The sequence below is a fragment of the Micromonospora sp. CA-263727 genome (assembly GCF_050942455.1).
Lineage (GTDB): Bacteria > Actinomycetota > Actinomycetes > Mycobacteriales > Micromonosporaceae > Micromonospora.
The window spans coordinates 6,958,938-7,070,001 of record NZ_CP192031.1; the positions used below are offsets into that span (position 1 = coordinate 6,958,938).

Annotated in this window: 114 protein-coding genes, 3 tRNA genes and 4 pseudogenes (2 of these 121 only partly in view); 79 read left to right on the top strand and 42 right to left on the bottom strand. The window is 71.7% G+C overall.

The genetic code is table 11. The features are described from left to right. A tRNA-Ser gene (locus tag ACQPYA_RS30605) sits at positions 1-18 on the bottom strand; it reaches 73 nt to the left of the window's first position. Between the two features lie 144 nt (positions 19-162). On the opposite strand from ACQPYA_RS30605, the gene ACQPYA_RS30610 reads away from it, so the two are divergent. Next, positions 163-1,746, top strand: a complete 1,584-nt coding sequence (locus ACQPYA_RS30610) for a hypothetical protein (protein ID WP_433530450.1) — start codon at positions 163-165, stop codon at positions 1,744-1,746. On the opposite strand, the gene ACQPYA_RS30615 is transcribed toward ACQPYA_RS30610, so the two are convergent. Beyond that, on the bottom strand, positions 1,707-2,477 hold the full coding sequence (locus tag ACQPYA_RS30615; protein WP_433530451.1) for a CPBP family intramembrane glutamic endopeptidase: 771 nt from the start codon (positions 2,475-2,477) through the stop codon (positions 1,707-1,709). The genes ACQPYA_RS30610 and ACQPYA_RS30615 overlap by 40 nt on opposite strands. Positions 2,478-2,630: 153 nt before the next feature. On the opposite strand from ACQPYA_RS30615, the gene ACQPYA_RS30620 reads away from it, so the two are divergent. Continuing rightward, on the top strand, positions 2,631-3,749 hold the full coding sequence (locus ACQPYA_RS30620) for a globin domain-containing protein (RefSeq protein WP_433530452.1): 1,119 nt from the start codon (positions 2,631-2,633) through the stop codon (positions 3,747-3,749). A 242-nt stretch (positions 3,750-3,991) separates the two neighbouring features. Here ACQPYA_RS30620 and ACQPYA_RS30625 read toward each other — a convergent pair whose 3' ends face one another. Further along, complete coding sequence (locus tag ACQPYA_RS30625) at positions 3,992-5,506, bottom strand: peptide deformylase (RefSeq protein ID WP_433530453.1); 1,515 nt, start codon at positions 5,504-5,506, stop codon at positions 3,992-3,994. 272 nt (positions 5,507-5,778) lie between these two features. On the opposite strand from ACQPYA_RS30625, the gene ACQPYA_RS30630 reads away from it, so the two are divergent. Next, positions 5,779-6,561 carry a hypothetical protein gene (locus tag ACQPYA_RS30630; protein ID WP_433530454.1) on the top strand — a complete coding sequence of 261 codons (783 nt, stop codon included), beginning with the start codon at positions 5,779-5,781 and terminating at the stop codon, positions 6,559-6,561. Between the two features lie 4 nt (positions 6,562-6,565). Here the strand turns inward: ACQPYA_RS30630 and ACQPYA_RS30635 are convergent, their stop codons facing one another. Then, a complete protein-coding gene (locus tag ACQPYA_RS30635) occupies positions 6,566-8,389 on the bottom strand; it encodes a hypothetical protein (RefSeq protein WP_433530455.1) in 1,824 nt (607 codons plus the stop codon). Between the two features lie 212 nt (positions 8,390-8,601). Between ACQPYA_RS30635 and ACQPYA_RS30640 the strand changes: the two genes are divergently transcribed. Continuing rightward, a complete protein-coding gene (locus tag ACQPYA_RS30640; protein ID WP_433530456.1) occupies positions 8,602-9,312 on the top strand; it encodes a class I SAM-dependent methyltransferase in 711 nt (236 codons plus the stop codon). 126 nt (positions 9,313-9,438) lie between these two features. Here the strand turns inward: ACQPYA_RS30640 and ACQPYA_RS30645 are convergent, their stop codons facing one another. Further along, entirely contained in the window at positions 9,439-9,972 is a 534-nt protein-coding gene (locus ACQPYA_RS30645) for a YbhB/YbcL family Raf kinase inhibitor-like protein (RefSeq protein ID WP_433530457.1), read from the bottom strand. Positions 9,973-10,121: 149 nt separating this feature from the next. Here ACQPYA_RS30645 and ACQPYA_RS30650 point away from each other — a divergent pair, with 149 nt between their 5' ends. The 6 genes from ACQPYA_RS30650 (at position 10,122) to ACQPYA_RS30675 (ending at position 13,194) form a co-directional block, all read left to right on the top strand. Beyond that, the gene (locus ACQPYA_RS30650) at positions 10,122-10,277 is read left to right on the top strand and encodes a hypothetical protein (protein WP_433530458.1); all 156 of its coding nucleotides are present in this window, start codon (positions 10,122-10,124) and stop codon (positions 10,275-10,277) included. Positions 10,278-10,314: 37 nt separating this feature from the next. After that, positions 10,315-10,842 carry a hypothetical protein gene (locus tag ACQPYA_RS30655; protein WP_433530459.1) on the top strand — a complete coding sequence of 176 codons (528 nt, stop codon included), beginning with the start codon at positions 10,315-10,317 and terminating at the stop codon, positions 10,840-10,842. A gap of 288 nt (positions 10,843-11,130) precedes the next feature. Then, entirely contained in the window at positions 11,131-11,292 is a 162-nt protein-coding gene (locus tag ACQPYA_RS30660; RefSeq protein WP_433530460.1) for a hypothetical protein, read from the top strand. 175 nt (positions 11,293-11,467) lie between these two features. Next, positions 11,468-11,541 (top strand) — tRNA-Ala (locus ACQPYA_RS30665). 174 nt (positions 11,542-11,715) lie between these two features. Further along, on the top strand, positions 11,716-12,138 hold the full coding sequence (locus ACQPYA_RS30670; RefSeq protein WP_433530461.1) for a hypothetical protein: 423 nt from the start codon (positions 11,716-11,718) through the stop codon (positions 12,136-12,138). Between the two features lie 681 nt (positions 12,139-12,819). Next, the gene (locus tag ACQPYA_RS30675) at positions 12,820-13,194 is read left to right on the top strand and encodes a winged helix-turn-helix domain-containing protein (RefSeq protein WP_433530462.1); all 375 of its coding nucleotides are present in this window, start codon (positions 12,820-12,822) and stop codon (positions 13,192-13,194) included. Positions 13,195-13,207: 13 nt separating this feature from the next. Here the strand turns inward: ACQPYA_RS30675 and ACQPYA_RS30680 are convergent, their stop codons facing one another. Beyond that, positions 13,208-13,903 (bottom strand): HAD family hydrolase, encoded by a 696-nt coding sequence (locus ACQPYA_RS30680; protein ID WP_433530463.1) that lies wholly within the window; start codon positions 13,901-13,903, stop codon positions 13,208-13,210. Then, positions 13,900-14,769 carry a winged helix-turn-helix domain-containing protein gene (locus ACQPYA_RS30685; protein ID WP_433530464.1) on the bottom strand — a complete coding sequence of 290 codons (870 nt, stop codon included), beginning with the start codon at positions 14,767-14,769 and terminating at the stop codon, positions 13,900-13,902. The genes ACQPYA_RS30680 and ACQPYA_RS30685 overlap by 4 nt, the downstream gene beginning before the upstream one ends. 600 nt (positions 14,770-15,369) lie before the next feature. On the opposite strand from ACQPYA_RS30685, the gene ACQPYA_RS30690 reads away from it, so the two are divergent. The 14 genes from ACQPYA_RS30690 (at position 15,370) to ACQPYA_RS30755 (ending at position 24,867) form a co-directional block, all read left to right on the top strand. Then, on the top strand, positions 15,370-15,615 hold the full coding sequence (locus ACQPYA_RS30690) for a DUF6284 family protein (RefSeq protein ID WP_433530465.1): 246 nt from the start codon (positions 15,370-15,372) through the stop codon (positions 15,613-15,615). Positions 15,616-15,838: 223 nt separating this feature from the next. After that, a complete protein-coding gene (locus ACQPYA_RS30695) occupies positions 15,839-16,213 on the top strand; it encodes an RRQRL motif-containing zinc-binding protein (RefSeq protein ID WP_433530466.1) in 375 nt (124 codons plus the stop codon). Positions 16,214-16,239: 26 nt separating this feature from the next. Then, positions 16,240-16,548, top strand: a complete 309-nt coding sequence (locus ACQPYA_RS30700) for a hypothetical protein (RefSeq protein ID WP_433533694.1) — start codon at positions 16,240-16,242, stop codon at positions 16,546-16,548. After that, entirely contained in the window at positions 16,548-17,357 is an 810-nt protein-coding gene (locus ACQPYA_RS30705; protein WP_433530467.1) for an ABC transporter permease, read from the top strand. Before ACQPYA_RS30700 ends, ACQPYA_RS30705 begins: the two co-directional genes overlap by 1 nt. Next, positions 17,357-17,518 carry a hypothetical protein gene (locus tag ACQPYA_RS30710; RefSeq protein WP_433530468.1) on the top strand — a complete coding sequence of 54 codons (162 nt, stop codon included), beginning with the start codon at positions 17,357-17,359 and terminating at the stop codon, positions 17,516-17,518. The genes ACQPYA_RS30705 and ACQPYA_RS30710 overlap by 1 nt, the downstream gene beginning before the upstream one ends. Before the next feature lie 92 nt (positions 17,519-17,610). Continuing rightward, the gene (locus ACQPYA_RS30715; protein WP_433530469.1) at positions 17,611-18,042 is read left to right on the top strand and encodes a DUF3307 domain-containing protein; all 432 of its coding nucleotides are present in this window, start codon (positions 17,611-17,613) and stop codon (positions 18,040-18,042) included. Between the two features lie 89 nt (positions 18,043-18,131). Continuing rightward, entirely contained in the window at positions 18,132-18,347 is a 216-nt protein-coding gene (locus tag ACQPYA_RS30720) for a hypothetical protein (protein WP_433530470.1), read from the top strand. A 210-nt stretch (positions 18,348-18,557) separates the two neighbouring features. Continuing rightward, positions 18,558-18,725, top strand: a complete 168-nt coding sequence (locus tag ACQPYA_RS30725; RefSeq protein WP_433530364.1) for a hypothetical protein — start codon at positions 18,558-18,560, stop codon at positions 18,723-18,725. Positions 18,726-18,829: 104 nt separating this feature from the next. After that, complete coding sequence (locus ACQPYA_RS30730) at positions 18,830-19,000, top strand: hypothetical protein (protein ID WP_433530471.1); 171 nt, start codon at positions 18,830-18,832, stop codon at positions 18,998-19,000. A 217-nt stretch (positions 19,001-19,217) separates the two neighbouring features. Then, positions 19,218-21,221: an FtsK/SpoIIIE domain-containing protein gene (locus tag ACQPYA_RS30735; RefSeq protein ID WP_433530472.1), complete on the top strand. Its 2,004-nt coding sequence runs from the start codon at positions 19,218-19,220 to the stop codon at positions 21,219-21,221. Between the two features lie 189 nt (positions 21,222-21,410). After that, positions 21,411-21,683, top strand: a complete 273-nt coding sequence (locus ACQPYA_RS30740) for a hypothetical protein (RefSeq protein ID WP_433530473.1) — start codon at positions 21,411-21,413, stop codon at positions 21,681-21,683. Beyond that, complete coding sequence (locus ACQPYA_RS30745) at positions 21,683-21,967, top strand: hypothetical protein (protein ID WP_433533695.1); 285 nt, start codon at positions 21,683-21,685, stop codon at positions 21,965-21,967. The genes ACQPYA_RS30740 and ACQPYA_RS30745 overlap by 1 nt, the downstream gene beginning before the upstream one ends. Before the next feature lie 309 nt (positions 21,968-22,276). Further along, complete coding sequence (locus ACQPYA_RS30750; RefSeq protein WP_433530474.1) at positions 22,277-23,314, top strand: bifunctional DNA primase/polymerase; 1,038 nt, start codon at positions 22,277-22,279, stop codon at positions 23,312-23,314. After that, positions 23,311-24,867 carry a hypothetical protein gene (locus ACQPYA_RS30755; protein WP_433530475.1) on the top strand — a complete coding sequence of 519 codons (1,557 nt, stop codon included), beginning with the start codon at positions 23,311-23,313 and terminating at the stop codon, positions 24,865-24,867. Before ACQPYA_RS30750 ends, ACQPYA_RS30755 begins: the two co-directional genes overlap by 4 nt. Positions 24,868-25,149: 282 nt before the next feature. On the opposite strand, the gene ACQPYA_RS30760 is transcribed toward ACQPYA_RS30755, so the two are convergent. Continuing rightward, positions 25,150-25,626, bottom strand: a complete 477-nt coding sequence (locus ACQPYA_RS30760) for a hypothetical protein (protein ID WP_433530476.1) — start codon at positions 25,624-25,626, stop codon at positions 25,150-25,152. 237 nt (positions 25,627-25,863) lie between these two features. Between ACQPYA_RS30760 and ACQPYA_RS30765 the strand changes: the two genes are divergently transcribed. The 3 genes from ACQPYA_RS30765 to ACQPYA_RS30775 are packed head-to-tail and all read left to right on the top strand — an operon-like array spanning position 25,864 to position 27,625. Beyond that, the gene (locus ACQPYA_RS30765; protein ID WP_433530477.1) at positions 25,864-26,031 is read left to right on the top strand and encodes a hypothetical protein; all 168 of its coding nucleotides are present in this window, start codon (positions 25,864-25,866) and stop codon (positions 26,029-26,031) included. Next, positions 26,028-26,225 (top strand): helix-turn-helix transcriptional regulator, encoded by a 198-nt coding sequence (locus ACQPYA_RS30770; protein WP_433530478.1) that lies wholly within the window; start codon positions 26,028-26,030, stop codon positions 26,223-26,225. The genes ACQPYA_RS30765 and ACQPYA_RS30770 overlap by 4 nt, the downstream gene beginning before the upstream one ends. Continuing rightward, positions 26,222-27,625, top strand: coding sequence for a tyrosine-type recombinase/integrase (locus ACQPYA_RS30775; protein ID WP_433530479.1), 1,404 nt, complete (start codon positions 26,222-26,224; stop codon positions 27,623-27,625). Before ACQPYA_RS30770 ends, ACQPYA_RS30775 begins: the two co-directional genes overlap by 4 nt. A 124-nt stretch (positions 27,626-27,749) precedes the next feature. Here ACQPYA_RS30775 and ACQPYA_RS30780 read toward each other — a convergent pair. After that, positions 27,750-27,836 (bottom strand) — tRNA-Ser (locus ACQPYA_RS30780). Between the two features lie 342 nt (positions 27,837-28,178). Here ACQPYA_RS30780 and ACQPYA_RS30785 point away from each other — a divergent pair. After that, positions 28,179-29,156, top strand: coding sequence for an NAD(P)H-quinone oxidoreductase (locus tag ACQPYA_RS30785; protein ID WP_433530480.1), 978 nt, complete (start codon positions 28,179-28,181; stop codon positions 29,154-29,156). A 157-nt stretch (positions 29,157-29,313) separates the two neighbouring features. Here the strand turns inward: ACQPYA_RS30785 and soxR are convergent, their stop codons facing one another. Then, positions 29,314-29,751: a redox-sensitive transcriptional activator SoxR gene (gene soxR, locus ACQPYA_RS30790; RefSeq protein ID WP_433530481.1), complete on the bottom strand. Its 438-nt coding sequence runs from the start codon at positions 29,749-29,751 to the stop codon at positions 29,314-29,316. Between the two features lie 46 nt (positions 29,752-29,797). On the opposite strand from soxR, the gene ACQPYA_RS30795 reads away from it, so the two are divergent. Further along, positions 29,798-30,532 carry a transketolase gene (locus tag ACQPYA_RS30795; RefSeq protein WP_433530482.1) on the top strand — a complete coding sequence of 245 codons (735 nt, stop codon included), beginning with the start codon at positions 29,798-29,800 and terminating at the stop codon, positions 30,530-30,532. Then, positions 30,529-31,419, top strand: a complete 891-nt coding sequence (locus ACQPYA_RS30800) for a transketolase family protein (protein ID WP_433530483.1) — start codon at positions 30,529-30,531, stop codon at positions 31,417-31,419. Before ACQPYA_RS30795 ends, ACQPYA_RS30800 begins: the two co-directional genes overlap by 4 nt. A 58-nt stretch (positions 31,420-31,477) precedes the next feature. On the opposite strand, the gene ACQPYA_RS30805 is transcribed toward ACQPYA_RS30800, so the two are convergent. Then, positions 31,478-32,185 (bottom strand): glycosyltransferase family 2 protein, encoded by a 708-nt coding sequence (locus ACQPYA_RS30805; RefSeq protein WP_433530484.1) that lies wholly within the window; start codon positions 32,183-32,185, stop codon positions 31,478-31,480. Between the two features lie 124 nt (positions 32,186-32,309). Here ACQPYA_RS30805 and ACQPYA_RS30810 point away from each other — a divergent pair, with 124 nt between their 5' ends. After that, entirely contained in the window at positions 32,310-34,424 is a 2,115-nt protein-coding gene (locus ACQPYA_RS30810) for a hypothetical protein (protein ID WP_433530485.1), read from the top strand. Between the two features lie 48 nt (positions 34,425-34,472). Here the strand turns inward: ACQPYA_RS30810 and ACQPYA_RS30815 are convergent, their stop codons facing one another. The 5 genes from ACQPYA_RS30815 to ACQPYA_RS30835 all read right to left on the bottom strand — a co-directional run bounded on the left by ACQPYA_RS30815 (position 34,473) and on the right by ACQPYA_RS30835 (position 39,135). After that, positions 34,473-35,063 carry a hypothetical protein gene (locus ACQPYA_RS30815; protein ID WP_433530486.1) on the bottom strand — a complete coding sequence of 197 codons (591 nt, stop codon included), beginning with the start codon at positions 35,061-35,063 and terminating at the stop codon, positions 34,473-34,475. A gap of 73 nt (positions 35,064-35,136) precedes the next feature. Further along, positions 35,137-36,504: a sensor histidine kinase gene (locus ACQPYA_RS30820; RefSeq protein ID WP_433530487.1), complete on the bottom strand. Its 1,368-nt coding sequence runs from the start codon at positions 36,502-36,504 to the stop codon at positions 35,137-35,139. Beyond that, positions 36,497-37,189: a response regulator transcription factor gene (locus ACQPYA_RS30825; protein ID WP_433530488.1), complete on the bottom strand. Its 693-nt coding sequence runs from the start codon at positions 37,187-37,189 to the stop codon at positions 36,497-36,499. Before ACQPYA_RS30825 ends, ACQPYA_RS30820 begins: the two co-directional genes overlap by 8 nt. Before the next feature lie 70 nt (positions 37,190-37,259). Beyond that, a complete protein-coding gene (locus ACQPYA_RS30830) occupies positions 37,260-37,772 on the bottom strand; it encodes a hypothetical protein (protein ID WP_433533696.1) in 513 nt (170 codons plus the stop codon). A 190-nt stretch (positions 37,773-37,962) separates the two neighbouring features. Beyond that, a complete protein-coding gene (locus tag ACQPYA_RS30835; RefSeq protein ID WP_433530489.1) occupies positions 37,963-39,135 on the bottom strand; it encodes a thiolase family protein in 1,173 nt (390 codons plus the stop codon). A gap of 139 nt (positions 39,136-39,274) precedes the next feature. Between ACQPYA_RS30835 and ACQPYA_RS30840 the strand changes: the two genes are divergently transcribed. Further along, complete coding sequence (locus ACQPYA_RS30840) at positions 39,275-39,706, top strand: PH domain-containing protein (protein WP_433530490.1); 432 nt, start codon at positions 39,275-39,277, stop codon at positions 39,704-39,706. 30 nt (positions 39,707-39,736) lie between these two features. Here the strand turns inward: ACQPYA_RS30840 and ACQPYA_RS30845 are convergent, their stop codons facing one another. Then, entirely contained in the window at positions 39,737-40,645 is a 909-nt protein-coding gene (locus ACQPYA_RS30845) for a rhomboid family intramembrane serine protease (RefSeq protein ID WP_433530491.1), read from the bottom strand. 122 nt (positions 40,646-40,767) lie between these two features. Beyond that, entirely contained in the window at positions 40,768-41,298 is a 531-nt protein-coding gene (locus ACQPYA_RS30850) for a peptidylprolyl isomerase (protein WP_433530492.1), read from the bottom strand. 59 nt (positions 41,299-41,357) lie between these two features. On the opposite strand from ACQPYA_RS30850, the gene ACQPYA_RS30855 reads away from it, so the two are divergent. Next, the gene (locus ACQPYA_RS30855; RefSeq protein WP_433530493.1) at positions 41,358-42,131 is read left to right on the top strand and encodes a hypothetical protein; all 774 of its coding nucleotides are present in this window, start codon (positions 41,358-41,360) and stop codon (positions 42,129-42,131) included. Positions 42,132-42,141: 10 nt separating this feature from the next. On the opposite strand, the gene corA is transcribed toward ACQPYA_RS30855, so the two are convergent. The 3 genes from corA to ACQPYA_RS30870 all read right to left on the bottom strand — a co-directional run bounded on the left by corA (position 42,142) and on the right by ACQPYA_RS30870 (position 45,237). Next, positions 42,142-43,311: a magnesium/cobalt transporter CorA gene (gene corA / locus ACQPYA_RS30860; RefSeq protein ID WP_433530494.1), complete on the bottom strand. Its 1,170-nt coding sequence runs from the start codon at positions 43,309-43,311 to the stop codon at positions 42,142-42,144. Between the two features lie 340 nt (positions 43,312-43,651). Further along, a complete protein-coding gene (locus ACQPYA_RS30865; RefSeq protein WP_433530495.1) occupies positions 43,652-44,746 on the bottom strand; it encodes a PLP-dependent aminotransferase family protein in 1,095 nt (364 codons plus the stop codon). 98 nt (positions 44,747-44,844) lie between these two features. Further along, on the bottom strand, positions 44,845-45,237 hold the full coding sequence (locus ACQPYA_RS30870; protein ID WP_433530496.1) for a CBS domain-containing protein: 393 nt from the start codon (positions 45,235-45,237) through the stop codon (positions 44,845-44,847). 206 nt (positions 45,238-45,443) lie between these two features. On the opposite strand from ACQPYA_RS30870, the gene ACQPYA_RS30875 reads away from it, so the two are divergent. From ACQPYA_RS30875 to ACQPYA_RS30885, 3 genes are read left to right on the top strand one after another with little or no spacing between them, the layout of a single operon-like run. Beyond that, on the top strand, positions 45,444-46,175 hold the full coding sequence (locus tag ACQPYA_RS30875) for a sugar phosphate nucleotidyltransferase (protein WP_433530497.1): 732 nt from the start codon (positions 45,444-45,446) through the stop codon (positions 46,173-46,175). Continuing rightward, on the top strand, positions 46,163-47,230 hold the full coding sequence (locus ACQPYA_RS30880) for an iron-containing alcohol dehydrogenase family protein (RefSeq protein ID WP_433530498.1): 1,068 nt from the start codon (positions 46,163-46,165) through the stop codon (positions 47,228-47,230). The genes ACQPYA_RS30875 and ACQPYA_RS30880 overlap by 13 nt, the downstream gene beginning before the upstream one ends. Further along, on the top strand, positions 47,214-47,927 hold the full coding sequence (locus tag ACQPYA_RS30885) for a CDP-alcohol phosphatidyltransferase family protein (protein WP_433530499.1): 714 nt from the start codon (positions 47,214-47,216) through the stop codon (positions 47,925-47,927). The genes ACQPYA_RS30880 and ACQPYA_RS30885 overlap by 17 nt, the downstream gene beginning before the upstream one ends. Positions 47,928-48,047: 120 nt before the next feature. On the opposite strand, the gene ACQPYA_RS30890 is transcribed toward ACQPYA_RS30885, so the two are convergent. From ACQPYA_RS30890 to ACQPYA_RS30905, 4 genes and pseudogenes are all read right to left on the bottom strand, one after another. Next, entirely contained in the window at positions 48,048-49,322 is a 1,275-nt protein-coding gene (locus ACQPYA_RS30890; RefSeq protein WP_433530500.1) for a caspase, EACC1-associated type, read from the bottom strand. Further along, the gene (locus ACQPYA_RS30895; protein WP_433530501.1) at positions 49,319-49,693 is read right to left on the bottom strand and encodes an effector-associated constant component EACC1; all 375 of its coding nucleotides are present in this window, start codon (positions 49,691-49,693) and stop codon (positions 49,319-49,321) included. The genes ACQPYA_RS30890 and ACQPYA_RS30895 overlap by 4 nt, the downstream gene beginning before the upstream one ends. A gap of 97 nt (positions 49,694-49,790) precedes the next feature. Then, positions 49,791-49,958: pseudogene (locus ACQPYA_RS30900) on the bottom strand (glycosyl transferase family 1); the annotation flags it as partial. A 141-nt stretch (positions 49,959-50,099) separates the two neighbouring features. Continuing rightward, a pseudogene (locus ACQPYA_RS30905) lies at positions 50,100-51,097 on the bottom strand (glycosyltransferase family 4 protein); the annotation flags it as partial. Positions 51,098-51,178: 81 nt separating this feature from the next. Here ACQPYA_RS30905 and ACQPYA_RS30910 point away from each other — a divergent pair. From ACQPYA_RS30910 to ACQPYA_RS30945, 8 genes are all read left to right on the top strand, one after another. Then, positions 51,179-52,039 (top strand): Fpg/Nei family DNA glycosylase, encoded by an 861-nt coding sequence (locus ACQPYA_RS30910; protein ID WP_433530502.1) that lies wholly within the window; start codon positions 51,179-51,181, stop codon positions 52,037-52,039. A 267-nt stretch (positions 52,040-52,306) separates the two neighbouring features. After that, a complete protein-coding gene (locus tag ACQPYA_RS30915) occupies positions 52,307-53,878 on the top strand; it encodes a sugar transferase (protein WP_433533697.1) in 1,572 nt (523 codons plus the stop codon). Positions 53,879-53,918: 40 nt separating this feature from the next. Continuing rightward, complete coding sequence (locus ACQPYA_RS30920) at positions 53,919-55,145, top strand: sensor histidine kinase (RefSeq protein ID WP_433530503.1); 1,227 nt, start codon at positions 53,919-53,921, stop codon at positions 55,143-55,145. 14 nt (positions 55,146-55,159) lie between these two features. After that, the gene (locus ACQPYA_RS30925; protein WP_433533698.1) at positions 55,160-55,921 is read left to right on the top strand and encodes a LytR/AlgR family response regulator transcription factor; all 762 of its coding nucleotides are present in this window, start codon (positions 55,160-55,162) and stop codon (positions 55,919-55,921) included. A 205-nt stretch (positions 55,922-56,126) separates the two neighbouring features. Further along, positions 56,127-56,477 carry a hypothetical protein gene (locus tag ACQPYA_RS30930; protein WP_433533699.1) on the top strand — a complete coding sequence of 117 codons (351 nt, stop codon included), beginning with the start codon at positions 56,127-56,129 and terminating at the stop codon, positions 56,475-56,477. A 1-nt stretch (position 56,478) separates the two neighbouring features. Further along, a complete protein-coding gene (locus tag ACQPYA_RS30935) occupies positions 56,479-58,119 on the top strand; it encodes a cation acetate symporter (protein WP_433530504.1) in 1,641 nt (546 codons plus the stop codon). A 114-nt stretch (positions 58,120-58,233) separates the two neighbouring features. Next, the gene (locus ACQPYA_RS30940) at positions 58,234-58,998 is read left to right on the top strand and encodes an ABC transporter ATP-binding protein (RefSeq protein WP_433530505.1); all 765 of its coding nucleotides are present in this window, start codon (positions 58,234-58,236) and stop codon (positions 58,996-58,998) included. Next, the gene (locus ACQPYA_RS30945) at positions 58,983-60,674 is read left to right on the top strand and encodes an ABC transporter permease (protein WP_433530506.1); all 1,692 of its coding nucleotides are present in this window, start codon (positions 58,983-58,985) and stop codon (positions 60,672-60,674) included. The genes ACQPYA_RS30940 and ACQPYA_RS30945 overlap by 16 nt, the downstream gene beginning before the upstream one ends. Before the next feature lie 12 nt (positions 60,675-60,686). Here the strand turns inward: ACQPYA_RS30945 and ACQPYA_RS30950 are convergent, their stop codons facing one another. From ACQPYA_RS30950 to ACQPYA_RS30960, 3 genes are all read right to left on the bottom strand, one after another. Then, on the bottom strand, positions 60,687-61,598 hold the full coding sequence (locus tag ACQPYA_RS30950; RefSeq protein ID WP_433530507.1) for an endonuclease domain-containing protein: 912 nt from the start codon (positions 61,596-61,598) through the stop codon (positions 60,687-60,689). 730 nt (positions 61,599-62,328) lie between these two features. Continuing rightward, a complete protein-coding gene (locus ACQPYA_RS30955) occupies positions 62,329-62,535 on the bottom strand; it encodes a DUF397 domain-containing protein (protein ID WP_433530508.1) in 207 nt (68 codons plus the stop codon). After that, positions 62,532-63,332 (bottom strand): helix-turn-helix domain-containing protein, encoded by an 801-nt coding sequence (locus ACQPYA_RS30960; protein ID WP_433530509.1) that lies wholly within the window; start codon positions 63,330-63,332, stop codon positions 62,532-62,534. The genes ACQPYA_RS30955 and ACQPYA_RS30960 overlap by 4 nt, the downstream gene beginning before the upstream one ends. Positions 63,333-63,785: 453 nt before the next feature. Between ACQPYA_RS30960 and ACQPYA_RS30965 the strand changes: the two genes are divergently transcribed. The 13 genes and pseudogenes from ACQPYA_RS30965 (at position 63,786) to ACQPYA_RS31025 (ending at position 76,138) form a co-directional block, all read left to right on the top strand. Further along, positions 63,786-63,983 carry a hypothetical protein gene (locus ACQPYA_RS30965; protein WP_433530510.1) on the top strand — a complete coding sequence of 66 codons (198 nt, stop codon included), beginning with the start codon at positions 63,786-63,788 and terminating at the stop codon, positions 63,981-63,983. A gap of 73 nt (positions 63,984-64,056) precedes the next feature. After that, positions 64,057-64,824 carry a flavin reductase family protein gene (locus ACQPYA_RS30970; protein WP_433533700.1) on the top strand — a complete coding sequence of 256 codons (768 nt, stop codon included), beginning with the start codon at positions 64,057-64,059 and terminating at the stop codon, positions 64,822-64,824. A 190-nt stretch (positions 64,825-65,014) separates the two neighbouring features. Beyond that, positions 65,015-65,387 (top strand): annotated as a pseudogene (locus ACQPYA_RS30975) (DUF485 domain-containing protein); the annotation flags it as partial. Continuing rightward, positions 65,374-67,041, top strand: coding sequence for a solute symporter family protein (locus tag ACQPYA_RS30980; RefSeq protein ID WP_433533701.1), 1,668 nt, complete (start codon positions 65,374-65,376; stop codon positions 67,039-67,041). The pseudogene ACQPYA_RS30975 and the gene ACQPYA_RS30980, both read left to right, overlap by 14 nt. 116 nt (positions 67,042-67,157) lie before the next feature. Further along, on the top strand, positions 67,158-68,132 hold the full coding sequence (locus ACQPYA_RS30985) for an NAD-dependent epimerase/dehydratase family protein (protein WP_433530511.1): 975 nt from the start codon (positions 67,158-67,160) through the stop codon (positions 68,130-68,132). A gap of 68 nt (positions 68,133-68,200) precedes the next feature. Next, positions 68,201-69,427 carry an LCP family protein gene (locus ACQPYA_RS30990; RefSeq protein WP_433530512.1) on the top strand — a complete coding sequence of 409 codons (1,227 nt, stop codon included), beginning with the start codon at positions 68,201-68,203 and terminating at the stop codon, positions 69,425-69,427. Between the two features lie 280 nt (positions 69,428-69,707). Then, positions 69,708-70,835 (top strand): LCP family protein, encoded by a 1,128-nt coding sequence (locus tag ACQPYA_RS30995; RefSeq protein ID WP_433530513.1) that lies wholly within the window; start codon positions 69,708-69,710, stop codon positions 70,833-70,835. Between the two features lie 192 nt (positions 70,836-71,027). Next, positions 71,028-71,966 (top strand): LCP family protein, encoded by a 939-nt coding sequence (locus ACQPYA_RS31000; protein ID WP_433533702.1) that lies wholly within the window; start codon positions 71,028-71,030, stop codon positions 71,964-71,966. A 64-nt stretch (positions 71,967-72,030) separates the two neighbouring features. Continuing rightward, positions 72,031-72,366: a rhodanese-like domain-containing protein gene (locus tag ACQPYA_RS31005; protein WP_433530514.1), complete on the top strand. Its 336-nt coding sequence runs from the start codon at positions 72,031-72,033 to the stop codon at positions 72,364-72,366. Positions 72,367-72,377: 11 nt separating this feature from the next. Next, positions 72,378-73,169 carry a glycerophosphodiester phosphodiesterase gene (locus ACQPYA_RS31010; RefSeq protein ID WP_433530515.1) on the top strand — a complete coding sequence of 264 codons (792 nt, stop codon included), beginning with the start codon at positions 72,378-72,380 and terminating at the stop codon, positions 73,167-73,169. A 49-nt stretch (positions 73,170-73,218) separates the two neighbouring features. Then, on the top strand, positions 73,219-74,676 hold the full coding sequence (locus tag ACQPYA_RS31015; protein WP_433530516.1) for a PAS domain-containing sensor histidine kinase: 1,458 nt from the start codon (positions 73,219-73,221) through the stop codon (positions 74,674-74,676). A gap of 67 nt (positions 74,677-74,743) precedes the next feature. Next, positions 74,744-75,157 carry an ATP-binding protein gene (locus ACQPYA_RS31020; protein ID WP_433533703.1) on the top strand — a complete coding sequence of 138 codons (414 nt, stop codon included), beginning with the start codon at positions 74,744-74,746 and terminating at the stop codon, positions 75,155-75,157. A gap of 96 nt (positions 75,158-75,253) precedes the next feature. Continuing rightward, positions 75,254-76,138 (top strand): DUF5926 family protein, encoded by an 885-nt coding sequence (locus ACQPYA_RS31025; protein ID WP_433530517.1) that lies wholly within the window; start codon positions 75,254-75,256, stop codon positions 76,136-76,138. A 64-nt stretch (positions 76,139-76,202) separates the two neighbouring features. Here ACQPYA_RS31025 and ACQPYA_RS31030 read toward each other — a convergent pair whose 3' ends face one another. Further along, a complete protein-coding gene (locus tag ACQPYA_RS31030; protein ID WP_433530518.1) occupies positions 76,203-77,402 on the bottom strand; it encodes an arginine deiminase in 1,200 nt (399 codons plus the stop codon). 163 nt (positions 77,403-77,565) lie between these two features. Between ACQPYA_RS31030 and ACQPYA_RS31035 the strand changes: the two genes are divergently transcribed. From ACQPYA_RS31035 to pheA, 4 genes are all read left to right on the top strand, one after another. Further along, complete coding sequence (locus ACQPYA_RS31035) at positions 77,566-78,303, top strand: hypothetical protein (RefSeq protein ID WP_433530519.1); 738 nt, start codon at positions 77,566-77,568, stop codon at positions 78,301-78,303. A gap of 165 nt (positions 78,304-78,468) precedes the next feature. After that, positions 78,469-78,927, top strand: a complete 459-nt coding sequence (locus ACQPYA_RS31040) for a PAS domain-containing protein (protein WP_433530520.1) — start codon at positions 78,469-78,471, stop codon at positions 78,925-78,927. 163 nt (positions 78,928-79,090) lie between these two features. Beyond that, positions 79,091-79,648 carry a hypothetical protein gene (locus ACQPYA_RS31045; RefSeq protein WP_433533704.1) on the top strand — a complete coding sequence of 186 codons (558 nt, stop codon included), beginning with the start codon at positions 79,091-79,093 and terminating at the stop codon, positions 79,646-79,648. A gap of 9 nt (positions 79,649-79,657) precedes the next feature. Then, entirely contained in the window at positions 79,658-80,614 is a 957-nt protein-coding gene (gene pheA, locus ACQPYA_RS31050; protein WP_433530521.1) for a prephenate dehydratase, read from the top strand. Between the two features lie 58 nt (positions 80,615-80,672). Here pheA and ACQPYA_RS31055 read toward each other — a convergent pair whose 3' ends face one another. Continuing rightward, on the bottom strand, positions 80,673-81,011 hold the full coding sequence (locus ACQPYA_RS31055) for a metallopeptidase family protein (protein ID WP_433533705.1): 339 nt from the start codon (positions 81,009-81,011) through the stop codon (positions 80,673-80,675). A gap of 128 nt (positions 81,012-81,139) precedes the next feature. Further along, positions 81,140-81,571, bottom strand: coding sequence for an OsmC family protein (locus tag ACQPYA_RS31060; protein ID WP_433530522.1), 432 nt, complete (start codon positions 81,569-81,571; stop codon positions 81,140-81,142). A gap of 161 nt (positions 81,572-81,732) precedes the next feature. On the opposite strand from ACQPYA_RS31060, the gene ACQPYA_RS31065 reads away from it, so the two are divergent. From ACQPYA_RS31065 to ACQPYA_RS31075, 3 genes are all read left to right on the top strand, one after another. Next, complete coding sequence (locus tag ACQPYA_RS31065; RefSeq protein WP_433530523.1) at positions 81,733-82,476, top strand: hypothetical protein; 744 nt, start codon at positions 81,733-81,735, stop codon at positions 82,474-82,476. Positions 82,477-82,678: 202 nt separating this feature from the next. Continuing rightward, entirely contained in the window at positions 82,679-83,500 is an 822-nt protein-coding gene (locus ACQPYA_RS31070) for an HAD family hydrolase (protein WP_433530524.1), read from the top strand. Continuing rightward, positions 83,500-84,312 carry an HAD family hydrolase gene (locus ACQPYA_RS31075; protein WP_433530525.1) on the top strand — a complete coding sequence of 271 codons (813 nt, stop codon included), beginning with the start codon at positions 83,500-83,502 and terminating at the stop codon, positions 84,310-84,312. Before ACQPYA_RS31070 ends, ACQPYA_RS31075 begins: the two co-directional genes overlap by 1 nt. Before the next feature lie 157 nt (positions 84,313-84,469). Here the strand turns inward: ACQPYA_RS31075 and ACQPYA_RS31080 are convergent, their stop codons facing one another. Next, a complete protein-coding gene (locus ACQPYA_RS31080) occupies positions 84,470-85,078 on the bottom strand; it encodes a bacterial proteasome activator family protein (protein WP_433530526.1) in 609 nt (202 codons plus the stop codon). 138 nt (positions 85,079-85,216) lie between these two features. Between ACQPYA_RS31080 and ACQPYA_RS31085 the strand changes: the two genes are divergently transcribed. Next, on the top strand, positions 85,217-86,014 hold the full coding sequence (locus ACQPYA_RS31085) for an alpha/beta hydrolase family protein (protein ID WP_433530527.1): 798 nt from the start codon (positions 85,217-85,219) through the stop codon (positions 86,012-86,014). A 78-nt stretch (positions 86,015-86,092) separates the two neighbouring features. Continuing rightward, positions 86,093-87,292, top strand: a complete 1,200-nt coding sequence (locus ACQPYA_RS31090) for an ABC transporter substrate-binding protein (RefSeq protein ID WP_433530528.1) — start codon at positions 86,093-86,095, stop codon at positions 87,290-87,292. Positions 87,293-87,363: 71 nt separating this feature from the next. Here the strand turns inward: ACQPYA_RS31090 and ddaH are convergent, their stop codons facing one another. After that, the gene (gene ddaH, locus ACQPYA_RS31095) at positions 87,364-88,149 is read right to left on the bottom strand and encodes a dimethylargininase (RefSeq protein WP_433533706.1); all 786 of its coding nucleotides are present in this window, start codon (positions 88,147-88,149) and stop codon (positions 87,364-87,366) included. Positions 88,150-88,256: 107 nt separating this feature from the next. Here ddaH and ACQPYA_RS31100 point away from each other — a divergent pair, with 107 nt between their 5' ends. The 3 genes from ACQPYA_RS31100 (at position 88,257) to ACQPYA_RS31110 (ending at position 91,830) form a co-directional block, all read left to right on the top strand. Further along, on the top strand, positions 88,257-88,715 hold the full coding sequence (locus tag ACQPYA_RS31100; RefSeq protein ID WP_433530529.1) for an Lrp/AsnC family transcriptional regulator: 459 nt from the start codon (positions 88,257-88,259) through the stop codon (positions 88,713-88,715). A 70-nt stretch (positions 88,716-88,785) separates the two neighbouring features. Further along, positions 88,786-90,732, top strand: a complete 1,947-nt coding sequence (locus ACQPYA_RS31105; protein ID WP_433530530.1) for a beta-propeller domain-containing protein — start codon at positions 88,786-88,788, stop codon at positions 90,730-90,732. Between the two features lie 141 nt (positions 90,733-90,873). Next, positions 90,874-91,830 carry a zinc-binding dehydrogenase gene (locus tag ACQPYA_RS31110; RefSeq protein ID WP_433530531.1) on the top strand — a complete coding sequence of 319 codons (957 nt, stop codon included), beginning with the start codon at positions 90,874-90,876 and terminating at the stop codon, positions 91,828-91,830. 6 nt (positions 91,831-91,836) lie between these two features. On the opposite strand, the gene ACQPYA_RS31115 is transcribed toward ACQPYA_RS31110, so the two are convergent. The 3 genes from ACQPYA_RS31115 to mobA form a co-directional block, all read right to left on the bottom strand. Further along, positions 91,837-92,916 carry a T3SS (YopN, CesT) and YbjN peptide-binding chaperone 1 gene (locus tag ACQPYA_RS31115; protein WP_433530532.1) on the bottom strand — a complete coding sequence of 360 codons (1,080 nt, stop codon included), beginning with the start codon at positions 92,914-92,916 and terminating at the stop codon, positions 91,837-91,839. Positions 92,917-93,054: 138 nt separating this feature from the next. Further along, positions 93,055-93,312, bottom strand: a complete 258-nt coding sequence (locus tag ACQPYA_RS31120; protein ID WP_433530533.1) for a DUF6457 domain-containing protein — start codon at positions 93,310-93,312, stop codon at positions 93,055-93,057. Beyond that, complete coding sequence (mobA, locus tag ACQPYA_RS31125) at positions 93,309-94,013, bottom strand: molybdenum cofactor guanylyltransferase (RefSeq protein WP_433530534.1); 705 nt, start codon at positions 94,011-94,013, stop codon at positions 93,309-93,311. The genes ACQPYA_RS31120 and mobA overlap by 4 nt, the downstream gene beginning before the upstream one ends. A gap of 257 nt (positions 94,014-94,270) precedes the next feature. Between mobA and fdhD the strand changes: the two genes are divergently transcribed. Next, the gene (gene fdhD, locus ACQPYA_RS31130) at positions 94,271-95,125 is read left to right on the top strand and encodes a formate dehydrogenase accessory sulfurtransferase FdhD (RefSeq protein ID WP_433530535.1); all 855 of its coding nucleotides are present in this window, start codon (positions 94,271-94,273) and stop codon (positions 95,123-95,125) included. 8 nt (positions 95,126-95,133) lie between these two features. On the opposite strand, the gene ACQPYA_RS31135 is transcribed toward fdhD, so the two are convergent. Next, complete coding sequence (locus ACQPYA_RS31135; protein WP_433530536.1) at positions 95,134-96,168, bottom strand: DUF4192 domain-containing protein; 1,035 nt, start codon at positions 96,166-96,168, stop codon at positions 95,134-95,136. Between the two features lie 244 nt (positions 96,169-96,412). Between ACQPYA_RS31135 and ACQPYA_RS31140 the strand changes: the two genes are divergently transcribed. From ACQPYA_RS31140 to ACQPYA_RS31160, 5 genes are all read left to right on the top strand, one after another. After that, on the top strand, positions 96,413-97,327 hold the full coding sequence (locus tag ACQPYA_RS31140) for a fructosamine kinase family protein (RefSeq protein WP_433530537.1): 915 nt from the start codon (positions 96,413-96,415) through the stop codon (positions 97,325-97,327). After that, positions 97,324-98,337, top strand: a complete 1,014-nt coding sequence (moaA, locus tag ACQPYA_RS31145) for a GTP 3',8-cyclase MoaA (RefSeq protein WP_433530538.1) — start codon at positions 97,324-97,326, stop codon at positions 98,335-98,337. The genes ACQPYA_RS31140 and moaA overlap by 4 nt, the downstream gene beginning before the upstream one ends. Positions 98,338-98,339: 2 nt before the next feature. Next, the gene (locus tag ACQPYA_RS31150) at positions 98,340-98,588 is read left to right on the top strand and encodes a MoaD/ThiS family protein (RefSeq protein WP_433530539.1); all 249 of its coding nucleotides are present in this window, start codon (positions 98,340-98,342) and stop codon (positions 98,586-98,588) included. 16 nt (positions 98,589-98,604) lie between these two features. Then, positions 98,605-99,894: a metallophosphoesterase gene (locus ACQPYA_RS31155; protein WP_433530540.1), complete on the top strand. Its 1,290-nt coding sequence runs from the start codon at positions 98,605-98,607 to the stop codon at positions 99,892-99,894. A gap of 61 nt (positions 99,895-99,955) precedes the next feature. Then, the gene (locus ACQPYA_RS31160) at positions 99,956-103,153 is read left to right on the top strand and encodes a UvrD-helicase domain-containing protein (protein WP_433530541.1); all 3,198 of its coding nucleotides are present in this window, start codon (positions 99,956-99,958) and stop codon (positions 103,151-103,153) included. Positions 103,154-103,455: 302 nt separating this feature from the next. Here the strand turns inward: ACQPYA_RS31160 and ACQPYA_RS31165 are convergent, their stop codons facing one another. Continuing rightward, positions 103,456-104,052 (bottom strand): hypothetical protein, encoded by a 597-nt coding sequence (locus tag ACQPYA_RS31165; RefSeq protein ID WP_433530542.1) that lies wholly within the window; start codon positions 104,050-104,052, stop codon positions 103,456-103,458. A gap of 243 nt (positions 104,053-104,295) precedes the next feature. On the opposite strand from ACQPYA_RS31165, the gene ACQPYA_RS31170 reads away from it, so the two are divergent. Then, complete coding sequence (locus ACQPYA_RS31170; RefSeq protein WP_433530543.1) at positions 104,296-104,712, top strand: LppU/SCO3897 family protein; 417 nt, start codon at positions 104,296-104,298, stop codon at positions 104,710-104,712. 134 nt (positions 104,713-104,846) lie between these two features. Further along, entirely contained in the window at positions 104,847-106,088 is a 1,242-nt protein-coding gene (locus ACQPYA_RS31175; RefSeq protein WP_433530544.1) for an ATP-binding protein, read from the top strand. 75 nt (positions 106,089-106,163) lie between these two features. Here ACQPYA_RS31175 and ACQPYA_RS31180 read toward each other — a convergent pair. Continuing rightward, a pseudogene (locus ACQPYA_RS31180) lies at positions 106,164-106,247 on the bottom strand (DUF397 domain-containing protein); the annotation flags it as partial. A gap of 498 nt (positions 106,248-106,745) precedes the next feature. Beyond that, on the bottom strand, positions 106,746-107,447 hold the full coding sequence (locus ACQPYA_RS31185) for a GNAT family N-acetyltransferase (protein WP_433530545.1): 702 nt from the start codon (positions 107,445-107,447) through the stop codon (positions 106,746-106,748). Between the two features lie 133 nt (positions 107,448-107,580). Here ACQPYA_RS31185 and ACQPYA_RS31190 point away from each other — a divergent pair, with 133 nt between their 5' ends. Both ACQPYA_RS31190 and ACQPYA_RS31195 read left to right on the top strand, forming a co-directional pair. Further along, positions 107,581-108,126: a DoxX family protein gene (locus ACQPYA_RS31190; protein ID WP_433530546.1), complete on the top strand. Its 546-nt coding sequence runs from the start codon at positions 107,581-107,583 to the stop codon at positions 108,124-108,126. Between the two features lie 205 nt (positions 108,127-108,331). After that, positions 108,332-109,774 carry a glycosyltransferase 87 family protein gene (locus tag ACQPYA_RS31195; RefSeq protein WP_433530547.1) on the top strand — a complete coding sequence of 481 codons (1,443 nt, stop codon included), beginning with the start codon at positions 108,332-108,334 and terminating at the stop codon, positions 109,772-109,774. Between the two features lie 97 nt (positions 109,775-109,871). Here the strand turns inward: ACQPYA_RS31195 and ACQPYA_RS31200 are convergent, their stop codons facing one another. Then, complete coding sequence (locus ACQPYA_RS31200) at positions 109,872-110,291, bottom strand: molybdenum cofactor biosynthesis protein MoaE (RefSeq protein WP_433530548.1); 420 nt, start codon at positions 110,289-110,291, stop codon at positions 109,872-109,874. Then, positions 110,285-111,064 carry the 3' portion of a molybdopterin molybdotransferase MoeA gene (locus ACQPYA_RS31205; protein WP_433530549.1) on the bottom strand. 480 nt of this gene lie beyond the right edge of the window, so the window shows 780 of its 1,260 coding nt (coding positions 481-1,260); its start codon lies off the right edge, out of view — the gene reads right to left on this strand; its stop codon occupies positions 110,285-110,287. The genes ACQPYA_RS31200 and ACQPYA_RS31205 overlap by 7 nt, the downstream gene beginning before the upstream one ends.

Genomic DNA, 111,064 nt, shown 5'->3' on the forward strand with positions numbered 1-111,064 from the left:
AGACTAGGCGAAGTCTCCCCGGTGGCCCGCAGACCACCGGGCCCGAGGATACAGGCCCCGGCCTGCCCGGAGCAAAGCGACTACCGCAACAAGCCGTTCGCGGACCGATGCCAGTGGTTCCCCCGCTGTGCGCCGCCGTGATCGGGACTACGCTCCATCGGCATGCAGGAGCAGCCGCCCAGCGAGCAGACCCGCCGAGAACCTGCTGAGGGAGCGCGTCGACGTACCCCGAAGGCGACCTTCACGCCGCCTCCGGCACCGCCGCCGGTGCAGGATGACGAGCAGGGCGACCCCGACGGGCCGCGCCCTCGGCGGGCGAAGGCCGCGCCGAGCGTGCTTTTCCAGCCGCCGCCCGCCCCGGAGCAGCCGCTGCCCCGCCAACTCCGACCGGCGGCGTCCGGTTCGCCGGCCGCCCCCGCGCCGCCGTTCGCGGTCACGGCACCGGCCCCGGCCGGGACGTCGGACTCCGCGCCGACGCGGAGTGGCCAGAGCAGGGCCGCCCGGCCGGACTCGCCGGGATCAGGCACCAAGGGACCAGACACCAAGGGATCAGGCAACGTGGAAGCGCGCGCCGCAGGGCCGAACACCGCCGGACCGGCCGAGGTCGGGAAGGCACCGGCCCGGAAGGCGCCGGCGAAGAAGACGGCGGCGAGGGCGGTCACCCCGCCCGACACGACCGTCGAGCAGGCTCAGACTTCCGTGGCGGCTGCACCGGCCAAGGCGGTGCCGGCCCGGAAGGCGACCAGGAAAGCGGCGCCAGCCGGAGTTGCCGCCAACGGGGAAACCGGTGCAACGGATGCCGAACTCACCCCGTCCACGACGCCCCCGGCAAAGGCCGTGCCGGCCCGGAAGGCAGCACCACGCCGCAAGGCCGCGAAGAAGGCTGCCGCGCCTGCGGCCGTTCAGACCACCACCGGGACCGAGGCCACTTCCGTACCACCAGCCGAAGCCGCCATCGCGACCGAGGCGACCTCCGCGCCGCCGCCGGAGACGGTCGAAATCACGGCGGGATCCGTGCCGCCGGCCGGGCCCGCTGCCAGCGGCGCTGGGCAGGGCGCAGATTCGGAGCTGCGGGTGCTCGTGGCGCGGGTGCTCGACCACCCGGGTTTCGCGCCGGAGTTGCTGGCGCTGACGGCGGTCGAGGCGCTCGGCCCGCGCGCGGGCGAGTGGGCGCGGGGGTTGCGGGAGACGTACCCGGAGGCGGGTGGGGACGGCCTGGCCCTGCTGGCCAGCCGGCGGTTCCTTCGGCAGGCCGGGATCGGTGGGGCGACCGCGGCGCTGGCCGGCGCCTTCGCCCCGGTGGTCGAGCTTGCCGCGGTGCTCTGGTCGCAGTCGAACCTGGTGTTGCACCTGGCGGCGGCCTACCACCATGATCCGGTGCATCCGGACCGGGCGGCCGAGCTGCTCGTGCTGACCCAGGTGCACCCGGACGAGGCGAGCGCCCGTTCGGCGTTGGCGGCGGCCCGGGCGGCGGACGGGCCGGGCGAACAGCCGGGGGCGAGGGCGGCCGAGGCGGCCTGGCGGTTGGCCGCACCGTTGGCCGCGCAGGCTCGTGGCTGGCTGGCCCTGCGGCTGGCGTCCCGGCTGCTGCCCGGTGCCGCGCTGCTCACCGCCGCGGCCGGCAACTCGGCGGCGGCGCAACGCCTGGCCGCCCGCGCCACGGCCGCCTACCGACCGCCCCGCCGCCCCCGCACCGGGGAACGGGGTCAGAGCCAGTCGAACCAGTCCCGGGGAAGCAGGCTGTAGCCGACGAAGGCGACGATGTCGAGCAGGGCGTGCGCCACGATCAACGGCATCACCCGGCGGATACGCAGGTAGCAGAGGCTGAACAGCACGCCCATCACCGCGTTGCCGACGAACGCGCCGAAGCCCTGGTAGAGGTGGTAGGAGGCGCGTAGCAGCGCGCTGGTGGCGATGATCACGCCGACCCGCCAGTGGAGCTGGCGCAGTCGGGTCATCAGGTAGCCGACGACGATCACCTCCTCCAGGATGGAGTTCTGGAACGCGGCGAGGATCAGCACCGGCACCGTCCACCAGAGGTCGGGCAGCGCGGCCGGCACCAGGGTGGCGTTGAGGCCGAGCTGGGCGGCTGCCCAGAACAGCGCCAGGCCGGGCAGTCCGATCAGCGCGGCCAGCCCGACGCCCTGGGCGAGGTCGGCACCGGGCCGCCGGGCGTCCAGGCCGAGGGTCCGCACCGGGTCGCCGGGGTCCCGGGTCAGCAGGTGTACGGCGAGCAGCACCGGCAGCAGCGCGAAGACGATGCCGAGCAGCTGGTACGTGAGATCGAGGTATGGCCGGGCCGACGCGGAGGTGTTCAGCGCGGCGGTCTGCCGGGACAGTCCGCCCTCCGCGGTCAGCTTCGCGATGATCGACACCGTGGCGTAGACGGCGGACTGGCCGAGGGAGAGTCCGAGCACCAGCATCGTCTCGGTGCCGAGTGTCCGGCGGGACACCGGGCGGGTGAGCTCAACGGTCACCGGACCACTCTGCCTGACCGGAGGCGCTGGTGACACCCGCCCACCACTGAGCGGCCCTCACGATGCGGTCGCACATTCTGTGCGACCTTCATACACGCTCCGTGGACATTCTATGGGGGCCCGATCCGCCGTCAGAAGTAAGGAGCGCCCCCGGTGGACAACTTCGCGCGGCTGCTGAAGGAGAGCTGGACCCTGGTCGAGGAGGACCGGGTACGGCTGAGCGGTCACTTCTACGCCCGGCTCTTCCTCCTCGACCCCGAGCTGCGCAAGCTCTTCCCGGTGCAGATGACCGGGCAGGGCGACCGGCTGCTCGAAGCGATCATCACGGCGATCCACACGGTGGACGACCCGGAGGGCTTCGACGAGTTCCTCCGCGCGCTCGGCCGGGACCACCGCAAGTACCACGTCGAGGCCGCGCACTACGACACCATGGGCGTCGCGTTGCTCGACGCGCTGCGCAGCACCGCCGGGGACGGCTGGAACCTGGAGTACGACCAGGCGTGGCGGGACGCGTACGCGGCGATCGCGGAGAAGATGCTGGCCGGCGCGGCGGCGGACGCCAATCCGCCGTTCTGGCACGCCGAGGTACTGACCCACGAGCGGTACGGCCCGGACACCGCCGTCTTCACCTGCCGGGCGTTGCAGTACCCGCTCTCCTGGAAGGCGGGGCAGTACGTCAGCGTCGAGGCACCCCGCTACCACCCCCGGGTGTGGCGGACGTACTCGGTGGCCAACGCCCCGAACGACGACAACGTGCTGGAGTTCCACGTCCGTACGCCCGAGGGGGCCGGCTGGCTCTCCGGTGCCCTGGTCCGCCGGGTGAAGCCGGGCGACCTGCTGCGGGTGGCCGCCCCGATGGGCTCGATGACGCTGGACCGCTCGTCGGAGCGGGACATTCTCTGCGTCGCCGGGGGCGTCGGGCTGGCCCCGATCAAGGCCCTGGTGGAGGAGTTGGCCGGGTTCAACCGGGCCCGCTGGGTGCACGTCTTCTACGGCGCCCGGACCGAGGCGGACCTCTACGGGCTCGACGGGTTGCGGGAGCTGGTCGCCGCCCACCCGTGGCTCTCGGTGACCCCGGCGTGCAGCGACGACCCGGACTTCGACGGCGAGCAGGGTGACGTCTCCGACGTGGTGGCCCGATACGGCCCGTGGACGACGCACGACTGTTACGTCTCCGGTTCGGTGGCGATGGTCCGCTCGACGCTGCGGGTGCTCGCCGCCGATGACGTCCCGCCGCAGCACACCCGGTACGACACCTTCGGCAACCTGTAGCCGCAACCGTTCCGCAGCCTCTGGAGCTTTTCTCCCCCCGAACCGGGGCGCGTGCCCCTGCCCCCTGGGGCACGCGCCCCGGTCCCCCCGATCGGGCGGACCGGCACCGCCCCCACGACCACGCCGGCGCCGGCCGTAGTTCCCACCTGGCGCCGGCGTGGTCGTGCAGAAACAAACGCCACACCTGCGCCGGCCGCGGTTCCCACCCGGCGCGGGCGTGGTCGTGCAACAACTTGCCGAGGTCAGTACCGCCAGGGGTGGCCGGACTCCCGGTATTCCTCGATCGGCACCAGCGGCACCCCCGGGGCCATCCGGTCGACGTAGAGCCGGCCCTCCAGGTGGTCGATCTCGTGCGCCACCAGCCGGGCCATGCCGAACTCGAACGAGGTGATGACCCGACCGCCGTCGAACTGCGCGTGTTCCACGTCCAGCCGCAGCGGCCGTGGCACCAGCCCCCGATGGTCGAAGAAGGAGAGGCAGCCCTCGTACTGCTCGTCGGTGTCCGGGGCGGCGTCCACCACCCGGGGATTGAGCAGCACCACGGGCTCGGCTGCCCGGTCGGGCGGGCGGACCACGGCCGCGGCGCGACCGATGTCGAGCTGCGGGGCGGCGATCCCGACCCCCTTGGTGAACGGGTGCAGTTCGTCCAGCCGGGCCAGCGCGGTGACCAGCCGGTCGACGATCTCCCGGGCGGCCTGTTCCTCGCGCGGCAGGTCGAACGGGCGGGCCGGCTGCCGCAGCAGGTCGGCGCCGCGCTGGACGATGCCGAGCCCGCGCATCCGGTCGGACGGCCGGACCCGGCCGCCCTCCGGCTCGGGATCGGGCTGCGCGCGGAAGCGCCACTGCATCCGGTACCGGGCGTTCAGCGGTGGGTCGTCGGTCGCCCAGTCGAAGATCGCCCGGTCGCCCTCGTCGCGCCGGGTTACCGCGGTGCGCAGCGGGCCCTCCTCCGCCGAGAGCGAAGTCTCCGCACCCCAGACCTGAGGGTCCAGCGCCACCGGTAGGTCCAGGCTCACGGCGAGCTGCCGGGTCGGTACGCGTACCGCGCGCTGGAACCAGGGGCCCCACTTGTCCTGTCCGACGGTGTACGCGTACTCGATGGTGGCGCGGCGGCCCGGGTAGAGCGGGAACCTGCGGTCGGAGTTCTCGAAGAGCAGCCAGATCTCCTTGAACGCGTCCCGGTCGTGTTTGGCCCGCCAGTGCATGGCCTCGCGCTCGCCGGCTTCCTCCCGGTAGGCGCTCAGTTGCAGCTCGGCGAAGGTGAGCGGGTGTTCCCGGTGGTGCCGGTTGGAGCGGCCCGGATCGTTGGGGTAGCGGTCCACGGCGACCCGGACCAGGTAGCGGGTGACCGGGTCGGTGCCGGCGTTGTACAGCTCGCGGCGGATGACGCAGCGGTACGCGTTGTCGATGTGGGTGAGGTTGGCCGTCTCACGTTCGACGATCAGGCCGGTGCCGGGCGGCATCCACTGGCCGGGGAGGGTGGCTTCCCGATGGTTGCGTTCGGTGCGGGCGTGCCGCAGGTCGTCGTACTCCCGGAAGCGCTGCCAGATGGCGCCGCTGGCCTCCAGGACGGCCTCGGCGCGGCGCGCGAAGTCCTCGGTGGGTCGGTGTCGTCGCCCCTCGACGTGGCTGACGTACGACGGGTCGAAGCCCATCAGGTTGGCTAGCTGTTTCTTGGATAGCCCCCGCTCCGTCCGGTGCCGTGCGAGTTCGGCGGCGAAGGAGTCGGCAGCCCGATCGAGCGGTGAGGTCGTCATCAGCTTCCTCGTGGCCGGTTGCACCAAGTTTCACGTTCAGTCGCCGGACACGCACAGAACTGGCATCTTCTCGACAAGACGCTTGACCGATGGGCGATTTCTGGCGATACTGCCCCGAGTTTCCAGACGCTCACCCTGGGTAATCACCACCATCGGGTGACCTGGGCCTCCCGCCTTCCGCCCATCCACGGGTTTCCCGCCGCCGAACAGTGTGGTTAGGCTAGCCTTAGTTCGACCAGAGGGGTCTCGAACGGGGGTGGAGCGTGACAGCCATGCTGCCCGTCCACGCCCCCGCCGCGCCGCTGGCGCCGGTCACCGCGTCCCTGCGGGCCATGTTCGGCACCGACGACCTGCCGGGGCTCGCACCGGGACTGGTGGTCGCCGACGAGACCGGCTGGGCGCCGGCGACAACCCTGACCGAGGGCGACCGCCTGCCGGCACTGCTCGAATCGGCCGTCCGTCTCTGGGGTGGCACCCCGCACGCCTCCGCCGCGCTGGCGTGGAAGTTGTACAGCTACTGGGTGGGGCTGCCGGTGGCGCTCGGTTGGGCCGCGGCTCGGCGCGTACCGCTGCTCGATCCGGCGGAGACGCTCGTCCACTTCGCGGACCAGCGCGCCCTGGTGACCCTGGGCCTGCGCCGGTCGACCCCGGTCGCGGTGCTGCCCAACGACCCGCTGGCGCTCGCCGACCTGCCCGAGGTCTGGGTGGTGGCCGACGAGCGGGAGTTGCTCGCGGCGCTGCGCGCCACGCTGCTGGACGCGCACCTGTCTCCGATGATCGCCGCGATCCAGGGCGAGGTACGCATCGGCACCCGCACCCTGCTCGGTTCGGTGGCGTCCGGCATCGCGCAGGGGCTGTTGCAGGCCGCCGACGGGTTGCCCGGCTCGGCGGTCGAGGCGGTCGAGACGCTGCTCGCCGAACTCGACCTCGCCGACCTGGTGGAGCTGGTGCCGGGCCCGAACGGGGAGCCGACCGTGCAGCGGCACACCTGCTGCCTGGCCTTCACCCTGCCCAAGCCGAAGGTCTGCCAGGGTTGCTGCATCCGCAGCGCCTGACCGGTCAACCGGTCAGCGGCCGGACGTCCCACAGCCACACGCCACCGGTACGGATCGGCTCGATCCCGGTCAGCGCGGTCATTCCCTGCCGCAGCGCGTCGGCGTGCTCGTGCGGACCCAGGATCACCACGCCGGCGCGCCAGTAGCGCAGGTCCGCCACCGCCTCCTGCCGGGTCTGGGCGGTGATCGCCGGCACCTCGCCGGTACGGCGGATGGTGGCGAAGAAGCTGCTGGTCGGGCGCGGCGGCGCGGTGAACAGGGCGACCCTGTCCTCGCCGGGCCGGGTGTCCGGGCCGAGGAAGTATCCGCGGGCGATCCGCATCTCGGTCCGGGTCTGCGCGGCCCAGCGCAGCGGCTCGGCGTACTCGGTGTCGGGCAGCGGCAGGGTCACCACGCTGCGACCGCCGGCCAGGTAGGGACGCCAGGCCCCGGAGGTGACGAACTCGGGTGTCGGTTCGAGACGTTTGGTCGGCAGGGGCGTGGGCAGCACCGGGACGAGCGCCATCGCCAGCACGGTCACCGTGGCGAAGCGGATCTGCGGTCGCCGGTCCGGGTACCGGGCGGCGAGGTGCCGGACCCGTTCGGCACCGTACGCGAGCAGCAGCCCGATGATCGGGGTGATGGCCAGCGCCCAGCGGGTCGGCACCACCGAGTGCAGCACCGGGAGATCCTCCAGCGCGGCCCACGGCCCGGGGATGCCGGTGCCCCGGCGGTCGAAGCGGATCTCCCGGCCCAGGGAGAGCACCGCGAAGAGCAGCCCCAGCACGGCCAGCCCGATCACCACCACGTTGCGGCGCAGCCACCACACCAGCGCCACCACCAGGATCACCAGCGGCCAGCCGAAGAAGGCGTTCTCCTCGGTGGGGTTCTTGGCCAGACCGGCGGCGCTGCGCGCGTCGCCGGCCAGCGACTCGCGGGAGTACGCGAAGAACGAGGCGAGGTCGGTGGAGTAGCCCCGGATCAGCCAGGAGAGCCCGTTGTAGGCACCCGGGCCGAAGAACTGGACGTAGAGCGGGTAGGCCAGCAGGACGGCGGAGAGCACGCTCGCCACGCCGAGTCCGGCGAGGAACGATCGGGCCCGGCCCCGTAGCTCGGGCCGGCCGATCACCAGCGCCACGATCACCACGCCGAGACCGATCGCGGTCATCAGCAGGATCTCCAGGTTCAGGAACGCCTGCCAGACGATCACCAGCGCGAGCAGGACGCCGTTGCGCAGCCAGCGGCCGGGCTCGGCCAGCCGCAGGGTGCGCCAGATGATCAGGGGGACCACGAACTGCGACACGATGTTCGGGTGCGCGTTGGCGTGCGAAACCATCGCCGGCGCGTACGCGCAGAACGTCGCGCCCAGCCAGGCCGGCCCGCGGGCGCCGACGAGCACCCGGGACAGCACGAAGTACCAGGCGGTCGCCGTGGCGATCATCCCGAAGGTGAGGAAGACCAGAAACGCGGCGCGGGTGCCGAGAAGCACGGTGATCGGCGTCATCGGCAATGAAACGGATAAAACGGAGGTATTCGCCATGAGGTTGACGGATTCCGGCACGTTCATCCGGTCCGAGGAGAACGGGTAGGCGAACTCGGTGACGACCCGCGCGCCGTGCGCCATCATCCACTGGAATTGCGCCATATCGGTAGAATTATCCCGAATACCGTCGGCCGGGTTCAGCCACATCCGTGCGGTGACCCAGAATCCGAGGGCCGCGAAGCTCGCCACGGCCACGACATCCTTCCACCGCCCTGACCTGGGCCGATGCCCGCCGCGCGGCGCATCGCCCGCAGCCTCTCCCGCCCCGGACTCCTCGGCAGGGTGGCCCGATTCAGGAGTAGTCATAGCAATTCGGAGCGTAGCTGGCCTATCGGGCCACCGTGCACGCTTCGGGCTACTGGCGTAACATCTCCCAGGTTCGCTGACCACCACCGATCGTGCACTACCCCCCGACCGTAATTCGGCCACCGCGGGCCCCGATATTCCCGCTCTCCGGGCGAGTGATTCACTCAGTCGGTCCTGGCGCGAGGTCGAGTCGTATCGTGAGGAATCGACGCATGACAGAAATCACTGGGGATCAGCGCGTGCAGTCCGAGGTGCTGGAGGGCCTTGCCACAGCGGTCAACCACCGACGTTGGTTCGTCGAGCTGGCCGTGCCCTACCTCGGTGACAACCCGATCGAGATCGGCAGCGGCCTCGGCGACTACGCCCTGGAGTGGGCCGAGCACTTTCCCCGGTTCACCGCCACCGAGGCCGACCCGGACCGCCTGGTCGCGCTCAAGGAACGCCTCGCCGACCGGCCGGCCATCGAGGTACGCCAGATGCTGCTGCCCAACTCGGAGCGGGGCGACTACAGCGCCGCGGTGTCGTACAACGTGCTGGAGCACATCGAGGACCACGTCGAGGCGCTGCGCAGCATGGGCAGCCTGGTCCGACCCGGTGGAGCCGTGGTCATCATCGTGCCGGCGTTCCAGTTCGCGATGGGCCCGGCCGACATCGCCACCGGCCACGTGCGGCGCTACACGAAGAAGACCCTCTCTGCGGCGATGACCGAGGCGGGCCTGCGGGTGGAGAAGATCCACTACGCCAACGCGCTCGGCCTGATCGGCTACTTCATGGCCACCAAGGTCTTCCGCCTGATGCCGAAGGAGGGCCCGATGGTGAAGGTCTACGACACCCTGGTCCTTCCCGCCACCAAGGCCGCCGAGCAGCTCGCCCGCCCGCCCTTCGGCCAGTCCGTCTTCGCCGTGGCCCGCACCCCTGCCTAGCTTCCCCCTCCCCGCCCCCGCCCACACACCGCGCGCAGTGTTGATCAAGAGGCTTGCGTCAGTATCGGGGCTGACGCTGACGCAAACCTCTTGATCAACACTGCGCGCGGTGTGTGGGCGGTGGAGTTACGGGTGGGTCTGGTAGGTGGGGCGGATGGTGGCCCGCGCGAGGGTGTGGAAGGTCAGGTTGAAGCCGACGTAGGCGGGGGTCGCCTCGGGGGTCAGGCCGAGGCTCTCCACGTCGAGAGCGTGCACCGCGAAGACGTACCGGTGCGGACGGTCACCGGGCGGCGGCGCGGCACCGCCGAAACCCTGCTCCCCGTAGTCGTTGCGCACGCTGAACGCGCCGCGCAGGTCCTCGCCGGAGGCGCCGCGCGGCAACTCCGTCACGCCGGCCGGCAGGTCGACCAGCACCCAGTGCCAGAAGCCGCTGCCGGTCGGCGCGTCCGGGTCGAAGCAGGTCACCGCGAAGCCCTTGGTCTCCGCCGGAAAACCCGACCAGGCCAACTGCGGCGAGACGTTGCCGCCCCCGGTGCTGCCGTGCGCGTGGGCCGCATCCATCGGCTCGCCGTTCTGCACGTCGTCGCTGGTCAGAGTGAATGCCGCGACGGTCGGCAGCAGCTCGTACGGGTCCGGGGCGATCGGTCGTTCGAGGGTCATCGACACAGGTCCTTCCGGTGGAAGTGGTGTTCTGCGCACCTTTCATACCCTGTAGAGCGACGGCATTCGAGAAAACCGGTGCCGTGTCCGCCGTATCCGAGATCACCTCACCCGGGGTGTCGCCCCCCGACGTCCACCGAAGGAGTCTCTTGGCCGGGATCTGGCGCGACTTCCTCACCGCCCTGGTCGAGGCCGTCCGCCGCCGCGACACGCAGCCGTCCGCCGACGAACGTCGCCGGGCGGTGGAGAAGCTCGCCGACCAGAGAATCCGCGAGGACCAGCGGAAACGCCCCCCGGAGCACTGAAGATCCGCCACCTGTCGTCGCCGAGTAACCTCCCCCTGTGATCGCGATGTCGCCTACCCCACGGCCAGCGCGCGCCCGAGCCGCGACCGCCGTGGCAATCGCCGTCGGGATCGCCTGCGTCGGTGTGCCAGCCGGACAGGCGGTGGTGCGGACAATCGAGGCCGGCCGAGGCGAGCAGACTGCGGCGGCAGCGGCAAACGCCTACCTCGTCGCGGTCTTCGAGTCGGGTGACAGTCTCGACATCAACCGGTGCCTGTGCGCCGAAAACCGCGACAAGCTGTTTCGGGAAGCTCTGGACCTCCGCAAGCAGGTCGCGCCACATGCCCCGTTCGGCGTCACGGTCACGTCCTCCAACTGGCAGCCGAACGACACGGACGACACGGTCTCCGCGCTGGTGAACTTGCAGATCACGCAGATCGATTCGACGACGGGCGGGCTGACCTTCATCGAGGGCACCGCCCACGAGTGGCGTTTTCTGACCAGAAAAGAGCAGGGCATGAGCGGCGGGTGGAAGGTCTGCCGCATCGACGCCCCGCCACTGTGCGGCACACTCCTCCGCTGCTAGTGCCGGGCCGGTGCCCTGGTCAGCGAGTGCCCAGGTCGTGCGTCGGCGGAGGGTGTGGGATTCGAACCCACGAAGACATCGCTGCCTTACCGGTTTTCAAGACCACGAGATTCACGGCGTTGACCTGCTGCTACACGACCGACCGGCAAGCATGCGACACGAATACGACATAAGTGCGACTTGGGCCGCTTGTGTCGCTCTCGGGTTTCGTCGCACGAGTGTGCTAGAACCAGCAGATCCGGATGATCCATAGGAGGTGATCATCCCTGCATCAAAGTTGGAGGACGCATGAACCCGAAGGCGCTGATCATCAATCTCGCTGTCGGCACGGTGGTGACTTGGGCCACCAGCAAGATCGTGAAGGAGCTGAGGATTCCTGTATACGCGGCACCACTTGTGGGCACCGCCGTCACCGTGGCTGTCAACAGCGCCGCCAAGCGGCTGCGCTGACGACTGGCGGGCCGCTGTGCGGAGCTGGGCGGCCCGCTCGCCACTCCCATGATCTTGCTTCCGGGCCTGCTGGCTCGCCTGGCACCACGGTCGATTCCTGCCTCTCCACGCTTCTTGCCACTCCAGAGCTACCCGCCTATGATTCTCGTAGCCTTCGGGCAGCTGACCACTTCGTGGCCTGGTAGCTCAATGGATAGAGCGTCCCTTTCGCAAGGGGAGGGTTGCGGGTTCGAGTCCCGCTCAGGATTGGGAGGGTGGGGGCAGGCTTGGCCTCCACCACTTCCCTTCAGCTTGACCATCCCGGATCACCTGTGCGTGCCGCCGAAGGCGCGCTCGAACCTGGCGTTGACTGACCAGACCGGCCCACCCGCCAGGCTGCTGTTCATACCGGATCGAAGGCGGTCGCCGGATTGCATCCACTGAGTGGAGGAGCGGGTCGCAACTCGTGATTCGAGCGAGCCCGAGCGGTCTGCTGCGGCCTCTCGTTTTGCTCGGGATGTCCTGGTCAACGTGCTTGCAAACCTAATTGCGAGCGCCGTGATCTATCTGTTGGGTGCAGCCGGCGGCCTGTTACCTAAGTCTCCCTACCTGATCTGGACGTCCGTAGCGATCCTTCTCATGGCAGTTGGCGTGGGCCTCGCCGTGTTGAGCCAGTTTCTTCCGCGTGGTCCGAACCGGAGGATGGTTTTCGGTATTTCGCTCATTCCGTTTGGTGTCGCCGGAGTTCTGATTCCGTTTTTCTCCGAGAATCTTGACGCCAGCAACAGGGTGGTCATCCCGGCCAGCGGCGTTGCTGCGGTCGTGAACGGGGTGATCTTTATTCTCCTGGCCCGCCGGGATCGGTGAACAGGGCGTCGCTGAAGCCCGCCAACCCGGCATAACTCGCCGCGAAGCCCCGGATTCCCGTCGTTGCACGCGGTCCGGGGCTTCCTTAACGCATCCTCAGCGCTACGGCGCGAGCCTCTTCGTTACTCAGGGGCAACCACCAACAGAACCGGCGGACGATCTCTATGGGGTCCGGCCCGCCTGGGCGTCCCCTTAGGTCACGGATCGCCGCCGGAAGGACTTCGGACACCAGCGGCAGATAGGTGCACGCGTCCCTCAGTGGAATCGCCAGCAACTGAGGACAGGGCCATGGGTCCCGGCATCCCTGACACACCCAGTCGGGGCTACCGGCGACGTGCCCCCTGATGTCGGCCGAGATCACTAGCGCTTCCCGACCGTCCGGAACTCCGGCCCGGTGATGAGCAAGCCGGCATAGCCGGGGGTCTGGCGTTGCGATGAGGTTTTGGGCTGCCACTCGTCACAGAAACGGTGGCTCACGCTTCGTACGTCGGGAAACAGGATTTTCCTCCCTGCGATGGCCTGCCCCGACCGGTTCGGCAGGAACCGGTCGGGGCAGGGATACCGCCGCATTGGGGCGAGTTTGGGTCTCTACGTCCAATACAGCGGGCTAACGCTACCGTACCCTACGTAGATTGGTACGTACAGACATGCGTTCGTACGTGGTCACCTACGGTCAGGGTTGTGATCGCCTTCGACCCGGAGCGGGCAATCTGGCGTCAGATTGCCGACGACATTCGCCACAAGGTGGCGACGGGTGAGTACGCGGCAGGATCGAGACTTCCCAGCGAGACTGATCTATCGCAGGGCTACGGCGTCAGTCGGACAACCATTCGCACCGTGATCGCCGCTCTGAGGAGTGACGGCGTGGCGGTGGTCGAACAGCGACCGGGCCACCCGCGATCAACGTACATACGTGCGGAAAGCCCGATTCAAGACGTCACGATCGGCCCGAACGACTCCGTGACGTACAACGGCGTTGGCACGGTGATGATCACCAGAGCCGCTGGCGACGTGGAGACCTACGAAGCAGGTGACGTGCGGATCGTCGGGCAGTGACATCGGCTCGAACTCATCCACCGGACCGCTCCATAAGAACCCCGGCGATCACGGCCATGCTCGTGATCACCACGTCTGCCCCCGCGCCCCGGAACGCCTCAACCTTTGTCGGCCGATTCGCGTAGCCAATCACTCGCACCCCGGCGGCACGAGCCCCGTCGATGTCCGACAGGGAGTCGCCCACCAGCACGCACCGGACCGCCGGACCGCCGACAGCGCGCACGGCTTGCAGGATCGGTTCCGGGTTGGGCTTCATTCGGTCTGGTTCGGCGTACGCCCGGCCGACAATCGGTGAGACGTACGCGGCGAGCCTGTGTGCTGCCAGGTAGGCGCTCACCGCGCCGGCTGAGTTGTTGCTGACCACCGCCACCGGCATTCCGGCTTGCCGCGCCGCAACGATGACTTCCCGGCCGTACGGTGTGGGTTCGGCAGTCTCGACGGCTCGGCGTTCGGCCGCACACAGCGCGTCCTCTACCGCCCGCGTGACGCCCTGGTCGCCGGCCGCGCCGGTACGCCGCAGCACTTCAAGCGGATCTGGCTCGCTAGCGAGATCCGGCGGCACGTCGACCTCATGCCGCCGGAGTACGTCGACCAGCTCGGCGGCAACCTGCGGCGCTGGGTACCCCGCGAAGATTCCGCACACCGGGCCGTCGAAGTCGAGTAAGAGTGCGTCAACGTCGCCGAGCAGTCGGCTGAGGTCGGCGTTCATGCGTCGTACCGGTAGGCGATTGTCGACCACACCGAGTCGAACCATTGGCGGGAAGCCTCCACGAACTGCGTGCCGTGTGAGGTGTCGCTGTCGTCGGTCACGGCGTAGTGGAACAGCGGCACGTCCTTGCCCATCAGGTCATAGATAGCCATCGGTTCACCCTTGATCGACACGGTGCGCTCCACGACTGGATAGAAGCCGTAGAAGACCTCTTCGTTGTTGAGGATGTAGAGCTTGAACAGCGGGGACGCCCGATGTAGCCGCACTTCGACGGCCGTAGACCGGACTAGGCCGAGGTCGCCTAGCTCGGTTACCTGGTCGATGATGCCGTCTGCGGCGCGTCGGGTGATCCGTTCTGCGCGTTCGCGTACTGCCGGATCGTCGGATTGTGTCTCCGCGCGGGACGGCAACGCCATCGGGGCAGTCATGTCGGAGATCAGGATTCGTACGGTAATCGCCTCTGGCGCGAGCCTGCCCACCCGCACCTTGTCGAGGGTTTCGGCTAGCGCGTCGCGCAGCGTCTCGCCGGAGAAGCCGGCGAAGTCGATGGTGACGTGGGGCCGCTCGAAGGCGGCTTCGATGTGCGGGCGCAGCTCGACGGCCCGCTGTGTCTGTGCTCGGACGAACGCGCCGCTTCCCTGCCGAGACACGATCAGCCGCTCGGTCCGGAGCAGGTCTAGGGCTCGCTTGACTGTCTCGCGCGCCACGCCGTAGCGGGCGGCCAGCTCCGGTTGTGACGGCAGCTTGTCACCGGGGGCAAGCCGGCGCGTGAGGATGGCCGCCCGCAGCTTGTTCGCGATCTGCTGCGACGCCTGTTTCGGGTCATCGGGGTCAAGTTCACCAAGGAAATCCAGGTTCTCGGTCACAACATCACAGTAGCTCTGACTAGCCAAGTTAGGAAAGTTTGCCACCTTGCCTTGACCTGACTAGCCAAGACGGCTTACGTTCATCTCGTCGCACCTGGCTAGCCAGGAACGACAAGCCGGCTGGTTGCTGCGTCGGCGTTGCGGCTTTGGCTGCGGCGCTCGCGAACGGGCCGCCGTGTGGCTGTTCGTTGACATCTCCCATAGCAGAAGCACCGCGTTTGATCTGGTTTGCGGTATTCCCGCCTTGAGTCACACGGTGGCCGACCTCGGTAGATCCCGAGCGAGCGGGCCGAGCGGGCCGGATTTTGGCGCGCGGAACGTCTTCTGCCTTCTCTGCACCTGGCCCCGGGGTGGGGTGTCGCGCTGCTTCGGCGTGTGCCCTCACCCCGGGTTTCCCGTCTTCATTCCTGCCTTGTGGAGGTGAGCCGTCATGACCGTGAGCGTCTTCGCTGCCGTCCGTGTGACCACCAAGAACAGCGCCACCTGGAAGACCTGCGCCGGCTGCGGACAGCTCGCTCCGCTGGCTTCCGACGAGCGTCACTGCCGGTCCTGCCGGCCGGCGTCGCGCTCTCGCCGTTCTGGAAGGACCCGTCAGAAGTGATGACCGACCGCGACACCGCCACCGCCGAACCGACCCCGGCCGAGTTGGCCGCGATCGATGCGGAGTGGCCGTTGATCGCCGCTGAGTTGGACGTGTTGGACGCGGAGATCACGCTGCTCTACGCCGACGACCGTGGCGGCCCGACCGCTCTGGACTGGCGTAGGTTGCGGCGGGCCGAGTCCCGCGTGACCCGCGCCGCCGCCGAGGTGTCCGCGCCGCCCGTCGCTCGCAGGGCGGTGGTGTGATGCGTAAGCCGGCCGTTCGTTTCGATGCCCGTGACCCCGGTCGCTGTGCGACGTGTGGCGACCCGCTGGCGTGGGTCGGCAACCCCGGATCGGACCGTATCCACGCGTGGTCTGGCCGGCTTGGGCTCGGACCGGAGTACCCCTACGGCCACGACGCGCTGCCCATGGTTAGCGCCGCCGCCGAGGTGGCGACCCGTACCGCCGACCCGCACCGCGCGACCTGATGGCCCGCACCCGCGCCGTCTTCCACGACCCGGACGGCACCCGGTACGGAATCCCCACCTTCTGGTGGCAGGGTGCGCCGCCGGGCTACGCCACCCGCCGTCAACTGCGCGCCGCCGGGCTGCGGCCCGCCGGTCAGCCGGTGGCCGCGCAGGTCCTCTGGCGCGGTGTCGGCGGTACCCGGACGGCCTACCTGTACCGGCTGGACTTGGCCCGGCCGAAGCGGACCGCGACCCCGGCGCAGCTGCGCGCCATCGCGGCGGCGTTGACCGCCCGCCGCACCTGCCCTACCTGCGGTGTGGTGCGGCCCTACTGCATTTCGCGCTCGCTCGGTGAGTGCGTCCCCTGCGCCTACCCCGAAGGAGAGTCCCTGTGAACACCCGTAAGAGTCGCCGTGCCGTCATGGCCGAGTTGCTGCTGTTCGCCGACCCGACCGGCATTCGCGTCCACACCGATGGCGTGTCGCTGGCGGTCGACTTCGACAGCATCGCCGAGCTGCGCTCGTGGCTGCACCTGGCCGGGCTCAACGACCCGGACCTGCTCACCGCCGAGCGCGAGAGCACCGACGACGACGGTCGGCACCGCCGGACGATGAACGCCTACCCGACCTGGCATGGGTGGGAGATCTACGCCCACGCCGTCGATTACACCACCAGCCCCGACCTGGCCCCGGCCACGGTCGCCCGGCTTGCCGCGTTGGCGGTGGGCTGATGACTGCCCCCATGCTGTCGGCGTACCCGAAGCCGGTGGACGACCTACTACCCGCCGCGCGGGACCTGGCCGCCCAGCTCGGCGAGGTCCCGTCCCGCAACCGCATCAAGAAGGAGCTGCGGGTGGGCGGGCCGAAGGCCGACGCGATCCTGGCCGAGCTGACCCGAACCCCGGTGCCCGACCCGCCGGCCGACAGCGACCCCGCCCCGGAGCCCACCGCTTCGGTGGCGGACCCGACCGGGCCCACCCCGCCCGCCACGGCCGACCTCGCCCCGGTGGTGGACCCGACGCCGGCCGACGACGACGCCCCGACGCCGGTCATCGCGCAGCCCGCACCCGTCGCGGACCTGGGCACCAACATCACGTCCCGGCCGCCCCGGCGGCCGGTGGTGTGGCCGGTGGTACTCATGGCATTGGGCGCGTTCGTGGCCGTCTGGTCCGGATGGGTCGGACTCGGCAAGCTCACCGGGTTCGGGAAGGTGGACCTGCTGCCCGGAATCGTGGAACCGGGTTCATGGGCCACCATCGACAGCGCGATCACCCTACCGATCGGGGTAGAGGCGTACGCCGCGTACGCGCTGTACGTGTGGCTGTCCGGCAGGGTGCCGACCCGCGCGCGGACGTTCGCCAAGTGGTCCGCGCTGGCCTCCCTCGCGGTCGGCGCGCTCGGCCAGGTCGCCTACCACCTACTCACCGCCTACGGCGTCACCGCCGCCCCGTGGTGGATCACCACCCTCGTGTCCTGCCTGCCCGTCGCCGTGCTCGGCATGGGAGCCGCCCTGGCCCACCTCGTCAGGGAGGAGCACTGATGTCCGGCAAAAAGCCCACCGTCCCGAACACGATCAGCGACCGGCAGATGGCTGACCTGAGCCGACGCGCCCAGCAGGCCAACCCGTCCATGTTCACCGATGCCGCGATCAAGCGGCGGCTGGCCTCACAGGACCAGCAGCGCAAGGCCGACCAGTCCTGACCCCGCCCGGCGGCACAGCCCTACGGCCTGGAAACCAGTGCCGTGCCGCCGGCCCACCCCCTCAGCCGAATCGACCTCGGGAGTTGCCTCTCATGTTCGCAGACCCGACCGGCGGTGGCGCTACCGCGTTCGCCGCCGTGTTCGCCGCCCTCTACGCCGCGCACCAGGTCGCCGACCACTGGGTGCAAACCCAGCACCAGGCCGACTGCAAGAGCGAGCCCGGCTGGGCGGGCCGTATCGCCTGCGCCGCCCACGTCGTCACCTACACCGCCACCGCCGGTATCGCCCTGACCGTGCTGATCCTCGCCACCGGGCTGCGCCTCGATCCCTGGGGCGTCGCCGTCGGGCTGGCCGTCTCGGCGGTGTCGCACTACATCGCCGACCGGCGCACCCCGCTGCGTCGCCTCGCCGAACTGCTGGGCAAGGACCCGCACTGGCTCGCCCGCGGTGGCGGCATGTACGCCCTCGATCAGTCCTGGCACACCGGGTGGCTGTTCCTCGCCGCCCTGTTCTGCGCGGCCTGACCGCTTCCGCCACCACCGGCCCACCCGGGCCGGTGGTGTGCGGTGGCTGTCAGACCCGCTGACAGCCACCACCCGAGAGGAATCCGCCTGTGGCGATCTCGTCCTGCAACCAGTGCGGCAAGGGCTTCCGCAGCGTCTCCATCGACGACACCGGAACCCTCGCGATCTGCACCGCCGGGCACTACAACTTCGACCCCGCCACCGCCACCAGCGGCGGCACCGTCCACACCGGCAGCATCACCGTGACCGGCCAGTCCGCGATCGGCAACGGCGCGACCGCCATCGGCAGCCGCAAACGGCGCTGACCTGCCCGGCAGCACGGCCCTGCGGCCGTCTGACAGCCAAGGTCTTGTTCCGACCAGGGTCTAGTTCTGACTCGCTTCACCGCGCACCCACCCACACGACCGTGGGCGGGTGCGCGGGGTGTGGCCAGTCAGCCGACCGGCCAAAAGGGCGGCCCACCCACAGGTGCAACTGCGGGCGGGCCGATCGGACGACCCACAGGAGGTCACCCGATGTTCCACCGTAACCCGAAGCCCCCGCAGTGCACCTGCCACAACACCGGCCGCTGCGGCTACTGCCCCTCCATCGCGGTCACCGCCACCCGGGAAGCCCACCTCCCCACCGGCAGCCCCGGCCAGAAAGCCGCCGACCGAATCGACCGCAAGGCAAACCGCCGCTGACCCCATCCCACCGTGCACTTCTGTCCGCTTCTACCACCCCCGGACCGGCCGGTCCGGGGGTGGTGGTGGCTGCCAGAGCGTCTGGACGGCCAGGAGAGGAAGTCATGGCGAAGCCGAACACGCCGTATGGCATCGACCCGAACGAGTACGCCGCGGCGGTCGCGGAAGCGGTCCGCCGGGGTGGCGGTAGCCACGACGACGCCCGCACGGCGGGCCGGGCCGCCCGCAAGGACATCAAAGCCCACCCCGACAGCGGTGGGAGCAAGCGGAAGTGAACACCCGGCGGCACGGCCCCTGGCTCGCAACCTGTGCCGTGCCGCCGGCACCCCCGACCCGACCCCTTTTTCGACCGGTGGAGGAAGTCTCATCATGACCAGCGATCCCATCATCAGTCCTGCCGGGCCGCCGGATGAGAAGGCGGCGCGGATTGTGGATTTGGCGCAGCGGCGGGCGGACCGGGCCGCTGCTGCGCAGGGTTTGTCCGCTGCTGACGTGGCGGACATCGAAACCGTCGCCCCGGAACCGGCACGGGACGGCGGTCCGGTCGACCCGCCGGACCGTCGTCCGGACCTCGCCGAGCTGCTCGATCGGCGCGCCGGGCCGGTGTTGCCGTTGTGGTTGACCGACCCTGGTCAGCGGCGTGACATGCTGCGCCGTGCGGCCGGTGCGACCGGCTACCACGTGGGCACTCACCTCGCGCTCTCGCCGGTGTATGCGGGCAAGGTCGCCTGGTACGCGCCGAAGGGCGCGGCCCGCCTGGCCGGTCGCGTGTTGGGGTGGACCAGCGCGGAGACGGGGAACTGGCATCTGCGGCAGGATGCGGCGAACCGTAACGACCCGCGCACGTGGTTGGACCTGGATCGGCATCGGATGCGTCAGGCGTCGTGGCGGTGGTGGGTCACCGGCGCGGGCACCCTCGCGGCCGGCAGCGGCGGTCTGGTCCTCGCCTCCGACCTGACGCCGTGGTGGGTGAAGGTGCCCGTGGTAGCCGCCGGTCTGGTCGGGTTGGCCCGTTACGGGCGGCCCTTGGACAAGCCGATCCTGGCGCGCACGGTGGTCCGCCCGGTCTACCGCAAGCTGACCGCCGAACTGACCCGTAAGGGCATCATGGCCACCGGCCTGGTCAAGCGGCCGGAGGACATCGTGTTTCCCGCTGGGGTGGGGGAGATCCGCCGGGACGGCCCGGGTTACCTCGCGATTGTGGACCTGCCCGATGGGGTGATCGCGGTCGATGTGGTGGAGAAGCGGGAACTGTTGGCCGGTGGGCTGCGGCTGCCGGTCGACCAGGTGTGGCCGGAGGTCATGCCGCGTGAGCACCCGTCCCGGTTGGCGTTGTGGGTGGCCGACCGGCCGGTGTCGGCGATGAAGCAGCCCCCGTGGCCGTTGCTGCGGGGTGGGCAGACGGACTACTTCAAGCCGTTCGTGTACGGGTTCGACCCGCGTATGCGGCCGGTGGACTACCGGATGGATGAGCGCAACAGCCTGTTCGCCGGGTTCCCCGGGTCCGGTAAGTCGCTGTCGGCGCGGGTGGTGATGGCCGGGATGGCGCTGGATCCGCTGGTGCAGTTCGCGGTGTTCGACCTGGCCGGGCGTGGGGACTTCGACGCGTTCGAGCCCTTGTGCCCGCCGGAGTTGTTCGGGTCGGGGGCGGACGAGGGCACCAAGGCCAACGCGTACCGAATGCTGATGTGGCTGCTCAAGGAGTGCGACGTGCGCGGGCCGCGTATCAAGCACTACGCCACCCAGGGCTTGAACAGCGAGAACAAGCTGAACCGGGCCATCGCCGCCAAGGATGCCCGGTTGCGGCCGGTCGTGGCCGCGATCGATGAGGTGCAGGAACTCATCACCGACCCCGAGATCGGCAAGTCGAGCGCGGCAGCGATGACCAGCATCATCAAACGCGGCCGGGCACTCGGGATTCACCTGGTGTTGATGACGCAGCGCATCGACAAGGAGTCACTGCCCAAGGGCGTCACGTCCAACATCGCCAACCGCACCTGCCTGGCCGTGCCCTCCCATGTCGAAACGGACCTCGCGTTGGGCACCGGCGCGTACCGCCAGGGTGCCCAACCGACCCGCTTCGAGGTCGGTGTCGACTCCGGGTGGGGTGTGCGGGTCGGCTACGGGCCGATGGTCTCCGCACGTGCCGCCTACCTCGATCGGGCCGCCGTCGAGAAGATCTGCGCCCGCGGTGTGGCCCTGCGCGGCGGTACCACCGGCCCGGCCGACCTGCCGGCCGCCCGGGACATCCTGGATGACCTTCGGGCGGTGTGGGTGCCATCCGAGCGGGGACAGCACTGGGACACCCTGGCCGGACGGTTGGCCGACCGGTTCCCGCAGGCGTACTCCGCAGTGACCCCCGAAGCGTTGTCCGCGCTCGTGCGGGCGAAGGGTGTCGAGTCACGCAACGTGAAATCCGGTGGGGCGACCCGCAAGGGCGCGTACCTCGCCGACATCACCACCGCCGCACAACAACGCGACGGCGACGGCGGCTGACCGCCGGTAGCGCGGCGGGTAGCGGACCGAACAGGGGTAGCGGCAGCGCTACCCGGGCCGCTACCCGCCCCACCAGCACCGATCTTCACCGGTAGCGGTAGCGGCCCATGCCGCCTACCGCCGGTAACCCCCCGTTTGGAGCCTCCAGTGACCCTCATCGTGGCCGCTACCAGCACAAACATGCCCGGAATGTCCGTAGTCTGGTTCGCCGGAATTGCCCTACTCGTTGCTGTCGGTTACGCCGCCGCTTGCTACGTCCGGCCGTTCACTGCCTGTCACCGCTGCAAGGGCACCGGCACCGCCCCGCCCCGCCTGTGGGAGCGGCTGCGCCGCCGCATCACCCACCCCCGCGCCCTACGCGGACGGCCCGACTGCCGCCGCTGCACGGGCACCGGACTACGCCTGCGCCACGGCCGCCGCGCCGTCAACCACCTCCGCCGCATCCGCAGAGTCGGCCGGTGATCCGCCGGCCCGCCGGTCACACCGACTGGTGCGGCCGGGACCACCGCTGCAACCTCAACGAACACCGCTCCGACGAAATCGTCGTCAACATCCCCGGCCACGCCCGCGCCGTCCTGATCCGCGTGCGGACCGCCGCCGGCCGCGACCACGCCGAAATCCGCGTCCGCGTCGCACTCGCCCCCACCGAGCCGGCCGCCCGCCGCCAGCTAGTCGGGCTGCTCGGCGACCTGCGGCAGGCGGTCAGCCGTGCCGCGATCGCCGGGCAGCCCCGGGCGAGGTGGTGAGCCGGTGGCCGCCCAGTGGCTCGCCGCGAGCGTCGCGCTCGGCCGTCCGGTCACCGACGACGAGCCCTACCCCCACATCTGCCGACGACGGATCGACGGCACACACACCCACAGTGGACTGTGCCGCCTGCGCCCAGGAGTTTCGCCAGCGCCGCCCGGCCCGGCCCTCGCGCCCGGCGCGGCCGGTGGCCGACTGAACAGCGATATCGGCGCGCTTCGCGCACTCACTACCCGGTGGCCAGCGTCCGCGCGGCCCCGGCCACCGGGGCGCCGCCGCCGACAACCGTCCGAACGGAAGGAGACATCATCGTGCCGTCTGCCGATCTGCTGACCTGCGCGCTTGCCTACGCGGCGCGGGGCTGGCACGTCTTCCCGCTACGCCCCGACCGCCCCGACGCCACCGATCGGGATGAGGCGAAGCGGCCCGCGTTCCCGAACCGGTGCACCGCCGAACGCTGCGACCGCACCGACCCCCGCTGCCGGACGGCCGGGCGGCATGTCGGGTGGGAAGAACGCGCCACCACCGACCCCGACCGCATCCGCCGGGCCTGGTCGCACCACCCCTACGGGGTGGGCATCGCCTGCGGGCCGTCCGGGCTGGTGGTGGTCGACCTCGACGTGCCCAAACACCCCGACGACACCCCACCCGCCGAGTGGGCCGGCGTGTGCGACGGGCGCGACGTGTTCGCGGTCCTCGCCGGGCGGCACGGCACCCCCACCAGGTGGATCGCCGGGTTCGGCCCAGACGACACCAGCCCGCCCGGCGTCGACCACACCTACACGGTGCTCACGCCCAGCGGCGGCACCCACCTCTACTACCGGCACCCCGACACCGGCCCGCAACTGCGCAACACCACCAGCGACCGGGGACGCGGACTCGGCTGGAAGGTCGACACCCGCGCCCACGGCGGCTACGTCGTCGCCGCCGGATCCACCCTGGCCAGCCGCCCCTACCAGATCGCGCTCGACTGCGAACCCGCGCCGCTACCCGCATGGATCGCCGACCTGACCGCCCCGACCCTGCGGCCGACATACCGGCCCACCGCGGTCGCGCTACCGGCTGACCGGCACGGCCGGTACGTCGCCGCCGCGATCCGCCGCCAAGTCGAGCACCTCACCTCCGCTCCTGAAGGGGAGCGGAACAGCGTGCTGTTCATCAGCGCGGCGGTACTCGGTGAACTGGTCGCCGGCGGCGCGCTCACCGACGCCGACGTGTACGCAGTGCTGGAACCCGCCGCCCTGTCAACCGGGCTGTCAGCACGCGAGGTGGCACGCACCATCGCCTCCGGCCTACGAGCCGGCGCGCGGCGGCCCCGCTACCTGCGCGACATCCGGGAGGCGGCATGACCGAGCGGTTGCAGATCGGCACCGGACCCGAAAGCATCCGATCACTCAAGGCTGCCCTGGTGGCCGGGCTGCTGCCCGACACCTACGTCTCCGGCGGGTCGCTGGTGCACATGGAAGCCGTCTCCGGCGGGGTGGCCGCCGCCGCCGATGAGGACTCCCCGCTGCCCGTCAGCGCGAGCACGATCACGCCCGCCGGGCTGGCCGGGCTGCTCGCCGAGCACGCCTACGTCTACCGGATCAAGTCCCGCAAGGATGAACAGGGCAACCCGAGCACCTACGAGGAAGAGGCCACCCCGTCGCGGGAGGTGCTGGCGTCCGTGCTGGCCGGCAAGACGTGGCCGGGCGTGCCCGGCCTACGCGGGATCATCGGCGCTCCGGTGCTGCGCCGCGACGGCACCCTGCTACAACAGCCGGGCTACGACCCGGCGACCGGCTTCTACCTCGCCTCCAAGGTCGCGCTGCCGCCCGTCCCGGACGCGCCCACCGTCGAGCAGGTGACAGAGGCGCGGCGGTTCCTGCTCGGCCGGTTCCTGCGCGACTTCCCCTGGGCCAGCGCCGCCGATCGGGCGAACTACATCGCGTTGTTGGCCACGCCGATCCTGCGGCACTTCACCCGCTCCCTGACCCCGTTCGCGCTGATCGACGCCACCATGCCCTCATCCGGCAAGTCGATCCTCACCGCCGGCCCCGGCATGCTCTACGGCCAGCGCGTCATGCCCTGGCCCTACGCCGAAGAGGAACTCCGCAAGTCCATCACCGCCGTGTTCGCCGAACAGGTCGGCGTGGTCATCTGGGACAACCTCGCCGAGGGAACCGTCATCGACTCGCCCACGCTCGCGCTGCTCGTCACCGCCGGAGAGTGGTCCGACCGGCAGTTGGGGGCATCCCGCAACCTCGCCAGCGTCAACGACCGGCTGTGGATGGCCACCGGCAACAACTTGCAAGTCGGCGGAGACATGGCCTCCCGCACCGTGCGCGTGCACCTCGATCCCGACATGCCGCGCCCCGAGCTGCGCGACCAATCCGGGTTCGGCATCCCCCACCTTGACCAGTGGATCACCGTGCCGGCCAACCAACTCATCGTCCTGTGGCACCTGCTCGTGCTCGTGCTCGACTGGACCCGCCAAGGAGCCCCGCGCGTCACGGGGGTGTCGATGCGGCAGTTCACCCCGTGGGCGCAGTACCTCGGCGGGTTCCTCGCCCACCACGACATCGACGGATTCCTGACCAACGCCGCCGACGTCCGCGAGATCGACCAAGACGAACAACGCTGGGGCGCGTTCCTCACCACCTGGCACGAACGCCACGCAGACCGGCGCATGACCGCCGCCGAGCTACGCCGCGACGCCGAACCGACCCACTTCGGCAGCGACGTACACGACCCGTGGGACGGCCAGTTCATCACCACCGACTCCGGCCGCCTGCCCAACCCCCTGCAACTCGGCAAACTCCTCACCGGACAAGCCGGCCGATGGCGCGGCCAACACGTCATACGCACCGGCACCAACGAACGAGGCCGCGCCGTCTACTGGGCCGAACACCACGACGACTAAAACCCGCTGAACCATCTCGGCATCTCGGCATCTCGGCACAACCGACCCGCTAGCTGGGAAAACACCCTGCCGAGATCCGACCATCAACAACCTTCAATCTCGGCATCTCGGCATGATCATGCCGAGATGAACCCCGATTGCCGAGATGCCGAGAACCAACCCGACAGCATCTCGGCACACATAACCGCAGCTCAACAGCACGTTTGCCGAGATGCCGAGATGCCGAGATGGTTCAGCCCCGCTCACAAACGACAAGGGCCGAACCCGCGCCACGCAGCCCGACTACGACGGCCGCGCGGCTGCCTCCCGGGCCACCTTGCGCTGCGCCGCGACCTGCCGGCGATGCGCCGCCTGATGCTGCTCGTGCCGCTGGAGCGCTGGCAGAGCCTCCGCCGCGCCAAACGCGACCTTCGCCCCCACCAACTCGGCAAGGCCGTCCTTGTCAAGACCGTAGGAGCGAAGGTCATCCACCGCCGCCACCAGGGCAGCCGCTTGAACCGCCGGAGCCCACCGCGCCAACAAGTCCATCAGCTCACCGAAGTTGTCGACCTTGACATACGGAGATCCCTGCACCACGTCCCCCACATCGACGATGAACTCATCCCGCCCATCGACCGTCCGCCGGAACGACTGAACACGCAGGACCGAATCCTCATCACCGATCCCTAGGAACTCGGACCACCCCTGCCCCTCCAGCCATTCCGTCGCAACGACGGTGTCTGGCGCGCCCTCGAACGGATCGAAGATCTCATAGCTCATCGGCACATCCTGCCGCCCCGACCCCACCCGGCGCAGCACCCACGCACCGCGCCGCACGCCGATTCTCCGCAGAGTCGGCCCGCTGAGAGCCACAGAGACGAATCGATGCATGGCCTAACACCAACCGGGCCGAGATCTTGCCTCTACGGCGCTCTCAGCGGGCCGCCCTACGCCCTTCTGTGATGACACCTCCCTATTCCTCCACAAACGACCGCCAACGACCGAAAGGCCACCAGCGTGCGAATCAGGCTGCACGGCACACCCACCGAAACAGCCACAGCACTCGCCGCCATCACCCAAGTGCTGCACATCCGCCACGTCACCCGGCCCTACCCCGACCGCCGCGCCCCCACGCACCAGCGCATCCACCTCGACGCCACCCCGAGGGAGGACACCCGCCGATGACCACCCGCCGCACGCCCGGGAATCTGCTCACCCTCGCCGAAGTCCTGGACGAACTTCGCGTACCCCGGTCGACCTTCTTCCGCTGGAAGGCCACCGGCCGCGCACCCCGAACGATCAAGTACCCGAACGGCAGTCTTTACGTCCGCCGCCGCGACTTGGACAACTGGCTAAACGATCACGAGGTGGCCGCTTGAGTAACTATGACGTACGAATACACGCGATCCTGACCAACGAACTATCCGGCAAGAGAAAGTCGTACACGGTTCGATGGAAGGTTGCCGGCAAGCCGTTCCGGAACACGTACGTCACTCGGGCACTCGCCGAAAGCTTCCGATCGAAACTGGTTGTGGCACAGCGCGAGGGCACCGCTTTCGATGAGAAATCCGGGCTACCAGAACCGATGGCCCGGGAATTGAACAGCCGGAATTGGTACGACCTCGCCGTTGCGTTCGTGGACATGAAATGGCCGCGTGCCGCAGCAACGCAGCGCAAGAGCATCGCCGACGCGCTCACCACGGCCACGCCCGCCCTGCTCGCCACTTCACGCGGCGCACCGGACGATGCCGAGATTCGCCACGCCCTCTACACATGGACCTTCAACAAGTCGCAGCGTGATCGAGACGACGGCCAACCCCCGGAGAATCTTGCGCCAGCCGTCCGGTGGCTCACCGCGAACACGCTGACGCTCAAGGATGTGGCGAATTCCGCCACCATCCGGAAGGCGCTCGACGCGCTCACGGTTCGGATCGACGGCGGCCCGGCCGCAGCAAACACCGTCGCAAGGAAACGGGCCGTCTTCTACAGCGCCTTGAAGTACGCCGTTGAGCTTGGCCACCTCGACGCACATCCGATGGACTTCATTCAGTGGCGAGCGCCAAAGAATACCGATCAGGTGGATCGAAAAGTAGTCGTGAATCCTGAACAGGCTCGCACCTTGCTCTTAGCGGTAAGCAACCGTGATCCGCACTTGGAAGGCTTTTTCGCCTGTATGTACTTTGCTGCGCTCCGCCCGTCCGAGGTGATTCACCTACGCGCCGACGAATGCGAGTTGCCCGAGAGCGGTTGGGGATGGCTCCACCTCAGCGGATCTACACAGCAGGTCGGCGAGGATTGGAGCGATAGCGGCCAGTCGCTGGAAGACCGGGAGTTGAAGCACCGGGCCAAGAAAGCGACCCGCGACGTTCCCGCCTGTCCGGAGTTGGTCCGTATTCTGCGGCATCACGCACAGGAGCACTGCCGGGACACCAACGGCCGGATGTTCAACGCCGCTGGTGCGCGACCGGCTCCGGTGTCCAAGAGCACCTATCTTCGTGCCTGGCGACAGGCACGCGAGGCAGCTCTGACACCGGCTCAGCAGCGCTCACCACTGGCGCACCGGCCGTACGACCTGCGGCACGCCGCAGTGTCGCTCTGGCTCAACGCCGGAGTGCCCGCTACCCAGGTAGCCCAATGGGCCGGGCACAGCGTGCATGTGCTGTTGAAGGTCTACGCCTCGTGTATCGACGGCCAGGATGAGGCCGCCCGGAAGCGGATCGAGGGAGCGTTGGGCACCGACGACCAGGCCGAGAAAGCGCCGGGTGACGCCGACACGTAAACGACACAACCAGTGAGACACGGCAGCATCGGGCGAGACACAGTGGGACTGATTCACGATCTATAAACGCACCCCCTGACCGGCGTTCGCGCTGGTCAGGGGGTGTTTTTGCTGTCCAGAGATGCGGAGGGTGTGGGATTCGAACCCACGAAGACATCGCTGCCTTACCGGTTTTCAAGACCAGCGCCATCGGCCACTAGGCGAACCCTCCCGAGCCGCGCAACGCGCGACCGTGCTTAGTCTGCCACGCCGGGTAGATCGGGTAATGGGGGAGCTACCCGTTCGGTCATGATCACTCACCCTCCGTGGTGCACCTGTAGACGCCGGCCGCCGGCCGGCGGGGGTCCACAGTGGCAGGCTCGATCCGGGATCGAGTGCGATCAGGCGCCGCCTAAGGCCACTCGATCCCGGATCGAGCGTGATCTTGAGCAGGGCGCGGTGTTTGCCACGGGGCGCGGTGGTTGCCACGGGGTGCGCGGGCGTGATCTTGAGAAAGGTGCGGCGTTTTGCCGCCGGTGCGTCGGGCGGGAGGCGGATCGGGTAAGACTGGGCTATGCGCGCGATCACCATTCCGGAGCCCGGCGGACCCGACGTGCTTGCCTGGAGCGAGGTGCCCGACCCGGAGCCCGGCCCCGGCGAGGTGATCGTCGACGTGCGGGCCACCGCGGTCAACCGTGCCGACCTGCTGCAACGGCAGGGGCACTATCCGCCGCCGCCGGGCGCGCCCGCGTACCCGGGACTGGAGTGCTCGGGGGTGGTGAGCGCGATCGCTCCGGACGTCACCGGTGTCCGGGTGGGTGACGAGGTCTGTGCGCTGCTGGCCGGCGGCGGGTACGCCGAGCGGGTGGCCGTGCCGGCCGGGCAGTTGCTGCCGGTGCCGGCCGGGGTCGACCTGGTCGACGCCGCCGCGTTGCCCGAGGTGGCGTGCACGGTCTGGTCGAACGTGGTCCAGTTGGCCCGTCTGGCGGCGGGCGAGACGCTGCTGGTGCACGGTGGCGGCAGCGGGATCGGCACGTTCGCGGTCCAGTTGGGCACCGCGCTCGGCGCGACCGTGGTGGCGACCGCGCGGGCGGCGAAACACGACCGGCTGCGCGAGTTGGGCGCCCGGCACCTGGTCGACTACCGGGAGCAGGACTTCGTCGAGGAGGTCCGGAAGGTCACCGACGGTCGGGGCGCGGACGTCGTCCTCGACATCATGGGCGCGTCGTACCTGGGTTGTAACGTCGCCGCCCTGGCCGCCGACGGACGGCTGGTGGTGATCGGCATGCAGGGCGGGCGGAAGGGCGAGCTGGACCTCGGCGCGCTGCTGGCCAAGCGCGGCACGGTCGCGGCGACCGCGCTGCGGTCCCGACCGCTCGACCAGAAGGCCGCGATCGTCCGAGGGGTACGCGAGCAGGTCTGGCCGCTGGTCGAGGCGGGCCGGATCCGCCCGGTCGTCGACCGGCGACTGCCGATCACCGAGGCGGCCGACGCGCACCGGCTGGTCGAGTCGAACGAACACGTCGGCAAGGTGCTGCTCACCGTCGGATGAACCACCGGGCCAGGGGCAGCCGCACGGGAGGCAGCCGCACCGGCCAAGCGCCGCAGCCGTACGGGAGGCAGCCGCAGCGGCCAAGCGCCGCAGCCGCACGGATCGAGCACTCCGGCCGCGCTGGCCCGGCACCTCAGCAACACACGGGCCAACCGCCTCAGCGGGGCAGGGTGAGGCGGGCGCCGGGGCCCTCGCCGGCCAGTTCGTCGCCGGGGTTGTAGAGGGCGCAGCGCCGCAGTGACAGGCAGCCGCAGCCGATGCAGCCGTCGAGGTCGTCGCGGAGCCGGGTCATCAGCCTGATCTTCTCGTCCAGCCGCTCCCGCCAGGCGGTGGAGAGCTTGGCCCAGTCGTCGGCGGTGGGCGTACGCGAGGCGGGCAGCGCCTCCAGCGCGGCCCGGATCTCGTCCAGCGAGATGCCGACCTGCTGGGCGATCCGGATGAACGCCACTCGACGCAGCTCGCCGCGGTGGTACCGGCGCTGGTTGCCGCCGGTGCGGTCGGCCCGGATCAGCCCCAGCCGCTCGTAGTAGCGCAGCGCGGACTGCGCCACCCCGCTGCGGGCGGCGAGCTGACCGATGGTGAGTGCTTCGTGCATCACGTCGCCTTGAGTTGAACCTCGCTTTAACTTGCAGGCTATCCGCATGACCACACTCGCCACCACCACGACCCGGGTCACCGAGGCCGCCGCGCCGCTCGACGGCCGGCATCCGGTCGCCCCGCTGTTCGAGCGGATCCGCGCCGGCCGGCAGTTCGGCGCGAACGTCCACTCCACCGTCGACGTGCTCTGGGTGCTCTACGACCGGATTCTGCGGGTCACACCCGCGACCGCCGACGACCCCGACCGCGATCGTTTCCTGCTCTCCAAGGGGCACGCGGTCGCCGGCTACTACGCGGTGCTCGCCGCGAAGGGCTTCGTCCCGCCCGACTGGCTGGACGACCAGGGCGGGGCGGAGAGCCGGCTCGGCGACCACCCCGACCGGACCCTGGTCCCCGGGGTGGAGATCGGCTCCGGCTCGCTCGGGCACGGCCTCGGCCTGGCCGTCGGCAGCGCGCTCGGGCTACGCGCCCAGGGCCTGCTCGAACCCCGGGTGTACGTCCTGCTCGGCGACGCCGAGTTGGACGAGGGCTCCAACCATGAGGCGATCGCGTACGCGGCTGCGGCCGGCCTGGCGAACCTGACCGCGATCGTGGTCGACAACTCCTCCGCCACGCACGGCTGGCCGGGCGGGGTGGCCAGCCGGTTCACCGTCAACGGGTGGACCGCCGCCACCGTCGACGGGCGGGATCACGCTGCCCTCCACACCGCCCTCGCCGGGCACCACGGTCACCGGCCGCACGTCGTCGTCGCGGTGGTGCAGAGCGGGCGGCAGTCATGAGGGAGAGCTTCATCGACACCACCACGGCGCTGTTGGCCGAGGAGCCGCGTGCCGCGCTGGTGCTCGCCGACATCTCCGCCGCCGAGTTCGACCGCGCCGCGCAGCGGCACCCGGACCGGGTGGTCAACGTCGGCATCCGGGAACAGTTGATGGTCGGGGTGGCCGGTGGGCTGGCGCTGACCGGGTTGCGGCCGATCGTGCACAGTTACGCGCCGTTCCTGGTGGAGCGGGCGTACGAGCAGATCAAGCTCGACCTCGACCACCAGGCGGTGAGCGCGGTGCTGGTCAGCGTGGGCGCCTCGTACGACCGGGCGGCGGCCGGGCGGACCCATCTCAGCCCGGCCGACGTCGCGCTGCTCGACACCCTCTCCGGCTGGACGGTGCACGTGCCGGGGCACCCGGCCGAGGTGCCCGGCCTGCTGCGCGCCACGGTGGCCGCCGACCCCTCGGCGTACCTGCGGCTGTCGACGCTGAGCAACGCGCGTCCGCAGGCCGGCGACGGGGCGCTGGTGGTGGTGCGGGATGCCGGAGCGGGCGCGCCCCTGCTGGTCGCGGTCGGCCCGGTGCTGGACGCGGCACTGGCGGCGGTCGCGGATCTGCCGGTGACGGTGGCGTACACCCATCGACCGCGCCCGTTCGACACCGCCGGTTTGCGGGCGCTCGCCGGCCGCGAGGTGATCCTGGTCGAGCCGTACCTGGCGGGCACCTCGGCCCGGGTGGTCGCGGCGGCGTTGGCGGACCGGCCGCACCGGTTGCTCGCGCTCGGGGTCGGGCGGGAGGAGTTGCGCCGCTACGGCTGCGCCGAGGACCACACCCGCTGGCACGGGCTGGACGCGGCGGGACTCCACCGCTCAGTCACCGGCTTTCTCTCCCCGGCCCTGGTCTGACGTCCCGGGTCCGGCACGGACAGCCGGTTGGTCGCGCGGCGGGTCGCGGGGCGCGAGGTCAGGAGGCGGCGGGGTCGGTCGGGCGGCGGCGGGTGCGCTCGCGGCCGAGGATCCAGAGCGCCTCGACGCCGTCCCGCCAGGTGATCTTCTTGCCTTCCTCGCGGCCCCGAGCCCGGTAGCTGATCGGCACCTCGTACGGGCGGATCCGGCGGCGCAGCAGCTTGCCGGTCACCTCGGCCTCCATGCCGAAGCCGCGGGAGCGGACGTCGAGCGAGCGGTACAGGGCCACCGGCATCAGCTTGAAGCAGGTCTCCAGGTCGCCGATGTAGGAGTTGAACAGCACGTTCGCCGCCATAGTGACGCCCTTGTTGCCCATCACGTACCAGAAGCTGTAGGCACTGTGGCTGCCGAAGGTGCGATTGCCGTAGACGACCGTGGCCCGGCCGTCGAGCACCGGGGCGAGCAGCGTCGGGATGTCCTGCGGGTCGTACTCCAGGTCGGCGTCGAGGATGACCATGTACTCACCCTCGGCGCTGGCGACCGCCGTCCGGATGGCCGCGCCCTTGCCCGCGTTGCGCTGATGGGTGATCACCCGCAGTCGCGCGTCGTCGGCCCGGCCGAGGATCTCCCCGGTGCCGTCGCGGCTGCCGTCGTCGACCACCACGAGTTCGATCTCGCATGGATACTCCACGGCCAGCGCCTGCTTGAGGGCGTCCGCGATGCGTTCTTCCTCGTTGTAGACCGGCATGAGGATCGACAGCTTCACGGGAATCTCCACGAGGGCGGCAATATGTCGGGCATAGCCTAGCCTGGCAGGTCAGCGATGTGGTGGCGACCACCGATGGAAACCGGGGGTCGGACACTCAGGCCGATGGTGTTTACTTCCGGCCATGTCGGCCGCCGGCTTCCCGCTCGTCCTGGCCCCCATCGCCGCCGTCGCCCTGCTCAGCGTGGCGATGCGGCCACGAGCCGTGGGTGTCACGGCTCCCCGCCGGCTCGCGGTGATCCGAGCGGCGCTGGCCACCGGCGCCTTCGCGGTGCTGACCGTCGAGGTGCTGGGCGCGCTCGGGCTGCTGACGGTGCCCGCGTTCGCCGTGGCCTGGCTGCTCTTCCTGGCGGGGTCGGCGACGGCCGCCGGGTGGCGTCGCCGCCTCGACGCGGCGGGCCGGGACGCGGCAACGGCCGGCTGGCGCGCCGCCCTGACCGATTTCTGGCGTACGGCGACCCGGGGTTTCTGGCGTACGGCGACCCGGGGCGAGCGGTTGCTCGCCGGCACGGTCGGCGGGCTGCTCCTGGTCGAATTGCTGATCGCGCTGCTCGCCACACCGAACAACTTCGACTCGCAGACGTACCACCTGCCCAAGGTGGAGCGCTGGGTGGCCCAGGGCGACCTGTCCTTCTGGGCCACCGCGATCCACCGGCAGGTGACCATCCCGCCGGGTGCCGAGTACCTGCTGCTGCACCTGCGGCTGTTCACCGGCGGCGACGCGCTGTACAACCTGGTCCAGTGGGCGGCCGGGATAGGTTGCCTGCTGGCGGTCTCCCGGGTGACCGCGCAGCTCCACGGCGGCCGGCGGGCCCAGTTGCTCACCGTGTTCGTGCTGGCCACCACGCCGATGGTGACTCTCCAGGCGACCAGCACCCAGACCGACCTGGTCTGTGCCGCCTGGGTGGCCTGCGCGGCGACCCTCGCGCTGGACGGGCTGCGGCGGCGGGCCGCCGTGGCGGACCTGCTCGCCCTCGGGGCGGCCACCGGGCTGACCGCGCTGACCAAGACCAGCGGACTGCTCGCGGTGGGCCCGCTGCTGGTGCTCTGGGGGCTGGCCCAGCTCCGCCTGGCGTACGCGGACCGGCCGGCCGCCGGCCGCCGGATCCCGCTCGCCGGCCTCGCCCGGACGGTCGGCGCCTCGGCACTGATCCTGCTGGTGGCCGCCACGGTGGTCGGTCCGTTCCTGGCCCGGGTGAACGCCGAGTTCGGTCACCCGCTCGGCCCGCCGCGACTGCGCGAGTCGGTGCCGATGGAACGGCACGATCCGCCGTCGGTGCTGGTGAACGCGCTCCGCATCGGACACACCGCGCTGGACACCCCGCTGGCTCCGCTGCGCGAGGTGACCGCCGACGCGATCCTGGGGGTGGCGGGACTGCTCGGGGTCGATCCGCAGGACCGGGCGATCACCTTCGGACAGGAGACCTTCCCGGAGCCGTCCTGGTTCCCGGACGAGGATCGGGTGGCGTTTCCGCTGGCCGGGGCGCTGGTCCTGATCGCCGCGGTGGCGGCGGTACGCCGGCCGGGCCGGCTCAGTCCCGACGCGGCCGGGGCGCTGCGCGGGTACGCCCTGGCGGTCACGATCGCGGTGCTGCTGCACACCGTGATGATCAAGTGGCAGCCCTGGGGGAACCGGCTGGTGCTCTACGCCCTGGCGGTGTCGGTGCCGCTGGCCGGGCTCTGGCTGGACGCGCTGTTCCGCCGCGCGACGGATGGGGCCGCCCGCCCGGCGTCATCCGCAGGCCGGGGCACCGGCGGGGTGCCGGGCCGCGGACGACGGCCGGTGGCCGCGACGCTCGCGGCGGCGGTGCTGGCCGCCTGCGCGTTGGCCGGGGTGCTGGCGGTGTCGTACGGCTTCCCGCGCCGGCTGGTGGGCGAGGGCTCGGTCTTCACCGCCACCGAGTGGGAGTCCCGCTTCCTGCGACGTCCGCAGTGGGCGGAGGAGTACCACTGGGCCGCCGACGCGGTGCGGACCGCCGAGGCGCGGCGGATCGGCCTGTCGCAGCGCAACGACGACTGGGAGTATCCCTGGTGGCTGCTGCTGCGTGACGCCGACGGCCGGCCGCCCGAGTTGCTGGCGCTCCAGTCGGTCCTGGACGACCGGCCGGCGGCCGACCCCGCGTCGGTGGACGCGATCCTCTGCGTCGGCAGCCGCGCGCTCTGCGCGGACCTGTTGCCGGCCGGCTGGCAGCTGGAGTTCCGCAGCTACGTCGGGTACGCCCTGCCCGCCGTGCCCTGACCGGACTGCCGGTGGGGGGTGACCCGGCGGGCCACCCCCCACCGCAGCTCAGTTCTGCCGGGCCGGGACGACGACCAGGCGGGCCGTCGACGTGTCGCCGGTCTTGGCACCGGCGACGCCGAGGTTCGTGCCGACCTTGATGTCGGTCGACTGGATCGTCCGGCGGCGCTCGATGACACGCAGGTCGTCGCCGAAGCTCCAGGTCATGGTGAAGCCGTCGGCCGACTTGACGGTCATCGTGTCGCCGTCGATGGCGGTCACCTCGCCGCGCTGGACCGCGACGGTCTTCGTACCGCCGTCCCTGGTCTGCACCACGGCCTCGCCGTGCAGCGTGTTCTCCCGCAGCAGCACCCGGGCCGCATGGCGCTTGCGCCGCTCCTCGACCCGTTCCTCCCGCGTCTTCCGCTCGCCCGCCGACGACTCCGCCGGTGCCGGGGTCTCCGCCTCGGTGTCCAGATCGGCGGGGTCGAAGCCGAGCGCGGCGAGCGCCTGGCCCTCCGCGCCCATCGCCGCGACCACCTCGACGGCGGCCTGCGGCGCGGCGTCTTGAGCGGGCTGGGCCACCCCGCAGCCGGCGGCGCCCATCGCGACCGCCACCAGCAGTGCGGTGCCGGCGGTGACGAATCCCCTGCGTGCCATGTCTCGTCCTCTCGTCCGTGGTGCCACCAGCGTCGGCGAACCGGATGAGCGAATCGTCAGGTCGACGTTCGAGTCAGGTAAGAAGCGGCAGCCGGACGGTGAAGGCCGCCCCGCCCTCGGGCGCGTGCCCGGCGGCGATCTGACCGCCCAGCCGGCGGACCAGACCGGCGGCGATCGCCAGCCCGAGCCCGCTGCCCACCTTGCGCAGCCCCCGGTAGCGCTGGTGCAGGGCACCGCGCTCGAAGGCCACCGCGAGGTCGTCGTCGGTCAGCCCGGGCCCGCCGTCGCGGATCTCGACCACGGCACCCGCCGCCGGGTCCGCGCCGGCCGGCCGGACCGCGAGGACCACTGGCGCGCCCGGGGGCGCCACCCGCAACGCGTTCTCCAGCAGCCCGTCGATCACCTGCCGGATCCGCACCGGATCGGTGTACGCGGGCACCGGCTGCTCCGGCGTCTCGACCCGGAACGTCACCCCGACCGCGGCGCACCGGTCGGCCCAGGTCCGTCCGGCGTCGGCGGCCAGCCGGTCCAGGTCGACCCGCACCGGTTCGAGCGGGAAGTCGACCGCCTCCAGCCGGGCCAGCGCCAGCAGGTCGGCGACCAGCCGGTCCAGGTGCTCCGCCTCGGCCAGCATGGTCCGGCCGGTTTCGGCCGCCGCCTCCGGCCCGACCACGCCGTCGGCGAGTGCCTCGGCGTAGCCGCGGATCGCGGTCAACGGGGTACGCAGCTCGTGCGAGACGGAGAGCAGGAACTCCCGCTGCCGCCCCTCGCTGGTGGCCAACGCCGTGGCCAGACCGTTCAGCGCGTATGCCAGGTCGGCCACCTCGGCCGGCGGCTCGACCGGCACCCGGACGGACCGGTCGCCGGCGCCCAGCCGGGCGGCGGCGGTGGCGGCCCGCCGGATCGGCCGGGCCAACCGGCGGGCGAGCAGCCACCCGGCCACCGCCCCGGCGGCCAGGCCGGCCAGCAGCGGCAGCCAGAGACCGCGCAGCACCTGACGCCACACCCCGGCACCGGCCGGCCGGGTCAGCACCACGCCGTCACCGCCGGGCAGCGCCCGCCCCTCGACGAACGCGCGCTTGCCGGCCACCATCCGGCGACCGGAGACATCGCGCCCGCCGGACACCCGGTTCACCACCTGCGGCGGCAGGCCAGGACGGTCGACGGCACCGCCGGAGATCAGGTAGATGGTGACGCCCTGGGTGCCGAGCTGGCGGACCAGCCGCTCGCCGGCCAGTTCGCGGACCCGCCCGGGTCGGGCCCGCAGCAGCTCGGCGGCGACCTGGGCCTGGGTGGCCAGCGCCCGCTGGTCGCGTCGCTCGGCGCCGCGGACCGCGAGCGGCACCGCGACCAGCGCGGTGACCAGCACCGACACCAGGGCCACCGCGCAGGTCACCAGCACCGCGCGGGCGGTCAGCGTACGCCCGGGGTGATCAGGCATCGGCGGCGTACCCGACGCCTCGATAGGTACGGATCACGCTCGCCGCGCCCAGCTTCGCCCGGACCTGGGCCACATGCACGTCGACGGTACGGGTGCCGGCGTGCGCCGCGTACCCCCACACCCCGGCCAGCAGCTCGTCCCGGCTGAAGACCCGACCCGGTCGACCCATCAGGTACGCCAGCAGGTCGAACTCGGTGGAGGTCAGCTGCACCGGGGCACCGTCGGCGGTCACCGCCCGGCGGCCCGGGTCGAGAGTGACCCGGCCGAGCACGACGGGCTGCCCGGCCCCGTCCGGCGGCCCGGCGGTGCGCCGCAGCACGGCGCGCACCCGGACGACGAGTTCACGCGGGCTGAACGGCTTGGTCACGTAGTCGTCGGCGCCCAGTTCCAGGCCGACGATCCGGTCCACCTCGTCGTCGCGGGCGGTGAGGAAGATGACCGGGGTCCAGTCGCCGGCCTCGCGCAGGCGTCGGCAGATCTCGGTGCCGGCCAGGCCCGGCAGCGCGATGTCGAGCACGCAGGCCACCGGGCGCAGCCGGCGGGCAGCGGCGAGACCGGCCACACCGTCCCGCTCGACGTGTACGCCGAAGCCCTCCCGGGCCAGGTAGAGCCGGACCAGGTCGGCGATGCTCGGCTCGTCCTCCACCACGAGGACCAGACCGCGCCGGGGGTTGTCGACGGTCACCGGGCCATGATTGCCGATCGGTGCGGCATGCCGACGTCAGGCGATGTTCGGGTTCGGTAAGAACAGCCGCTCAGTGGGCCACCGCGGGCTGGAACGCGGCCGGCCGGGCGGCGGTGGGTGCCTCGGCGACGGTGGCCACCACCCGCGGTCGGGCGCTGCGTACCCGGGTCCGGAAGGCGTGGTTGAACAGCGCGTCGAGCTGCCACACCTGCTTCGGGTGCTGGGTACGGATCAGGAAACGCTCGCGGATGCCGTCGATGGCGGTGGCGGCCAGTTCGACCGAGTGCAGCCGGGGGTCGGGGCTCCAGGTGACGTTGCTCAGCTCGCGCAACTCGGTGTTGAGGTGCAGCCGCAGGCGATGCAGCACCCGGGTCTGCCGGGTGACCACGAGCCGCCGGTGGGTGAGCAGGAGCAGATACTCGCCGTACACCGGCCGGTCGGGACGGCTGCACCGGGTGACCAGGATGGTGGCGTCGCCGGAACCGACACAGCGACGGAACACCGGCATGTGCCGGCTGGCGGTCTGCGTCGCCAGACCGGCCTCGGAGGCGGCCGGGAGGAACGTTCGGGAGAAGACGTCCATGCTCTGCCCAACGATGATGCTCACCGGGTGACGCGGCTCACCACATGCTTTTTGCAATTTCCACGTCCGGCGTCACACCACCCGTCGCGGCCCGCATCCGGAGACCGCCGGAGACCGGGGCCGGGAACCAGGGCCGGGAACTGGGCCGACGGGCGACCCGCGACCGGCGCGACCGGCCGCTGCCGCGCGGTCAGAGCAGTTCGACGATGGTCGCGTTGGCCATCCCGCCGCCCTCGCACATGGTCTGTAGGCCGTACCGGATGCCGTTGTCCCGCATGTGGGCGAGCATGGTGGTCATGATCCGCGCGCCGGAGCCGCCGAGCGGGTGCCCGAGGGCGATCGCACCGCCGCGTGGGTTGAGCCGCTCCGGGTCCGCCTCGGTCTCCGCCAGCCAGGCCAGTGGCACGGGGGCGAACGCCTCGTTCACCTCGTACACCCCGATCTCCTCGATGCCCAGCCCCGCGCGGCGCAGCGCCTTCGCGGTGGCCGGGATCGGCGCGGTGAGCATGGTGACCGGATCGTCGGCGGCGACCACGGCGGTGTGCACCCGGGCCAGCGGGCGCAGCCCGTGCCGGCTGGCCCACTCGCTGGTGGTGACCGCGAGCGCCGCGGCTCCGTCGGAGATCTGCGAGGCCGAGCCGGCGGTGACCACGCCGTCCGGGCGGAACGGGGTGGGCAGCTCGCCGAGCTTCTCCAGCGACGTGTCCCGCCGGACGCCCTCGTCCGCGGCGAACTTTCCGCCGTCGGCCAGTGCCACCGGGGCCAGCTCGGCCTCGAACGCGCCGGCGTCCTGGGCGGCGGCGGCCTTCTCGTGGCTGGCCAGGGCGAACTCGTCGAGCTGGGCACGGGAGAGACGCCAGCGTTCGGCGATCAACTCCGCGCCGACACCCTGGTTGAACGGCAGCGGCGAATCCTCGGCGACACCCGCCACGCCCCGGTAGCGGGCCAGGATCTGCTCGCTGAACGGCAGTCCGCCGGACACACTGGCACCCATCGGCACCCGGGTCATCGACTCCACGCCGCCCGCGACGACCAGGTCCGCCTGACCGGCGAGCACGGTGGCGGCGGCGAAGTGCAGCGCCTGCTGGCTGGAGCCGCACTGCCGGTCCACCGTGGTGCCGGGCACCGACTCGGGCCAGCCGGCGGCCAGCACGGCGTTGCGGGCGACGTTCCACGACTGCTCGCCGACCTGGGAGACGCAGCCCCACACCACGTCGTCGACCTGGGCCGGATCGATCCCGGCACGCTCGGCGAGGGCGCGCAGCACGTGCGCCGACAGGTCCACCGGATGCACCGTGGCCAGGCTGCCCTTGCGCCGCCCGACCGGGGTACGGACCGCACCGACGATGACCGCGTCAACCATCTCTACTCCCCGGTAACCTGGGCTGCCCCCGATCGTACGCCGAGTTCGGGGCATCGTCCGCTCCCGCGCACCACCGTCGCTTGCCGATCTCCGCGCCCGCCGGCAGGGCGCTCCGGTGCTCCGCTGGCATGCTGGTGCCGTGGCTCACGAGACGATCGCGCGGCAGTGGCGGGTGTCCCCGGCTTTGCCGGTGCTCAAGCTGGTCGCGGCGGCCGTCCTGCTCGCGCTGGGGCTACTGCTCGCCGAGGGTGACCTGCTGCGGCCGGTGCTCGGCGTGGTGGCCGCGACCGGCCTCGTCGGTTGGGGGATGCGGGATCTGGTCGCGCCGGTACGGCTCGCGGTGGACGCGGGCGGGATCACGGTGCCGCAGGGGTGGACCGGGCGCCGGCATCTGCCCTGGTCGGCGGTCGAGACGGTCCGGGTGGAACGCCGCTCCGGTCGCGGGCTCGCCGGCCCGGCACTGGAGATCGACGCGGGCGACTCGCTGCACCTGTTCAGCCAGTTGGATCTCGGCACCGACCCCGCCGACGTGGCCGACGCGCTGCACGCCGCCCGGCCGCCGACTGAATGAGGCTCGCCCCGGGCGGGCGCGCCCAGTCGCTCAGCCGAGCAGCGCGGCGGTGCGGACCAGGACCAGCCCGAGCAGCGCGACCATGATGAGCGCGCCGCCGCCGGCCTGCACCAGCGTCCGGCGTGAGCGCGGGGCGTACGCCAGCACCAGGGCCATCAGCGCGCCGAAGACCAGGCCGCCCAGGTGACCGGCGACCGAGATGTTCGGCACGGTGAAGGTGAAGATCAGGTTGATCACCAGGATGGGCACGATGGCCGAGGTGTCCCGGCCCAGCCGCCGCATGATCACAAAAATCGCCGCGAAGAGCCCGAAGATCGCGGTGGAGGCACCGGCCGACATCCGGTTGGGGGCGGTGAAGAGGTACACGACCACGTTGCCGCCGAAGCCGGCGATGAAGTACAGCGCGGCGAAGCGCAGCGGGCCGAGCACCCCCTCCAGCGACCGCCCGAGCACCCAGAGCGCCCACATGTTGAGCAGCAGGTGCGGCAGGCCGTAGTGCAGGAACATCGCGGTGACCAGGCGGTACCACTCGCCCTCGGCGACACCGTGGATGGTGCCGTCGTCAAACATCGCCCGGCCCAGCACCGCACCCCACTCGGTCAGCGGTGTGGGGCCGCCCAGCAGCCCGCCGAGACCACCGCCGGCCACCGCGTCCCCGCCCCGGTCCGCGGCGATGGAGAGGAGCATGACCAGCAGGTTGATGCCGATCAGCACCTTGGTCACGTAGCCGTGCCGGCCGGCGTCGCCGCCACCGAAGGCGGTACGCGCCGGCCGCACGCTACGGCGTCCTTCCGCCACGCACTCCGGGCACTGGAACCCGACCGATGCCTCGCGCATGCAGTCCGGGCAGATCGACCGGTCGCATCGGGTGCATCGGACGTAGGTCTCCCGGCCGGGGTGGCGGTAGCAGACCGGGGTGGTCGGTGGGGATTCGCTCACCGCTGTCCCCAGGTGCCCGAGCGCTCAATCATGCGAGCAAAGGTACCTCGACACACCAATGCCCCGGCCGGTCCCGACCCGCCGGGCCCAGGCCCGGCCGGCGGGCGGGACCTCGACGCGCGTCAGGCCGAGGGACGCTCCACCTCGACGCGCTCGATGACGACGTCCTGGAGCGGCCGGTCGCTCGGGCCGGTCGGGGTGTTGGCGATCGCCTCGACGACCTTCACGGACTGCTCGTCGGCCACCTGGCCGAAGATGGTGTGCCGGTTGTTCAGGTGCGGCGTCGGCTCGACGGTGATGAAGAACTGCGAGCCGTTGGTGCCCGGCCCGGCGTTCGCCATGGCCAGCAGGTACGGCCGGTCGAAGCGCAGCTCGGGGTGGAACTCGTCGGCGAAGGTGTAGCCCGGTCCGCCCCGGCCGGTGCCGGTGGGGTCGCCCATCTGGATCATGAAGCCGCTGATCACGCGGTGCGAGATGGTGCCGTCGTAGTACGGACCGCTGCCCGGCTGCCCGGTCCGGGGGTCGGTGAACTCGCGCGTGCCCTCGGCCAACTCCACGAAGTTGCGGACGGTCTTCGGCGCGTGGTTGGGGAAGAGCTCCAGCCGGATCGGGCCGGCGTTGGTGTGCAGAGTGGCGTAGACAGCCTCGGCCACGGGTACTCCTTACTCGTTGGTCAGGTCCATGCGGATCCTCCCATGTGCCCGATCTGGACATGCGGAGGCATCCGAAGGTGGAGGATGAGAGGGAGCAACTCCCAGGAGGTGGGACCGTGTTTGGAATCGGGCGGCGCAAGACCCAGGGGCAACTGGCCAGGGCCGAACTGAACCGCGGCATCGGTCACCTGAGGCAGGCCGCGACGCACGCGGCGCGGGGTGCCGGGGCAACGGTCGGACCGCGGGTCCAGGCGGCCCGGGTCGCCGTCGCACCGACCGCCGTGCTGGTCCGGGACCGGGCGTCGAGCGGTCTCGCGACGACGGCGGCGGCGCTCGCACCCCTGGCCCTGGCCGTGCGGAACGCACAGGCCGAGGCGGCCGGGCGGGCCGTCGCGGGAAAGAGGGCCACCACCGCCAGGCAGGCCGCGGTCACCAGAAAGGTCAAGGCGAAGAACATGAAGGCGAAGAAGAAGTCCCGCCGCAGCGGAACCATGATGGCCGGCCTGCTCGCCGCCGGCGCGGTGGCCGGGCTGGCCGGCGCGATGGCCCTGCGGCGCTACCGGGAGCAGCAGGTGTGGGCGGAGTACGACGCGACCACGACGCTGGAGCCGATGCACGACGAGGTGGAGACCATCGAGGTGCGCACCGCAGCCCCGGCCGGCGCGAGCAAGGGCTCCACCGTGGCCGGCAAGGCCGCGACGAGCGGCAACGGCAGCGGCCCCAGGGCCGCCACACCGGCCAAGACCGCCCCGAGCGACCAGGTTCCGCCGGTCGCCGAGGCCGCCCGCCCCACCGACAACCTGACCAGGACCGCCAACAAGTCCCGCCCGTGACCGACGGGGGCTACAGCCAGTCGTTGCGGCGGAACCAGCGGTAGAGGGTCAGCGAGATGGCGAGCATCAGGGCGAGCACGACCGGATAGCCGTAGGTCATCTTCAGCTCGGGCATGAACTCGAAGTTCATGCCGTAGATGCCGGCGATGGCGGTCCACACCGCGGCGATGGCGGCCCAAGCGGCGATCTTGCGCATGTCGTTGTTCTGGTCGACCGTCACCTGGGCCAGCCGTGCCTGGAGGATCGAGTTCAGCAGATCGTCGTACGAGTTGACCTGCTCGACGGTGCGGCTGAGGTGGTCCTGCACGTCGCGGAAGTAGCGGCGTACCTCCTTGGGCACGTCCCGGTTCATCTGGGTGGTGAGGGCCAGCAGTGGACGCTGCAACGGCATCACCGCCCGCTTGAACTCCACCAGCTCCCGCTTCAGCTGGTAGATCCGCTGGATCCGCCCGCTGGCCTGGCGGTCGAAGACCTCCGTCTCCAGCACGTCCATGTCGTCCTCAAGCTGGTCGGCGACCTCCAGGTAGAGGTCGACCACCCGGTCGGTGATCGCGTACGCGACCGCCCAGGGGCCGTGCAGCAGCAGCTCCTGCCGGGCCTCCAGCTCCTCCCGTACCGGGGCGAGCCGGCAGGCGTCACCGTGCCGGACGCTGATCAGGAAGTGCGGGCCAATGAAGAGCATCACCTGCCCGGTCTCCACCACCTCGGAGTTCTCGGTCAGCTCGGTGTGCTCGCAGTACCGGGCGGTGCGCAGCACCAGGAAGCTGACCTCGCCGAAGCGCTCCAGCTTGGGGCGCTGCTCGGCCTTGACCGCGTCCTCCACGGCCAGTTCGTGCAGCCCGTAGGTGGCGGCGATCTCGGTCATCTCGGCCAGCTCCGGCTCGTGCAGCCCGAGCCAGACGAAGCCGGTCTCGGCGCGGCGGGCCGCCTCCAGCGCCCCGGCGTAGTCCCAGTCACCGGCCTGCCGCCGGCCGTCGAGGTAGAGCGCGCAGTCGACCACGGCGCTGCGCCGTGGGCCGGCGGGCGGCTCCGCGCCCTGCGGCCCGTCGGGGTTGAGCCGGCGGGTCATGGCCCGCACCGGCGACCAGCTCCGCTGCCGCAGCGCCCGACCGCCGTCCGGGGACGCCGCCCGGTCGCCGTTGCTAGAGGTGGTCCGTCCCCACTGCATCCGATCCGCCATCACGCCCCCTCCCGCGCGCGGTTGCGGGTTGCAGGGTACGCCGCCACGCCGATCATGGCGGCCGGCGAGAGGGGTGGCGCCGGACGGACCGGACCGCATCGGGGGGGTGAGGGGCGATCCGGTCCGCCCGGCGCCATGGGGGCGGGGGTTGTGCTGGTCGCGTCACACCGGCGTGCGGGCGGCTGCGCCGCGCCGGGGGTGAGGAGCGCAGCGGCCGGGGCCGGCGTTTCCTCCAGTACGCGCGGTGAGTAACGCTCGCAGCATTGTGAGCCGACAGCCGCCCCAGTGGGAGTCCTGGAGCGGCCACGATCGCTGTTTTGTCAGAAACCCGACAGAAAGTTCAGCCGCGGACAGCTTCCACCGCTTCGGCCAGCCGGCGGACACCCTCGTCGATCCGGTCCGCGGTCACCGCCGAGTAGGCCAGCCGGAGCGCGTGCCGCCCGCCGTCCACGACGAAGTCGCTGCCCTTGACCACCGCCACGCCGCGTTCGGCCGCCGCCGGGGCGAGCTTGTCGGCTTCGACGTCCTCGGGCAGCTCGATCCAGAGAAAGTAGCCGCCGTCCGGCTCCACGAACCGGGCCTCGGGAATGTGCCGGCGCAGCGAGTCGGCCAGCACCCGGGCCCGCTCGCCGAGGGCCGCCCGGACCGTGTCGATCGAACGCTCGATGTCCCCCGACACGCAGAACTGGTGCACGATCGCCTGCGCGACCATCCCCGGGGAGATGTAGAGGCTGGTCGCCTTCTTCGCGATGTCGCCGATCAGGTCGGCCGGGCCCACCAGGTAGCCCACCCGCACCCCGGGGCAGACCGTCTTGGTGAAGCTGGAGGCGTGCACCACGACGCCGCGGGTGTCCATCGACAGCATCGACGGCAGCGGCTCCCCACGGAACCGGATGTCGGCGTACGGGTCGTCCTCGAAGATCGTGAAGTCGTACTCGGCGGCGAGTTCCAGCAGCTCACGACGCTTGTTGAGGGAAAGCGTCACGCCGGCCGGGTTCTGGTAGTTGGGGATCACGTGCGCCAGTCGGGGACGGACCCCGGACTCCAACAGCTTGCGCAGCTCGGCGGTGTCCAGGCCGTCCGGCTGGACAGTGACACCGTGCAGTTCGCTGCCCATCCGCTGGAGGTTGAGCAGGGTGCGGTCGTAGGTGGGACGCTCCACCACCACTGCGTCGCCGGGCCGGACCAGGTGATCGAAGAGGAAGGCGTCGGCCTGCAACGAGCCGTTCGTGATCAGCACCTGGTCGGCTTCGACCCCGTGCTTGTCGGCGATCCACTTTCGGAGCGGCAGGTATCCGACGGAGGTGCCGTACGCGGTCACCCCGGCGGGGTCGGCGTCGAAGGCACGGACGGCGGCGGCCTTGAGCCCCTCGACATCGACGATGTCCAACGAGGGGGCGCCACGGGCGAAGGAGATCAGCTGCTCGGCGGTCATGGCTGTTCAGCGTACGGGCGGGGGCGGGGCAAACGCGGACGGCACGGCGATGTCCGCATCCTGAGCCACCGGGTCGGGTGAACCAGACCGTCCGACCGTCAGCCGGCGCCGACCATCCGGCTGGCCGCCCACACCCGCATGATGTCGCGCACGGAGATCACGCCGGCCACCTCGCGGCCGTCGAGAACCACCAGATGCCGGAAGCCACCCCGGGCCATCGCCGCAGCCGCCTCCTCGATCGTCCACCCCGGCCCGGCGTAGACCACGTCCCAGGTCAGGTGGGCACCGGTCCGCTCGACGTCGCAGTCCAGCCCGGCTCCGATCGCGTTGAGCACGTCGCGTTCGGTCATGATCCCGATTCCCCCGGCATCCGGATCGATCACCACGGCCGAGCCGATACCCCGCTCCGACATCATCCGCGCCGCCTGGCGCAGGGTGTGCTCCGGACCGACCACGAGCACTTCACTGGACATCGCTTCCCGAACCTGCATCACACATCACCCCTTTGGGACGGCGGCACCCGGTTACCGCAATGGTGAGCCCAGCAGGTTTCCGGGACAAGACCGACTGACGGCTGTCGGAAATCCCGGCACACCGCCCCCGCCGCCCCCGCTGCCCGGCTGACCCGCGACGGCGGCTGCACGGGCGGCGCTATCCTCCTTCGGTGAACGCCGCGAGAACAGGAACTGATGCCGGCATGGTCGGAATGGTGCTGGCAGCTGGAGCCGGCCGCCGGTTGCGCCCGTACACCGACACCCTGCCCAAGGCGCTCGTGCCGGTGGACGGCGAGGTCACCATCCTCGACATCGCGCTGCGCAACCTCGCCGAGATCGGGCTCACCGAGGTCGTGGTGGTGGTCGGCTACGCCGCCGAGGCGGTCCGCGAACGCCAGGCCGACCTGGAGCGCCGGCACGGCGTCACGCTGACCCTCGTCCAGAACGACCGGGCCGAGGAGTGGAACAACGCGTACTCCCTCTGGCTGGCCCGGGACTGGTTCGCCCGCGGGGTGCTGCTGGTCAACGGCGACACCGTGCACCCGGTGAGCGTGGAGAAGACCCTGCTCGCCGAGCGCGGGCCCGGCGTCCTGCTCGCGATCGACACCATCAAGCCGCTGGCCGAGGAGGAGATGAAGACCACCTTCGACGCCGCCGGCCAGCTCACCCGGATCACCAAGCTGATGGACCCGGGCGAGGCGTACGGCGAGTACATCGGCGCGACGCTGATCGAGCCGCAGGTGGCCGAGGCCCTCGCCGACGCGCTGGAGGCCACCTGGCGTCGTGATCCGAACCTGTACTACGAGGACGGGTACCAGGAGTTCGCCGACCGTGGCGGCGAGGTGCGGGCCGCCCCGATCGGGGACGTGTCCTGGGTGGAGGTCGACAACCACGAGGACCTGGCCAGGGCGCGGGAGATCGCGTGCCGCTACTAGCCCGTACCGTCACGACGCCGCTGTCGATCGAGGTCCGCCGGGGCGCGGTGGCCGACCTCGGCGCGCTGCTGGCCGACCGGCGGATCTCCGGTGGCGGCGACGTCGCGGTGGTGGTCGGCCCGGGTCAGGGCGAGAAGATCGTCGAGCTGTGTCGCCCCTCGCTCGGGTCGGCCGACATCTTCACCGTGGTCGGCGGCAGCGTCGACTCCGCCAACGAACTGGGCGACCAGCTACGTAACCGGCACTACGACGCGGTCGTCGGCATCGGTGGCGGCAGGACCATCGACACCGCCAAGTACGCCGCCACCCGGTACGCCATCCCGATGGTCACCGTGGCGACCAGCCTCGCCAACGACGGCATCGCCTCTCCGGTGGCGTCGCTGACCCACGAGGGCGGCAAGGGCTCCTACGGCGTGCACATCCCGATCGCCGTCCTGGTCGACCTCGACTTCGTGGAGAACGGGCCGGACCGGCAGACCCAGGCCGGCATCGGCGACGCGGTGAGCAACCTGAGCGCCATCGCCGACTGGGAGCTGGCCCACCAGGTACGCGACGAGCCGATCGACGGGCTCGCCGTGACGCTGGCCCGGACCGGGGCAGAGGCGCTGGTCAACCATCCCGGCAAGATCACCGACGACGCCTTCCTGACCACGCTGGCCGAGGCGCTGATCCTGGGCGGCATCTCGATGTCGATCTGTGGTTCCAGCCGGCCGGCGAGCGGCGGCGACCACGAGATCTCGCACGCCATCGACCACCTCTACCCGGGCACCGGCTCGCACGGCGAACAGGCCGGCCTGGGTGCGCTCTTCTGCACCTTCCTTCGCGGCGACCCGGAACGCTTCGGCCAGCTCGCCCGCTGCCTGCACCGGCACGGCCTGGCCACCCGGCCGGGGGATCTCGGGCTCACCGACGAGCAGTTCGTCGAGGCGGTGGCCTTCGCGCCGCGTACCCGACCGGACCGCTACACCATCCTCGAACACCTCGCGTTGTCCGCTGACGACCTTCGGACCCGGCTGGGAGACTACTGTGACGCCCTCCGTGAGCACCTTGGCTGAGCCGTCCCACCCCACGGTCGCCGACTTCCACCGGGTCAACCGGGGCGGTGGCCTGTTCAGCGAGTCGGTCAGCCAGTGGATCGGCGCAGTCTTCGCGCTGGTCGCCCAGCGACTCGGGCTCCGCCCCACCGCGCTGACCATCACCAACCTGCTGCTCGGGCTGGCCACCTCGGCCACCGTGGTCGCCCTCGCCGGCCCGGTCGCCGCCGGGGAGGTGCCGGCCTGGGTAGTCGGGTTGCTCGCCCTGGTCGGCTGGCAGCTCGCGTACGCCCTGGACTGCGCCGACGGTCAGCTGGCCCGGGTGACCGGGCAGGGCAGCGCGGCCGGCGCCCGGGTCGACGTCCTCTGCGACGTGGCCGCCCAGATCGCCCTGGTCGCCGCGCTCTCCGCCACCGCCGTGGCGCAGCACCCGACGATGCCGACCTGGCTGGTGGCCGCCTTCGCCGGCACCTGGATGGTCAACCTGGTCACCTCGGTCATGCAGTCCGGCCCGAACGCGGCCAGCATGGTCACCTCCACCAGCCTGCCGGTACGCCTGGTCAAGCTGGTCCGCGACTACGGCGCGGTGATCTTCGTGGCCGCCCTGGTCCTGGCGTTGGCCCCGGCCCTCACCTTCTGGGCGATCGTGGCCTTCACCGTGATCAACGGCGGCTTCCTGCTAGCCAGCATCACCTTCTCCGCCCGCGCCAGCTTGTAAGGAAGGGCACCTTATTAACGCCTCGTGCATAGGAAGGGCCCCCTATTAACGGCCACTGTGCGTGCCGAAACGGGTGCCTCCGCCCGGGTGCATCCTTCGAAGCCCCGCCGATCATGATCTTCAGCCGTGGCCGTGGTGGAGCACCGCCGCTCGGATCTCGGCGATCAGGTCCTCGGTGGCCCGCGGCCCGAGCGTCGAGTCCGGGACACGGTAAGGCCGGTCGTCGACCACCACGTCCAGCCCGTTCACCCGGTCGACGCGTTGCGCGCGCCGGGTTCCGGCGGTCTGTAGGTAGCTGAGAACCGCGTTGCCCACCGGGTTGCGCTGCCGAAGTCTCAGCTCGGCCCGGCGCAGGTCGGCGAGGCTCAGCACGGACGTCACCGCTCCGCTCAGCCCCCGCGACCGCAGGATCAGTGCCCGGGTGGTGAACGCCAGGAACGTCGCCCGGCTGGTCGGCCAGGAGTCGTCGATGAGGGCCATCAGCCGCTCGCCCGGGTGTGGCTGGTAGTCGGGGAGCAGCTTCCAGGAGAGGGCGTGGCCGAGTTGGATCCGCCGGCTGGGGGTGAGTTTCTCGGCGAGGACCCTCGACAGGGCCTCGTCGAGCGGGGTTTCTGCCGTCGGCGCGGCGGGCTGCGGCGGTACCGCCCGGTCGGCCGGAGCCCGGTTCCGGGCGATGCAGATGGCGCCGCCCACATCGACCCCGAGCATCCTCGGTCGGGGCATCCTGGCCGCGATCAGGCGCTCCTCCACGTGTTCGTGGATCGTCTGTAGGGTGAGCAGCTCGCCACCGCCTGCCACGCCCTGTTCCAGCGTCGCGATCAACTCCCCGGTGTAGGCGGTGTACTCCGCACCCTCCGGTGCCTTCGAGGTGCGGTCCGCGTCGGAGGAGACCAGCAGACAGGAGCCCCGGGTACGGAGCTTGTGGTCCACATCCTCGACGCCCATCTCGTCACCGAAGGCCGCAGCGGCGAAACAACAGTCCAGGATGATCACTTTGTGCCGTACCTCGACCGAGGGCTCCTGGAGTGCGGCCTGTAGATCTTTGAACCGGACGGCCTTGGTGCCGAAGCCACGGTCGCGCCGGGCTCCGGCCAACGCGAGGTAGAGATCCTCGGTACGGGGGTGGATGAAGCCGTGACCGGCGAAGTAGAACACCAACGTGTCTCGGGCGCTGGCCGCCGCATCGCTCACCAGTTCCAGCAACTCGTCCCGACGGGGCTGGAGGCGCTCGTGGCAACGCCCGGCGGGCAGACCCCAGACTTCCGGGTCCCGGAGGTGACGGCCGAGCTTGGCGACGTTGTTGCGCACGGCGGGCAGGTCCCGGAAGTCGCTCTCCGCGTCCTGCCGGTAGGTGCCGGCGATGATCGCGACGGAGAGCTGCGGATCGGCGATCACGGGCGGTCCGGCGCGTCGCCACCACCCAGCACGCCGACGGCCGCCGCAAGATCGTGAATGACGGCCTCGCCGTCCTCGACCACCTCGACCAGCGAGCCGTCCGGCAACCTGAACCGCACCCGGCCCGGTTTCGGTCGACTGTCCCGCCAGCTGGCGACGCTGACGACCAGGCTGCCCAACCCGATGGCGGACGAGACCACGAGGCTGATCACCTCGATCACGCCGCCCATGTCGTCCACACCGTCGGCCTGGTCGAGGGCGACGCCGGCTCGGGGTGTGATCGAGGAGTCCCGAGTCAACCAGCGTGCGAGCGAGCGGGTCTCCGCGCCGTCCTCGTCGTCTTCGATCTCCACCCGGATTCTCGCGGTCATGATCCTCCCGTCGGTCGCCGGGAACCATGGTCACCGATGCCACACCCGGTGCCAATCGGCGACTCGGCCACCACTCAGGGTGGAACGGGCCGGACGGTCAGCCGAGCGAGGCGTACACGTCGATCAGGCGCTTGGTGACCACGTCGGGGTGGAAGGTGCGGTCGTAGCGGGAGCGGGCGGGGCCCGACAGGGCGGCGGCGCTGGCCGCGGCCAGGGGGAGGGCGGCGGCCAGGGCGGCCGGATCGGGGGGTACGACCCAGCCGGCCTCGCCGGTCACGACACCTGCCGGCAGGGCCGAGGCGCCCGCGATGCCGGGGGCGGCCGGTCCCGGGGCGGAGGAGCCCGGCACGGAGCCGGAGACGGCCGGGGCGGGTGCCGAGGCGACCACGGCCGGGCCGGTGCCGGCCGGCTCGCGGGGGTGTCCGCGCCGACCAGGTACGGGATGCCGCCGAGCGCGGTGCCGAGCACCGGCCGCCCGCTGGCCAGCGCCTCGATGATCACCGTGGGCAGCACGTCGTGCCAGGTGGAGGTGGCCAGCACCACGGCGCTCGCGGCCAGCGCCGCGCGTACGCCCGCGCGGTCCAGCGAACCGAGGTACGTCACGTCGGCGCGTTCGGCCGCCGCCGCCTCGACCAGCGGGCGCAGCTCGCCGTCGCCGCCGATCCGCAGCGGCCCGAGCGCGCCGTCCGGGTGCCGACGCCAGGCTTCCAGCAGGAGGGCGAGGCCCTTCTCCGGGGAGAGCCGGCCGAGGAAGAGGAAGCCCTGGCCGAGCGGCGCGGGCGCGCCCGGGTCGGGGATACCGTTGGGTTTCACGACGATCCGGGAATCCGGGATGCCGTAGTCGCGCAGGTGGTCGGCGACGGCGCTGGTGAGAGCGATGAACCGGTCCACCGACTTCCAGGTGCCCCGGTGCACCGCGAGGGTGGTCGCCATCAGCGCGCTCTGCGCCCGTGAGCCCCGGTAGCAGCGGTGCACCACCGCCGGCACGCCGAGCGCCCGGCCCCGGCAGTCCTGGCAGATCACGCCGTCCCGGAAGTACAGCCCGGAGGAGCAGACCTGGCGGTAGTTGTGCACCGTCTGCACCACCGGCACGCCGTGCCGGTGCGCGGTCCGCACCACCCAGGGCGAGAGCAGCGGGTACGGGTTGTGCAGGTGCAGCACGTCCGGCCGGTGCTCGGTGAGCAGCCGACCCAGCTCCTGCTGGGCCCGGGGCGCGTAGATCGGGGAGATCGGCAGCAGCGCCTTTGCCGTCGTCGGCATCGCGGGGATCTCGTCGGAGCTGCGCAGGAACGGCAGCACCTCCACCCCGGCCGCGGTGAGCTGGGCGATCTCCGCGTCGACGATGGTGTTCTCACCGGAGGGCTGAGCTTCCCGGTACCGGTTGTGCGCCACCACGATTCTCACAGAGCTCGCCTTTCGTTCGCGACTGTGGGACTCGCAAGCTCATTCCTCGCGCTCACGGGCACAGACGCTACCGTTAAGGACGTGCCCGAACTACCGGAGGTGGAGGCGCTCGCGGGTTACCTGCGGCAGCGCGCGGTGGGCCGGCGTGTCGACCGGCTGGAGGTCGCCGCGATCAGCGCCCTGAAGACGTACGACCCGGCACCGACCGCCGTCGCCGGCCGGGCGGTGGTCGATGCCCGGCGGCACGGCAAGTTCCTCGACGTGGTCTTCGACGGCGGTCTGCACCTGGTGGTCCATCTGGCCCGCGCGGGCTGGCTGCACTATCGCGAGGCGTTCGCGTCGACCGTCCCGCTGCGTCCCGGTAAGGGCCCGATCGCGGTCCGGGTCCGCCTCGACGACGGCTCCGGCTTCGACCTGACCGAGGCGGGTACGCAGAAGAAGCTCGCCGCCTACCTGGTGACCGACCCGCAGGCGGTGCCGGGGGTGGCCAAGCTCGGGCCCGACGCGCTCGCGGCCGACCTCGCCACCTTCGCCGGGGCGCTGCGCAGTCGCCGGGGGCAGGTCAAGGGGGTGCTCACCGACCAGGCGGTGCTGGGCGGGGTGGGCAACGCGTACTCGGACGAGATCCTGCACGCGGCGAAGCTGTCGCCGTTCGCGCTCACCGACCGGCTGACCGACGACCAGTTGGCGACCCTGCACGCGGCCACCCGGCGGGTGCTCGGCGACGCGGTGACCCGTTCGCTCGGGCAGCGGGCCGCCGAGTTGAAGGGCGAGAAGCGCTCCGGGCTGAAGGTGCACGCCCGGACCGGACTGCCCTGCCCGGTCTGTGGGGACAGCGTCCGGGAGGTCTCGTTCGCCGACTCCAGCCTCCAGTACTGCCCGACCTGCCAGACCGGCGGCAAGCCCCTTGCTGACCGACGGTTGTCCAAGCTCGTACGGTGAGTGATCCCACTCACTGGTTACGGAGCGGAATCGGACGCGGCGTACGCAACCGCCGGTCCGGCGCTCTACCCGGCCCACCATCCATCGGTATAGTGGCCCGGTCCCCGGCTTCCAGAGGTGTGGAGCCGGCCAGATCCCCGGCGAAAACGAGCCCGCCGTGCAATGTCCTTCGGGTGGGCGACGGGTGCGGATTTCGCGTGGGAGGCTGGAACGGTGGGCGACCCGAGCCCTCACGGCGAGTGAGCGGCGCGTGTCATGCGGGAGGACATGGGTGAGGTGACGACTAGCCTCCAGCGCCCGGTAACCAACGAAGGCCGGAGCAGACTCGTGCGGCACGTCGACAGCTTCGAGATCCAGCCGCCGGACCCGCCGTCCCCGAACGGCGTACCCCGGTCGGCCTGGGCCCGGGCCCGACGACGCGTCTCCCGCTGGCACCGCCCGTACACAGCGATCCTGCTGCTGCTCGACTTCGCCGCGGTCGCCTTCGCCAGTTACACCGCGATCCGCACCTTCGACCAGGCCACCGCGGGCTTCTACGACGCCCAGAACGACCCGACCTGGTTCTTCATCGTCGCCTTCCTGCTGCTGCCGCTGGGCTGGCTGATCATCCTCTGGTTCAACGGCGCGTACGACCGGCGTTGCCTCGGGCTCGGGCCGGACGAGTTCAAGCGGGTGATCCGGGCCGGGGTGGCGGTCTGCGCGACGGTGTCGTTCGTCGCCTTCGCCACCAAGACCGACCTGTCCCGGTTCACCGTCAGCACCGCGCTGCTGCTGGGCCTGCTGCTGATCCTGCTGGGCCGGATCCTGACCCGGTTCGTGCTGCACGTGATGCGCCGCAACACCCGGCAGGCGGCGCACCGGATGGTGCTGGTCGGCACCCTGCCGGAGTGCCTGGAGGTCTACACGGCGGTCACCCGCAACCCGTCGGCCGGGCTGGTGCCGGTCGCCATCCACATCACCGACGGCTACGCGGCGGCCAAGGGCGTGCAGACCCCGGTTCCTGTGTACGCCGGCCGCGACGTGCTGGCCCTGGTGCGGGAGGTGGGCGGCGACACCATCGCGGTCTGCGGCTCGGCCAGCGCCGAACCGGGCGAGTTGCGCCGGCTGGCCTGGCAGTTGGAGGGTTCGGGCGTCGATCTGGTGGTGGCTCCGCAGCTGACCGACATCGCCGGGCCCCGGGTGCACATCCGCCCGATCGAGGGCCTGCCGCTGCTGCACGTCGAGGAGCCGACGCTGTCCGGGCCGGCGCTGCTGGCCAAGAACATGATGGACCGGGTCGCCGCCGGGCTGGGCCTGCTGGCGCTGGTCCCGGTCTTCCTCGCCGTCGCCGTCGCGATCCGGATCTCCGACCCCGGTCCGGTCTTCTTCCGGCAGCCCCGGGTGGGGCACGAGGGGCGCACGTTCCGGGTGTGGAAGTTCCGGACCATGTACGTCGACGCGGAGGATCGGCTGGCCAGCCTGGTCGACCAGAACGAGACCGACGGCATGCTGTTCAAGATGAAGCAGGACCCCCGGGTCTTCCCGGTCGGCCGCTTCCTGCGCGCCTCCTCGCTGGACGAGCTGCCGCAGCTGATCAACGTGCTCAAGGGCGAGATGTCGCTGGTCGGGCCGCGCCCGCTGCCCGCCGACGACGGCGACTTCCTGGGCGATGTGCGGCGTCGGCTGCTGGTCCGCCCCGGCATGACCGGGTTGTGGCAGGTGTCCGGCCGTTCCGACCTGTCCTGGGACGAGGCGGTCCGGCTGGACCTCTACTACGTCGACAACTGGTCCCTGGCGTACGACCTGAGCATCCTGTGGCGCACGGTTGGTGTGGTGTTGGCGCGCAAGGGCGCGTACTGACCCCTTGGCCCGGCGGGCCGGAACGACCAGGATCGTGCGCGTGAGTGGCAACCTCTCGGCCGTCGTCGGCGTCGTCTCGCTGGTCACCGTGCTGGCCGCGGCCCTGTTCGCGGTCGGCCGGCTGAGCGGTCGGCGCGGCATCGCCACCGCCGGCCAACGGGCCACCTACGAGGTGCTGCACACCGCCGGGCTGGCCGCCGAGCCGCTGCGGGCCGGGCTGAACGCCGCCGGAGCGGCGAAGGCCGCCCGCCACCTGCGTACCCTGGTCGGCGCGGACGGGTTGGCGTTGACCGACACCGACGAGTTGCTCGCCCTCGACGGGCGCGGCTCCCACCACGGAGAGCAACTGCGCGCGGCGGCCCGGCGGGTGGTGGCGTCGGAGCGCTCCACCGTCCTCGGCGAGTCGGAGCTGCGCTGCGACCGGGTCGACTGCCCGGTCCGCGGGGCGGTGGTGGCCCCGCTGGCCGGCGAGGAGGGTCGGGTCGCCGGCGCCCTGGTCGCGATCACCAGCGGCGCTCCCGCGCCCGGCCTGGTGCAGGCCACCCTGGAGACCGCGCACTGGGCCGGCAGCCAGCTCGCCCTGGCCGAGCTGGACTCGTCCCGGGAGCGGCTGGCCCGGGCCGAGGTCCGCGCGCTCCGGGCACAGATCAGCCCGCACTTCATCTACAACGCGCTGACCGCGATCGGCTCGTTCGTCCGCACCGACCCGGAGCGGGCGCGGGAACTGATCCTGGAGTTCGCCGAGTTCACCCGGTACTCGTTCCGGGCGCACGGTGAGTTCACCACGTTGGCCGAGGAGCTTCGGTCGATCGACCGCTACCTGACCATCGAGCGGGCCCGGTTCGGCGACCGGCTCCAGGTGCGGCTCCAGATCGCCCCCGAGGTGCTGCCGGTGACCCTGCCGTTCCTCTGCCTCCAGCCGCTCGTGGAGAACGCCGTCCGGCACGGGTTGTCGCGCAAGCCGGGCACAGGCATGGTGAGCATCGAGGCCCGGGACGCGGGCGCCGAATGCCACATCACGGTGGAGGACGACGGAGTGGGGATGGATCCGGGCACGTTGACCGCCGGGATTGCCGAGCTGGCCGGGACCGCCAGCGACCCGGGCGACGATCCGGGCCAGCACGTCGGTCTCTCGAACGTCGACGAGCGGCTCCGGTCGGTCTTCGGCGACGGCTTCGGCCTGGTCGTCGAGACGGGCCTCGGTTCGGGTACGAAGGTGAGCATGCGGGTGCCGAAGTTCCACCCCGGCGTACGGGCCGGCTCGTGACCGGCAACGGCGGGCTGACCGCCTCGGGCTTCCTGCGCGTACTGGCGGTGGACGACGAACCGCCGGCGCTGGACGAGCTGGCGTACCACCTGCGCGCCGATCCCCGGGTGGCCCGGCTGCACACGGCCGGCGACGCCACCGAGGCGCTGCGGCTGCTCCGCGACGGCGACGTGGACGTGGTCTTCCTGGACATCCGCATGCCCGGCCTGGACGGCATGGAACTGGCCCGGGTGCTGCGCCGGTTCGCCCGGCCACCGGCGATCGTCTTCGTCACCGCGTACGACGACGGCGCGGCGGACGCCTTCGACCTCGGCGCCACCGACTACGTCCGCAAGCCGGTACGCGCCGAGCGGCTGGCCGAGGCGTTACGCCGGGTGGTCGGCTCGCGGGTGGTGCCGTCCCACCCGGCCGCCCTGGCCCGGTCCGAGGAGGATCCGACGATCCCGATCGAGCTGGCCGGCAGCACCCGCATGCTGCCCCGGTCGGCGGTGCGCTGGGTCGAGGCGCAGGGTGACTACGCGCGACTGCACACCGCGGACGGGGCGCACCTGGTCCGGGTGTCGCTGGCAACCCTCGCCGAGCGGTGGGCCGACGCCGGGTTCGTCCGGATCCACCGGTCGCACCTGGTGCAGCTCCGGCTGATCGCCGAACTCCGCCTGGTCAACTCGGGGTACGTGGTGGTGGTCGACGGTACGGAGCTGCCGGTGAGCCGGCGGCACATCCGGGAACTGAAGGACAAACTGGTCCGGGCCGCGAAGCAGGAGTGGAGCCGCTGACGGGGCGAACCCAGCCCGTCATCCACGGGTTTTCCACAGGGCAGGCTCGTTGTCCACAGGTTGTCCACAGCCTGCTTGACATTCCCGGCGGGCGGACGAGACTGCCGGGGTGGCCGTCGAGGATCCAGTGCCGGCACCCCGCCGACCCGAGCCGTCCCCGGCCGCCGGGGAGCAACTCGCGCCCGCGCCGCCCGCGCGTACCCGGGTGGTGTTGGCCGAGGTGTCCCGCCGGCAGCACCGCGTGGGGGGCACCCGCACCGAGCTGACCCAGCAGACCCGGGTCGGCGACGCGCTGGTCCGCGGCCTGGTCCGCGCCCAACTGGCGCTGGCACTGCAACTGTCGGCGGTGGTGCTGGTCGGGCTGGGCGGGCTGCCCTGGTTGTTCGCCATCGCGCCCTCGGTGAGCCGGATGACCGTGCTCGGGGTCAACCTGCCGTGGCTGCTGCTCGGGGTGCTCTCCTTCCCGTTCCTGGTCGCCGTGGGCTGGACGTACGTCCGGCTGGCCGAACGCAACGAGCAGGACTTCACCGACCTGGTCCAGCGGCCGGAGCGCTGAGGTGAGCAACGACCTCGTCGTGCCGGCGATCGTGGCGGTCACCCTGGTCACCGTCGGGATCGGCTTCTACGGGCTGCGGCTGGCCCGCACCACCTCCGACTTCCTGGTCGCCTCGCGGGTGGTCAGCCCGAACTGGAACGCCGCCGCGATCGGCGGCGAGTACCTGTCGGCGGCGAGCTTCCTCGGCGTGGCCGGGCTGATCCTCAAGTACGGCGTGGACGTGCTCTGGTACCCGGTCGGCTTCGCCGCCGGCTACCTGGCCCTGCTGCTCTTCGTGGCCGCACCGCTGCGCCGCTCCGGCGCGTTCACCCTGCCCGACTTCTGCGAGTTGCGGCTGGGCTCGCGCCGGCTGCGGGCGCTGGCCACCGCCTTCGTGATCTTCATCGGCTGGCTCTACCTGGTGCCGCAGTTGCAGGGCGCCGGGCTGACGCTGGCCACCCTGGCCGGCTCGCCGTACCCGGTGGGTGCCCTGGTGGTGGCCGCCGTGGTGACCGCCAACGTCGCGCTCGGCGGGATGCGCGCGATCACCTTCGTGCAGGCGTTCCAGTACTGGCTGAAGCTGACCGCGCTCGCCGTACCCGCGATCTTCCTCGTCCTGCACTGGCAGGCCGACGGGCGACCGCCGGTGACCCCGCCCGACGGGCCGACGTTCCGGACCGCGACCACCGTCGTGGTCGAGCACCGCGCGGTCCTCACCCTGCCCGACGGGCAGACCCGGGAGGTACGCCCCGGCGACGAGTTGACCTTCGCGGCCGGTGAACCGGTGCCGGGGGTCTCCGGGGTGGCCACGAGCGCCACCGACTGGCTGCTGCCAAGTACGGCCGGGGCCGACGACCGGGGGCTGTTCGCCACCTACTCGCTGATCCTGGCGACCTTCCTGGGCACCATGGGGCTGCCGCACGTACTCGTCCGCTTCTACACCAATCCCGACGGCGCGTCCGCCCGTCGCACCACGCTGGTGGTGCTGGCCATGGTCGGGGTCTTCTACCTGATGCCCACGATCTACGGCGTGCTGGGCCGGATCTACACCCCGCAACTGCTGGTCAGCGGCAAGACCGACGCGGTGGTGGTGCTGCTGCCCGAGGCGGCGCTCGGTGCCGGGACCACCGGCCGGCTACTGGCCGCCCTGGTCGCCGCCGGGGCGTTCGCGGCCTTCCTGTCCACCTCGTCCGGGCTGCTCACCAGCGTCGCCGGAGTGATCTCCACGGACGTGCTCGGCCGGGGCTCGGTCCGCGGCTTCCGGCTGGCCACGGTGATCGCCGGCGTGGTGCCGATGGTCCTCGCGTTGAACGTCTCCGGGCTCGACGTCTCGCAGGTGGTCGGGCTGGCGTTCGCCGTCGCCGCGTCCAGTTTCTGCCCGCTGCTGGTGCTCGGCATCTGGTGGCGGGGGCTCACCGACGCCGGGGCGGCGGCCGGCATCCTGGTCGGCGGCGGCGCGGCGGTGACGGCGGTGCTGGTCACCGTGCTCGGCCCCCCGCTGACCGGCTGGCCGGCCACCCTCACCGCGCAGCCGGCCGCCTGGACGGTGCCGCTGGCCTTCACGGTGATGGTCGCGGTCTCCCTAGCCACCCGCCGCCGCGCCCCCGCCGACACCGGCCGCACCATGCTCCGCCTACACGCCCCCGACACCCTCCGCCTGTAAGGAAGGGCCCCCTATTAACGCCTGCGGTAGAGGAGGGTCACCCTATTAACACCCGCTGGGCGCACCCCGCTGGGCTGGTGGGAGCGCTGGCCCGGAACGGATAACGTCGGTCGTATGACTGGTGAGCATCCGGCGCTGGCGTTGCGCGGCCTGGCCAAGAGGTTCGACAGCAAGATCGCGGTCGCCGGTGTGGATCTGGACGTGCCGGCCGGCTCGTTCTACGGCCTGCTCGGCCCGAACGGTGCGGGCAAGACCACCACCCTGTCGATGGCGGTCGGGCTGCTGCGGCCCGACGCGGGCGGCGCCTGGGTGCTCGGGCGCGACGTGTGGGCCGATCCGGTCGAGGCCAAGCAGCTGCTCGGCGTCATGCCGGACGGCGTACGGCTCTTCGACCGGCTCAGCGGCGCCGAGCTGCTGGCGTACCACGGTCTGTTGCGCGGCATGGACCCCGCGGTGGTCGACCAGCGCGCGGCCGAACTGCTCGACGTGCTCGCCCTCGCCGACGCCGGCCGCACCCTGGTCGTCGACTACTCGGCCGGCATGAAGAAGAAGATCGGCCTGGCCTGCGCGCTGCTGCACGGGCCGCGGCTGCTGGTGCTGGACGAGCCGTTCGAGGCGGTCGACCCGGTCTCGGCCGCGCTGATCCGCGACATCCTCCAGCGGTACGTCACGGGTGGCGGGACGGTGGTCTTCTCCAGCCACGTGATGGAGGTCGTGCAGCGGCTCTGCACGCACGTCGCGATCCTCGCCGAGGGCACCATCAAGCGGGTCGGCACGCTGGAGCAGGTGCGCGGGGACCGCTCCCTGGAGGAGGTCTTCGTCGAGGTGGTCGGCGGGCGTACGGCCACCGGTGAGGAGCTGGCGTGGCTGTCCCGGTGAACGCCCCGGCCGGCCCCGTGCGGCGCGTCACGGCCCGGCACTTCGTCCGGCTCAAGCTGCGGGTGATGCGAAACAACCTCCGTGGCCAGGGCTGGCGGGTCGCGCTGTTCCTGATCGGGTCGCTGGTCGGGCTCTGGTTCGCGGTCAGCGCCTTCTTCGGGTTCGCGGCACCCGGGCTGGCCGGCAACGACCGGTACGCGCTGCTGGTCGCCGCGTTCGGTGGCGGGCTGGCGGTGCTCGGCTGGCTGCTGCTGCCCCTGGTCTTCTTCGGCGTCGACGAGACGCTGGACCCGGCCCGCTTCGCGCTGCTGCCGTTGTCCCGGCGCACGCTGGTCACCGGGCTGTTCGCGGCGGCGCTGGTGAGCGTACCCACGGTCGCCGTGCTGTTGGCGCTCTCCGGCCTGGTGGTCACCGCGGGCGTGTTCGGCGGCTGGTCCGCCGCCGTGGTGGCGGCGGTCGGGGTGGTCGCCGGCCTGCTCCTCTGCGTAGCCGCAGCCCGGGCGGTGACCAGCGCGTTCGCCACCATGCTCCGGTCCCGGCGGGTCCGGGACCTGGCCGCCGTTCTGCTCGCGGTGGCCGCCGCACTGCTCGGGCCGCTACAGATCGCCGGCCTGGCCGCGATCCAGGACGCCAACTGGGACCGGCTCGCCGGGGTGGCGACGGTGATCGGCTGGACCCCGTTCGGCGCACCCTGGACGGCCGGCATCGACCTGGCCCAGGGGCGGGTCTGGGCCGTCCCGCTGAAGCTCCTGATCACCGCGGTGACGATCGCCGCGCTGCTGGTCTGGTGGTCGCGTTCGCTGGAGTCGGCGATGGTGGGCGCGGCGAGCGCCGGCCCGGCCCGGGCGAAGCCACCGGCGACTGGCGGCGTGGTGGCCCAGCTGTTCCCCAGGGCGGCCGGCTGGCTACGCCGGGACCGCTTCGGCGCGCTGGTCGCACGGGAGGCCCGCTACTGGTGGCGGGACGCCCGACGGCGGGCCAACCTGATCACCATCGCGGTGGTCGGCCTCTTCGTGCCGGTGATGGTCAACCTGGGCGGGCAGGGCTTCACCCTCGACAGCGAGCAGGGCTTCACCCTCGCCGGCGGGACGTCGCCCGTGCTGGTCAGCCTCTCCATGCTCTTCGTCGGGCTGCTCGCCGCGGTGACCCTGGCCAACCAGTTCGGCTTCGACGGCAGCGCGTACGCCGCGAACGTGGTGGCCGGCGTGCCCGGCCGGCTGGAGCTACGCGCCCGGATGGCCGCCTTCTCGCTGTACGTGCTGCCGATGCTGGCGCTGGTCGCCGTGGTGATCGCACTGGTGATCGGCGAGCCGGCGTGGATCGGGTTCATGGCCGGCACGCTGGTCGCCACCTACGGCGCGGGGCTGGCGGTCAACTCGTTCGTGTCGGTGCTCGGCGCCTATTCGCTGCCCGAGACGAGCAACCCGTTCGCGATGAACAGCGGTGCCGGGGTGGCCAAGGGCCTGCTCACCCTGCTGGCCATGGTCGCCACCGGCGCGGCCGCCATACCGGCGGTTATCGCCGCCGGGCTGCTCGGCGACACCTGGCTCTGGCTCGGGCTGCCGCTGGGCGTGGCGTACGGCGTCGGGGCGGCCCTGCTCGGCTCCTACCTGGCCGGCGACGTGCTGGACCGCCGCCAGCCCGAACTGCTGGCCGCAGTCACCCCACGCCGCTGACTGGAGTTTGGTTCAACAGGGTGTGCGGGTGACGTGCCCTCGGGAACGCAGGGCGGCCCGGACCTCGGCGACGAAGCCGTCGAAGTCCTCCCGGAAACGCTTCGCGGTGACGTGCAGGATGATCCAGTCGTCGCCGACGAGTTGGTTGAGCCGTCTGCGGTCGGAGTGGAACTGCTCCGGGTCGTCGTGCCAGAGGCCGTCGTACTCCACCGCCACTCGATACTCCGGCCAGGCCAGGTCGAGACGGGCGACGAAGCGGCCCCGATCCGACACCACCCACTGGGTACGAGGTCGGGGCAGCCCGGCCAACACCAACCGCACCCGGGTCCGCGACTCCTGCGGCGATTCGGCACCGGCGTCCGCCAACTCGACGGCGCGGAGCATCGCCCGCCAGCCCCGGCGGCCCGCTCGCGCGACGGCGTACCCGCGTAACGCCGGTACGTCGGTGAGGCGGCGCGACAGCAGGGCGTCGACGACCACCACCGCCTCCACCAGGTCGAGCCAGAGCGCCAGGTCCCAGCAGGTGCGCTCGGGTGACGTAACTGCCGTGCCCGCGCGATCGAGGATGTCGCCGGGGTCGATGAGCCCGTGATGGACGCGCAGACCAGCGACCGGCCCGACCCGTGCGCCGCGCGGCACGAGGACGTCCACGGGATCGTCGGTGGCCGCCGGGACGCACCCGAGGAGCGCGGCGGCGGATCGGCCGGCGATCGCCGCGCCCGGTGGGATCAGCCACCGGCCGACGGCGCCGCACCTGGTCCGATGGGTGACGGGTAGCTGGGCATCGGCGTACACGTCCCGGAAGAGTGGGCGCCAGGCGGAGCTGCGGAGATCGTTGCGGGTGAGCAGGCCGCGGTCAACGGCGACCGACCCACGGAAGATGCGACCCCGCAACTGCGGCGGCCGACGAGGCGATCTGGGCATGCCCTCGACGGTGGCACCCGCCGCCCCCGACGCGCTGCCCCTGTGGATAACCCTCTGCAATCCCACGCGCCCGCACCCCGACCGCGAACGACAGCACCCCCGGCCACGGCGCGGCCCCGGACACGGGCGCGGACACAGGCACGACCTCGGACACGGCCAGGGCGCGGGCGCGGGCGCGACCTCGGACACGGGCGCGGGCGCGACCTCGGACACGGACACGGCGCGGCCCCGGACACGGGCGCGGGCGCGACCTCGAACACGGACACGGCGCGGCCCCCGGACACGGCGCGGCGCCGGGCACGCGCACGCGCACGGGCGCGGGCGCGGGCGCGACCTCGGCCACGGCCACGGACCGGCGCGACCGGACACGGACCGGCCGCGACCCCGGGCACGGGCACGGGCACGGCGCGACTGCGACACGTGGAGTGCGACGAGACGGGTCGTCCGCCGCGGCGGTTGTCGGAGTTTTCTGGCGGTGGGGCCGGTGGTGTCGTTCTTCTATCCGGCGGCGATGACGCGGGAGTGCACGGCGGAGAGTTGCCACATTCGGGATCTCGTGCACGACGAGCACCCTCGGGTGGTTCAAGATCACGCTCAATCCGGGATCGAGTGGTGTCGGTTGGCTCGATCCTGGATTGAGTGGCCTCCGTCGGCGTTCGATGCCACTACATCCTGGATCGAGCGTGATCTTCGGATTCGATCTGCGCGACCGCGTCGTTGGGGGGAGCGGTCAGGGGGTGGTGCGGACCGATCCGTGCCGGGCCAGGTCGAGGAAGGAGCGCCAGGCGGTCGGTGCGAAGATCAGCGACGGACCGGAGCGGTCCTTGCTGTCCCGTACCAACACCAGCTCGGGCAGGTTGTCCGCCACCTCGACACAGTTGCCACCGGTGTCGCCGGAACGGGTCGACGTGCGCCAGCGGGGTCGGGCGGCGGTCATGGCGTCACCTTCAGCTTTCGAATCAGATCCAGCGAGGCGTTGGTGGACAGTGCTTCGCCGAGGAGGCTATCCCACTTCCGTCCGATAAGACGGACCGTCTCGGGGTCGTTCACCACGTGCCCTCGGGCGGCATTCTCCAGGTAGACCGCCTGCTCGCCGTCCGGCAGGTCGACCAGCACGAAGCCGCCGGTGAGACCGACATGTTCACCGGCACTGATCGGGACGATGTGCAGCCGGACGTCTGGTCGGTCGGCCTCCTCCAGCAGTCGGCCCACCTGCGCGTCGAGCACTACCGGGCCGCCGACCGACCGACGCACCGCCGTCTCGTCCAGCAGGAAGACGCACTGTGGTGGATCCTCCTGCCGCAACAGTTGCTGGCGCAGCAACTGTTGCCGCTCCATTCGGACCGCGACCAGCTCATCCACCATGGCCGGTGGCTGTAGCCCGCCGGCCGAGATGACTGCTCGGGCGTACTCCTCGGTCTGTAGCAGGCCCGGCACCAGACAGGGCTCGAAGGCGCGCAACCGGGTCGCCTCCTGCTCGTAGCCCCGCCACGCCGCGAACCAGGACGGGCCGCGCTCCCGGTCGGCCTCCTTGAGTAGTTCGGCGAGCAGGCCGCCGGTGTGCAGCGCCTCGTCGGAGGCCACGGCGAACTCCATCGTCGGTCGACGTCGGCCGGTTTCGATGGCGGCGATCAGCGACGGGCTCCACTTGATCAGGGCGGCCAGGCCCTCCTGGGATACACCGGCAGCGGCACGGGCGGCCTTCAACGCCCTGATCCACATCTCGAAGTTCATCACTCACCCATCTGGTAAGTACGCGAACGCGCTGGGTAGTAACCGCTGACATCCTCCCCTGCGACGAGGGCGGAGTCCAGGGTGGAATCGCGCGGCCCGGCCGGTGGAGGCGATGACCCGGCGGCCGGTCCTGCGTCGGGTCGTCCCGGTCATTCCCCCGGCCGGGGCGACCCCCGATCGAAGGAGGCCAACCCCGTGTCCAACGCATTCCGCAGGTGCCGAAACGCCGTGCTGCTGTCGTGCCACCGCTTGTCGTCGCTCAAGGCGAACCCGGACGCGGCGGCGTGGCGCCGCACGCGACGAGCCAGGACATCGGGGCCTTCGACGCCCGGAACGAGCCCGCACACCGGCCGCCCGACACCCGAGCCACACCCGCACACCGGCGGCCCGACACCCGAGCCACGCCCGCACACCGGGCGCCCGACAGCCGAGCCACGCCCAATCACAGAGTCGATGCGGGCGACGCTGGACGCCGACCCGGGCCTGGTCAACCTGCACGACGGCTGGTCTCTGGCGCCGAAGGCGCCGGGACGCCCGGCGAATCAGCTTCCGGGCTGGGCCTGCTGGCCGACAGTCGCCGAGCCCCGGCCCGGCCGGCCCGGCTGGCTCACCCTCGCGCAGACCTGGCGGGCGAACGGGGGCCGCTGGTGACCGACGCGCTGGAGAGATCAGCCCGGCACGGACGGTCGGCTCGACCATGAGCCGCTTCGTGCCGCACCTGCCGATGCGCCCACTCTGGCGTTGTCGAGCGTGCGGGGCGCACTGGCCCTGCCAACCGGCTCGACTTTCGTTGCTGGTCGAGTATCGCGAGGATCGGACCGCGCTCCTGGTGTACCTCGGCATACTGATGGTGGAGGCGCACGCCCAGCTCAGCCAGCTCAACGGGCAACTCCACCACGCTGGCCTACACGACCGCTTCCTGACCTGGGCACGCGCCCGCGAGCCGGCAGAACGGGTCACAATGTTTCACGTGAATCATGAGCCGGGTGCCCAGATCCACCACACCGACCCGTTCGCCGTGCCGGCGGGTCAACGCTCGCCCGTACGCCGGCTGCGGGGCCGGCTCGCCGCGCCGGTGACGCTCTGGACGGCGCCCGGGCCGGCTGGGCTGACGGTCTCCTCCAGCCTGGTGGCGGAGGGTGAGCCCGACCGCCTGCTCGGCCTGATCGACGCCGAGTCCGACCTGTGGGCGGCGGTCGAGGAGGCCGGGCGGTTCGCAGTCGCGCCGCTCGGCCCGCCACACCGGCAGCTCGCCGACCGGTTCGCCGGGCTGTTCCCGTCGCCCGGCGGCCTGTTCGCCACCGGGACCTGGACCGACACGCCGTACGGCCCGGTGCCGGCCGATGCCGGCGGGTGGGCGGGGTGCCGGCTCGACAGTGCCCGGGAGTACGGCTGGGCGCTGCTGGTCGAGGCGACCATCGAGGTGGTCGAGCTGGTGGCGGAGACCGACCCGTTGCTGCACTACCGGGGCCGCTACCGCGAGCTGACCTGAGCAGCCAGCACCCAGCACCGCCCGGCAGTACCGCCCGACCGGTCAACGGAGTGAGCTGGGTCACTCGGCGCAGCGATGCTGCCGTTCGGCGCATGGGTCGACCGGCACCGATCTCGGCCTTTTCCGGCGGGGAGCGCGCTTCCTACCGTGCGCGAAACTCCTGACGCCTGTGAAGGTGGTGATCCACAAGATGTCCACGGACACGCCCGCTTCCGCATCGACCGATTCGATGCCGGAGCGGTACCTCGCGGTCCAACGGTCGGACGAGTTCGCCGGGCTACGCCGCGCGTTGCGCGGTTTCGTCTTCCCGATGACCATCGCGTTCTTCCTGTGGTACGCGCTCTACGTGATCCTCTCCGCGTACGCGCGAGACTTCATGGGCACGCGCCTGTTCGGTAGCAACATCAACGTAGCGCTGGTCTTCGGCCTGCTCCAGTTCGTCTCCACCTTCCTGATCGCCTGGTTCTACTCCCGGTACGCCGACCGGAAGATCGACCCGGTGGCGGACAAGATCCGCGACGAACTCACCGGGGGTGACTCGTGAACGCCATGATCCTCGCGGCCGAGGCGGGCAACACGACCGCCCGCAACCTGACCATCGTGCTCTTCCTGGCCTTCGTGGCCGCCACTCTGGCGATCACGATCTGGGCCAGCCGGCAGACCAAGACCGCCACCGACTTCTACGCGGGCGGCCGGTCGTTCTCCGGCTTCCAGAACGGCATGGCCATCGGCGGCGACTACATGTCCGCCGCGTCCTTCCTCGGCATCGCCGGCATCATCGCGCTCTACGGCTACGACGGCTTCCTGTACTCGATCGGCTTCCTGGTGGCCTGGCTGGTGGCGCTGCTGCTGGTAGCGGAGCTGCTGCGGAACTCGGGCCGGTACACGATGGCCGACGTGCTGGCATTCCGGATGCGGCAGCGTCCGGTGCGTACGGCGGCGGCGGTCTCCACCATCACGGTGTCGATCTTCTACCTGCTGGCCCAGATGGTCGGCGCGGGCGCCCTGGTGGCGCTGCTGCTCGGCATCCGGCCCGGCACCACCTTCCTGGGCATGGGCGCGGACACCGCCAAGGTGGCGACCATCATCATGGTCGGCGCGCTCATGATCATTTACGTCACCGTGGGTGGCATGAAGGGCACCACCTACGTACAGATCGTCAAGGCGTTCCTGCTCATGGGCGGCGCGCTGCTGATGACCCTGCTGGTGCTGGCGAAGTACAAGTTCAACCTGTCGTCGCTGCTCGGTGACGCGGCGGCCAGCTCCGGGCACGGCGCAGCCTTCCTGGAACCCGGGCTACGGTACGGCGTCGAGGTGGCCGGCAACGCGACACAGACCTTCTACAACAAGGTCGACCTGCTCTCCCTCGGCATCGCCCTGGTGCTCGGCACCGCCGGCCTACCGCACATCCTGATCCGCTTCTACACCGTCCCGACGGCGAAGGCGGCCCGCAAGAGCGTGCTCTGGGCGATCGGCATCATCGGCTCCTTCTACCTGCTCACCCTGGCGCTCGGCTTCGGCGCTGCGGCGCTGGTCGGTGGCGACGCCATCCGGGAGCAGGATCGAGCCGGCAATACCGCGGCACCACAGTTGGCCGAGGCGCTCGGCATCGACTTCTTCGGCGGTGATCTCGGCGGCGCGGCCATGCTGGCGATCATCGCGGCGGTCGCCTTCGCCACCATCCTGGCGGTGGTCGCGGGGTTGACCCTGGCCTCCTCCTCCAGCCTGGCGCACGACTTCTACGCCAACGTCATCAAGCGGGGCAACACGTCGGAGCGGCAGGAGGTGAACGTCGCCCGGATTGCCGCGCTGGTGATCGGCGCGGTCGCCATCGCCCTGTCGATCTTCGCGCAGAACCTGAACGTGGCCTTCCTGGTGGCGCTGGCCTTCGCGGTGGCGGCCTCCGGCAACCTGCCGGCGATCCTCTACAGCCTCTTCTGGAAGCGGTTCAACACCTCCGGCGCGGTGTGGGCGATCTACGGCGGTCTGCTGGCCGCCGTGTTGCTGGTGTTCTTCTCGCCGGTGGTCTCCGGCGCGCCGACCGCCATGTTCCCCGACCACGACTGGCAGTGGTTCCCGCTGTCGAACCCGGGCATCCTGTCCATCCCGTTCGGCTTCCTCTGTGGCTGGATCGGCACCGTGATCTCGAAGGAGAGCGACGAGGAGAAGTACGCCGAGTTGGAGGTGCGCTCGCTCACCGGCGCGGGCGCGCACTGATCGCGGCGGGAGAGCGGCACCGCGCTTGCGGGTGCGCGCAGTAGCGCAGTGTTAAAAGGGGCCCCCGGTACGACGCCAGGCGTTAACCGGGGGCCCCTCCTTATAGGCTGGCCGGTATGAAGGTTGAGCAGCGTTTTGGCCCCGGTCACCGCATCCTGGTCACCGGTGGCGCCGGCTTCGTGCCGTCACACTTGGTGGATGTGCTGATCGGACGTGGCGCCGCGGTGGTCGTGCTGGACAACTTCGTCACCGGGTCGAAGGAGAACGTCGCCCACCTGCTCGACACGCCGACCTTCACCCTGGTGGAGGCCGACGTCTCCGAGGGGCTGCCGGCCCATCCGGCGCTGGCCGAGCGGTTCGACGCGATCCTGCACATGGCCTCGCCGGCCAGCCCGACCGACTTCGAGAAGCTGCCGGTGGAGATCCTGCGGGTGGGCTCGGTGGCCACCCTGCACCTGCTGGAGCGCGCGGCCACCGACGGCGCCCGGTTCCTGCTGGCCTCCACCTCCGAGGCGTACGGGGACCCGAAGGAGCACCCGCAGCGGGAGACGTACTGGGGCAACGTCAACCCGATCGGCGTCCGCAGCGTGTACGACGAGGCCAAGCGCTTCTCCGAGGCGGCGACGATGGCGTACCGCCGCAGCCGGGGAGTGGACACGGCGATCGTCCGCATCTTCAACACCTACGGCCCGCGGATGCGGCCGGACGACGGCCGGGCGATCCCGACCTTCATCTCCCAGGCGCTGCGCGGCGAGCCGATCACGGTGCACGGCACCGGCAACCAGACCCGCTCGATCTGCTACGTGGCGGACCTCGTCCGCGGCATCCTGCTGCTGCTGGACTCGACCGAGAGCGGCCCGGTCAACTGCGGCACCGAGCACGAGATGAGCATGCGGGAACTGGCTGAGACGATCGTGTCGCTCTGTGATAGCAAGTCCGAGGTGACGTTCGTCACTCGCGGCGCGGACGATCCGGAGATGCGCCGGCCGGACCTCACCCTCGCCCGCAAACTGCTCGGGTACGAACCGTCCGTGACGCCCGAGGTGGGCCTTGAACGCACGATCGAGCACTTCCGCGAGCAGTTAGGGTAACCAGCCTCCGACACGACGCGGCTCCTGACCGAGGGCGACACTGGCCGAGGCTACGTACCCTGAGTTACATGGCAGCCACCATCCCCGTCGCACTGCCGCTCCCCCGCCTGCACCGCAGTGCCGGTCGCGCGGCGGTACCAGGTCCAGGCCGGCGCGCGCCCGCCGCCGGTACGGCCGAGACCCGCTGGCATCCGTCGTACGACGACGAGCCGGCCAACCCGGGCGGGCCGGGAGGTCCGCGTGGGCCGGTGGGTCCGGGCGGGCCCGGCGGCGGGCACCCGCCGCGGGGGCGGCGACCGCGCTGGCGGCGGATCGCCCTGGTGGCCGGCGTCGCCCTGCTCGTGCTGGCGCTGGTCGGCGGTACCGGCGCGTGGTTCTACGCCCGCAGCCTCAACAACAACCTGGCCCGGACCGACCCGTTCTCCGAGATCACCGAGGGCCGGCCGGCCAGGTCCGTGAACGGCGCGTTGAACATCCTGCTGGTGGGCACCGACTCGCGGGACCCGGACGCACCGATGGACCGGGCCGGCGAGTGGCGCGCCGACACGATCATCGTCATGCACATCCCCGCCGACCACCAGGAGGCGTACCTCGTCTCCATCCCGCGGGACCTTTACGTGCCGATCCCGGAGAGCGCCGGCGCGGCCTGCGACTCGGGCCAGCGGCGCAAGATCAACGCAGCGTTCGCCTTCGGCGGGCTACCGCTGGCGGTACGCACCGTCGAGTGCTTCACCGACGTGCACATCGACCACGTGATGGCGCTCGACTTCGCCGGCTTCAAGCAGGTCACCGATGCCGTCGGCGGGGTCGACCTGAAGGTGGAGCGGACCATCACCTCGATCCACAAGCCATACCGGAAGTTCACCAAGGGCACCAACCACATGAACGGCGCCGAGGCCCTGGACTGGATCCGTCAGCGTAAGCAGTTCCCCGACGGCGACTTCGCCCGGATGCGCCACCAGCAGGAGTTCCTGCGGGCCCTGCTGGACAAGGCGGCGAGCACGGGCACGCTGACCAACCCGAAGAAGCTCAACGCCTTCCTCCGGTCGGTGACCGACGCGGCCACCGTCGACAAGGAGTTCTCGCTGACCGACATGGCGCTCCAGTTCCGCAACCTGCGGGGCGAGAACCTGACCTTCGTGACCAGCCCGCACCTGGGCAGCCAGACCATCAACGGCGAGTCGGTGGTCGTCTCCGACCGGGAGAACGCCCTGGCCATGTACCGGGCGATGGCCGCCGACACGATGGCCGACTGGGTACGCGCGAACAAGGAGCCGGCCTCCGGCAACGGCTGAGTTACTGCCGGTCGCCCTTAGCCCGGTGCCCAACCTGAAGATTCTCTGTGAACCAACCGCCGAACGTCTATTTGGGTCTGCACGTTCGGCCATTTCAGCTGGATGACGCGGCGGAGAACGGCGACTGGACATCGATCGAACTCGCCATGGCGGGAATGCGTACGTAAAGTGTTCCCGCCCCCCAAGAGAACACGAACTGGAGCACGCATTGCCGGTTCACAGCCCCTCCCTCCTCGAACCGCCTCGCGCATCCGCCACCCCGCCGCCGCCCAAGGGCAAGGTGCCTTCCGGCAAAGCCGGCAAGGGCGGCAAGGGTCGCGGCCGGCGGAAGGACCCGCTCTGGGCCCGACTCACCGTGGTCCTCGGCGCCGTGCTGATGATGACCAGCGGCCTCGCCATCGTCGGCAGCAAGGCGGTGATCAGCCAGGCCACCGGCAGCATCTCCCAGCGCAACCTGATCGGCGACGCGGGCAAGACGACGGCCGAGGGCGGTGGTGACCTCAAGGGACCGATCGACCTGCTGCTGCTCGGCGTGGACGCCCGGGAGCGGTGGGCCGCCGACGACGTCCGGGCGGACAGCATCATCGTGCTGCACATCCCGGCCACCCACGACCAGGCCTACCTGATCTCGATTCCCCGGGACACCGAGGCGCGGATCCCGGCCTTCGCGAAGACCGGGTACCCGGGAGGCTCGGGCAAGATCAACGCGGCCTTCCAGTTCGGAGCCCGCAACGACGGCGGCTGGGAGGGCGGCGCCCAACTGATGGCGCAGACCATCAAGGGCATGACCGGCGTCAGCTTCGACGGTGCGGCCATCATCAACTTCGGTGGCTTCAAGAACGTGATCGACGCTCTCGGCTCGGTGCGGATCTGCCCCAAGCAGGAGGTCAAGTCGGCCCACATGTCGTACGTCGACGGCAAGGCGATGTGGAACGCGGACGCCAAGAAGACCGGCAAGGCGAGGACTCCGGTGGTCCACAAGAAGGGCTGCCAGGAGATGGAGGGCTGGGCGGCACTGGACTTCTCCCGCCAGCGTTACGGCCTCAAGAACAGCGACTACGACCGCCAGCAGAATCAGCAGCAGCTGATCAAGGCGATGGCGAAGAAGGCCAGCCAGAACGGCACGCTGACCAACCCCATCAAGCTGAACGAGCTGATCAAGGCCGCGGGCAAGGCGTTCATCCTGGACACCGGGGGCGTCTCGGTGGAGGACTTCGTCTTCACCATGCGCGGGGTCACCGGCAACGAATTGATCATGCTCAAGACCAACGGTGGCACGTACAACGCCGCGGGCAACGGCAACGAGGCGCTCAGCGAGCAGACCCTGGACATGTTCCGCGCGGTCCGGCAGGACAAGCTCGCCGAGTTCGTCTTCTACAACCCCGAGGTGATCTCGTCCCGCAAGTGACCGGGGCGATCCCCGCCGATCCTGCACACCGTCGGTGACGCTCCCGTAGCCTGAACATGAGGAGTATTCGTGTTCCGGCTACGGGAGGGCGTCACGGCCAGATCGGCGCGCGGCGGCGGAGAGCGGACAGCGGGCGGTGACCCGGGACGCCCGCGCTGGCCCCGCGTACTGCTCGGGATCGGGCTGGCGGTGGTGCTGCTGGCCACGGTCGCCGTGGTCGGGCTCCGGGTGCTCACCGCCCGCTACGAGCGCACCATCACGAAGGCGCAACTGCTCGACCCGACCGCCCGCGCCGGCCGCACCGACCTGGACGGCCCGCTCAACTACCTGCTCGTCGGCTCGGACCGCCGGCCCGACGACACCGGGTCGCAGCAGCGCACCGACACCATCCTGATCGTGCACGTTCCGGCCGGGCTACGCGAGGGCTACCTGGTCTCCGTGCCACGCGACCTGCTGGTCAGCATCCCACCCGGCAGCGGCTACCCCGGCGGCGAAGACAAGGTCAACACCGCCTACGAGTACGGCGGGGGCGGGCAGGCCGGGGCGCGGCTGCTCTCGGCCACCCTGGCCGGGCTCACCGGGATCCGCTTCGACGGTGCCGCCCTGGTCGACTTCGCCGGCCTACGCAGCGTGATCGACCTGCTCGGTGGGGTGAACATGTGCGTACGGACCGAGGTGCGGTCGATCCACACCAAGCGGGTCTTCCATCCCGGCTGCCAGCAGATGGACGGCGCGCAGGCGCTCGACTACGTGCGCCAGCGCTACGACCTGCCCGGCGGCGACTACGACCGGCAGACCAACCAACAGCAGTTGCTGGGGGCCATGCTCGACCGTGCCGGCGAGACCCGGCTGCGCAGCAACCCGGTCCAGCTCCACAAGCTCATCCAGGCGGTCGGCGGCTCCCTGACCCTGGACACCAACGGGAGGCCGGTGGAGGACCTGCTGCTCGCCCTGCACGGCCTCTCCACCGACGCGCTGCGCGGCGTGCAGGTGCCGTCGTACCCGCAGACCATCGACCAGGTGTCGTACGTCGTGCTCGACAACGGCGGCGACGGGTTGTTCGAGGCGGTACGCGGCACCCGGATGCCGCAGTGGGCCGGTGCCCATCCACGCTGGGTGACCCGACTCTGACCGCGCCGGCCGGTCGCGTGCCGGCCGCGACGGTCGCCGGAACGAGGTTCTAGGCTTGGTACCCGTGTTCGGACCTCAGATACCCACCGTGACCATTCCCGAGATCACCGACGGCACCTACCTGCTCGACGTCCGGGAGGACGACGAGTGGGCCGCCGGCCACGCGCCAAGCGCCCACCACCTGCCGATGATGGAGTTGCCGGCCCGCCTCGCCGAGGTCCCGACCGACCAGGACGTCGCCGTCATCTGCCGCTCCGGCGGGCGCTCCGCCCAGGTCGTCGCGTACCTCATGCGCAACGGGTGGGAGCAGGTGCGCAACGTCGAGGGCGGGATGGGCGCCTGGGACGCCGCCGGACGGCCGGTCGTCGGCACGGACGGGCAGCCGGGCCGGGTTCTGTAGGACGGGACCGGATGGCTGCACCTCTTGTCTTCGCGCACCGTGGCGCGTCGTACGACCTGCCGGAGCACACCCTCGCCGCCTACCTGCGCGCCATCGAGGAGGGCGCGGACGGGCTGGAGTGCGACGTCCGGCTGACCCGCGACGGGCACCTGGTCTGCGTACACGATCGCCGGCTGGACCGGACCAGCAACGGCCGTGGGCTGGTCAGCGCGCGTACCCTGGCCGAGCTGGACGAGCTCAACTTCGGCTCCTGGCACCCGGGCTGCGTACCCGCCGACGGCGACGAGGTGCTCGACGACTCGCACACCCGGCTGCTCACCCTCGAACGGCTGCTGGCGGCGGTCCTCGCCGCCGGGCGGCCGGTTCGGCTGCTGGTGGAGACCAAGCACCCGTCCCGCTACGGCGGCGACGTGGAGCGCCGGCTGGTCGCGCTGCTGCGCCGGTACGGCCTGCTCGAACCGGGTCCGGACGATCCGGTACGGGTGACGGTGATGTCCTTCTCGCCGCTGGCCGTACGCCGGATCCGGGCCCTGGCCCCCGCGCTGCCGACCGTGCTGCTGCTGGAAGTGCTGCCCCGCTGGCTGCGCCTGGGCCGGCTGCCGTTCGGCGCCGGCATCGCCGGCCCCGGGGTCGGCCTGGTGCGGGCCCGCCCCGCGCTGGTGCCGTCGCTGCGGGCCGCCGGCAACCAGGTGTACGTCTGGACCGTGAACGAGCCGGACGACCTCGATCTCGTGTTGGCCGCCGGGGTGGACGGCGTGATCACCGACCGTCCGGCGCAGACTCTCGCCCGGCTGCGGGGGTGAACCACTCGGGGGTGCCCACGCAGGTGGGCGACAGTGCACACTCGGTGTCATGCCGGAGCGCACCGACTACTCGGCTCTCATCGCCGGACACACCGTCGTCATCGAAATGATCAACTCGGGCGACGCCGGACTGCCGGTCCTCAACCAGTTACTGAGAGTGGCGCAACCGGCGCTCGGCGCGGCGGGCATGGCTTTCGTGGAGTTCGCGCCGAGCGGCGGCCGGGTGATCGCCGCCACCGGCGCCGCCGAGTGGACCGTCGGCCGGCCGCTGCCGGCGAGTGACCCGGCCACCGTCTGCCTGCTCTCCGGCCCGCGGGTGCAGTGCGTACGGACCGGTCACCTCAGCAACCAGCTCGGCGTCGAGCTGGCCGAGCGCGGCCTGCGGCGGATGGTGGTCTCCCGAGCGGAGATCGGCGGGCACACCGTCGGCAGCCTGCACGCGCTCTACCCGGCCGGTGTCGACGAGCCCACCGCGGAACAGCGGGGGGTGGTCGGCTACCTCGGCTCCTGCATCGCCCACATGTACGGCGACCAGAGCGGCCTCCCCGTGCACGGCGACGGGCCGGTGGTGGCGGCGCTCGCCGACGGGTTGGCCGTCGTCGACCGGGACGCCCACGTCCGGCTCTGGAATCCGGCCGCGGCCGAGGTCACCGGACGATCCTCGACCGAGGCGCTCAGCAAGCCGCTGCCCTTCCCGCTGCCGCCCTCCGGGCAGGTCCTCGACCACCGGCTGCCGGACGGGCGGTGGCTGCGGATCACCTCGGGCGAGCTGCCCGGTCCGGGCACCCTGCGGGTGGTCACCTTCCGGGACATCACCGACCAGCAGCGCCACGACCACGAGCGGGACCTCTTCGTGGCAGTCACCAGCCACGAGCTCCGTACCCCGGTGACCGTCATCAAGGGGTACGCGGACACCCTCACCGACCACTGGGAGTCGCTGAGCGAGACCGACCGCCGGCAGGCGGCCCGGGTGATCGGGCAGCGCGCCAACGAGCTGGCCCGGCTGCTCGACCGGCTGCTCACCTCCGCCGCCGAGGCGTGGCCGGGTGATGGTCCGCCGGCCCCTTTCGACCTCGGCGAGACGCTGCGGGCCGCAGTCGCCGACCTGCCCTCGGAGCTGCGTCGCCGGGCCACCCTCCTGGTGCCGTCCCAACTGCCCAGGGCGGTCGGCCACCGGCAGAGCCTGGCCACCGTGCTGACCGAGCTGGCCACGAACGCCGGCAAGTACTCCCCACCCGGCTCCCCGATCGAGATCAGCGCGGGGGCGGACGGTCAGACCGTCTGCTTCCGGGTCAGCGACCGCGGCATCGGCGTACGCCCGGAGCACGTGGAACGGGCCTTCGACCGGTTCTGGCAGGGCGACTCCGGCGACCGGCGTCGCTATCCCGGCACCGGTCTCGGCCTCTATCTCGTCCGCCGGATCGTTGAACAGCAGAATGGCTGGGTATTCCTCCGACCGAGGACAGGTGGGGGTACGGTCGCAGAGGTGCGGCTGCCCCGCAGGTGAATGGTGGGATCACCGGGGCGGAAGAGGGGCGGAAGTGTCGACGGGAGCGGTCGAACGAGCATGGTGCGTGGTGGTGCCGCACCACGCCAGCGGGGCTCGGGCCGCCCGGCACCGGCTCGCCGCCGAGCTGGCCGAGGCCGTGTCCGCGGCGGTGCTGGCGGATCTGGTCGCGGTCCTGGCCGAGCTGGTGGGCAACGCCGTCCGGCACGCCGACCCGCTGCCGGGCGGGGTGGTCCGGGTGGCCTGGCGGCTGCGGACCACGCCCGAAGGGGCACAGGTCCGGCTGCAGGTCACTGACGGCGGCGCCGGGGGCGGCCCGCGGATCCGCCCGGCGGACGCCGACGCGGCCGACGGCCGTGGCCTGCACATCGTTTCCGGCCTGGCCAGCCGATGGGGTGTGGAACGCGACGGCCTCGGCCAGAGCGTCTGGGCCGACTTCGACCCCGTCCCCGACCGGCCGGGCCTGCTGACCGCCGGCTGAGCCCGGCTCACCGGAGCCATCCTCGGCGGCCGGACGCCACCGTGGGAGGCGGGTCTTTCCACCATCGCCCTGCCGGGGCCTCTAGGCTGTGTCGCCGTGAGCAAGCGTCGAAAGAACCAACGGGCCGCCGAGTCGACCGGCAAGCGGGAGCGGGTGCGGGACATCTTCGTCCCCCGGCCCTTCGAGGGGCTGGCCGACGAGCCGGAATGGATCGCCCTCCGGGAGCTGGTCCCCGCTGCCTCCGCGCCACTGCGCCTCAACCCGGCGCTGGTGGAGGAGTACGGCGACCGGTCGATCACGCTGGCCACCGTGCTGCCGATGGCCGCGCCCGCGATGAGCCGAACGGACGGGCACATCCTGGTCGGGCTCCAACGGCACCTACAGTCCGGCGACGTCTCCCGTGACCTGGCCGAGTCGCTGCTCAGCGCGCTGCGGGTCGAGCCGGGTGCCCCGGTTCCGGTGCCACCGCTGCCCGGCCCGGGCCCCCGGCTCCAGGACATCCTGGTTGACGGCCCGTTGGAGATCACCCTGCACGAGGGCTTCGAGTTCTGGTTGGCCCCGGAGGCCGCCGGCGACCCGACCGTGCAGGCGTCCCTGGAACGTGCCAATGCCGCGATCTATCCCACCGTACGGCTGGCTGCCGCCCGGGCGGCGTACTGGTGCCGGGTGCCGGAGAAGGCCCACGTGCGCTGGGTGCTGCCCGAGGACGAGGAGGCCGCCCTGGACGCGTTGGCCCGGCTGAGCGCCGCCGGTTCGCTGACCCTCGGCGAGGGGACCAGGTTCGCCGGCATGTTCCGTGCCCACGGGCGGCTGGTGCCGGTGTGGGACCTGCCCGAGGACGCCCCGGCCGGCGACTGGGAGGACCCGGTGGCCGACTTCGCCAAGCGGTACGCCGATGCCCTGGCGGAGGCCGGTCCGCTCGACGCGGCTGCCCGCCGCTCCCGACAGGGTCTGCTCGGCCGCCAACTCACCCTGCGCTGACCCCCGCCTTCGGTGTTAAGAAGGGGCCCCTGCTCTACCGCAGGCGTTAATAGGGGGCCCTTCCTTACTCCCGGAGCAGGGGGCAGGACATGCAGCGGGGGCCGCCGCGGCCGGAGCCGAGTTCGGAGCCGGCAATCGGGATGACCTCGATACCGGCCCGTTCGAGCTGTGCGTTGGTCTCGACGTTGCGTTCGTAGCCGACGCAGAGTCGGGGCGCCAGCGCCAGGGTGTTGTTGCCGTCGTCCCACTGTTCCCGCTCGGCGGTGACCGGGTCGAGCCCGGTGTCGATCACCCGGAGCTGGTCCAGGTCCATCGCGTCGGCGGCGGCGCGCAGGAACGGCGCTGGCCCGTCCACCCGCGGGTCGTCGCCGTCCGCGCCGGCGATCACGGTGTACGCCGACAGCGTGCTGGCGACGTTCGGATACATCAGCACCGCGTCGACGTCGACCATGGTGCAGACGGTGTCCAGGTGCATGGTGGCCCGCTCCTGGGCGATCGGGACGACGAGGATGGTGTGCGCGAGCCCGGCCGCGAAGACCTTGCGGCCCAGCCGTTCGGCGCCGGCCGGGGTGGTTCGCTCGCCCACCCCGACGGCCAGCACGCCGGGGGCCAGGAGCAGCACGTCGCCGCCCTCCAGGTGCTCCAGCTCGGGCCGGTAGACGAACTCGGTGCCGGCGAAGCGCGGGTGATGCCGGTAGATCGCGTCGGTCAGCGTGGTCTCCCGCCGCCGGGCGGGCATGGCCAGGCTGGTCACCCCCACCCGGTCGCGGATCCACAGTGACGAGTCGCGGGTGAACAACAGGTTCGGCAGCGGGTCGATGACGAAGTCGTGGCGGTCCATCAGGGTGTAGACCAGGCCGCCGTGACGGTCCCCGCCGAGTCGCAGTTCCTCGTGGGCCAGACCGGCGACGAGGACCCCGGCGAGCGCGGCCGGGTCGAGGTACGTCAGGTGCGCGGCGACCCGTGCGCGCAGGGCGTCGCCGAGCCGGGGCGAGCTGAGCACCTGCTCGGTCAGCTCGGCCCTCGCGTCCGGCGCGGCCAACGTCTCGGTGAGCAGGTCTGTGAGATACAGCACCTCGACGCCGTGCTCGCGCAACCGGCCGGCGAAGGCGTCGTGCTCCTCCTGCGCGCGGCCCACCCACGGGATCGCGTCGAACAGCAGGGAGTCGTTGTTTCGCGGGGTGAGCCGGGCGAGTTCCGGTCCCGGCCGATGCAACAGCACGGTGCCGAGCCGACCGACCTCACTGTCCACGTAGTGGGTCACTCTCGAAGCGTAGGGCAGGGTTTGGCGGTATCCGGTAAAACGACTCTGGGTGAATGTGGCATTCATCCACAGTCATTCCGGCGCTCCGTCTTGCCGACCACCCGGAGTGGCAACGTAGGGTAGTGATAACGTAACTTCGAGGGACCTTTTGCCGGAGGTCGCGATGACTGTCTTCCCCGCTCGTCGAGCCGTACCGTCTGCCCGGGCACTGCCGCCCGTGGCGGTGCCGCATCCCAGGGTGGAGTCGCCGGGGGGGATCGCGGCCCCCCGTCCGTCCCCGCTGGAGTGGGCCCGCCGTCGCCGGGCCGAGCGGGGTGCTCGGCGGCTGGAGGCGGCCGGTGCCCGCGCGGTCGGCCAGCTCGACCATCTCGGGCCGGCATGGCACGTCATCGACTGGCCGCGCACGGACGCCGCCGACGCCCTGCTGGACGACAGCGACGACCGGGCCGGGTTCCTCGCCATCGGCCCGAGCGGGCTGTTCGCCGTCACCATCGCCGACCACGGTCGGGCCCGGGTCCTGGTCGCCGGCGACGTGGTGCAGATCAACGGCAAGCGACCGCCGTATGTGACCGAGGCCCGCCGCGACGCCAGACGGGCCAGCAAGGCGCTCACCGCGGCGGTGGGCCACCCGATCCCGGTGACGCCGGTGCTCACCTTCGTGGGCTCCGGCGTCATCAGCGTCTACGGCCTGCCCAAGGACTGTCTCATGGCGACCCACCGGGAGCTTGACCGGCTGCTCGTCGCCGCCGGCAACCGGATCAGTCCGGCCACCGCCGAAAAGCTGTCCCGGGTGGCACAGCACCCGGGTACCTGGATGAACGGCACGTACGCACCAGCGGCGGACTACCGGTGGTACGAGGACGGCCGAACGGCCGCTGACAAGCCGGCCACCCGCCGGTAACGTCTGCGGCGACGCCACGCGGCCGGGCCCGGCCCAGCAACCGCGGCCCGCGCCGGCGCCGACCGGGCGCCGATCAGCACCGATGGCCCGGACGCCCAGCGCGGTCGGCGGTTGCCGCGGCGACCGGCTAGCGTGGACGTATCGTCGGTGTGCATAGGAGGCGCGGTGGCCCACGTCGAACTCTCGCTCTCGGAAGTGTTCGCGCCCGCGCCGGGGACACCGACAGAGCAGGGGTACGACAACATCGGCCGATGGTCGGTCACGGTCTCCAGCGCCGACGAGCCCTGCCTGCTGATCGACGCCGACACCCGGGTGGTGGCCGTCTCCACCGCCGGTTGCGAGTTGCTCGGCCTGGGCGCACCGGAAGACGTCATCGGGCTGCCGCTGCTCGACGGCGGGCTGCGGCTACTGGACTTCACCGCGTACCGGGGCGAGCTGGCCAACCCCGAGATCGACAAGATTCCGCCACTGCTGGCGCTCTCCTCCGGCCGCCTGGCCCGCGGCCTGCTCCGCATCGGGGCGGCAACGGAGGGGGCGTCCGACGCGACCGTCGACGCCATCTCCACGCCGGTGCTCACCGACGGGGCCGTGGCCGGCTCGCTCACCTTCTTCTCCGAGGTCTGACCCGCGGCAGCGGCGGATCCTCGTACGATGGGCTCTGCCGCCGGCCCACCCACGACGCTCCCCGCTCCCCCATCGAGGACCGCCCGTGCCCCCCAATTCGCTCTGTCCCGCCGCTGCCGGACCTCAGCCCGACGCTCCCGGCCGGCACCGCCCCCTGCGGCGGCTGCCCGCCGTCGTGCTGCTGGCCGCGCTGCTGCTCGCCGGGTGCGGCGAGCCACCGGAATTGCGCGACGGCTCGCGGGGCCTGCCGACCCGGGCGGCGACCCCGAGCGCGACCGGGGCGATCACACCGACCCCGACGCTCGTCACCGAGTTGCCCGGTGCCGCTCCGCCCACCCCGTCGGCCGAGGCCGGGCTGGTGGCGGTCGCCTGCCAGGGCGGGCCGTCGCAACAGCAGATCACCGATCTGGTCCGGGGCCGCAGCGGACTCCTTCCCCGCAACGCCAAGGTGGCCGTCCGCACCGGCCCGATGTGCGCGGCCGACTGGCACTTCACCCTCCTCGACGTGACCGGCTACGAGCCGCTTCAGGTGGTCACCCGGGACCAGGCCGGCACCCTGCGCCTGGTCACCGCCGGCACCGACGTGTGCTCGGTCGAGGTACGCGTGGCCGGCCCGATCGGCATCCGGACGCTCGCCTGCGGCGACGACGTACCGGGCGGCGTGCCGGTGCCCGTGCCCACACCGACGCCATCGGCGTCATCGCCGACGCCGGGTGCGTAGGCTGACGCCATGCCGGGAACGCCACCGACACGTTTCGTCTACCTCGGGCCCGAGGGCACCTTCGCCGAGCAGGCGCTGCGCACCGTGCCCGCCGCCGAGCGCGGCACCCGAACGCCGGCCCGCAGTGTCGGCGAGGCGCTGGAGGCGGTACGCGCGGGGGATGCCGACGCCGCGTTGGTGCCCATGGAGAACTCGATCGGCGGCGCGGTCGGGGTGACCCTCGACGAGTTGGCCGAGGGGGAGCCGCTGGTGATCACCCGCGAGGTGATCCTGCCGGTGGAGTTCGTCCTCGGCGCGCGGCCGGGGACCCAGCTGCCGACCGTGCGCAGCGTCGCCGCCCATCCCCAGGCGTCCACCCAGTGCCGGGGCTGGTTGCGGGCGCACCTGCCCGACGCGATCGTGGTGGACGTGCTCTCCAACGGCGCGGCGGCGGCCGGCGCGGCCACCCGCGAGTACGACGCGGCGATCTGCGCTCCGATCGGCGCGACCCGGCACCGACTCGCCGTGCTGGCCGACAAGATCGCCGATCACCCCGACGCGGTGACCCGCTTCGCCCTGCTGTCCCGGCCGGGTCAGCCCCCGCCACCCACCGGCGACGACGTGACCTCGCTCGCCGTCTACATCGCGCACGACCGGGTGGGCGCGCTGCTCTCCGTGCTGATGGAACTCGCGGTCCGCGGCGTCAACCTGACCCGGATCGAGTCTCGGCCGACGGGTGAGGCGCTCGGCCGGTACGTGTTCTTTCTCGACTGCACCGGCCACGTGGCCGACGTACGGCTCGGCGAGGCGTTGCAGGGGCTGCGCCGGGTCAGCGCCGACGTCCGCTTCCTCGGCTCGTACCCCCGGCACCGCTGGACCGGGATGTCGGGCGAGCGTCCGGTGCCCGCCCCGGCCGGCCTCTCCGACGCCGACTACAGGGATGCCGCTGCCTGGCTCGCCCGGCTGCGGGCCGGCGAACTGACCTGAGCGCCTCGGGCTCCGCCCCGAGTGCCGGCCCGATGGAACGGGCCGGTACGGCAGCGGGTCAGCCCCAACCCAGCTCGTGCAGGCGCGCGTCGTCGATGCCGAAGTGGTGGGCGATCTCGTGCACCACGGTCACCGCCACCTCGTCGATCACGTCCTCGTCGGTCTCGCAGATGCCCAGGATGGGATTGCGGTAGATCAGGATGCGGTCCGGCAGGACGCCGCCATAGTCCCAGCCCCGGTCGGTCAGCGCGTGTCCCTCGTAGAGGCCGAGCAGGTTCTCGCCGGGCGGGGGGTCGTCCTCCACCAGGATCACCACGTTGCTCATCAACGCCAGCAGTTCCTCCGGAACCTCGTCCAGCGCCTCCCCCACCAACTCCTCGAACCGCTCACGCTCCATCTCGACCGCCACCCGACCATTCTTCCCCACCCAATCCGCGATCTTGCACTCCCGGTCGCCGCGAATGGCCATGAAAGCCGCATAACGGCGACCGAAAGTGCAAGATCGGCGCAGGTCTTCGGGGTGGGTCAGGAGGTGAGGCGGGCGGTGAGGGTGATCTCGGCGCCGGGCGAGAGCAGGCGGGAGATCGGGCAGTTCTGCTTGGCGGCCTCGGCCAGCTTGGCGAACTCCGCCTCGTCGATGCCGGGCACGTCACCGACGGTGTCCAGGTCGATCCGGGTCACCGTCATGCCGGCATCGGTCTTGTCGAAGTGCACCTTCGCGGTGGTCTCCACCGAGGTCGCGGTCGTGCCGGCGTCGGCCAGCACCTTGGAGAAGGCCATCGAGAAGCAGCCGGCGTGCGCGGCCCCGATCAGCTCCTCCGGGTTGGTGCCCTCGCCCTCCTCGAAGCGGGACTTGAAGGAGTAGTTCCCCTGTAGCCCGCCCTTGCCGGTGCGGACCGTGCCGGACCCCTCGGTGAGGTTGCCCTGCCAACATGCGGAAGCGGTACGGATAGGCATGCACCTGACGCTAGTCGACCCGGGCGGCGACCGGCGACCGACCGGCGCGGCCGGCACGTCCGCGTGCCCGGCAGCGGACACCGGCTGTGCCATGATTCCTCGCAGACCGCACCCGCGGCCGGCGGACGCGCGACGTCCAGGCCACGAGGAGAGGGCGAGCGATGACCCACGACCTCCCCATCCCCCGTCAGGACGACCGGTCCGACGGCACCAGCGTCGTCCAGTGGGGCGCGGAGGACGACGAGTCGCCGACCGCCGGCCGGTTCCGTCGGGTCTTCGCCGGCCTCGGCCGGGACCACCGGGTGCCGATGCTGCTGGCCGGGCTCGGCTCGGTGGCGGGCCTGGCCTCGCTGCTCGGTGAGTGGTCCACGACGACGATTCCCAACGGCGGTCCAGATCCGGCCACCCCGCTCAAGGTGACCAGCGGGGTCTCCGAGATCGGTGGGCTGGGCACCGGCTACCTGGTCGGGCTCCTCGCGCTCGGCTGCGCGGTGGCCCTCGCGCTGCGTGGCACCGCCGCCGCCCGGACCAACGCCCGAGTGGCCGGCCTGGCGCTCGCTGCCGGCGTGTTCGCCCTGCTCGCGGCGACCGCCTCGGCACTGGAGGACTCGGCTCGGCGGGGCATGTTCTATTACTCCAGCGAGATCGGCTTCGAGGTCGAGCACGGGCGGGGCCTGCTGATGGGCTTCGCCGCCGTCGTACTCTTCGCCGCCGCGCTCTTCCGGATCGCGCCCGAGCCCGCCGGGGCGCCGGCCGACCCGGACGGCACGCCGCCCGAGTCGGCCGGGCGGCGACGGGGTGACCGCCGCCGGGCCGAGGAGACGGAGTTGGCCGAGGACCGGCCGCCGGCCGACGTCACCGTCACAGCGGCAGTTCCCTTCGCCCGCGACGCGTCGCCCAGCTGAGCCCGCATTTCCCACCGGCCACGAAGGTCACACCGGCCGGCCGGACGGGTCACCTTCGGTGCGCCGTCCGTTGGCACCCGATTCGCCTGGAAGCCATGGTTGCGACCCGTTCCGCGAGGTACGGTTGCTGCCCGCCGTCACGCCGGGTCGCCCACGACGACCGGTACGGCTGGCCGCGACGGCGGCGGGCGAAGGAGGAACGATGACCCGCCCGGGCCTGCCCAAGCTGATCGCCACCGACCTCGACGGGACGCTCGTCCGCAGCGACGACACCGTCTCGGCGTACACCCACCAGGTGCTCGACCGGATCCGCGCCGCCGGGATCCCGGTGGTCGGTGCCACCGGTCGCGGCCCCCGACTCACCGAACTGACCCGCAACGACATCCGCGCCGCGGACTTCCTGGTGATGGCCGGCGGCGGCCGGGTGGTCGACCAGAGCGACCCGTCCGGACCGGTGGTGCTGCGCGACGAGCGCCTCTCCAGCGAGATGCTGGCCACCCTGCTGGCCGAGCTGGAGGCCGCGGTCGGTCCGCTGACCGTCATGGTCGAGGCGTCCGACGAGCACGACGCCCCGCTCTGGGGCGACTATCACCCGGCCTGGCCGTACCAGGACCGGTTCGAGGTACGCAGCCGCGAAGAGTGCCTCGCCGGCGACGTGATCAAGGCGTTCGCGCGTACCGCCGACCACCACGTGGACGAGTTGCTGGCCGCCGCCCGGGAGATCGTCCCGGGCCACCTCGCCACGCTCACCCAGGCCGGGCTGGGTTTCATCGAGATCTGCCCGCCCGGGGTGGACAAGGCGACCGGGCTCAGCGTGGTGGCGCAGAGCCTCGGCGTCGACCCGGCCGAGGTGCTGGTCTTCGGCGACATGCCCAACGACCTGCCGATGTTCGAGTGGGCCGGCTGGAGCCGGGTGGCGGTCGCGAACGCCCACGCCACCCTGCGCGCCGTCGCCGACGAGATCACTCTGCGCAACGACGACGACGGGGTGGCGGTCTACCTGGACCGGCTACTGTCCAGGTGATGGACGCGACGCCACGCCTCATCGCCAGCGACATCGACGGCACGCTGCTCCGCGACGACCGGACGCTCAGCGCGCACACCGCGGCCGTGCTCGCCCGGATCGCCGCCCGGGGCACCCCGGTCGTGCTGGTCACCGGCCGCCCGATCCGCTGGCTCAAGCTGGTGTACGACCAGCTGGCCGAGCCGCTGCCGGCGATCTGCGCCAACGGCGCGGTGGTCTACGACCCGGTCAACGACGAGGTGCTGCGGGCCGACCCGCTGGCCCCGGAGCTGCTCGCCGAGGTGGCCCGCCGGCTGCGGGCCGAGGTGCCCGGGGTGAGCCTCGCGGTGGAGATCGTCGACAGCCGGCAGATGCGGCACGAGACGCACTACCCGCTGCGTTGGGACGCCGACGAGACGGCGATCCGGGTCGTGGAGACCCCCGAGGAGCTGCTGTCGCTGCCGGCGGTGAAGGTGTTGGCCCGCGCCGGCGAACAGGACCCGGACCAGTTCACGCAGCTGGTCTCCACCGCCCTCGCCGGGCTGGCCGAGGCCACCCACTCCTCACTCTCGGGGCTGGTGGAGATCTCGGCGGCCGGCGTCACGAAGGCGGCCGGGCTGGCCTGGTACTGCCACCGGATCGGCGTCGACGCGACCGACGTACTGGCCTTCGGCGACATGCCCAACGACGTGCCGATGCTGGCCTGGGCCGGCCGGGCGGTGGCCGTGGCCAACGCGCACCCCGCCGTGCTGGCGATCGCCGACGAGGTCACCTCGGCGAACTCCACGGACGGCGTGGCGGCGCACCTGGAAAAGGTCTTCGGCGCGGATTGAGCCCCTCGGGCCGGCGCGAACTACCCAGGCCGGCGTGCGGCGCGGCGCGCTTGGCCCGGCGTGCGGCGCGGCGCGCTTGGAGCTACGTGCGGCCGGCAGCCGGCTGGCCTTCGCCCGCTGGTTGCCGGCCGCACGCCGGGCTGGGAGTCGGTTGAGGTCAGAGGTACTGGCCGGTGCTGTGGCCCTCACCGCCGGGCACGGGGCCCACGCCGGGCGCCATTCCCGGCAGCACCGCCCCGGCCGGCCCGCTGGGCAGCGCCTGCCGGCCGGAACGCATCTGCTCCAGCTGCACCCGAGCCGCCATCTGCTGGGCGACCAGGGCGGCCTGGATGCCGTGGAAGAGCCCCTCCAGCCAGCCGACCAGCTGGGCGTGGGCGATCCGTAGCTCACCCTCGCTGGGCGCTTTGTCCTCGGCGAAGGGCAGCGAGATGCGCTCCAACTCCTCGCGCAGCTCGGGAGCCAGCCCCTCCTTCAGCTCGACGATCGACCGCTCGTGGATCTCCCGCATCCGGTGCCGGCTGGCGTCGTCCAGCGGGGCGGCCTTGACCTCCTCCAGCAACTGTTTGATCATGCTGCCGATCCGCATCACCTTGGCCGGCTGCTCCACCAGGCGCGCCGGGTCCTCGCCGGGCCCGTCGTCGGTCTGCACGGTGCCGACCGGTCGGCCGTCCGGCCCGACCACCACCACCGTGCCGGAGTGCCCCATGCCGTCCCGGCCGGGCTCGTCGTTCTCTCCAGGGGAGCGCACTTCGGTCATGGCATCCATCTTTACCCAGCCACCCCCGCCGCCGCCCGCCGGCCCGCGTTCGAGTTTCCGACCGGGCGCCCGGAGACCCAGGTCCAGGGACCGGACACCCGGGGCACCCGGCCCCCGCACCACGGCAACCCGCGCTACGGTCGGCCGATGGCCTCCGACCCCCGAGCCGTGCTGACCCGGCCCGCGCCCGAGCCGGACGTGACCGTCGCGTACGGCGAGCACCCCGAGCAGATCGCCGATCTGCGTCGGCCGGTGAGCGGCGGCCCGCCCCGGCCACTGGTGGTCGTGGTGCACGGCGGTTTCTGGCGTGCGGAGTACGACCGGCGACACACCGGCCCGCTGGCCGCCGCGTTGGCCGCGCTCGGGTATCCGGTCGCCCAGTTGGAGTACCGCCGGACCGGGCAGCCCGGCGGCGGCTGGCCGGGCACGCTGACCGACGTGCGGGCCGGGGTGGCCGCGCTGCCGCGGCTGGCCGCCGACGCGCTGCCCGACCGGGTCGCGCCGGCACCGCCGATCCTTGTCGGCCACTCGGCCGGCGGGCACCTCGCGCTGTACACGGCCGCTCACGCACCGGACACCGTCGGCGGAGTGCTCGCCCTGGCACCGGTCGCGGACCTCGCCGAGGCGTACCGGCTGGACCTGGACTCGGGCGCGGTGGCCGCGCTGCTGGGCGGCGGTCCGGCCGACGTGCCCGAGCGGTACGCCGCCGCGGACCCGCGAGCCATGGTACCCCTCCCACCACGCACCGTAGTGATGCATGGCGCCCTGGACCAGCAGGTTCCGGTCGGGATAAGCCGAGCGTACGTGGCCGCGGCGCAGGCCTCCGGCGGCGATATGTGCCTTGTCGAGCTGTCGGAATGCGAGCACTTCGGACTCATCGACCCGGAGTCGGCGGCCTGGCCGAAAGTAACTACCGCGTTGCGGTCTCTGCACGAAGATCAATAGCCATTGACGCAGCGTCGCGAAACAGGTAGAACGCCGAAGGGGCGGGGTCCGCCCGGCAACGCACTTGAAGGGAACCCGGTGTCGCAGATGAACCGCAGGCGAGCGCTCCAGCTGCTGGCCGCGATCGGTACGGGCGGACTTGTCGCCGGATGCGGCTCCGATGCCACGGAGAACACAGGTAGCACAGGCACACCGATCAAGATCGGGCTCATCGCACCGAAGTCCGGCGCCAGCAAAGCCATCGGCGACGAGCTCAACAACGGGTTCCAGCTCTACCTGGACCTCAACGACGAGATGCTCGGCGGCCACCCGGTCGAGCTGCTCGTCGCCGACGAGGGAAACAGCGTCAAGACCGGTCAGGCGGCCGTCGACGGGCTGCTCAAGCAGGGCGTGCTCGCCCTTACCGGGGTTGCCAGCTCGTCGGTCATGTTCGGCATCCGGGATCTGGTCGAGAAGGCGCGCGTCCCGCTCATCGGTTCCAACGCCTCGCCGACGAGCCTACAGAGCGTCGTCTACATCTGGCGCACCTCGTACGTGCTCGACGAGGCGGGTCGGGCGCTCGGCCGCTACCTGAAGGACACGCTGCGTCCCACCGACCGGATCGCGATGATCATGCCGGAAGGCGCCCTCGGCGGTGAGGACGTGCTGCGCGGCTTCCGCCAGGAGTTCGGCGAGTCCGACTCGCGCATCGCCGACCCGGTGGTCTGGACCTCCAACAGCGCGAGCCCGAGCAAGACCGCCTACGTCTCCGACATCAACCAGGCGCTCAGCCGCAACCCGTCGGTGGTCTTCTGCTTCTACTCCGGCCCGGCGGCGGCGGAGTTCATCATGCAGCTGCGCGACGGTGGTTTCCGGGGCAGCATCTACGCTCCCGGCTTCCTCACCGAGGGCTCGGTGCTGGAGAGCATCCGACCGGCCAACGACGCGCTCGGCATCCGGACGGCGTTGAACTACTCGGCCGACCTCAACAACGCGGCCAACCGCCGGTTCGCCTCGGCGTACCGCAAGAAGCACAACGTCTCGCCGACCACGTACGCGATGGCCTCGTACGACGCGGCGAAGGTGCTCGACCAGGCGATCCGTCTCGCCGGCACCGAGCCCACCCCACAGCAGGTCAACCTCGCGCTGGGCCGGATCGGGCAGATCGACAGCCCGCGCGGCGCGTGGCAGTTCAACCAGCCGCGCACCCCGCAGCAGAAGTGGTACCTGCGCGAGGTGCAGCGCGACGGTCAGGTCCTGTCGAACGTCCTGGTCAACGAGCTGGCCACACTCGGCTGAGCCCCGGTGGAAGGAAGGGCCCCTTCTTAACGCCTGCTGTAGAGAAAGGGGCCCTTGTTAACAGGGTCGGCTCAGTGCCGCAGCTCGGCGATGCAGCACTTCACGCTACCGCCGCCCTTCTTGAGTTCGGCCAGCTCCACCGGCACCGGCGTGTAGCCGGCCGTCTTGAGCCGGCCGGCCAGCCGGCTCGCCTCGCTGTTGAGCAGCACGTTGGCGCCGTCGCTGACCAGGTTCAGCCCGAAGGCGAGGGCGTCTTCGTCGTCCGCCAGCACCGCCTCCGGGAAGAGCTGGGCGAGCACCTTCTGGCTGGCCGTGGAGAACGCACCCGGGTAGTAGGCGATGTTGCCGTCGTCGATCGAGGCGAGCGCCACGTCCAGGTGGTAGAAGCGCGGGTCGATCAGCCGCAGCGAGATCACCGGCCGCCCCAGGGCCTCCTGCGCCTCGGCGTGCGCGGGCAACTCGGTGCGGAACCCGTGCCCGGCCAGGATCAGCCCGCCGTGCGCCTCCGGCAGGTACGCGAAGTCACCCTCGCCCTCGTTCGTCTCGTTCGGCGCGATGAACCGCCAGCCCCGCGACTCGTAGAAGGCCCGGTGCGCGGCTGCCTCGGCGGCCCGCTGATGGTGCTTGAACTGGGCACCGTAGACCGTGCCGTCGACCACGAAGGCACCGTTGGCGGCGAAGACCATGTCGGGCAGACCGGACTCGGGGACCAGCAGGTGCACCTCGTGGCCGAGCCCGACCAGGGTTTCCCGCAGCCGGTCCCACTGCTTGACGGCCAGCTCCGGGTCGACCGGGGCGGTCACGTCCATCCACGGGTTGATCGCGTACTCGACCGCGAAATGCTCGGGCGAGCACATGAGATATGTCCGCTTTCGCGGCACTCGCTGCTGGTTCACGGTGACCAAGAGTAGGTAGGCTGGAACTTCAGTAACAGCCAAAACCATTGCTTCTCAGAGGCGGAACATTGCAGATCGACGCCGTAGACAAGCGAATCATTGCGTTGCTCGTCGCCGACGCCCGTGCTTCGTACGCGGACATCGGCACTCGGGTGTCACTCTCCGCTCCGGCGGTCAAGCGCCGGGTCGATCGGCTACGCACCGCCGGCGTGATCCAGGGATTCACCGCCGTCGTGGACCCGGCCGCGGTCGGGTGGACCACCGAGGCGTTCGTCGAACTGTTCTGTGCCGGCCGGACCACACCAGCGCAGATCGGCGCCGCGGTGCGGCGTCACCCCGAGGTGGTCGGGGCGTACACCGTCTCCGGGGAGGCCGACGCGCTCGTGCACCTGCGGGCCGCCGACATCGCGCACCTGGAGGAGGCGTTGGAGCGGCTGCGGGCCGAGTCGTTCGTGACCTCCAGCCGCAGCACCATCGTGCTCTCCCGGCTGGTCGAGTCCCCCGGCGTCGGTCCGTCCACCAGCTGACCCGCCGCCATCCGGCGATCCGCCGCAGCGGGTACGGAACCGGACCCGTCATCGTCGCGTCGAACCGGCCATGACACGGGGAACCAAGGCTGCCGTGGCCGGCAGCACGCTGGTCGTGCTCACCCTGCTCGCCGGCAGCATGGCCGCACCGGCACCGGCACCGGCACCGGCCGACCGCAGTGCGCCGCCGATGGTGCCGGTGGCCAGCCTGGTCGCCTTCGACTCCTGCACCGACGCCCTCGCCGAGCTGCGCGCGGCGGCCGCCGCGGCGGTCGGCCCGTACGGCTTCGACGGTGGCGCGGTGTTGTTCGGCGACCGGGCCGCCGTTGGCGCCGAGTCGGCAGCGCGGACCTTCGCCGCCGCGCCGAGCGGCGCGATGCCGGAGGACGCCGGGCCGGAGTACTCGACCACGAACAACCACGAGGCCGGTGCGGACGAGCCCGACCTGGTCAAGACCGACGGCCGGCGGATCGTCACGGTCACCGGCGGCGTGCTGCGGGTGGTGGACCCGGCCACCCGTCGGGTCACCGGCAAGCTCGAACTGGCCGGCGACGACCCGGTGCCGGGCTGGGCGGAGTACCGCCTGTTGCTGCTCGGCGACCGGGCCCTGATCCTGGGTGCGGAGATGATGTCGGGTCCGGCCGTCAGCCGGGCCTGGACCAGACCGTCGGGCGGTGCGACGCGGCTGGTGCTGGTCGACCTGACCGGGCGGCCCCGGGTGCTCGGCACGTACCGGATCCAGGGCAGCACGATCGACGCCCGGCTGACCGGCGACACCGCCCGGGTGGTGGTCCGTTCGATGCCCCGCCTGGAGTTCCCGATCGACAAGGACGGCGGCGGCGACCAGGGCGGCGACCGGGCGCGGACCGGGCGCAACCGCGCGGTGATCGGCCGAGCCGGCATCGGGGCCTGGCTACCGGAGTACGAGTGGACGACCGGGAACGAGCGGCACACCGGCCGGGTCGGCTGCGATCGGCTCAGCCGCCCCGACCGGATGACCGGCACGTCGATGCTGACCGTGCTCAGCTTCGACCTCACCGCCGACCGGTTCGGCGACGGCGACCCGGTCAGCGTCGCGGCCGACGCGAGCACCGTCTACGGCACGGCGACCAGCCTCTACCTCGCCGGGCAGCGCCCGGACCGGGCGGGCATCGCCGGCCGCTGGCAGCCGACCATGGAAGACCAGGTCACCGAGATCTTCCAGTTCGACATCGGTTCTCCCGGCCACCCCCGCTACCTCGCTGCCGGCCAGGTGCCCGGCTGGCTGATCAATCAGTACGCGCTCTCCGAGTGGGCGGGGCACCTGCGGGTGGCGACCACCTCGGGCGACGTCTGGGGCGAGGGCCGGACCTCCGAGTCCAGCGTACGGATCCTGCGCCGCGAGGGCGGATCGCTGCTGCCGACCGGGGTGGTCGGCGGGCTGGGCCGGGGCGAGCGCATCTACTCCGTGCGCTACCTCGGGCCGGTCGCATACGTGGTCACCTTCCGGCAGACCGACCCGCTCTATTCGCTCGATCTGACCGACCCGGCCGCGCCCAGGGTCACCGGCGAGCTGAAGATCACCGGCTACTCGGGCTATCTGCACCCGCTGCCCGACGGGCGACTGCTCGGCGTGGGTCAGGAGGCCGACCGGCAGGGGCGGCCCAAGGGCGTACAGGTGTCGCTCTTCGACGTCCGCGACCCGGCCCGGCCGAACCGGCTGGACCAGTGGCACCAGCCCGGTGCCTGGTCCAGCGCCGAACACGACCCGCACGCCTTCCTGTACCGGCCGGAGAGCGGCCTGGTCGCGCTGCCGGTCGAGGTCGGCATCCAACTACTCCGGGTCGACGGCGACACGATCAGCGAGATCGGCGAGGTCACCCATCCCGGAAAGCGCAGCGATGGCTGGCGGATGGCGGTCTGGCCGGTACAGCGGTCGCTGGTGATCGGCGACGTGCTCTGGACCATCTCCGAAGCGGGCCTGCTGGCCACCGATCCGGCCACCGCGCGGCGTCTCAACTGGATCGCAACGACCTGAACCTCCCTCCCCACGCGGGTGGGGCCCGGTTTCTCGGGTTTTCCGGGCCCCACCCGCCTTGACCTCTTCCGGGCACCCGCCCTTGACCTCAACCATGGTTGAGGTAGTCGACTGGGTCCGGCTCATCGACGAGGGGGAGACGTGCGGGCGGTGTGGTTGCGCGAGTTCGGCGGACCGGAGGTGCTGGTGCCGGGTCCGGCACCAACACCGCGTCCCGGTCCCGGTCAGGTTCTGATCGACGTGGTGCACGCGAACATCACGTTCGTGGAGACCCAGTTCCGGGCGACCGGCTTCGGGCCGTCGCTGGCGACGCTGCCGGTGATCCCGGGCAACGGCGTGGGTGGGGTGATCAGCGCGGTCGGCCCGGACGTCGACCCGGGACTGGTCGGCCGCCGGGTGGTCACCGGCACCGGCGGGTCCGGGGCGTACGCCGAGCGGGTCGTCGTCGACGCCACCACACCGGTGCCGGTGCCGGACGGGCTGCCGCTGGACCAGGCGGTCGCGTTGCTCGCCGACGGGCGTACCGCGCTGATGCTGCTCGACGCCGCCGACCTGCGTCCCGACGACCGGGTGCTGGTCGAGGCCGCCGCCGGTGGGGTGGGCAGCCTGCTGGTGCAGCTCGCGGCCCGCGCCGGCACCCGGGTGGTCGGCCTCGCCGGCGGTACGCGCAAGGTGTCGCTGCTGCCCGGGCTGGGCGCGCGAGTCGCCGTCGACTACCGGGAGCCGGACTGGCCCGACCGGGTACGGGCGGCGGTCGGCGCCGTCGACGTCGTCTTCGACGGGGTGGGCGGCACGGTCGGGCGGACGGCATTCGAGCTACTCGAACCGGGTGGCCGGATGCTCAGCTTCGGGCTGGCCAGCGGCGAGTGGGCCGGGATCCCCGAGCAGGCGGCCGCCGAGCGGGGCGTGACCCTGATCCGGCCCGCGCCGACACCACAGCAACTGCGGGCGTACACCGAGAGGGCGCTGGCGGAGGCGGCGGCCGGCCGGCTGCGCGCGGTGATCGGCCAGCGGTTTCCGCTGGAGCGGGCGGCCGACGCGCACGCGGCGATCAGCGCCCGGGACACCGTCGGCAAGACCCTGCTCGACCTCGGCTGACCGCCCTCAGAGGTACATGCCGGTGCGGTGCTCACCCCGCCCCGACTTGTCCCCCTCGCCGAAGAACCGCTTGCCGCCGAACTCGCCGTGCAGGCGGTCGTCCAGTTCGTCCGCGAGACCGGTCATCACCTGCACCGCGAGCATCAGGTGGGTGGGCTGGAAGTTACGGCCGAAGACCGGGATCGACGCCCACACGGTGTCGTCAGCGCAGTACAGCCGGCCGATCGGCATCCGGTTGGTCAGCTCGGAGAGCTTGACGTACAGCCGCTCGGTGGGCTCGACCTCGGTGAGCACCGGGGAGAAGACGTCGACCAGCGGCGGGTTGTCGCGGACCCGGACGAAGACCATCGCCGACCCGGCGCGGATGTTGATGTCGCCGTCGGAGTCCACCTGGAGCTGCCCCGATTCCGACTTGATCATGGTCGAAACCACGGTCCGGACCCGATCGGCCAGCTCCAGCACCTCGGTTTCCGCGCCGGCCTCACCGGCGCTGGCCAGCGCCTCCTCCAGTTCGGCGCCGATCTCCCGGCGCGGGCCGAATTCGCTGCGCGCGGTGCCCAGCGGCTCACCGGGCAGCGCTTCCCCCTCGGCGTCCTCGATCAGGTAGACCAGAAAGGCCGGGTGCGGGGCACCGTAGATGTCGCGCAGCGTCCGCGAGAGCAGGGCGGCCAACTGGCTGGCCTCCCCGGCCGGGTACTCCAGCCCGAACTGCTCCCCCGAGCCCTCCAGCACGCCGGGCGGGGACCAGCCCAGCGCGACCATGTCGGCAACCGCCGCGCGGTCCAGCCGGTAGCCCGGCGGGAGCGTCGCGTTGCCGACCGCACGGGCGGCGAGCCGGCCGTCCTTGCCCACCTCGACGAGGACGGAGTAGACGGCATCATCGGTGCCGGAGGCGGTCGGGTCGAGGGTCAACTCCACCTGCGCGCCGGGCGGCAACGCGGCCAGCCGGTCGGCCAGCGCCCGGGCGAACTCCCGCCACGCCTGGGTCACCTTTGCCCGCAGGTCAGCCGTGCTCGGCTCGTCGAGCAGAATCGACTCGTGGTGCTCCGGCATGCCGGGCGGCGCCGAGGGGTGGTCTGCCGTCATGATCGCCTCCGTCCGTTCCGGTCACCCTACCGAGCCAACCGCCCGCACGGATCAGCCCGGACCCTGATCGGACAACACCCCGAACTGGCCACCCGACACCGCGCCCGGTCCGGCGGGTGCGGCACCCCGGTCAAGCGATCAGGCGGTGCCGCGCCCGCCGCCCAGCTCGATCGGCCAGGTGCCGGCCAGGTCGGCGAGGCGGGCAGCCGTCGCGCCGGGATCCGCGCCCCGACCTACCGCCAGGCCGAGCAGGTACGCGGTGACCGGAGCACCCGGCCGCAGCACCTGGTGGGCAACGTCCCGAGCCAGGTCCAGCACGGTCGGCACGGGCACCTCCGCCGGGTCGAGACCCAGCTCCGCACAGGCCGCCGTGAGCCAGTCGTCCATCACCGTCATCGCGCCCACTCCTCCGCCCGGCGTACGTCACTCTCAGTGTCGCAGTCGAACCAGGGTGGCGGGCCCGCGCCGGACCACGCCACCTCACGCACGGCGAGCCCGGCGAGCAGTTCCCGCAACGGAGCACCGGCCAGCTCGCCACCACGCCGCCGGCTGAGCCCGTCGAGCGCGGCCCGCAGGGCAGCGGTTCGCCACACCCCGCAGAGCGTCTGCCGCCGCCCGGCCCGGTCGACGTAACACGCCCCGTCCACGGCGTACGCAACATCGGCGCTCGATTCACCGTCGCCGCCCGCCGGCCCGTCGATACGGTCCCGACCGCCGAGCCCGGCCGGGACGTCAAGCAGGCCGGCGGGGGTGTCGAGGTGGCGCAGCAGCTCCTCGACGGCGGGGCGGGTCAGCAGCGGTAGATCGGCCGCGAGCAGGGCGACGGCCGGCACGTCGGCGTACATGTCGGCGTCGAGCAGGGCCAGCCCGGCCGCGGTGGCGGCGACCGGGCCGCCACCGGGCGGCGTCTCGCGGGTCAGCCGAACCCCCGCCGGGGCCGGCCCGGAGCCGACCAGGATCCGGGGCGTCGCGTCGGTGACCGCGGCCAGCACCCGCTCGCGCATGGGTACGCCACCGACGAGCAACGCCGGCTTGTCCCGCCCGCCCATCCGGCGGGCCGCACCACCCGCGAGCACCACCGCCGCGTACGCCCTCACGGCGTCACGGTAGCCCGCCGAGCAGCCATCCGGCCCTGCCCGGGGCCAAGCTCGGCCGGCGGTAGGGCTGGCTGAACCTCGATGGCTGCCACTGTTCGTTGCGACGTTGATTTCACAGAAACGGTCGTCCGGGGACCAGCCCCGGGACCGGGCTGAGATTGCCCTGCCTCAACGGCGGGAGCAGGGCAGCGCGTGTCGCCACGGCGGGGCGAGTGGGTGCCGTGCGGCGGGGCCGGTTGCCGGGGCAGGATGGCAGGGTGGGACGGGCGACTGACCGGCGCGGGGTGCTCCGCGTGGACCTTGACGCGACGGACGCCGGACGCACCCGGGTGAACCGGCCGGACACCCTCGCCGCGGAGGAGCCGCTGGAGATCCGGGTCGGCCCTGCCGGGCCGGGGCGTCGTCGCCCGCTGGCCGTGACCATGCGGACCCCGGGCGCCGACCTGGATCTGGCCATCGGGTTCCTGCTCACCGAGGGGCTGATCCGCTCGGCGGACGACGTTTCCACCGCGCAGTTGTGCGCCGGCACGGAGACACCGAACACCTACAACGTGGTCGACGTGACCTTGGCACCCGACGTGCCGGATCCGGCCACCGATGTGACCCGACATTTCCAGACCACCAGCGCCTGCGGCGTGTGCGGCAAGGCGAGCATCGACGCGGTGCGTACCCGCTCGCTCTTTGACGTGGCCGACGATCCGCTGGCCGTGCCGGCGGCGCTGCTGGCCGAACTGCCGGCGCGGCTGCGGGCCGGGCAGCGGGGCTTCGACCGGACCGGCGGGTTGCACGCGGCGGGCCTCTTCTCGGCCGCTGGTGAGCTGGTGATGCTGCGCGAGGACGTGGGTCGACACAACGCGGTGGACAAGGTGATCGGCTGGGCGGTGCGCGAACGGCGGCTGCCGCTGACCGGGCACCTGCTGCTGGTCTCCGGCCGGGCCAGTTTCGAGCTGACCCAGAAGGCATGGATGGCGGGTGTGCCGCTACTCGCCGCCGTCTCGGCACCGAGCACGCTCGCGGTCGACGTGGCCACCGAGGCGGGGCTCACCCTGGTCGGCTTCCTACGCGGCCGGACGATGAACGTCTACACCGGCATCCACCGGGTGACGGACTGATCAACTCATCAGCGTGGCGGGCGGCGTCGCGAGCGACGCCTGCGCGGCTGCTTCGGCAGCCCGCTGGCCGGCCAGCCGTCGAGGCGGGACGGTGGTACGCCTCGACGGAGCAGATCGTCCAGGAGCAGCGCGAGCGAGTAGTCGGGGTGCTCGGTCAGCACCCGTTCCAGCGCCACCGCGGCCAGCGCGCCCTGCCCTTCCCGCCAAGCGGCGAAGGCCAGCAGTGCGCCGGGCGCGGCGATCAGCTCCGGCTCGGCCCGCCGCAGCAGCTCGGTCCAGAACGCCACGTCCTCGTCCCGGCCGTCGGTGCGTTCCCAGGCGTGGTCGCGTACCGGAAGGTGGGTCAGCAGGAGGCACAGCCAGGCCACCTCGTCGTCGGTCAACTGCTTCCCGCTGCGGTGCCGACGCCGGGCCGCGCGGCACGCCGCCAACCCGGCCGACCGCAGCGCCCGACCGCCGAGCAGGTCGGTCGGGGGTGCGGCCGCTAGCAGGCCGGTCAACCGCTTCTCCGCCCGCTCGGCGGCATGCCGCATCTCGGCCCCGCCGACCGGGGCGATCTGCGCGGCGAGCGCCGCCCGGTCCGGCAGCGCGACCTGGCCGGCGAAGACTGCCGCCGCCGGGACCGTGCTCGCCCGGGGGTCGTACGGGGTGCCCTCGGGCGGGCAGCACTCCGGCTCGGTGCAGACGTACGACCACCACCGATCGCCGGTGACCCGCAGTGCGTCGAGGACGGTAAGTCCGGCGTCGGTCAGCGCGGCCCGGACCGCGTCCAGCGCCGGAGTCACCCGGATGGCCGGGCCGTATCCGATCACGGTGGCGGAGTCGGCACCCTGTTGGGCGGTCACGGCGGCGATGTGCGTCGACGCCTCCTGGGTATCCGCGTCGTCGGTGAGATCCCCGCGGGCGGCGAAGACGATCCGCGAAGCGGCGAGCGCCACCACCACGATGCTGTCGGCCGGATGGAAGCCGAGCAGGTACGGCACGGCGGCGATGAGGTCGGCGGGCGAGCGGACGGTGAGCCGGGGAAGGTCGGTCGAGTTCATAGGGAGATCCTGTGAGCAGACCGATACGCACCGCGACCCCTGTGGACGACACGCGGCTTGTCCACAGCTACAGACAGTATTTCCCCAGCTCAGAGGCGATCACGAACCGCCGCGCCGCCTTCCCCCGCCCCGGCGCACCCTGTCGCTGGGCTCGACCGGTTCGTCGGTGTTAAGAGGGGGCCCTTCCTCTACCGTAGGCGTTAACAGGGGGCCCCTCCTTACAAGCAGGGGATACCTTGCGGGGATGGATCTGGCGTACCTGCGGGCGCACCCGGAGCACCTGCCGACCTTCCTGACCCATCAGCGGATCCGGGAGACACCGGTGCCCGGCGGTCACATCTGCACAGCGTCCCGGTTGACGCTGGACGACGGCCACTCGGTGTTCGCCAAGACCTGGCCGGAGCAGGCCGGGCGAGGAGTGCCGGAGGGCTTCTTCGCCACCGAGGCGGCCGGGCTGCGCTGGCTGCGGGAGGCCGGCACGGTCGGCGTACCGGAGGTGATCGTGGCGCTGCCCGACCTGCTCGCGCTGGAGTGGGTTGAGCCGGGCGAGCCCGGCCCGGAGGCGGCCGAGCGTCTCGGCCGCGAGCTGGCCGGCCTGCATCGGGCCGGTGCCGCGACGTTCGGGGCACCGTGGCCGGGTTTCATCGGCGCTTTGCCCGCGGAGAACACCCCGCACCGGGGCCCCTGGGCGGACTGGTTCGCTCAGGCCAGGCTGCTGCCCTACCTGCGTCGCTCGGTCGACGACGAAGCCCTGGCCGACGCCGATGCCGCGCTGGTCGAGCAGGTCGTGGCCCGGATCGGTGAGTTCGGTGGGGAGGAGCCGCCCGCCCGGATCCACGGTGACCTCTGGCCGGGCAACCTGCTCTGGGGTGCCGACGACCGGGTCTGGCTGGTCGACCCGGCCGCGCACGGCGGGCACCGGGAGACCGATCTCGCCCAGCTCGCACTCTTCGGCGGCGCACCCCACCTCGACCGGATCCTGGCCGCCTACCGCGAGACGTGGCCACTGACGGACGGTTGGCAGGCCCGGGTTCCCCTGCACCAGCTGCACCTGCTGCTCGTGCACACCGCCCTCTTCGGCGGGGCGTACCGTGATTCGGTCAGCCGGGTCGCGCGGGAGGCCCTCCGCGGCGCAGGGCGCGCTACCGTCAACGGATGAGCCTCGCCCCGCCCTCCGGCGGCCTCCTCGTCGACCGGTACGGCCGTGTCGCCCGGGATCTGCGGGTCTCACTGACCGACAAGTGCAATCTGCGCTGCACGTACTGCATGCCGGCCGAGGGGTTGCCCTGGCTGGCCGGGCCGCAACTGCTGACCGACGACGAGGTGATCCGGTTGATCCGGGTCGCGGTACGCCAGCTCGGGGTGACCGAAGTTCGGTTCACCGGCGGTGAGCCGCTGATCCGGCCCGGCCTGCCCGGCATCGTGGCGGCCGTCGCCGCGCTCGACCCCCGCCCCCGGATCTCGTTGACCACCAACGGCCTCGGCCTGGACCGGCTGGCCCCGGCGCTGCGCGCCGCCGGCCTCGACCGGGTGAACGTCTCTCTGGACACTCTTGACCGCGAGCGTTTCACCCGGCTCACCCGACGGGACCGGCTGGCCGACGTGCTTGCCGGACTGGCCGGCGCGGCCAGCGCCGGGCTCACCCCGGTCAAGGTCAACAGTGTGCTGATGCGTGGGGTCAACGACGACGAGGCGCCGGCGCTGCTCCGCTTCGCTCTCGACCAGGGCTACGAGCTGCGCTTCATCGAGCAGATGCCGCTGGATGCCCAGCACGGCTGGGACCGCGCGCGGATGGTCACCGCCGGGGAGATCCTGGCGACCCTGCACGCCGCGCACGACCTGAGCCCCGACCCGGCCGAGCGCGGCGCGGCGCCGGCCGAGACCTGGCTGGTCGACGGCGGCCCGGCCCGGGTCGGCGTGATCGGCACGGTCACCCGCCCCTTCTGCGGCGACTGCGACCGGACCCGGCTGACCGCCGACGGCCAGATCCGCAACTGCCTGTTCGCCACCGAGGAGTCCGACCTGCGTGGCGCGTTGCGGGCCGGGGCCGACGACGACGAGTTGGCCCGGCGCTGGTCGGCCGCGACCTGGGGCAAGCGGGCCGGGCACGGCATCGACGACCCGGCCTTCCTGCAACCGGCCCGGCCGATGTCGGCCATCGGAGGTTGACCATGGCAACCGTCACGGTCCGTTACTTTGCCGGGGCGCGGGCCGCTGCCGGCCGCTCCGAGGAGACCACCGCCGCCGGCCGATCGCTGGATGACCTGGTGGCGGAGCTGGCCGAGCGGCACGGCGCGCGGCTGGTACCGGTACTCGCCGTGGCGAGTTTTCTGGTCGACGGCGTGACCTGTCATGATCGGCACAAGCCGCTGCCGGCCGGGGCGACGATCGACGTCCTGCCCCCCTTCGCCGGCGGCTGAGAGGGATCGATCCAGCGTGTTCGCGGTACTCGGCTTCGTGGCCACCCTTGCCCTGATCACCGGGCTGATCCATCTCTACCTCTGGAAGCGGCTGGTCAAGGACACCACAACGGCGGGGCGCTGGCGGCGGATCGGCACGGTCACCACGGTGGTGCTGGCGCTGCTCGTGCCGGCGACCATGGTCGGCACCCGGGCCGGCATGTACTGGCTGGCCTGGCCGGGCTACCTCTGGCTCGCGCTGATGTTCTATCTGCTGGTACTCCTCGTCGCGCTGGAAATCCCGATGCTGGTCACGAGGCTGGTGCTGCGTCGCCGGGCCGCCGTGGCCGCGCCGGAACCGGTCCTGGTCGGCCCGACCAGCGCCGAGACGCCAGCCACCGGACCGACCGCGGACCCGGGGCCGGCCACCGCGTTGGCCGACAGCCCGGCGGACCCGCCGGCCGCCGCACCGGCCGGGCCGGACCACGACCCGGGACGCCGGCTGCTGCTCGCCCGGGGTGCCGCGATCTTCGCCGGACTCACCGCCACCGGGCTGGTCGGGTACGGCGTACGCACCGCGCTGGGCCCGCCCCAACTGGACCGGGTACAGATCCCGCTGGCCAAGCTGCCCCGCAGCATGGACGGCCTGCGCATCGCCACGGTCTCCGACATCCACATCGGGCCACTGAACGGCCGGGCACACACCGAGCGGATCGTCGCCGCGATCAACCGTCTGGACGCCGACCTCGTGGCCGTGGTCGGTGACCTGGTCGACGGGACGGTGGCCGAGCTGGGCGAAGCCGCCGCGCCCCTGCGTGGCCTCCGGGCCCGCCACGGCAGCTACTTCGTCACCGGCAACCACGAGTACTACTCGGGCGTCGAGGAGTGGGTGGCCGAGGTCGACCGGCTCGGATTGCGGGTGCTCCAGAACAAGCGGCTGGAGATCGCGGCTCGGGGCGGCGTACTCGATCTGGCCGGGGTCAACGACGTCAGCGCGGCGGGCACCGGAGTCTCCGCGCCGGCCGACTACGCCGCCGCGCTCGGCGACCGTGATCCGTCCCGGCCGGTGGTGCTGCTGGCCCACCAGCCGGTGGCCGCGGTGGAAGCCGCGAAGTACGGCGTCGACCTGCAACTCTCCGGGCACACCCACGGCGGCCAGATCGTCCCCTTCAACCTGCTGGTGAAGCTGGAGCAGCCGGTGGTCTCCGGGCTGGGCGAGGTGGACGGCACCAAGGTCTACGTGACCAACGGCGCCGGTTTCTGGGGTCCGCCGGTGCGGGTCGGCGCGGAGCCTCAGATCACCCTCGTGGAGTTGCGTTCGGCATAGCGCACCTCACCTCCGAGCGTGGCGACGCGCGGCGACACGGCCGGTCGTGACAGGATGCGGCGTGCCTCCGTTCAGCGCCGTACCCCCCGGTGGCCGCCCGCCCTTCGTCGCAGATCTGCATATCCACTCGAAATACTCGCGGGCCTGTAGCCGTGACCTGACCCTGCCAAACCTCGGCTGGTGGGCGAAACGCAAGGGCATCGCGGTGCTCGGCACCGGCGATTTCACCCACCCCGCCTGGTACGACCACCTGCGCGAGACGCTGCATCCGGCCGAGCCCGGCCTGTACCGGCTGGCGCCCGAGGCGGAGCGGGACATCGCCCGCCGGCTGCCGCCCCGGCTCTCCAGCGCGGCGGAGAGCGATCCCGTCCGGTTCATGCTCAGCGTGGAGATCTCCACGATCTACAAGCGGGACGACCGGACCCGCAAGGTCCACCACCTGATCTACCTGCCGGATCTGGACGCGGTGGCCCGGTTCAACGCCGCGCTGGGCCGGATCGGCAACCTCGGCTCGGACGGCCGGCCGATCCTCGGCCTGGACTCCCGCGACCTGCTGGAGATCACGCTGGAGGCGAGCGGCGACGGCTACCTCGTCCCGGCACACATCTGGACGCCGTGGTTCTCCGCGTTGGGCTCGAAGTCCGGCTTCGACGCGATCGCCGACTGCTACGCCGACCTGGCCGACCACGTCTTCGCGGTGGAGACCGGGCTCTCCTCCGATCCGGAGATGAACTGGCGGGTCGGCAGCCTGGACCGCTACCGGCTGGTTTCCAACTCCGACGCGCACTCGCCGCCCGCGCTGGCCCGCGAGGCCACCGTCTTCGCCTCGGCCCGGGACTACTTCGGCATCCGGGACGCGCTGCGCACCGGCGACGGGCTGGCCGGCACGATCGAGTTCTTCCCCGAGGAGGGCAAGTACCACGCGGACGGTCACCGGCTCTGCGGGGTGAACTGGGCGCCCGAACGCACCCGGGAGGCCGGCGGACGCTGCCCCGAGTGCGGCAAGGGACTGACCGTGGGCGTACTGAGCCGGGTCGAGGACCTGGCCGACCGGCCGGAGGGGTACCGGCCGGCGCACGTCCCCGAGGTGACCCACCTGATCCAACTCGCCGAGATCCTCGGCGAGCTCAACAAGGTCGGGCCGCGGTCGAAGAAGGTCGAGGGGAAGCTCACCGAACTGGTCGCCGCGCTCGGCGCCGAGTTGGAGATCCTCACCCGCGCCCCGCTGGACGAGATCGGCCGGGTCGGCGGGGAGTTGCTCGCCGAGGGCATCGGCCGGCTACGCCGCGGCGAGGTCCGCCGGGTGCCGGGCTACGACGGCGAGTACGGCGTGATCACCCTCTTCGACCCGGCCGAGCTGAGCAACGCCGGGGAGTCGGCCGGGCAGGAGACGCTCTTCGACGTACCGGTGCCGGCACAGCGACGGCCCACCAAGCCGGCGGCAAAGCCGGACGACAAGGCGCAGCGACCGGCGGCGAAGGTCGATCCGAAGCGTAAGCCGGTGCCCCCGGCTCCGCCGATCGCGCCGCCGCCCTCCCCGCACGAGCCGTTCGAGCCGATGCTCGCCGGAATGGAGGAGGTCGGTACCGGCCTGCTCGACCGGCTCGACGCGATGCAGCGGGTAGCCGCCTCGGCCCCCGGTGGTCCACTGCTCATCGTCGCGGGGCCGGGCACCGGCAAGACCCGTACGCTGACCCACCGGATCGCGTACCTCTGCGCGGAGCTGAACGTCTTCCCCGAGCAGTGCCTGGCGATCACCTTCACCCGGCGGGCCGCCGAGGAACTGCGGCACCGCCTCGACGGCCTGCTCGGGCCGGTCGCCGAGGACGTCACGGTGGGCACCTTCCACTCGCTCGGGCTGACCATCCTGCGGGACAACGCCGAGGCCGCCGGCCTGCCGAACGACTTCCGGATCGCCGACGACGCCGACCGGGCGGCGGCCCGCACCGAGGCCGGCGACGACCCGTCCGCCTTTGCCGCGCTGCTGCGCAAGCAGGGCATGGTCGACCTGGACGAGTTGCTCACCCTGCCGGTCGCGCTGCTGCGGGAGGACCGCAAGCTGGTCGAACGGTACCGGAGCCGCTGGCGGTGGATCTTCGTCGACGAGTACCAGGACGTCGACGTGGTGCAGTACGAGCTGCTGCGGCTGCTCAGCCCCGCCGACGGCAACCTGTGCGCGATCGGCGACCCGGACCAGGCCATCTACTCGTTCCGGGGTGCCGACGTCGGATACTTCCTGCGCTTCTCGCAGGACTTCACCGACGCCCGGCTGGTCCGGCTCAACCGCAACTACCGCTCGTCGGCGCCGATCCTGGCCGCCGCGGTGCAGGCCATCGCGCCCTCGTCGCTGGTCCGCGGTCGCCGGCTCGACCCGGCCCGGCTCGACCCGGAGGCCCCGCTGGTCGGCCGGTACGCTGCGGCCTCCGTCGCCGACGAGGCCGATTTCGTGGTACGCACCGTCGACGAGTTGGTCGGCGGCCTCTCCCACCGGTCGCTGGACTCCGGCCGGATCGACGGCCGGTCGACCACGCTGTCCTTCTCGGACATCGCCGTGCTCTACCGGACCGACTCGCAGGCCGCCTCGATCGTGGACGCCCTGTCCCGGGCCAACGTGCCGGTGCAGAAGCGGTCGCACGACCGGCTGCGGGACCGCCCCGGCGTGATGGCCATCGCCCGCGAGCTGCGACACGCCTCGGGTCTCGACGGCGCCCTGCCCGCCCGGGTTCGCCTCGCCGGCCAGCTGCTCGCCGAGCGCTTCGCCGTCCCCACCCTCGACGGCACCAGCGGGGTACGCCCGGAGGACGTCCGCATCGCGGTCGACCTGCTCACGCCGCTGGCCCGCCGGTGCGGCGACGATCTGGAGATGTTCCTGTCCCAGCTCGCCACCGGCGCCGAGGTGGACGCGCTCGACCCGCGCGCCGAGGCGGTCACCCTGCTGACCCTGCACGCCGCCAAGGGACTGGAGTTCCCGGTGGTCTTCCTGGTCGGCGCCGAGGACGGGCTGCTGCCGCTGCGCTGGCCGGGTACGACTCCGGACGAGGACGCGATCGCCGAGGAGCGGCGGTTGTTCTTCGTCGGCTTGACCCGCGCGCAGGACCGGCTCTACGTCAGCCACGCCGCCCGCCGCGTCCGGCACTCCACCGAACGCGACTGCCGTCCGTCACCATTCCTCGATGTGATCGATCCCGGCCTCTTCGAACGCCTCGGCGACAGCGGCGGACCGCGTCGACCAAAGGACCGCCAGCTCCGCCTCATCTGACCGACCTACCCGCCGGCTGCCCGGCTTGTCGGCTGGTCGGCTGCCCGGTTGGTCGGGCCGCCGATCGTCAGCCGGGCCAACGCCCGCCGGTCGGGCGAACGCGGTGTTACCCGGACATGGCGGCGTCCGTGCTAGATGGCGGCGCTAGATGGCGACCTGCCGGATAGCCGACCCAGCCGCTGTCGGGGCCGGGGGCCGATGGTGTACACGCTACGGTGGCGTGGGCGGCGGCTGCCCTCGACAACAACTGGCGGCCGGCCTCCACTCATCGGTTCAGGAGGTCGTGCATGGCGAACTACGGATCACCGGGCGGCGACCCGCAGCCGTGGCAGGAGCCGCAGCCCGGCGAGGCGCACGCTCCCGGCCAGCCGCACGGCCCACGCCCGACCTACGATCCTGGCCGGCCCCTCGGCCCGGGCCAGAACCGCAGCCCCGGCCAGAACCACGGGCCGGGGCAGTACCAACCGAGCCAGACCTACCGGCCAGATCAGACCTTGGGGACAGGTCAGGCCCCCGGGCCGGGTCAGACCTACCGACCGGGCCAGCCGCACGGACCAGGCCGGGCCTACCAACCGGGTCAAACTCACGGTTCCGGCGAGACCTACCGGCCGGGTCAGACCTACGGACCGGGCCAGCCGCACGGACCGGGCCACCAGCCGCAGGGACCAGGTCAGACCCGCGGCCCCGGGGAGACGTACCGGCCAGGCCAGCCGCACGGACCAGGCCAGGCCCACGGACCAGGCCAGCCGCAGGGACCGGGTCAGAACTTCGGCTCCGGGCCGGCCTACGGCGGCGGACCACACCGGCCCGCAGGCCCTGGCCACGGCCCGGCGCAGCACGGACCGGGCCATGGCGGCGGCACGCAGCACGGGCCGAGCCACGGTGGCGGCACGCAGCACGGGCCGGACTATGGCGCGGCACAGCATGGGCCGGACTATGGCGGCGGGAGCTACGGGTCGGCCGGACCGGAGTACCGGGGAACCCGGTACGGGGCGGCCGAGGCGGGGTACGGCTCGCAGGACACCCAGATCCAGCAGGCTCTCCAGGACGATGGTGGGTCCGTGGTCGGGTACGCCGGCCAGCCCGTGGCACCCCCCGAGCGCAAACGCGGTCGCGGGCGACCGATCGCTGTGCTGGCGGTCATGCTGGTGCTGATCCTCGGCGGGGCGACCGCGTTCTACCTGTTCGGGCAGGACGACGAGGCTACGACGCCGGTGGCCGCGCCGACTCAGGAACCCGAAGGGCCGGCAGCCGACGCGCCGGAGGACGACGGTTCCCCGCCCAGCGCCCCGGCCGCCAACTCGTCTACCGACGCGCGGTTCGTGCAGGTTGGGCAGTGCGTACGGAACACCGCGTCCGCGGGCGGCAAGCCCAAGCTGCTGATCAACGACTGCGTGCCGAAGTCGTACGAGGTGCTGCGCCGCTTCGACGGCAAGACCAGCGGGGAGAAGGACGCCGAGGCGAAGTGCGCCGCGGTCGACGGCTACACGAACTGGTACTTCTACGACAGCGAGTTGGACTCGCTCGACTTCGTGCTCTGCCTGAAGCAGCGCGCCTGACGGTCGATTGTCGAAACTAGTGCTGTCTAGCCTGGACGCTAGACAGCACTAGTTTTATGTCGAGGACAACACGCCGGTAGCCCCGTCTATCCATGTCTAGCCTCTCGGCTAGATGGCCCGATACTCTGCGATTCGTGGATCCGGTCCGCAACCCGTACGCCCCGGGAGCCGGTCAGCGCCCGCCCGAACTCGCCGGGCGGGGGCGGGAGCTGGACGTCTTCGACATCGTGCTGGAACGCATCGCCCGGGGCCGCCCGGAGCGCAGCCTGATGCTCACCGGGCTGCGGGGCGTCGGCAAGACCGTCCTGCTCAACACGCTGCGCTCGCAGGCGATCAACCGGCTCTGGGGCAGCGGCAAGATCGAGGCCCGCCCGGAGCAGTCGCTGCGCAGGCCGATCGCCGCCGCCCTGCACATGGCCGTCCGGGAACTCGCCCCGCGACACCGGGCACCGGACCGGATCGACGCCTTCCTCGGGGTCCTCAAAGCCTTCGCCCAACGGGGCGCCCCGACGGGTCGCGGCGGTGCCGCCCCGAAGCTACGCGAACGGTGGCAGCCCGGCATCGACGTACCGGCGGCCAGCGGGCGGGCCGACTCCGGCGACATCGAGATCGACCTGGTGGAGCTGCTCACCGACGCCGCCTCGGTGGCCAGTGACGTCGGCACCGGCGTGGCCATCTTCATCGACGAGATGCAGGATCTCGGGCCCGAGGACGTCTCCGCGCTCTGTGCCGCCTGCCATGAGCTGTCCCAGATCGGCGCGCCGCTGATCGTGGTCGGGGCCGGGCTGCCGCACCTGCCGGCGGTGCTGAGCGCCGCCAAGTCGTACTCCGAGCGGCTCTTCCGGTACCAGCGCATCGACCGTCTCGACCGGATCGCCGCCGACCAGGCACTCTGCGCGCCGGCCGAGCGCGAGGAGGTGGAGTACGAGGCGAAGGCTCTCGACCTGCTCTACGAGAAGTCCGGCGGGTACCCGTACTTCGTCCAGGCGTACGGGAAGGCGACCTGGGACCATGCCCCCCGGTCGCCGATCACCCCGGCGGACGTCCGGGTTGCCGCGCCGGAGGCGGAGGCCGAGCTGGCCGTCGGCTTCTTCGGTTCCCGTTTCGAGCGGGCCACCCCGGCGGAACGCGAGTACATGCGGGCGATGGCGACCCTCTCCCTGGTCGAGGGGGCGGCCGAGGGCGGCGGCCGGGACGATATGGACGCGGCGGTGCCGACTGCGGAGATCGCCCGTACCCTCGGTCGCAAGCCCGCCAGCCTCTCCCCGGCCCGCGATGCCCTGATCAAGAAGGGCCTGATCTACTCCGGGGAACGCGGCACGGTCGCCTTCACCGTCCCGCACTTCGGCCGCTACCTGCGTACCCAGCCCGCCTGACTGTGATCGAGCGGCCCGCTGGGCGCGCGCCGTCAGCGATCCGATCGTCGGCAGTGCAGCGGTCCTTGCCCGGCCAAGGTTGTCGGCGACCTCGACGCAGTCACCGCCACTGCTGCCGCTCTCGCTGCTCCTACGCCACTGCACGCCGGTCATGTCCATGATGCTGCCGATCATGCAGTTGTGGCGCCGCTCAAATGCCGCGGATCAGCGCAATCCGCCCGCCACAAGTGCATGATCGACGAGCGAGGGTAGCGGGGAGCGGGTGAGAGGTGGGGTGGGGTGGGTGGGTGGTTAGGGAGCGTCGGGGAACTCGGTGGCGGAGGCGCTGCGTCACCGCTACCGGACGACGGCATGGTTGCCCTCGGCCATCCTTTGGCTCCGCTTCAACCCACGCCGCAGCAGCCGACCAGCGGCAACCTGCCCGCGCCAACCTGTTGCGCCAACCGGCCAGCGTCAGCCCGCGGGACCACGGGGGCCATGTCCCGTCCCGTCTCGGAGGGCGGCTACGGAAGGTGACCGTTGCGCTGGTTGAGGCAGAGCAGAGGATGCGGGAAGGCAATGGCACAGTCGGGCGGCCACCACCGGCAGTGACGCTCGGGAACTGCCGCGGCGGCAGGAATCTCCGGCAACCGGGAACCGGCGTTCCCGGTTGCCCACTTAGACCTTGGACCATGGTGGGGGAAAGAGCACCTCGCCGTGGGGGGTGGGGGGTTCGCCGCTGTCTGTCGGGGGCAGGAGCAATGCCTGCCAGGGCTCACCAAGACCGGACCACGGGCTGGTCAGGCCCATCCGGTCGGCTCGACTGAAGCCGAAGCGCCGGTAGTAGGCAGGGTCGCCGAGCACCACGACCAGCCGCTCGTCGAGTTCGGTGGCCGCATCGAGGGCGGCCTGCACCACGGCGGTGCCGAGCCCGATCCGCTGCCGGTGCGGCGCCACCGCCACCGGGCCGAGCGCCAAAGCCGGGACGCTACCCCCGACCCGGGCCGGAACGCCGCCACCAGTCCGGGTGCTGCCACCAGCCAGGGCGCTGCCGGCAGTCAGGGCACCGTCACCAGCCGGAACACCGCCGCCGGCCGGGGCGCTGCCGGCAGTCGGGGCGCTGCCGCCGGGCCGGGCCGTGACACTGGCGGCGGCCGAGCAGACCGTCACCCGGGTGAGCAGCGCGTAGCCGACGATCTCACCGCCGTACTCGGCGACCATCGCCAGCTCCGGGAGCCAGGCGTCGCCGCCGCGCAACTCCTCGACGAGCCGTACCTCCGGCGGGGTGGCCACGTCGGGCCGGGCGAAGGCGGCGGCCAGCACCCGGCGGATCGCGCCGGTGTCGGCCGGATCCTCGGGGCGTAGCCGCAGCGTCGTCACGCGGCGAGGTTACCGCGTGCAGCGCGTCCATCCGCGACGGTCACTTGAAACACCGTCGCGCCATCGCCACCCGATCGATCGAGATGGGCCGTAGCTGGGCGTGGCGGTAGCCGGGACGGGGTATGACTTGTCCATGAAACCCGTACGATCCCTCGCCCGCGCCATGTTGAGCGGCATCTTCGTAGTCAGCGGTGCCCGCAACTTCGCGAACCCCGAGCGCCTGGTGCCCGCCGCGAAGCCGGTCACCGATCGGGTGACGCCGCTGCTGGAGCGGGTGGACCCCCGCCTGCCCACCGACACCGAGACGCTGGTCCGGGTCAACGCCGCAGTGCAGCTCGGCGCCGGGCTGATGCTGGCCACCGGGAGGTTCACCCGACCGGCCGCCCTGGTCCTGGCCGGCACGCTCGTCCCGGTGACCCTCGCCGGGCATCCCTTCTGGCGCAACGACGACCCGGCCACGCGGCGCAACAACCAGATCCACTTCCTGAAGAACCTCGGTCTCTTTGGTGGGCTGTTGCTCGCTGCGGCGGACACCGAGGGTAAGCCAGGGCTACGCTGGCGGGCCGGGCACCGGATCGGCCACTCCCGACGGTCGGTGCGCCGTGCCGTCCGGACCGCCCGCCGCGAGGCCCGGATCGCCGTCCGATCGGCCTCCACCGCCCGTCGGCTTCCAGGCTGAGCTGCGAATACCCCGCCTCCACCCCCGACTAAGGCCACGAATCACCTGAACCGCCCGCCAGGCGTTAACGCGGTGGAAATGTCAAAAGAAGGTGTGGGATCGGACACGGTCGGATAACACGGGAGGCACTGACGTGAGGCGCCGTTCTAGGCTCCGTACGGAACCTGGACGGGTAGGACGATCTTGGTATGGGGGTGGCCACGCCATGCCGACGAGCGTCGGTAGAGGGCTGGATCGCCTCGCCACAGTCCGTCGCGTAACGCGTGGGATCGATCGCAGGACAGTCGTACGGACCGGCATCGTGGCCGCCGTCGCCTACGCCGCATGGCTTGCCATCGGCACTTTCGGGCGGCCGTACAACTTCTTCGACATGAAGATCTACCACGGCGCGGTGGTCTGGTGGGCGAGCGGTCACGAGCTGTACGACTTCGTCGCGCCCGACACGAACCTGGGGTTCACCTACCCGCCGTTCGCCGGTCTGGCCATGCTGCCCATGGCACACCTGCCGGTCGCCGGTGCCGGTCTGGTGAACGCCCTGGTCAGCATCGCCGCCCTGGCCGTGGTGCTGGCCGCGCTGCTGCGCCCGATCGTCGACCGGCTGGGGTGGCCACTGTGGTACACGGTGGCCATCGCCACGCCGCTCGCCGTCGCCATCGAGCCGGCCCGCGAGACGCTCGGCTACGGGCAGGTCAACCTGCTGCTGTTCGCCCTGGTCCTGGCCGACCTGGTCGCCCTGCGCTGGCGGTCCCGTCGGGGCACCCACCACGCCGAGGACGACGGCCCGCTGCTGCGGTTCGTCTACGGTGGCGCCTGGGCGGGCGTCGGCATCGGGCTGGCCACCGCCGTCAAGCTGACCCCGGCACTGTTCATCTTCTATCTGATGATCACCCGGCAGTGGCGGGCGGCCGCCGTCGCCATCGGCACCACCATCGGCGTGACGATCGGTAGCTTCGGCATCGTCGGAGGCGAGTCCCGGGCCTACTTCGGCAGCGTGCTGTGGCAGACCGAGCGGGTGGGCGCCGCCGACATGACGCCCAACCAGTCCCTGGCGGGGCTGCTGGCCCGGCTCTACGACTCGATCGAGACCCCGGGGCTGCTCTGGCTCGCCTTCTCCGTGCTGATGCTGGCGCTCGGCCTGTCCCGGGCCGCCAACGCACACGCCGACGGCGACGAGCTGACCGCCTTCACCCTGGTCGGCCTGACCGCCAATGTGATCAGCCCGATCTCCTGGACGCACCACCTCGTCTGGGTGATCCCGGCGATCATCGTGCTGGCCGACGCCGCCGTACGCCGCCACGACGCCAGCCGGGGTCTGGCCCAGCGCCCTGCTCCGGGGCCGAACGGTGGCCCGCCGGGGGTACCCGCGCTCCGCCCGCCGATCTGGTACCCGACGCTGACCGGGCTCCGGCACGGCATCGCCGCGGTCGGGCTCTACCTGCTCTTCCTGATCTCCCCGATCTGGCCTTACGAACACCAGTTGCCGGAGGTCTCGCACTACCAGGACGGCCTGTTCGGCGCGCTGATGGAGAACTCCCTGGCGCTGGCCCTGATCGTGCTGGTCGCCGCGCTGCCCTGGCGGCCCGGCGCGGAACCCGCCTTCTACACCGACCGGATGGCCCGCAGCGCGGTCCTGTACGGGCGGCGGTAGGAAGGACCGCAGGACGGGAAGCGGCAGGAGGCGCGACGGCAGGACGGGCGACGCCCGGCATCAGGCAGGACGGGGCTGGGCGTGACCGGGCACCCGGTCAGGGGCAGTTGACCCACTCTTCGGTGCCGTCGGCGAAGACCTGCCGTTTCCAGATCGGCAGCCGGGCCTTCACCTCGTCCACCAGGCGGGCACAGGCAGCGAAGGCGGCTGCCCGGTGCGCGGTGCTGACGGCCGCCACCAGAGCCACGTCGCCGATGGCGAGTGGACCGATCCGGTGCGACACGGCCACCGCGTACACGTCGGGGTCGTCGGCGATCTCGTCGGCGACCTCCCGCAGCAGCTTCTCGGCGCTCGGGTGGCCCTCGTACTCCAGGCTGACCACCGCGCGGCCGTGGTCGTGATCGCGGACCACCCCGGCGAACGAGACCACCGCGCCGGCCCGACGGTCGGCGACCGCCGCCTCGTGCGCGGCGAGGTCCAGCGGCTGGTCGGTGACCGCGCCGATCACGGTCACCATGCCCGCTCCCCGGGCAGCAGCGGAAGCGGTACGACCGGCACGCGATCCCCGGCCGCCCCGTCGGTGTCGGGCCGGATCACCGCGAACCCGTCCGCGCCGGCCAGCCCCCGCAGCATCGCCGAGCCGACGTGCCGGAGCGGGTGGGCCGTCCCGGCGAACCGGTCGAGGCGGACCAGGGCCAGGTGGGTGTGGTCGCCACGCCCCGGCACGGGCTCGGCGAGCGTGGCGTACGGCAGCACCGGCATCGGCCGGCCGGCGAGGCCGGCCAGCAGCGGGGCGACCAGCGAGACCAAGGCGACCACGGCGGACTGCGGGTTGCCGGGCAGTCCGGCCACGAACCGGACCCGGCCGTGGGTGTCGACCAGCCGGGCCAGCAGCATCGGGAAGCCGGGGCGCACCGCCACGGTGTTGACCACGTAGTCGGCGCCCAGTTCGGCCAGTGCGGGATGCAGGTGGTCGACCGGGCCGTGCATGGTGCCACCGGTGGTGCAGACCAGATCGGCGTCGGCCAACGCGCTGCGCAGCGCGGCCACGTGGGCGGGCAACGTGTCCTCGACCGGGCCGACCACGTCCGCCGGACGCACCTGGCAGCCGTACCGACGCAGCCAGGCGGGCACCGACGGGCCGAGCGCGTCGCGGACCCGACCAGCGGCGGGCGGGCCGGCGGTCAGCAGCTCGTCGCCGAAGACCAGCAGCGCCACTGCGGGCTGCCGGCGTACCCGGAGGGTGTCGTGCCCGCAGGCGGCGGCCAGGCCGATCACCGCCGGGTCGAC

Excerpts from the sequence above, each read along its gene's own strand:
- soxR (WP_433530481.1), bottom strand. The coding sequence starts at position 29,751 with ATGCACGAAGCACTCACCATCGGTCAGCTCGCCGCCCGCAGCGGGGTG.
- ACQPYA_RS30795 (WP_433530482.1), top strand. The coding sequence starts at position 29,798 with ATGACCACACTCGCCACCACCACGACCCGGGTCACCGAGGCCGCCGCG.
- ACQPYA_RS30700 (WP_433533694.1), top strand. The coding sequence starts at position 16,240 with ATGGCCGAGTTGCTGCTGTTCGCCGACCCGACCGGCATTCGCGTCCAC.
- ACQPYA_RS31105 (WP_433530530.1), top strand. The coding sequence starts at position 88,786 with ATGACACGGGGAACCAAGGCTGCCGTGGCCGGCAGCACGCTGGTCGTG.
- ACQPYA_RS30940 (WP_433530505.1), top strand. The coding sequence starts at position 58,234 with ATGACTGGTGAGCATCCGGCGCTGGCGTTGCGCGGCCTGGCCAAGAGG.
- ACQPYA_RS31120 (WP_433530533.1), bottom strand. The coding sequence starts at position 93,312 with ATGACGGTGATGGACGACTGGCTCACGGCGGCCTGTGCGGAGCTGGGT.
- ACQPYA_RS31170 (WP_433530543.1), top strand. The coding sequence starts at position 104,296 with ATGCTGGTGCTGATCCTCGGCGGGGCGACCGCGTTCTACCTGTTCGGG.
- ACQPYA_RS30740 (WP_433530473.1), top strand. The coding sequence starts at position 21,411 with ATGTCCGTAGTCTGGTTCGCCGGAATTGCCCTACTCGTTGCTGTCGGT.
- ACQPYA_RS31135 (WP_433530536.1), bottom strand. The coding sequence starts at position 96,168 with ATGAACTCGACCGACCTTCCCCGGCTCACCGTCCGCTCGCCCGCCGAC.
- ACQPYA_RS30955 (WP_433530508.1), bottom strand. The coding sequence starts at position 62,535 with ATGACCGCCGCCCGACCCCGCTGGCGCACGTCGACCCGTTCCGGCGAC.
- ACQPYA_RS31060 (WP_433530522.1), bottom strand. The coding sequence starts at position 81,571 with ATGCCTATCCGTACCGCTTCCGCATGTTGGCAGGGCAACCTCACCGAG.
- ACQPYA_RS31055 (WP_433533705.1), bottom strand. The coding sequence starts at position 81,011 with ATGGAGCGTGAGCGGTTCGAGGAGTTGGTGGGGGAGGCGCTGGACGAG.
- ACQPYA_RS30985 (WP_433530511.1), top strand. The coding sequence starts at position 67,158 with ATGAAGGTTGAGCAGCGTTTTGGCCCCGGTCACCGCATCCTGGTCACC.
- ACQPYA_RS31085 (WP_433530527.1), top strand. The coding sequence starts at position 85,217 with ATGGCCTCCGACCCCCGAGCCGTGCTGACCCGGCCCGCGCCCGAGCCG.
- ACQPYA_RS30730 (WP_433530471.1), top strand. The coding sequence starts at position 18,830 with ATGGCGAAGCCGAACACGCCGTATGGCATCGACCCGAACGAGTACGCC.
- corA (WP_433530494.1), bottom strand. The coding sequence starts at position 43,311 with ATGGCGGATCGGATGCAGTGGGGACGGACCACCTCTAGCAACGGCGAC.
- ACQPYA_RS31195 (WP_433530547.1), top strand. The coding sequence starts at position 108,332 with ATGCCGACGAGCGTCGGTAGAGGGCTGGATCGCCTCGCCACAGTCCGT.
- ACQPYA_RS31035 (WP_433530519.1), top strand. The coding sequence starts at position 77,566 with ATGACTGTCTTCCCCGCTCGTCGAGCCGTACCGTCTGCCCGGGCACTG.
- ACQPYA_RS31150 (WP_433530539.1), top strand. The coding sequence starts at position 98,340 with ATGGCAACCGTCACGGTCCGTTACTTTGCCGGGGCGCGGGCCGCTGCC.
- ACQPYA_RS31010 (WP_433530515.1), top strand. The coding sequence starts at position 72,378 with ATGGCTGCACCTCTTGTCTTCGCGCACCGTGGCGCGTCGTACGACCTG.
- ACQPYA_RS30855 (WP_433530493.1), top strand. The coding sequence starts at position 41,358 with ATGCGGAGGCATCCGAAGGTGGAGGATGAGAGGGAGCAACTCCCAGGA.
- ACQPYA_RS31015 (WP_433530516.1), top strand. The coding sequence starts at position 73,219 with ATGCCGGAGCGCACCGACTACTCGGCTCTCATCGCCGGACACACCGTC.
- ACQPYA_RS30950 (WP_433530507.1), bottom strand. The coding sequence starts at position 61,598 with ATGCCCAGATCGCCTCGTCGGCCGCCGCAGTTGCGGGGTCGCATCTTC.
- ACQPYA_RS30875 (WP_433530497.1), top strand. The coding sequence starts at position 45,444 with ATGGTCGGAATGGTGCTGGCAGCTGGAGCCGGCCGCCGGTTGCGCCCG.
- ACQPYA_RS30830 (WP_433533696.1), bottom strand. The coding sequence starts at position 37,772 with ATGGACGTCTTCTCCCGAACGTTCCTCCCGGCCGCCTCCGAGGCCGGT.
- ACQPYA_RS30680 (WP_433530463.1), bottom strand. The coding sequence starts at position 13,903 with ATGAACGCCGACCTCAGCCGACTGCTCGGCGACGTTGACGCACTCTTA.
- ACQPYA_RS30820 (WP_433530487.1), bottom strand. The coding sequence starts at position 36,504 with ATGCCTGATCACCCCGGGCGTACGCTGACCGCCCGCGCGGTGCTGGTG.
- ACQPYA_RS30870 (WP_433530496.1), bottom strand. The coding sequence starts at position 45,237 with ATGCAGGTTCGGGAAGCGATGTCCAGTGAAGTGCTCGTGGTCGGTCCG.
- ACQPYA_RS30640 (WP_433530456.1), top strand. The coding sequence starts at position 8,602 with ATGACAGAAATCACTGGGGATCAGCGCGTGCAGTCCGAGGTGCTGGAG.
- ACQPYA_RS31080 (WP_433530526.1), bottom strand. The coding sequence starts at position 85,078 with ATGGATGCCATGACCGAAGTGCGCTCCCCTGGAGAGAACGACGAGCCC.
- ACQPYA_RS30635 (WP_433530455.1), bottom strand. The coding sequence starts at position 8,389 with ATGACTACTCCTGAATCGGGCCACCCTGCCGAGGAGTCCGGGGCGGGA.
- ACQPYA_RS30980 (WP_433533701.1), top strand. The coding sequence starts at position 65,374 with ATGATCCTCGCGGCCGAGGCGGGCAACACGACCGCCCGCAACCTGACC.
- pheA (WP_433530521.1), top strand. The coding sequence starts at position 79,658 with ATGCCGGGAACGCCACCGACACGTTTCGTCTACCTCGGGCCCGAGGGC.
- ACQPYA_RS30915 (WP_433533697.1), top strand. The coding sequence starts at position 52,307 with ATGGGTGAGGTGACGACTAGCCTCCAGCGCCCGGTAACCAACGAAGGC.
- ddaH (WP_433533706.1), bottom strand. The coding sequence starts at position 88,149 with ATGTGCTCGCCCGAGCATTTCGCGGTCGAGTACGCGATCAACCCGTGG.
- ACQPYA_RS30990 (WP_433530512.1), top strand. The coding sequence starts at position 68,201 with ATGGCAGCCACCATCCCCGTCGCACTGCCGCTCCCCCGCCTGCACCGC.
- ACQPYA_RS30810 (WP_433530485.1), top strand. The coding sequence starts at position 32,310 with ATGTCGGCCGCCGGCTTCCCGCTCGTCCTGGCCCCCATCGCCGCCGTC.
- ACQPYA_RS31190 (WP_433530546.1), top strand. The coding sequence starts at position 107,581 with ATGAAACCCGTACGATCCCTCGCCCGCGCCATGTTGAGCGGCATCTTC.
- ACQPYA_RS30895 (WP_433530501.1), bottom strand. The coding sequence starts at position 49,693 with ATGACCGCGAGAATCCGGGTGGAGATCGAAGACGACGAGGACGGCGCG.
- ACQPYA_RS30630 (WP_433530454.1), top strand. The coding sequence starts at position 5,779 with ATGCTGCCCGTCCACGCCCCCGCCGCGCCGCTGGCGCCGGTCACCGCG.
- ACQPYA_RS30645 (WP_433530457.1), bottom strand. The coding sequence starts at position 9,972 with ATGACCCTCGAACGACCGATCGCCCCGGACCCGTACGAGCTGCTGCCG.
- ACQPYA_RS31115 (WP_433530532.1), bottom strand. The coding sequence starts at position 92,916 with ATGACGGCAGACCACCCCTCGGCGCCGCCCGGCATGCCGGAGCACCAC.
- ACQPYA_RS30865 (WP_433530495.1), bottom strand. The coding sequence starts at position 44,746 with ATGACCGCCGAGCAGCTGATCTCCTTCGCCCGTGGCGCCCCCTCGTTG.
- ACQPYA_RS30965 (WP_433530510.1), top strand. The coding sequence starts at position 63,786 with ATGCGGGCGACGCTGGACGCCGACCCGGGCCTGGTCAACCTGCACGAC.
- ACQPYA_RS31200 (WP_433530548.1), bottom strand. The coding sequence starts at position 110,291 with ATGGTGACCGTGATCGGCGCGGTCACCGACCAGCCGCTGGACCTCGCC.
- ACQPYA_RS31140 (WP_433530537.1), top strand. The coding sequence starts at position 96,413 with ATGGATCTGGCGTACCTGCGGGCGCACCCGGAGCACCTGCCGACCTTC.
- ACQPYA_RS30705 (WP_433530467.1), top strand. The coding sequence starts at position 16,548 with ATGACTGCCCCCATGCTGTCGGCGTACCCGAAGCCGGTGGACGACCTA.
- ACQPYA_RS30690 (WP_433530465.1), top strand. The coding sequence starts at position 15,370 with ATGACCGACCGCGACACCGCCACCGCCGAACCGACCCCGGCCGAGTTG.
- ACQPYA_RS30610 (WP_433530450.1), top strand. The coding sequence starts at position 163 with ATGCAGGAGCAGCCGCCCAGCGAGCAGACCCGCCGAGAACCTGCTGAG.
- ACQPYA_RS30785 (WP_433530480.1), top strand. The coding sequence starts at position 28,179 with ATGCGCGCGATCACCATTCCGGAGCCCGGCGGACCCGACGTGCTTGCC.
- moaA (WP_433530538.1), top strand. The coding sequence starts at position 97,324 with ATGAGCCTCGCCCCGCCCTCCGGCGGCCTCCTCGTCGACCGGTACGGC.
- ACQPYA_RS30770 (WP_433530478.1), top strand. The coding sequence starts at position 26,028 with ATGACCACCCGCCGCACGCCCGGGAATCTGCTCACCCTCGCCGAAGTC.
- ACQPYA_RS30970 (WP_433533700.1), top strand. The coding sequence starts at position 64,057 with ATGCGCCCACTCTGGCGTTGTCGAGCGTGCGGGGCGCACTGGCCCTGC.
- ACQPYA_RS30725 (WP_433530364.1), top strand. The coding sequence starts at position 18,558 with ATGTTCCACCGTAACCCGAAGCCCCCGCAGTGCACCTGCCACAACACC.
- ACQPYA_RS30660 (WP_433530460.1), top strand. The coding sequence starts at position 11,131 with ATGAACCCGAAGGCGCTGATCATCAATCTCGCTGTCGGCACGGTGGTG.
- ACQPYA_RS30815 (WP_433530486.1), bottom strand. The coding sequence starts at position 35,063 with ATGGCACGCAGGGGATTCGTCACCGCCGGCACCGCACTGCTGGTGGCG.
- ACQPYA_RS30835 (WP_433530489.1), bottom strand. The coding sequence starts at position 39,135 with ATGGTTGACGCGGTCATCGTCGGTGCGGTCCGTACCCCGGTCGGGCGG.
- ACQPYA_RS30760 (WP_433530476.1), bottom strand. The coding sequence starts at position 25,626 with ATGAGCTATGAGATCTTCGATCCGTTCGAGGGCGCGCCAGACACCGTC.
- ACQPYA_RS30625 (WP_433530453.1), bottom strand. The coding sequence starts at position 5,506 with ATGACGACCTCACCGCTCGATCGGGCTGCCGACTCCTTCGCCGCCGAA.
- ACQPYA_RS30710 (WP_433530468.1), top strand. The coding sequence starts at position 17,357 with ATGTCCGGCAAAAAGCCCACCGTCCCGAACACGATCAGCGACCGGCAG.
- ACQPYA_RS31065 (WP_433530523.1), top strand. The coding sequence starts at position 81,733 with ATGACCCACGACCTCCCCATCCCCCGTCAGGACGACCGGTCCGACGGC.
- ACQPYA_RS30800 (WP_433530483.1), top strand. The coding sequence starts at position 30,529 with ATGAGGGAGAGCTTCATCGACACCACCACGGCGCTGTTGGCCGAGGAG.
- ACQPYA_RS31070 (WP_433530524.1), top strand. The coding sequence starts at position 82,679 with ATGACCCGCCCGGGCCTGCCCAAGCTGATCGCCACCGACCTCGACGGG.
- ACQPYA_RS30715 (WP_433530469.1), top strand. The coding sequence starts at position 17,611 with ATGTTCGCAGACCCGACCGGCGGTGGCGCTACCGCGTTCGCCGCCGTG.
- ACQPYA_RS30755 (WP_433530475.1), top strand. The coding sequence starts at position 23,311 with ATGACCGAGCGGTTGCAGATCGGCACCGGACCCGAAAGCATCCGATCA.
- ACQPYA_RS30695 (WP_433530466.1), top strand. The coding sequence starts at position 15,839 with ATGGCCCGCACCCGCGCCGTCTTCCACGACCCGGACGGCACCCGGTAC.
- ACQPYA_RS31075 (WP_433530525.1), top strand. The coding sequence starts at position 83,500 with ATGGACGCGACGCCACGCCTCATCGCCAGCGACATCGACGGCACGCTG.
- ACQPYA_RS30960 (WP_433530509.1), bottom strand. The coding sequence starts at position 63,332 with ATGAACTTCGAGATGTGGATCAGGGCGTTGAAGGCCGCCCGTGCCGCT.